Source organism: Gordonia sp. PP30, from assembly GCF_023100845.1.
Classification (GTDB): Bacteria; Actinomycetota; Actinomycetes; order Mycobacteriales; family Mycobacteriaceae; genus Gordonia.
Genome location: NZ_CP095864.1, coordinates 2,982,031 through 3,097,373, shown reverse-complemented (window position 1 = coordinate 3,097,373; position 115,343 = coordinate 2,982,031). Strand labels below are relative to the sequence as shown.

111 protein-coding genes and 1 pseudogene (1 of these 112 running past the window's edge) are annotated in these 115,343 nt (G+C 68.9%); 82 read left to right on the top strand and 30 right to left on the bottom strand.

Annotation, left to right across the window (positions count from 1 at the left end):
* Window positions 1-1,229: the 5' portion of an RNA degradosome polyphosphate kinase gene (locus tag MYK68_RS14310; protein WP_247864350.1), read on the bottom strand. The gene continues 961 nt to the left of window position 1, outside the view; the window shows 1,229 of its 2,190 coding nt (coding positions 1-1,229); it begins with the start codon at window positions 1,227-1,229; the stop codon falls past the left edge of the window.
* Window positions 1,230-1,246: 17 nt separating this feature from the next.
* Window positions 1,247-1,903 carry a 2-phospho-L-lactate guanylyltransferase gene (gene cofC, locus MYK68_RS14305; protein WP_247864349.1) on the bottom strand — a complete coding sequence of 219 codons (657 nt, stop codon included), beginning with the start codon at window positions 1,901-1,903 and terminating at the stop codon, window positions 1,247-1,249.
* A 124-nt stretch (window positions 1,904-2,027) separates the two neighbouring features.
* Between cofC and MYK68_RS14300 the strand changes: the two genes are divergently transcribed.
* A complete protein-coding gene (locus MYK68_RS14300) occupies window positions 2,028-3,026 on the top strand; it encodes an NAD(P)H-dependent glycerol-3-phosphate dehydrogenase (protein WP_247864348.1) in 999 nt (332 codons plus the stop codon).
* A gap of 92 nt (window positions 3,027-3,118) precedes the next feature.
* Here MYK68_RS14300 and thiL read toward each other — a convergent pair whose 3' ends face one another.
* Window positions 3,119-4,177: a thiamine-phosphate kinase gene (gene thiL, locus MYK68_RS14295; RefSeq protein ID WP_247864347.1), complete on the bottom strand. Its 1,059-nt coding sequence runs from the start codon at window positions 4,175-4,177 to the stop codon at window positions 3,119-3,121.
* A gap of 33 nt (window positions 4,178-4,210) precedes the next feature.
* On the opposite strand from thiL, the gene MYK68_RS14290 reads away from it, so the two are divergent.
* The 3 genes from MYK68_RS14290 to MYK68_RS14280 are packed head-to-tail and all read left to right on the top strand — an operon-like array spanning window position 4,211 to window position 5,967.
* Entirely contained in the window at window positions 4,211-4,750 is a 540-nt protein-coding gene (locus MYK68_RS14290) for a DUF3515 domain-containing protein (RefSeq protein WP_247864346.1), read from the top strand.
* Between the two features lie 21 nt (window positions 4,751-4,771).
* The gene (locus MYK68_RS14285) at window positions 4,772-5,293 is read left to right on the top strand and encodes a gamma carbonic anhydrase family protein (protein WP_247864345.1); all 522 of its coding nucleotides are present in this window, start codon (window positions 4,772-4,774) and stop codon (window positions 5,291-5,293) included.
* The gene (locus MYK68_RS14280; RefSeq protein WP_247864344.1) at window positions 5,293-5,967 is read left to right on the top strand and encodes a uracil-DNA glycosylase; all 675 of its coding nucleotides are present in this window, start codon (window positions 5,293-5,295) and stop codon (window positions 5,965-5,967) included. The genes MYK68_RS14285 and MYK68_RS14280 overlap by 1 nt, the downstream gene beginning before the upstream one ends.
* Before the next feature lie 131 nt (window positions 5,968-6,098).
* On the opposite strand, the gene MYK68_RS14275 is transcribed toward MYK68_RS14280, so the two are convergent.
* A complete protein-coding gene (locus MYK68_RS14275) occupies window positions 6,099-6,893 on the bottom strand; it encodes an enoyl-CoA hydratase/isomerase family protein (protein ID WP_247864343.1) in 795 nt (264 codons plus the stop codon).
* A gap of 59 nt (window positions 6,894-6,952) precedes the next feature.
* Between MYK68_RS14275 and MYK68_RS14270 the strand changes: the two genes are divergently transcribed.
* A complete protein-coding gene (locus tag MYK68_RS14270; protein WP_247864342.1) occupies window positions 6,953-7,477 on the top strand; it encodes a LytR C-terminal domain-containing protein in 525 nt (174 codons plus the stop codon).
* Between the two features lie 82 nt (window positions 7,478-7,559).
* Here the strand turns inward: MYK68_RS14270 and rpmB are convergent, their stop codons facing one another.
* Window positions 7,560-7,751 carry a 50S ribosomal protein L28 gene (rpmB, locus tag MYK68_RS14265; RefSeq protein ID WP_247864341.1) on the bottom strand — a complete coding sequence of 64 codons (192 nt, stop codon included), beginning with the start codon at window positions 7,749-7,751 and terminating at the stop codon, window positions 7,560-7,562.
* A gap of 215 nt (window positions 7,752-7,966) precedes the next feature.
* Between rpmB and MYK68_RS14260 the strand changes: the two genes are divergently transcribed.
* The 3 genes from MYK68_RS14260 to MYK68_RS14250 all read left to right on the top strand — a co-directional run bounded on the left by MYK68_RS14260 (window position 7,967) and on the right by MYK68_RS14250 (window position 12,853).
* Entirely contained in the window at window positions 7,967-9,613 is a 1,647-nt protein-coding gene (locus tag MYK68_RS14260) for a DAK2 domain-containing protein (protein WP_247864340.1), read from the top strand.
* Between the two features lie 4 nt (window positions 9,614-9,617).
* The gene (locus MYK68_RS14255; RefSeq protein ID WP_247864339.1) at window positions 9,618-11,849 is read left to right on the top strand and encodes an ATP-dependent DNA helicase RecG; all 2,232 of its coding nucleotides are present in this window, start codon (window positions 9,618-9,620) and stop codon (window positions 11,847-11,849) included.
* Window positions 11,850-12,094: 245 nt separating this feature from the next.
* Complete coding sequence (locus tag MYK68_RS14250; protein ID WP_247864338.1) at window positions 12,095-12,853, top strand: HNH endonuclease family protein; 759 nt, start codon at window positions 12,095-12,097, stop codon at window positions 12,851-12,853.
* Window positions 12,854-12,857: 4 nt separating this feature from the next.
* Here MYK68_RS14250 and MYK68_RS14245 read toward each other — a convergent pair whose 3' ends face one another.
* Complete coding sequence (locus tag MYK68_RS14245) at window positions 12,858-13,532, bottom strand: hypothetical protein (protein ID WP_247864337.1); 675 nt, start codon at window positions 13,530-13,532, stop codon at window positions 12,858-12,860.
* 258 nt (window positions 13,533-13,790) lie between these two features.
* Between MYK68_RS14245 and MYK68_RS14240 the strand changes: the two genes are divergently transcribed.
* From MYK68_RS14240 to octT, 7 genes are all read left to right on the top strand, one after another.
* Complete coding sequence (locus tag MYK68_RS14240; RefSeq protein ID WP_247864336.1) at window positions 13,791-15,065, top strand: glutamate-5-semialdehyde dehydrogenase; 1,275 nt, start codon at window positions 13,791-13,793, stop codon at window positions 15,063-15,065.
* Window positions 15,062-15,970, top strand: a complete 909-nt coding sequence (locus tag MYK68_RS14235; protein WP_247864335.1) for an AAA family ATPase — start codon at window positions 15,062-15,064, stop codon at window positions 15,968-15,970. The genes MYK68_RS14240 and MYK68_RS14235 overlap by 4 nt, the downstream gene beginning before the upstream one ends.
* Window positions 15,971-16,052: 82 nt before the next feature.
* Window positions 16,053-17,486, top strand: coding sequence for a VWA domain-containing protein (locus MYK68_RS14230; protein WP_247868063.1), 1,434 nt, complete (start codon window positions 16,053-16,055; stop codon window positions 17,484-17,486).
* 29 nt (window positions 17,487-17,515) lie between these two features.
* Complete coding sequence (gene nadD / locus MYK68_RS14225) at window positions 17,516-18,166, top strand: nicotinate-nucleotide adenylyltransferase (RefSeq protein ID WP_247864334.1); 651 nt, start codon at window positions 17,516-17,518, stop codon at window positions 18,164-18,166.
* Window positions 18,163-18,558: a ribosome silencing factor gene (gene rsfS / locus MYK68_RS14220; protein WP_247864333.1), complete on the top strand. Its 396-nt coding sequence runs from the start codon at window positions 18,163-18,165 to the stop codon at window positions 18,556-18,558. Before nadD ends, rsfS begins: the two co-directional genes overlap by 4 nt.
* Window positions 18,555-19,268 carry a histidine phosphatase family protein gene (locus MYK68_RS14215; protein WP_247864332.1) on the top strand — a complete coding sequence of 238 codons (714 nt, stop codon included), beginning with the start codon at window positions 18,555-18,557 and terminating at the stop codon, window positions 19,266-19,268. The genes rsfS and MYK68_RS14215 overlap by 4 nt, the downstream gene beginning before the upstream one ends.
* Window positions 19,268-20,026, top strand: a complete 759-nt coding sequence (gene octT, locus MYK68_RS14210; protein ID WP_247864331.1) for a diglucosylglycerate octanoyltransferase — start codon at window positions 19,268-19,270, stop codon at window positions 20,024-20,026. The genes MYK68_RS14215 and octT overlap by 1 nt, the downstream gene beginning before the upstream one ends.
* A gap of 157 nt (window positions 20,027-20,183) precedes the next feature.
* On the opposite strand, the gene MYK68_RS14205 is transcribed toward octT, so the two are convergent.
* The gene (locus MYK68_RS14205; RefSeq protein WP_247864330.1) at window positions 20,184-20,381 is read right to left on the bottom strand and encodes a DUF559 domain-containing protein; all 198 of its coding nucleotides are present in this window, start codon (window positions 20,379-20,381) and stop codon (window positions 20,184-20,186) included.
* A gap of 302 nt (window positions 20,382-20,683) precedes the next feature.
* The gene (locus tag MYK68_RS14200; RefSeq protein ID WP_247864329.1) at window positions 20,684-21,166 is read right to left on the bottom strand and encodes a type IV toxin-antitoxin system AbiEi family antitoxin domain-containing protein; all 483 of its coding nucleotides are present in this window, start codon (window positions 21,164-21,166) and stop codon (window positions 20,684-20,686) included.
* Window positions 21,167-21,323: 157 nt separating this feature from the next.
* Here MYK68_RS14200 and MYK68_RS14195 point away from each other — a divergent pair, with 157 nt between their 5' ends.
* The 4 genes from MYK68_RS14195 (at window position 21,324) to MYK68_RS14180 (ending at window position 25,583) form a co-directional block, all read left to right on the top strand.
* Window positions 21,324-22,172, top strand: coding sequence for a DegV family protein (locus MYK68_RS14195; protein WP_247864328.1), 849 nt, complete (start codon window positions 21,324-21,326; stop codon window positions 22,170-22,172).
* 80 nt (window positions 22,173-22,252) lie between these two features.
* A complete protein-coding gene (locus MYK68_RS14190; protein ID WP_247864327.1) occupies window positions 22,253-23,392 on the top strand; it encodes a helix-hairpin-helix domain-containing protein in 1,140 nt (379 codons plus the stop codon).
* Between the two features lie 9 nt (window positions 23,393-23,401).
* Complete coding sequence (locus MYK68_RS14185) at window positions 23,402-24,145, top strand: ComEC/Rec2 family competence protein (protein WP_247864326.1); 744 nt, start codon at window positions 23,402-23,404, stop codon at window positions 24,143-24,145.
* A 19-nt stretch (window positions 24,146-24,164) separates the two neighbouring features.
* Window positions 24,165-25,583: a recombinase family protein gene (locus tag MYK68_RS14180; RefSeq protein ID WP_247864325.1), complete on the top strand. Its 1,419-nt coding sequence runs from the start codon at window positions 24,165-24,167 to the stop codon at window positions 25,581-25,583.
* A 72-nt stretch (window positions 25,584-25,655) separates the two neighbouring features.
* Here the strand turns inward: MYK68_RS14180 and MYK68_RS14175 are convergent, their stop codons facing one another.
* From MYK68_RS14175 to MYK68_RS14160, 4 genes are read right to left on the bottom strand one after another with little or no spacing between them, the layout of a single operon-like run.
* Window positions 25,656-26,105, bottom strand: coding sequence for an ImmA/IrrE family metallo-endopeptidase (locus MYK68_RS14175; protein ID WP_247864324.1), 450 nt, complete (start codon window positions 26,103-26,105; stop codon window positions 25,656-25,658).
* A 22-nt stretch (window positions 26,106-26,127) separates the two neighbouring features.
* Window positions 26,128-26,997, bottom strand: coding sequence for a hypothetical protein (locus MYK68_RS14170; protein ID WP_247864323.1), 870 nt, complete (start codon window positions 26,995-26,997; stop codon window positions 26,128-26,130).
* On the bottom strand, window positions 26,990-27,469 hold the full coding sequence (locus tag MYK68_RS14165; RefSeq protein ID WP_247864322.1) for a colicin E3/pyocin S6 family cytotoxin: 480 nt from the start codon (window positions 27,467-27,469) through the stop codon (window positions 26,990-26,992). Before MYK68_RS14165 ends, MYK68_RS14170 begins: the two co-directional genes overlap by 8 nt.
* Window positions 27,470-28,411 (bottom strand): hypothetical protein, encoded by a 942-nt coding sequence (locus tag MYK68_RS14160; protein ID WP_247864321.1) that lies wholly within the window; start codon window positions 28,409-28,411, stop codon window positions 27,470-27,472.
* A 219-nt stretch (window positions 28,412-28,630) separates the two neighbouring features.
* Between MYK68_RS14160 and MYK68_RS14155 the strand changes: the two genes are divergently transcribed.
* The 51 genes and pseudogenes from MYK68_RS14155 to MYK68_RS13910 all read left to right on the top strand — a co-directional run bounded on the left by MYK68_RS14155 (window position 28,631) and on the right by MYK68_RS13910 (window position 63,347).
* The gene (locus MYK68_RS14155) at window positions 28,631-28,894 is read left to right on the top strand and encodes a helix-turn-helix transcriptional regulator (protein ID WP_247864320.1); all 264 of its coding nucleotides are present in this window, start codon (window positions 28,631-28,633) and stop codon (window positions 28,892-28,894) included.
* Window positions 28,895-28,966: 72 nt separating this feature from the next.
* Window positions 28,967-29,815 (top strand): phage antirepressor KilAC domain-containing protein, encoded by an 849-nt coding sequence (locus MYK68_RS14150; RefSeq protein WP_247864319.1) that lies wholly within the window; start codon window positions 28,967-28,969, stop codon window positions 29,813-29,815.
* Window positions 29,812-30,069, top strand: a complete 258-nt coding sequence (locus MYK68_RS14145; RefSeq protein WP_247864318.1) for a hypothetical protein — start codon at window positions 29,812-29,814, stop codon at window positions 30,067-30,069. The genes MYK68_RS14150 and MYK68_RS14145 overlap by 4 nt, the downstream gene beginning before the upstream one ends.
* Complete coding sequence (locus tag MYK68_RS14140; protein ID WP_247864317.1) at window positions 30,066-30,386, top strand: hypothetical protein; 321 nt, start codon at window positions 30,066-30,068, stop codon at window positions 30,384-30,386. Before MYK68_RS14145 ends, MYK68_RS14140 begins: the two co-directional genes overlap by 4 nt.
* The gene (locus MYK68_RS14135; RefSeq protein WP_247864316.1) at window positions 30,383-30,553 is read left to right on the top strand and encodes a hypothetical protein; all 171 of its coding nucleotides are present in this window, start codon (window positions 30,383-30,385) and stop codon (window positions 30,551-30,553) included. Before MYK68_RS14140 ends, MYK68_RS14135 begins: the two co-directional genes overlap by 4 nt.
* A complete protein-coding gene (locus tag MYK68_RS14130) occupies window positions 30,550-30,705 on the top strand; it encodes a hypothetical protein (protein ID WP_247864315.1) in 156 nt (51 codons plus the stop codon). Before MYK68_RS14135 ends, MYK68_RS14130 begins: the two co-directional genes overlap by 4 nt.
* Window positions 30,702-31,406, top strand: a complete 705-nt coding sequence (locus MYK68_RS14125; RefSeq protein WP_247864314.1) for a pentapeptide repeat-containing protein — start codon at window positions 30,702-30,704, stop codon at window positions 31,404-31,406. The genes MYK68_RS14130 and MYK68_RS14125 overlap by 4 nt, the downstream gene beginning before the upstream one ends.
* Window positions 31,406-31,573 carry a hypothetical protein gene (locus tag MYK68_RS14120; RefSeq protein WP_247864313.1) on the top strand — a complete coding sequence of 56 codons (168 nt, stop codon included), beginning with the start codon at window positions 31,406-31,408 and terminating at the stop codon, window positions 31,571-31,573. Before MYK68_RS14125 ends, MYK68_RS14120 begins: the two co-directional genes overlap by 1 nt.
* Entirely contained in the window at window positions 31,570-31,842 is a 273-nt protein-coding gene (locus MYK68_RS14115) for a hypothetical protein (RefSeq protein ID WP_247864312.1), read from the top strand. Before MYK68_RS14120 ends, MYK68_RS14115 begins: the two co-directional genes overlap by 4 nt.
* Window positions 31,839-32,258, top strand: a complete 420-nt coding sequence (locus tag MYK68_RS14110; protein ID WP_247864311.1) for a hypothetical protein — start codon at window positions 31,839-31,841, stop codon at window positions 32,256-32,258. Before MYK68_RS14115 ends, MYK68_RS14110 begins: the two co-directional genes overlap by 4 nt.
* The gene (locus MYK68_RS14105) at window positions 32,258-32,668 is read left to right on the top strand and encodes a WhiB family transcriptional regulator (RefSeq protein ID WP_247864310.1); all 411 of its coding nucleotides are present in this window, start codon (window positions 32,258-32,260) and stop codon (window positions 32,666-32,668) included. The genes MYK68_RS14110 and MYK68_RS14105 overlap by 1 nt, the downstream gene beginning before the upstream one ends.
* Window positions 32,665-32,835: an RNA polymerase sigma factor sigma-70 region 4 domain-containing protein gene (locus tag MYK68_RS14100; protein ID WP_247864309.1), complete on the top strand. Its 171-nt coding sequence runs from the start codon at window positions 32,665-32,667 to the stop codon at window positions 32,833-32,835. Before MYK68_RS14105 ends, MYK68_RS14100 begins: the two co-directional genes overlap by 4 nt.
* Complete coding sequence (locus tag MYK68_RS14095; protein ID WP_247864308.1) at window positions 32,832-33,656, top strand: hypothetical protein; 825 nt, start codon at window positions 32,832-32,834, stop codon at window positions 33,654-33,656. The genes MYK68_RS14100 and MYK68_RS14095 overlap by 4 nt, the downstream gene beginning before the upstream one ends.
* Before the next feature lie 36 nt (window positions 33,657-33,692).
* Window positions 33,693-34,250 carry a hypothetical protein gene (locus MYK68_RS14090; RefSeq protein ID WP_247864307.1) on the top strand — a complete coding sequence of 186 codons (558 nt, stop codon included), beginning with the start codon at window positions 33,693-33,695 and terminating at the stop codon, window positions 34,248-34,250.
* 27 nt (window positions 34,251-34,277) lie between these two features.
* Window positions 34,278-34,601: a YfdP family phage-associated protein gene (locus tag MYK68_RS14085; RefSeq protein ID WP_247864306.1), complete on the top strand. Its 324-nt coding sequence runs from the start codon at window positions 34,278-34,280 to the stop codon at window positions 34,599-34,601.
* A 2-nt stretch (window positions 34,602-34,603) separates the two neighbouring features.
* A complete protein-coding gene (locus MYK68_RS14080) occupies window positions 34,604-35,434 on the top strand; it encodes a DUF2303 family protein (RefSeq protein WP_247864305.1) in 831 nt (276 codons plus the stop codon).
* Window positions 35,435-35,541: 107 nt separating this feature from the next.
* A complete protein-coding gene (locus tag MYK68_RS14075; RefSeq protein WP_247864304.1) occupies window positions 35,542-35,682 on the top strand; it encodes a hypothetical protein in 141 nt (46 codons plus the stop codon).
* Window positions 35,679-36,005, top strand: coding sequence for a hypothetical protein (locus MYK68_RS14070; RefSeq protein WP_247864303.1), 327 nt, complete (start codon window positions 35,679-35,681; stop codon window positions 36,003-36,005). The genes MYK68_RS14075 and MYK68_RS14070 overlap by 4 nt, the downstream gene beginning before the upstream one ends.
* Complete coding sequence (locus tag MYK68_RS14065; protein WP_247864302.1) at window positions 36,002-36,193, top strand: hypothetical protein; 192 nt, start codon at window positions 36,002-36,004, stop codon at window positions 36,191-36,193. The genes MYK68_RS14070 and MYK68_RS14065 overlap by 4 nt, the downstream gene beginning before the upstream one ends.
* Before the next feature lie 750 nt (window positions 36,194-36,943).
* Window positions 36,944-38,515: pseudogene (locus MYK68_RS20890) on the top strand (DNA primase family protein); the annotation flags it as partial.
* A gap of 840 nt (window positions 38,516-39,355) precedes the next feature.
* Window positions 39,356-39,784: a hypothetical protein gene (locus MYK68_RS14055; protein WP_247864300.1), complete on the top strand. Its 429-nt coding sequence runs from the start codon at window positions 39,356-39,358 to the stop codon at window positions 39,782-39,784.
* Window positions 39,785-39,802: 18 nt separating this feature from the next.
* Window positions 39,803-40,210 carry a RusA family crossover junction endodeoxyribonuclease gene (locus tag MYK68_RS14050; protein WP_247864299.1) on the top strand — a complete coding sequence of 136 codons (408 nt, stop codon included), beginning with the start codon at window positions 39,803-39,805 and terminating at the stop codon, window positions 40,208-40,210.
* Entirely contained in the window at window positions 40,207-40,857 is a 651-nt protein-coding gene (locus MYK68_RS14045) for a DUF7341 domain-containing protein (RefSeq protein WP_247864298.1), read from the top strand. Before MYK68_RS14050 ends, MYK68_RS14045 begins: the two co-directional genes overlap by 4 nt.
* Window positions 40,858-41,223: 366 nt before the next feature.
* On the top strand, window positions 41,224-41,355 hold the full coding sequence (locus tag MYK68_RS20800; RefSeq protein ID WP_283255223.1) for a hypothetical protein: 132 nt from the start codon (window positions 41,224-41,226) through the stop codon (window positions 41,353-41,355).
* Between the two features lie 120 nt (window positions 41,356-41,475).
* The gene (locus MYK68_RS14040) at window positions 41,476-41,730 is read left to right on the top strand and encodes a hypothetical protein (protein ID WP_247864297.1); all 255 of its coding nucleotides are present in this window, start codon (window positions 41,476-41,478) and stop codon (window positions 41,728-41,730) included.
* A complete protein-coding gene (locus MYK68_RS14035) occupies window positions 41,702-43,225 on the top strand; it encodes a terminase (RefSeq protein WP_247864296.1) in 1,524 nt (507 codons plus the stop codon). Before MYK68_RS14040 ends, MYK68_RS14035 begins: the two co-directional genes overlap by 29 nt.
* Window positions 43,226-43,242: 17 nt before the next feature.
* The gene (locus tag MYK68_RS14030) at window positions 43,243-44,706 is read left to right on the top strand and encodes a phage portal protein (RefSeq protein WP_247864295.1); all 1,464 of its coding nucleotides are present in this window, start codon (window positions 43,243-43,245) and stop codon (window positions 44,704-44,706) included.
* Window positions 44,687-45,943: a VG15 protein gene (locus MYK68_RS14025; RefSeq protein WP_247864294.1), complete on the top strand. Its 1,257-nt coding sequence runs from the start codon at window positions 44,687-44,689 to the stop codon at window positions 45,941-45,943. Before MYK68_RS14030 ends, MYK68_RS14025 begins: the two co-directional genes overlap by 20 nt.
* Before the next feature lie 117 nt (window positions 45,944-46,060).
* Entirely contained in the window at window positions 46,061-46,555 is a 495-nt protein-coding gene (locus tag MYK68_RS14020) for a hypothetical protein (protein WP_247864293.1), read from the top strand.
* Between the two features lie 15 nt (window positions 46,556-46,570).
* Complete coding sequence (locus MYK68_RS14015; RefSeq protein WP_247864292.1) at window positions 46,571-47,479, top strand: phage major capsid protein; 909 nt, start codon at window positions 46,571-46,573, stop codon at window positions 47,477-47,479.
* Window positions 47,476-47,619 (top strand): hypothetical protein, encoded by a 144-nt coding sequence (locus MYK68_RS14010; protein WP_247864291.1) that lies wholly within the window; start codon window positions 47,476-47,478, stop codon window positions 47,617-47,619. Before MYK68_RS14015 ends, MYK68_RS14010 begins: the two co-directional genes overlap by 4 nt.
* 3 nt (window positions 47,620-47,622) lie before the next feature.
* Window positions 47,623-48,099 (top strand): hypothetical protein, encoded by a 477-nt coding sequence (locus MYK68_RS14005; RefSeq protein ID WP_247864290.1) that lies wholly within the window; start codon window positions 47,623-47,625, stop codon window positions 48,097-48,099.
* Window positions 48,096-48,437, top strand: coding sequence for a hypothetical protein (locus MYK68_RS14000; protein ID WP_247864289.1), 342 nt, complete (start codon window positions 48,096-48,098; stop codon window positions 48,435-48,437). The genes MYK68_RS14005 and MYK68_RS14000 overlap by 4 nt, the downstream gene beginning before the upstream one ends.
* The gene (locus MYK68_RS13995; RefSeq protein WP_247864288.1) at window positions 48,438-48,683 is read left to right on the top strand and encodes a hypothetical protein; all 246 of its coding nucleotides are present in this window, start codon (window positions 48,438-48,440) and stop codon (window positions 48,681-48,683) included. It begins immediately after the preceding gene.
* Window positions 48,680-49,066 (top strand): hypothetical protein, encoded by a 387-nt coding sequence (locus MYK68_RS13990; protein ID WP_247864287.1) that lies wholly within the window; start codon window positions 48,680-48,682, stop codon window positions 49,064-49,066. The genes MYK68_RS13995 and MYK68_RS13990 overlap by 4 nt, the downstream gene beginning before the upstream one ends.
* A gap of 83 nt (window positions 49,067-49,149) precedes the next feature.
* Entirely contained in the window at window positions 49,150-49,965 is an 816-nt protein-coding gene (locus MYK68_RS13985) for a phage tail tube protein (RefSeq protein ID WP_247864286.1), read from the top strand.
* 106 nt (window positions 49,966-50,071) lie between these two features.
* Window positions 50,072-50,341, top strand: coding sequence for a hypothetical protein (locus MYK68_RS13980; protein ID WP_247864285.1), 270 nt, complete (start codon window positions 50,072-50,074; stop codon window positions 50,339-50,341).
* 185 nt (window positions 50,342-50,526) lie between these two features.
* The gene (locus MYK68_RS13975; protein ID WP_247864284.1) at window positions 50,527-50,745 is read left to right on the top strand and encodes a DUF5361 domain-containing protein; all 219 of its coding nucleotides are present in this window, start codon (window positions 50,527-50,529) and stop codon (window positions 50,743-50,745) included.
* Window positions 50,746-50,770: 25 nt separating this feature from the next.
* A complete protein-coding gene (locus MYK68_RS13970; protein ID WP_247864283.1) occupies window positions 50,771-54,796 on the top strand; it encodes a VldE C-terminal domain-containing protein in 4,026 nt (1,341 codons plus the stop codon).
* On the top strand, window positions 54,793-55,740 hold the full coding sequence (locus tag MYK68_RS13965) for a hypothetical protein (RefSeq protein WP_247864282.1): 948 nt from the start codon (window positions 54,793-54,795) through the stop codon (window positions 55,738-55,740). The genes MYK68_RS13970 and MYK68_RS13965 overlap by 4 nt, the downstream gene beginning before the upstream one ends.
* Complete coding sequence (locus MYK68_RS13960) at window positions 55,737-57,410, top strand: Gp37-like protein (protein WP_247864281.1); 1,674 nt, start codon at window positions 55,737-55,739, stop codon at window positions 57,408-57,410. Before MYK68_RS13965 ends, MYK68_RS13960 begins: the two co-directional genes overlap by 4 nt.
* Window positions 57,407-57,544, top strand: a complete 138-nt coding sequence (locus MYK68_RS13955) for a hypothetical protein (protein ID WP_247864280.1) — start codon at window positions 57,407-57,409, stop codon at window positions 57,542-57,544. Before MYK68_RS13960 ends, MYK68_RS13955 begins: the two co-directional genes overlap by 4 nt.
* Before the next feature lies 1 nt (window position 57,545).
* Complete coding sequence (locus MYK68_RS13950) at window positions 57,546-57,941, top strand: phage gene 29 protein family protein (protein ID WP_247864279.1); 396 nt, start codon at window positions 57,546-57,548, stop codon at window positions 57,939-57,941.
* A 1-nt stretch (window position 57,942) separates the two neighbouring features.
* Entirely contained in the window at window positions 57,943-58,692 is a 750-nt protein-coding gene (locus MYK68_RS13945; RefSeq protein WP_247864278.1) for a peptidoglycan recognition protein family protein, read from the top strand.
* On the top strand, window positions 58,689-58,886 hold the full coding sequence (locus MYK68_RS13940; protein ID WP_247864277.1) for a phage holin: 198 nt from the start codon (window positions 58,689-58,691) through the stop codon (window positions 58,884-58,886). Before MYK68_RS13945 ends, MYK68_RS13940 begins: the two co-directional genes overlap by 4 nt.
* Window positions 58,883-59,290, top strand: a complete 408-nt coding sequence (locus MYK68_RS13935; RefSeq protein WP_247864276.1) for a DUF2746 domain-containing protein — start codon at window positions 58,883-58,885, stop codon at window positions 59,288-59,290. Before MYK68_RS13940 ends, MYK68_RS13935 begins: the two co-directional genes overlap by 4 nt.
* 209 nt (window positions 59,291-59,499) lie before the next feature.
* Complete coding sequence (locus MYK68_RS13930) at window positions 59,500-61,314, top strand: hypothetical protein (protein WP_247864275.1); 1,815 nt, start codon at window positions 59,500-59,502, stop codon at window positions 61,312-61,314.
* Window positions 61,315-61,323: 9 nt separating this feature from the next.
* Window positions 61,324-61,653, top strand: a complete 330-nt coding sequence (locus tag MYK68_RS13925; protein ID WP_247864274.1) for a DUF7572 family protein — start codon at window positions 61,324-61,326, stop codon at window positions 61,651-61,653.
* Entirely contained in the window at window positions 61,640-62,707 is a 1,068-nt protein-coding gene (locus tag MYK68_RS20795) for a glycine-rich domain-containing protein (RefSeq protein ID WP_283255222.1), read from the top strand. The genes MYK68_RS13925 and MYK68_RS20795 overlap by 14 nt, the downstream gene beginning before the upstream one ends.
* On the top strand, window positions 62,686-62,949 hold the full coding sequence (locus MYK68_RS13915; RefSeq protein WP_247864273.1) for a hypothetical protein: 264 nt from the start codon (window positions 62,686-62,688) through the stop codon (window positions 62,947-62,949). Before MYK68_RS20795 ends, MYK68_RS13915 begins: the two co-directional genes overlap by 22 nt.
* A gap of 2 nt (window positions 62,950-62,951) precedes the next feature.
* Window positions 62,952-63,347 carry a hypothetical protein gene (locus MYK68_RS13910; protein ID WP_247864272.1) on the top strand — a complete coding sequence of 132 codons (396 nt, stop codon included), beginning with the start codon at window positions 62,952-62,954 and terminating at the stop codon, window positions 63,345-63,347.
* On the opposite strand, the gene MYK68_RS13905 is transcribed toward MYK68_RS13910, so the two are convergent.
* Together MYK68_RS13905 and MYK68_RS13900 are read right to left on the bottom strand one after the other, a co-directional pair.
* Window positions 63,344-63,601: a hypothetical protein gene (locus MYK68_RS13905; protein ID WP_247864271.1), complete on the bottom strand. Its 258-nt coding sequence runs from the start codon at window positions 63,599-63,601 to the stop codon at window positions 63,344-63,346. The two genes, MYK68_RS13910 and MYK68_RS13905, sit on opposite strands and share 4 nt — an antisense overlap.
* Window positions 63,602-63,648: 47 nt before the next feature.
* On the bottom strand, window positions 63,649-64,041 hold the full coding sequence (locus tag MYK68_RS13900) for a hypothetical protein (protein WP_247864270.1): 393 nt from the start codon (window positions 64,039-64,041) through the stop codon (window positions 63,649-63,651).
* A gap of 172 nt (window positions 64,042-64,213) precedes the next feature.
* Here MYK68_RS13900 and MYK68_RS13895 point away from each other — a divergent pair, with 172 nt between their 5' ends.
* Window positions 64,214-65,017 carry a ComEC/Rec2 family competence protein gene (locus MYK68_RS13895; RefSeq protein ID WP_247864269.1) on the top strand — a complete coding sequence of 268 codons (804 nt, stop codon included), beginning with the start codon at window positions 64,214-64,216 and terminating at the stop codon, window positions 65,015-65,017.
* A gap of 57 nt (window positions 65,018-65,074) precedes the next feature.
* Here MYK68_RS13895 and MYK68_RS13890 read toward each other — a convergent pair whose 3' ends face one another.
* Window positions 65,075-65,695, bottom strand: a complete 621-nt coding sequence (locus MYK68_RS13890; RefSeq protein ID WP_247864268.1) for an HD domain-containing protein — start codon at window positions 65,693-65,695, stop codon at window positions 65,075-65,077.
* Between the two features lie 121 nt (window positions 65,696-65,816).
* Here MYK68_RS13890 and holA point away from each other — a divergent pair, with 121 nt between their 5' ends.
* Window positions 65,817-66,779: a DNA polymerase III subunit delta gene (holA, locus tag MYK68_RS13885; protein ID WP_247864267.1), complete on the top strand. Its 963-nt coding sequence runs from the start codon at window positions 65,817-65,819 to the stop codon at window positions 66,777-66,779.
* Between the two features lie 115 nt (window positions 66,780-66,894).
* Here the strand turns inward: holA and rpsT are convergent, their stop codons facing one another.
* Window positions 66,895-67,155: a 30S ribosomal protein S20 gene (gene rpsT / locus MYK68_RS13880; RefSeq protein WP_247868062.1), complete on the bottom strand. Its 261-nt coding sequence runs from the start codon at window positions 67,153-67,155 to the stop codon at window positions 66,895-66,897.
* Between the two features lie 252 nt (window positions 67,156-67,407).
* On the opposite strand from rpsT, the gene MYK68_RS13875 reads away from it, so the two are divergent.
* Window positions 67,408-68,547, top strand: coding sequence for a sulfotransferase family protein (locus MYK68_RS13875; RefSeq protein ID WP_247864266.1), 1,140 nt, complete (start codon window positions 67,408-67,410; stop codon window positions 68,545-68,547).
* A 122-nt stretch (window positions 68,548-68,669) separates the two neighbouring features.
* Here the strand turns inward: MYK68_RS13875 and MYK68_RS13870 are convergent, their stop codons facing one another.
* Window positions 68,670-69,056 carry a DUF4189 domain-containing protein gene (locus MYK68_RS13870; protein WP_247864265.1) on the bottom strand — a complete coding sequence of 129 codons (387 nt, stop codon included), beginning with the start codon at window positions 69,054-69,056 and terminating at the stop codon, window positions 68,670-68,672.
* Window positions 69,057-69,196: 140 nt separating this feature from the next.
* Window positions 69,197-69,913 (bottom strand): alpha/beta hydrolase family protein, encoded by a 717-nt coding sequence (locus MYK68_RS13865; RefSeq protein ID WP_247864264.1) that lies wholly within the window; start codon window positions 69,911-69,913, stop codon window positions 69,197-69,199.
* A 237-nt stretch (window positions 69,914-70,150) separates the two neighbouring features.
* Between MYK68_RS13865 and lepA the strand changes: the two genes are divergently transcribed.
* Window positions 70,151-72,028: a translation elongation factor 4 gene (gene lepA, locus MYK68_RS13860; protein WP_247864263.1), complete on the top strand. Its 1,878-nt coding sequence runs from the start codon at window positions 70,151-70,153 to the stop codon at window positions 72,026-72,028.
* 579 nt (window positions 72,029-72,607) lie between these two features.
* Here the strand turns inward: lepA and MYK68_RS13855 are convergent.
* Complete coding sequence (locus MYK68_RS13855) at window positions 72,608-73,042, bottom strand: MarR family winged helix-turn-helix transcriptional regulator (protein WP_247864262.1); 435 nt, start codon at window positions 73,040-73,042, stop codon at window positions 72,608-72,610.
* Window positions 73,043-73,109: 67 nt separating this feature from the next.
* On the opposite strand from MYK68_RS13855, the gene MYK68_RS13850 reads away from it, so the two are divergent.
* The 7 genes from MYK68_RS13850 (at window position 73,110) to MYK68_RS13820 (ending at window position 80,772) form a co-directional block, all read left to right on the top strand.
* Entirely contained in the window at window positions 73,110-74,246 is a 1,137-nt protein-coding gene (locus tag MYK68_RS13850) for an aminotransferase-like domain-containing protein (protein ID WP_247864261.1), read from the top strand.
* 96 nt (window positions 74,247-74,342) lie between these two features.
* A complete protein-coding gene (locus MYK68_RS13845; protein ID WP_247864260.1) occupies window positions 74,343-76,412 on the top strand; it encodes a M3 family metallopeptidase in 2,070 nt (689 codons plus the stop codon).
* 50 nt (window positions 76,413-76,462) lie between these two features.
* Window positions 76,463-76,663 (top strand): hypothetical protein, encoded by a 201-nt coding sequence (locus MYK68_RS13840; protein ID WP_247864259.1) that lies wholly within the window; start codon window positions 76,463-76,465, stop codon window positions 76,661-76,663.
* Window positions 76,664-76,873: 210 nt separating this feature from the next.
* Window positions 76,874-77,914: a sulfate ABC transporter substrate-binding protein gene (locus tag MYK68_RS13835; protein ID WP_247868061.1), complete on the top strand. Its 1,041-nt coding sequence runs from the start codon at window positions 76,874-76,876 to the stop codon at window positions 77,912-77,914.
* A complete protein-coding gene (gene cysT, locus MYK68_RS13830; protein WP_247864258.1) occupies window positions 77,911-78,774 on the top strand; it encodes a sulfate ABC transporter permease subunit CysT in 864 nt (287 codons plus the stop codon). The genes MYK68_RS13835 and cysT overlap by 4 nt, the downstream gene beginning before the upstream one ends.
* Complete coding sequence (cysW, locus tag MYK68_RS13825) at window positions 78,771-79,775, top strand: sulfate ABC transporter permease subunit CysW (protein WP_247864257.1); 1,005 nt, start codon at window positions 78,771-78,773, stop codon at window positions 79,773-79,775. The genes cysT and cysW overlap by 4 nt, the downstream gene beginning before the upstream one ends.
* Window position 79,776: 1 nt before the next feature.
* Window positions 79,777-80,772, top strand: coding sequence for a sulfate/molybdate ABC transporter ATP-binding protein (locus MYK68_RS13820; RefSeq protein WP_247864256.1), 996 nt, complete (start codon window positions 79,777-79,779; stop codon window positions 80,770-80,772).
* Between the two features lie 125 nt (window positions 80,773-80,897).
* Here the strand turns inward: MYK68_RS13820 and MYK68_RS13815 are convergent, their stop codons facing one another.
* Entirely contained in the window at window positions 80,898-82,010 is a 1,113-nt protein-coding gene (locus MYK68_RS13815) for a YncE family protein (RefSeq protein WP_247864255.1), read from the bottom strand.
* A 226-nt stretch (window positions 82,011-82,236) separates the two neighbouring features.
* Between MYK68_RS13815 and MYK68_RS13810 the strand changes: the two genes are divergently transcribed.
* Window positions 82,237-83,862, top strand: coding sequence for an AMP-binding protein (locus MYK68_RS13810; protein ID WP_247864254.1), 1,626 nt, complete (start codon window positions 82,237-82,239; stop codon window positions 83,860-83,862).
* Window positions 83,863-84,357: 495 nt separating this feature from the next.
* On the opposite strand, the gene MYK68_RS13805 is transcribed toward MYK68_RS13810, so the two are convergent.
* From MYK68_RS13805 to proA, 10 genes are all read right to left on the bottom strand, one after another.
* Window positions 84,358-86,454 (bottom strand): DEAD/DEAH box helicase, encoded by a 2,097-nt coding sequence (locus MYK68_RS13805; protein WP_247864253.1) that lies wholly within the window; start codon window positions 86,452-86,454, stop codon window positions 84,358-84,360.
* The gene (brxD, locus tag MYK68_RS13800) at window positions 86,454-87,743 is read right to left on the bottom strand and encodes a BREX system ATP-binding protein BrxD (protein WP_247864252.1); all 1,290 of its coding nucleotides are present in this window, start codon (window positions 87,741-87,743) and stop codon (window positions 86,454-86,456) included. The genes MYK68_RS13805 and brxD overlap by 1 nt, the downstream gene beginning before the upstream one ends.
* Window positions 87,740-90,544 (bottom strand): BREX-2 system phosphatase PglZ, encoded by a 2,805-nt coding sequence (gene pglZ / locus MYK68_RS13795; protein ID WP_247864251.1) that lies wholly within the window; start codon window positions 90,542-90,544, stop codon window positions 87,740-87,742. Before pglZ ends, brxD begins: the two co-directional genes overlap by 4 nt.
* Entirely contained in the window at window positions 90,541-94,323 is a 3,783-nt protein-coding gene (locus MYK68_RS13790) for a DUF6079 family protein (RefSeq protein WP_247864250.1), read from the bottom strand. Before MYK68_RS13790 ends, pglZ begins: the two co-directional genes overlap by 4 nt.
* Before the next feature lie 135 nt (window positions 94,324-94,458).
* Window positions 94,459-97,089 (bottom strand): phospholipase D-like domain-containing protein, encoded by a 2,631-nt coding sequence (locus MYK68_RS13785; protein ID WP_247864249.1) that lies wholly within the window; start codon window positions 97,087-97,089, stop codon window positions 94,459-94,461.
* On the bottom strand, window positions 97,086-98,615 hold the full coding sequence (locus MYK68_RS13780) for a hypothetical protein (RefSeq protein WP_247864248.1): 1,530 nt from the start codon (window positions 98,613-98,615) through the stop codon (window positions 97,086-97,088). The genes MYK68_RS13785 and MYK68_RS13780 overlap by 4 nt, the downstream gene beginning before the upstream one ends.
* Window positions 98,612-101,068, bottom strand: a complete 2,457-nt coding sequence (locus MYK68_RS13775) for a uracil-DNA glycosylase (RefSeq protein ID WP_247864247.1) — start codon at window positions 101,066-101,068, stop codon at window positions 98,612-98,614. The genes MYK68_RS13780 and MYK68_RS13775 overlap by 4 nt, the downstream gene beginning before the upstream one ends.
* Window positions 101,020-104,601 carry a BREX-2 system adenine-specific DNA-methyltransferase PglX gene (gene pglX / locus MYK68_RS13770; protein ID WP_247864246.1) on the bottom strand — a complete coding sequence of 1,194 codons (3,582 nt, stop codon included), beginning with the start codon at window positions 104,599-104,601 and terminating at the stop codon, window positions 101,020-101,022. Before pglX ends, MYK68_RS13775 begins: the two co-directional genes overlap by 49 nt.
* Window positions 104,602-108,705, bottom strand: coding sequence for a protein kinase domain-containing protein (locus MYK68_RS13765; protein WP_247864245.1), 4,104 nt, complete (start codon window positions 108,703-108,705; stop codon window positions 104,602-104,604).
* Between the two features lie 94 nt (window positions 108,706-108,799).
* On the bottom strand, window positions 108,800-115,231 hold the full coding sequence (proA, locus tag MYK68_RS13760; RefSeq protein ID WP_247864244.1) for an anti-phage protein ProA: 6,432 nt from the start codon (window positions 115,229-115,231) through the stop codon (window positions 108,800-108,802).
* Between the last annotated feature and the right edge of the window lie 112 nt (window positions 115,232-115,343).

Below are 115,343 nucleotides of genomic sequence, written 5' to 3'. Positions count from 1 at the left end.
TGCTTGATGGCGAGCACCTGCGGGTCGGCGGCGGCCTGCTCGATGAAGCGCTGCACGCTGGTGGAGAACGAGTCGTACGGGTGCTGCACCAGGACGTCGCCCTCCTGCAGCGTCGCGAAGATGCTCTTGGGCGTCTCGCGTTCACCGAAGGCGGGGTGCGTCTTCGGAACGAAAGCGGGTTCCTTGAGCGCGGGCCGGTCGACGCCGTAGACCTCGAACAGCGAGGTCAGGTCGAGCAGGCCGGGTGTGGCGATCACATCGGCGGGGTCGACGTCGAGTTCGCGAAGCAGGAGTTCGAGCATGTGCTCGCTCATGTCGTCGCCGACCTCCAGGCGCACCGGTGAGCCGAAGCGGCGTCGTGCCAGCTCGCGTTCCAGCGCCTGGAGCAGGTCCTCGTCGCGGTCCTCGTCCACCTCGAAGTCGGCGTTGCGGGTGACCCGGAAGACGTGATGCTCCACCACGTGCATCCCCGGGAACAGGTACTCGAGGTTGGCGGCGATCAGCTTCTCCAGCGGTAGGAAGATCGCCGGCTGGTGACCGTCGGCGCCCTCCGGCTCGTCGCTCGGGATCAGGTGGTCGACGCGGATGAAGCGATTGATGTTGTTGGGCACCTTGACCCGGGCGAAGCGTTCACCTTCGCTCTCGTCGCGGACGGTCACCGCGAGATTCAGCGACAGGCCGCTGATGTACGGGAAGGGATGCGCCGGATCCACCGCGAGCGGAGTGAGGATCGGGAACAGCTCGTTGTGGAAGTGCTCACGCAAGCGCACCTGCTGGAGTTGCGTGAGGTCGTCCCAGTCGGCGATGTGCACGTCGGCCGCGGCGAGGGCGGGGAGCACCGAGTCGAGGAAGACACGCGCGTGCCGGTTGGCGATCTTCTGGGTGCGGGTGGCGATCATGTGCAGTTGCTCGCGCGGCGAGCGGCCGTCGGCGGAGCGGACCGAGAGGCCCGTCTCGTCGCGTCGCTTGAGGCCGGCGACGCGGACCATGAAGAACTCGTCCAGATTCGAGGCGAAGATCGCCAGGAACTTGGCGCGTTCCAGCAGCGGGAGCGACGAGTCCTCGGCCAGGGCCAGCACCCGGGAGTTGAAGTCGAGCCAGCTCAGTTCGCGGTTGAAGTAGCGCTCGGCGGGCAGGTCCGCGGACTCGTCGGGATCGACGGTCTCGGCGGGCAGGGCGGCGGGCAGATTGGTGCTCGAGTCATCGGTGGTCTCGTCCGTGGCGGTCACTCCGCCATTCTTCCCTATCAGCGGCGATTACGTGCGACGTCCCTGGCCCGCGGATCGAGCACGGCCGGCGCGGTGTGCGGGCCGAGGCCGAGCAGGGTCGCCGCCCGCAGGTCGGCGGCGGTGTCCACGTCGCAGCGCAGGTCGGGCCAGCGGGTGCGCGCGGGATCGAGTTCGACGGCCCCGGCGCGCCGGTGAGCGGCGGCCGAACCGGGCCCGAACGCCGGTGTGAAGACGGCGCCGGAGGCGACGGCGAGCAGCGTCGTCCCCTCACCGGCCCGGTCGGACACGAAGGCGACGGTGTGGCGCGCCGCCGAATCGACGGCCGCGCCGAACGACTCGGGGGTGAGAGCGGGGAGGTCGGCCTGCAGATAGACGACGGCGTCCCCGGGCCGCGCGCGCCGTGCGCCGTGCGCCAGGGCGGCGTTCAGGCCGGGTGCCGCGGGCTCGTCGCACGTGTCGATCTCCAGTCGTCTGGCCGATCTCCGGACGCGGGGATCCGGGCTGACGACCACGATCCGCGGTGCGCCCGCGCGCCGGACCGCGCCGACGGTGTCGGCGAGCATGGCGGCCACCAGTTCCTCGCGCTCGGCGTCCGACGACGTGGCCCCGGCGAGCCGGCTCTTGGCCAGGTGCAGGTGCTTGAGCGCCAGCACCACCGTCATCGGGGAGGACATGGGCACCATGGTGCCCGGCGCCGCGCGCGGCGGCCAGCGCGGGGCGGGCGAAAGCGGCCCTGACCGGGGTGGCGGTCGATACTCTGAACCGGAATCGTTTCGGTGTACGAACAGGAGTGGTGCGGTGCGCGCGGTGGTCATGGGTTCGGGTTCGTGGGGTACGGCGGTCGCGAAAGTGCTGGTCGACGCCGGGAACGATGTCACGGTGTGGGCGCGTCGGCCGCAGCTCGCCGAGCACATCACCACGCAGCACGAGAATCCCGGCTACCTGCCCGGCATCGCGCTGCCGGAGTCGCTGAGGGCCGTCTCCTCGGTCGAGGAGGCGCTGGCCGGTGCCGAACTGGTGGTCTGCGCGGTGCCCTCGCAGGCGCTGCGGGAGAACCTGAGCCAGTGGAAGGAGTTCCTGCCGCCGGACGCGATCCTGCTGTCGCTCGCCAAGGGCGTCGAGATCAGCACCGGCGAGCGGATGAGCCAGGTGATCAAGGAGGTCACCGGGTTCGACGATGCGCAGATCGCGGTGCTGTCCGGCCCCAACCTGGCCCGCGAGATCGCCCTGGAGCAGCCGGCGGCGACCGTGATCGCGTGCAGCGACGAGGGGACGGCACGCCGGGTGCAGGAGGCCTTCGGGGCACCCTACTTCCGCCCGTACACCAACACCGACGTGGTCGGCACCGAGATCGGCGGTGCCGCGAAGAACGTGATCGCACTGGCCTGCGGCATGGCCTCGGGCCTCGGGTTCGGCGAGAACACCCTGGCCACGCTGATCACCCGCGGTCTCGCCGAGACCATGCGGCTCGGCGTGGCCCTCGGCGCCGACATGCGGACCATGGCCGGTCTCGCCGGGATCGGCGACCTGGTGGCGACCTGCTCGTCGCCGCTCTCGCGCAACCGCACCTTCGGCGCCCGCCTCGGTGAGGGCGCGTCGCTGGAAGAGGCGCAGGCGGCGACCAACGGGCAGGTGGCCGAGGGCGTCAAGAGCTGCCGGTCGGTCCGGGCCCTCGCCGCCGAGCACGGCGTCGAGATGCCGCTCACCGAGGCCGTGTACCAGGTCTGTCACGAGGGTATGGCGGTCCCGGACATGGTCGGCATGCTTCTCGGCCGCACCCCCAAGCCCGAGGTCTGATCCTCGACCGGGCCCGTGTCGCGGGTCCACTGGCGTGTCGAAGGTCCCGTACGGCTCGCGACACGTCAGTAGACCCGCGACACGCAGCAGGATCAGGTCTCGCTGAACGACTGCCAGCCGCGCAGTCCGGTCACCGGGGCGCCGTCGACCGTCACCGCCGGACCGGCCGCCGTGTCGTCGACCGCCATGGCGTCGCCCGGGACGCGAGTGCTGACCGTACCGATCGTCGCCCACCCGTCGGGAACGGTCCCGGGAGCGAACGCGGCAAGCAGTTCGTGGTCCTCGCCGCCGGTCAGGGTCCAGCGGACCGGGTCGACGCCCAGTTCGGCGGCCAGCTCGTCCAGGCCCGCCGGCCGCGGGACGGCGGCACCGGCCACATCGAGGGCCAGTCCGCTCGCGCCGGACATGGTGATCAGCTCCTCGACCAGGCCGTCCGAGACATCGGTCATCGCGCGGGCCCCGGCGCGGGCCGCGCGCGGGCCCTGGGACAGGTCGGGGGCCGGGAGCCGGTAGTCCTCGACGAGCGCCGAGAACCGTTGTGCGAGTGCGGGATCGGCGCCGTTCTCGATCGCCGAGAGCACCGCGAGACCGCCGGCCCCACCGCCGAGCGGACCGCTGACGGCCAGCACGTCACCGGGCTGTGCACCGGCCAGCGTCACCGGCGCCACCCCGGCCAGCGTGCCCACGGAGGTCACGGTGAGGATCACCGTGGGACACGAGACCAGATCGCCGCCGAGGACGCGCCCGCCCAGCCGATGCGTCTGCTCGACGATACCCTCGTTGAGCGCGAGGACCCGATCGACCGGTGTCTGCGGCGGACAGCCGATCGAGACCACCACCCCGCGCAGATTCCCGCCCATCGCGGCGATGTCGGCGGCGCTCTGCACCACGGCCCGGGCGCCGATCGGCCCGGGCGCCGACCAGTCGAAACGGAAGTGGCGGCCGGCCACAGCGGTGTCGGTGCTGACCACGACCGGCCCGTCGGCGCGCAACACGGCGGCGTCGTCGCCGGAACCGATCACCACGTCGCCGTCGGCCGCGGGCGCCTCGGCCCCGGAACGACGCGCCGCCGCCGCGGTGAACAGCGCGATCAGCGCGCGTTCACCGACCTCGCCGACCGTCGCCCGGCCGTCCCGCCCAACCTTCTGCACCGGCCCGACACTACCGCCGATAAGGTCTCTGCCATGACCGAGAGTGAGCAGACCGGCCGGGAGCCGCGGCTGAGTCCCGCCCTCATTGCGACGCTGGTCGCGATCCCGGTGATGGTGCTCGCGGGATTCATCGCCTTCGCGGTGCTGCGGATCGACCGGGCGTCGACGGTGCCGATCGAGGGCTACTCGACGTCGAGCGAGAACGCCGATCTCTGCGGCCCGCTGATCGCGAAGCTGCCCGAATCGTTCGACGACTACCGGCACAAGAAGGTGGACGGCAACACCGTGACCTGGACGTCGAACAAGAACGGCGACTCCGGGGATCCGCTGATGCTGCGGTGCGGCGTCGCCCGCCCCAAGGATCTCGCGCCCACCAGCGCCCTGCAGGTGATCAACGCCGTCCAGTGGTTCATGACCGACTCGGACACCTCGCGCGGGCAGGCGTTCGTGGTCGTCGATCGTCGGCCGTACGTGGCCGTGTGGGTGCCGGTCGGGTCGGGGAACGGCGCGCTGACCGACATCTCCGGACTCGTCGCCGGCCTGCCCGAGGCGCCGCTCGACTTCGGGCACTGACGCCGGTGGTTAGATCGACCCATGGCTGTCTACGCTCTCGGTGATCGCGCACCGACTCTCGGCACCGATGTCTACGTCCACCCCGACGCGACCGTGATCGGTGACGTCACCCTCGGTGACGGCGTCTCGGTCTGGCCCGGCGCGGTGCTGCGCGGCGACTACGGGACCATCACCGTCGGGGCACGCACCAACATCCAGGACGGCACCATCGTCCACTGCACGTTCAAGGACCCGACCGTGATCGGCGCGAATTGCGTGGTGGGGCACAACGCGCACATCGAGGGCGCGGTGATCGGCGACGACTGCCTGATCGCGTCCGGCTCGGTGGTGCTCAACGGTTCGACGATCGGCGCGGGCTCGGTGGTCGGCGCCGGCGCGGTGGTGCCGTACAACACGCGGATCCCGGCGCGGGCGATGGCGGTCGGGGTGCCGGCCAAGGTGCGCGAGGGCGTCGAGGTTCCCGAGGGGCACACCGCGGGCAACACCGAACTGTACTTCCAGAACGCGCAGTACTACGCGCGTGAGCTGCGGAGGCTCGACTGATGGCCGCGCCGCTCGCCGAACTGATCGATCCCGGCTGGGCCCGGGCTCTGGCCCCGGTGGAGGGGCGGATTGCCGAGATGGGGCAGTTCTTGCGCGCCGAGAACGCCGCCGGCCGCGGATACCTCCCGGCCGGGAAGAACGTGCTGCGCGCGTTCACTCAGCCGTTCGACGACGTCCGCGTGCTCATCGTCGGCCAGGACCCGTATCCGACGCCCGGCCACGCCGTCGGCCTCAGCTTCTCGGTGGCCCCGGACGTCTCGCCGATCCCCAAATCGCTGATCAACATCTACACCGAGTACTGCGACGACCTCGGGTACCCGCGGCCGTCGAACGGTGACCTCACCCCGTGGGCGCGGCAGGGCGTCCTGCTGCTCAACAGAGTGCTCACCGTCTCGCCGGGCGACGCGGCGTCGCATCGCGGGAAGGGCTGGGAGGAGGTGACCGAGTGCGCCATCGCGGCGCTCGCCGCGCGCGACGAGCCGCTGGTGGCGATCCTCTGGGGCAACGACGCGCGGCGCGCCGCGCAGTGGCTGCCGGATGTGCCGGTGATCGAGTCGGCGCACCCGTCGCCGCTGTCGGCGTCCCGCGGCTTCTTCGGTTCCCGGCCGTTCAGCCGCGCCAACGAGGATCTGCTCGACCTCGGCGCCGAGCCGGTCGACTGGCGCCTCCCGTAACCTGCGCGCCGGATTCCGTCCCGTCACCTGGAATCCGTTCGCCCACCCGGTCTATTGCGGGTGGGCGGACGGAAACCCGGTGGCTGGGCGGACTCGGGGTGGGTGGACGGAATCCGGCTGCTGTCGCAGGTTCAGCCGCGTGCGCCGGGGAAATCCGGCGCACGCTTGGCGACGAAGGCGTCCACGCCCTCCATGCCCTCCGCGGTCACCGAGAGGGCGGCGATCGACTCGGCTTCCGCGGCGAGCTGTTCGGCGAGGGTGTTCGACGCCGACGAGTACAGCAGATGCCGGATCGCGGTGTGCGCGCCCGACGGGCCCGCGGCGAGACCGGCGGCCACCTCGCGGGCGCGGCCCGCGACCTCGTCGTCGGACGCGGTGATCTCGCTGAGCAGGCCCAGCTGCACCGCGGCCGGCGCGTCGATCACCTCGTCGCGCAGCAGGATGGAGCGGGCCTTGCCGAGCCCGACGATCCGCGGCAGCAGCCACGACATGCCGCCGTCCGGGGAGAGACCGATCCCGGGGTATGCCGGACGCATTCGGGTGGCCGGGCCGCCGATCGCGAGGTCGGCGTGCAGCACGAGGCTCATCCCGGCGCCCGCGGCCCAGCCGGAGGCCGCGGCGACGACCGGCAGGCGCGTCGAGTACAGGGACGCGATGAGGGTGTGCAGGTCGTGCGCGAGGCCGCGGAGATATTCGCGGCGGTCGTCGGCGGCCGCGAAATAGGCCACGTTGCCGCCGGCGCAGAAATTCTTGCCCCGGCCGGTCAGCAGCACGGCGCGCGCCTTCAGGCTGCCGCGCATCACCTTCTGCAGGGCCTCGTTCCCGGCCAGCACGGCGCCGTGGTCCAGCGCGCTGCCCGCGGTGGAGAGGGATACCGCGATCTCCAGGACCCCGTCGTCGTGGAGAATGGTCAGATCATCGCTCATGGGCGCCAGCATAGCCACCGGCGGCGGGTGCCCGCGCCGTGAACCAGGGAGGACCCCGAATGACCTATCCGCAGAGCCCACAGCCGCCCGGTCCCGGGGGCGCGGTGCCGCCCGGCGACGGCCGTCACCGGGCGATGCTCGTCGTCGCCGGGGTGGTCGGGGCGGTGGTGCTGGCCCTGGTGATCGTGCTGATCGTGATGGCCGCGCTCGGCGCCGGGTTCTTCGCGTCCACGCGCGACGACTCCGCCGAGGCGTCCGGAACGGCGGGTGCCCCGGTCGCGTCGGCGGCTCCGGCATCGACGGTCTCCCCGGTAGGCGGGGCGCCGGTGTGTGTATTCAACGCGGGCACCCAACCGGGGCTCGCCGACTCGATGCGGCAGGTGTTGACCTCGGCCGGCTACACCGTCACCGAGACCGGGAACCTGGCAACGTCGTCGATCGCCGAGAACACCGTCTTCTACGTGCCGGAATCGGAACCCGAGGGCCGCGCCCTGGCCGGCCGGGTCGGGGCGGAGGCGATCGAGCGGCCGTCGTCCTTCACCCGGTGCCCGGGGCAGCTGGTGCTCGTGATGGTGCAGTCCTGATCCGGCTGTGGGAACCGAAAAACCCGAAATCGCCGCTCGGCACGAGGCCGGGCGGCGATTTCGGGGAATGCGAGTGCGCGGACTAGACCGAGGTGGTCTTGCCGGCCTTCAGGCACGACGTGCACACGTTCTTGCGCTTGCGGTTGCCCGGGGCGACCTCGACGCGAACCGACTGGATATTCGGGTTCCAGCGACGGTTGGTGCGACGGTGCGAGTGCGAAACCGACTTGCCGAAGCCGGGGCCCTTGCCGCAGATGTCACAAACGGCAGCCATGTCGAACTCCCTTGGTTGAAAATGATCGGTGGTCTTCACCGGTCGGGGGCGCAGTGAAGCGCCGCCACGACAGGCAACCCGACAAGACTAACCGGCGGGCCACCGGAACGACAAATCGCGGCGGGGACCGCGGAGCTGACCGGCCCCGTGTCGGTGCCGCCAAGTAATCTCTGACTCGGGCCGGCAGTCGCGGTCGGCGAGGAAGGGGGACGACGGTGCAGCGAATCGGTCACGGCGTGCCGCTGAGCCCGGGGCTGATCCGGGACTGGGCCGGCGCCTGCGCGGAGGGTCTGGAGACCCAGCGCGCCGAGATCAACGACCTCAACGTCTTCCCGATCCCGGACGCCGACACCGGCAGCAATATGGCGTTCACCATGGCCGGTGCGGTCGCCGCGCTGGACGACGCGCCCGGCGACGTCGACTTGACCACGCTCACCCGCACGCTCGCCGACGGTGCCGTCGCGAGTGCGCGGGGAAACTCGGGCATCATCTTGTCGCAGATCCTGGTGGGGCTGGCCGACGCCGCCGATCTGGCCGCCGCCGAGGACGACGCGCGCTTCACCCGGCTGGTGATGAACGGCTTGCGTCTGGCGTCGCTGTCGGCCCGCCGGGCGGTCAGCATCCCCCGCGAGGGCACCGTGCTGACCTTGCTGGCGGTGGCCGCCGACGTGGCCGCCCGCGAGGTCGAGGCGAGCCCGGCAGATCAGGTGCGGGCGGTGGCCGACGAGTGCGCGGTCGCGCTGGAAGCCACCACCGAGCAGATGATCGAGCTGGCGAACGCCGGCGTCGTCGACGCGGGCGCCCGCGGATTCCTGGTGATGCTCGACGCGATGGTGCTGGTCGTGACCGGGGTGGCCAATCGCCGCCGCTCCTACCGGGGGTCGATGACCGACACCGGGCACAGCGGCTCGGACTGCTCGGGTTCGGGCGACACCGACTTCGAGGTGATGTACCTGCTTACCGCCGCCGACGGGACGCGGATCGGCTCGCTGCGCGACGAACTGAACGATCTCGGCGACTCCGTGGTGATCGTCGGGGACAGCTCGGCCGGTGGCGAGCAGTTCTCGGTCCACGTGCACACCGACCTGCCGGGTGCGGCGGTGGAGGCCGGGCTGCGGATCGGCGAGGTTCGTGACATCCGGATCAGCTGCTTTCTGCTCGACGAGGTCCGCAGCCAGCCCGGCGCCACCGAGCCGCCGCCCCGGCACAAGCGCGCCGTGCTGGTCCTCGCCCGGGGCGACGGCGCCGAGGCGCTGTTCACCGACGCCGGGGCGATCGTCGTGCGCGCCGATCACGGCGTGCATCCGGCGACGGTCGCCGAAGCGATCCGGGCCGCCGACAGCGCGCACACCGTGGTGATGGGCAACGGCATGATCGCCTCGGCCGATCTGGTCTCGGTGGGCGCGGAGGCGCGGTCGGCCACCCGCTCGCTGGTCTTCATCCCGACGGCGTCGATGGTGCAGTGCCTGGCGGCGCTGGCCGTGCACGATCCCGGGGAGTCGCCCGATGTGGACGCCTTCGCCATGGCCGAAGCCTCCGGCGCGACGCGCTGGGGCTCGCTGCGCACCTCGACCGGCAAGATGATGACCCTCGCCGGGACCTGCGAGATCGGCGACACCCTCGGCCTGATCGGCTCGGACGTCCTGGTGATCGCACCCGAGCAGACCGGCGCCGCGACGGCCCTGGTCGACCTCATGCTGGCCACCGGCGGCGAACTGGTGACCGTGCTGGCCGGCCGCGAGTTCGGCGACGACGCCCGCGCGCGGCTCGTCGATCACGTGCACCACCAGTACCCGGGTATCGAGCTGACGATCTACGACGGCGGCCAGACCGACCAGCTGCTGCAGATCGGCGTCGAATAGCGCCATGGACCACGCCGGACTGACGCTCACCACCGAGCTGGCGCACACCGCGCTCGAGCCGAAGCTGGTCGGCAAGCTGGCCGACCTGGAACTGGTGACCGTCGGCGAACTGCTGCGCTACGCCCCGCGCCGGTATCTGGCCCGCGGCGACGTCTCCGATGAGGAGATGCCGGAGGAAGGCACCTGGATCAACATCGTCGGGAACGTCATGCGCGCCGAGAACATCCCGATGAAGCGTAAGCCGGGCAGCTTCCTCAAGGTCACCGTGAACGACGGCCGCCGCACCTACGAGGCCAGCTTCTTCAACGCCCGCTGGATGAAGAAGCGCCTGCTGCCGGGCATCCGGCTCGCGCTGGCCGGCACGGTGAAGTACTACCGCGGCCAGATCCAGCTGTCCCATCCGCAGTGGCTGATCCTGCCCGACACCCCCGACGAGAAGGTGGTCGGCACGACGATGCTCGCCGAGCTGGTGGCCGACGAGACCGAGCACGACCCGGATCACGTCGCGTCGCCCGAAGACCTCGCCCATTTCTCCCGCGACATCGTCCCGATGTACCCGGCCACCAAGGACATCCAGACCTGGGAGATCTGGCGCGCCGTGCGCCGGGTCCTCGCCGACCTGGGGCCGACGCCCGACGCGCTGACCGACCCGCAGCGGCTCGCACGCGGCCTGATCACCTCCGACGAGGCGATCCGCAAGATCCATCTGCCCGACTCGCAGGCCGATCTCGCGCTGGCCCGGCAGCGGCTCAAGTTCGACGAGGCCCTCGCCGTGCAGACCGCCCTCGCACAGAACCGGATCGCCGCCGGCACCGAGGCGGCGCACGCCTGTCCGCACGTGCCGGGCGGTCTGGAAGACCAGCTGCTCGCCATGCTGCCGTTCGAACTCACCGCGGGACAGCGGGAGGTGCTCGGCGAGATCGGCGACGACCTCGCCGCCCAGCATCCGATGAACCGCCTGCTGCAGGGCGAGGTCGGCTCAGGCAAGACGCTCGTCTCGCTGCTGGCGATGCTGCGCGTCGTCGACAACGGCCACCAGTGCGCGATCCTCGCCCCGACGGAAGTGCTCGCCGCACAGCATTACCGGACCGTGATGACGATGCTCGGCCCGCTGGCGCGCGGCGGCCAGCTGGGTGCGGCCGACGGCGCGACGCAGGTCGCGATGCTGACCGGGTCGCAGCGGACCGCCGAGCGCAAGCAGAATCTGCTCGACATCGTGACCGGGCAGGCCGGGATCGTGATCGGCACCCATGCGCTGCTGGAGGACAAGGTCGAGTTCTTCGACCTCGGGATGGTCGTGGTCGATGAACAGCACCGCTTCGGCGTCGAACAGCGCGACGTGCTGCGTGCCAAGGGCCGCGTGAACCGGCCGCACTTCCTGGTGATGACGGCGACGCCGATCCCGCGCACCGTCGCGATGATCACCTTCGGCGACCTGGAGACCTCCACGCTGAGCGAACTGCCGCGCGGCCGGCAGCCCATCGGCACCACCGTGGTCCCGATGGGGAAGCAGAACTGGATCGATCGCGTCTGGGAGCGGGCCGACGAGGAGATCGAGCAGGGCCGCCAGGTGTACGTGGTGTGCACGCGCATCGGCGACGAGAAGTCGAACGCCGAGGCCAAGGAGGTCTCGGTCCTCGATCAGTGGCAGGAATTGACCGAGTCGGGGCCGCTGGCGAAGCGCAGCGTCGACTATCTGCACGGCCGGATGCCGGCCGACGAGAAGAACGAGGTGATGGACCGGTTCACCCGCGGGGAACTGGACGTCCTGGTCTCCACCACGGTCATCGAGGTCGGCGTCGACGTGCCCAACGCGACGATGATGGTGATCGTCAACGCCGAACGCTTCGGCGTCAGCCAGCTCCACCAGCTGCGCGGCCGCGTCGGCCGTGGCCGCCACGCCGGGCTCTGCCTGCTGATGACCACCGCGGGGGAGGGGACCGGGGCGCTCGCGCGGCTGCGGGCCGTCGCCGGTTCCAACGACGGCTTCGAGCTGGCCCGCATCGACCTGGAGGCGCGGCGCGAGGGCGACGTGCTCGGGTCGGCCCAGTCCGGCGGCGTGTCGTCGCTGCATTTCCTGTCGTTGCTCGACGACGCCGACGTGATCTCCGACGCCCGGGAACTCGCGACCGAGATCGTCTCCGAAGACCTGTCGCTGGCCGAGCACCCGGCCCTCGCGGCGCTGGTCGACTCGATCCTGCTGCCGTCGAAACTGGGGTACCTGGAGAAGTCGTAGGTCCGAGCCCTGCGGCATGACGGTCGAGCGAAGTCGAGACCCCTCGCACCGGTCGAGCCTTCACCGCCGGCTGAGCCCTTCGACTCCGCTCAGGAACCACCGGTCGAGCCTCGTGCTGAGCATGCGTGGCGGAGCCTGCGACGACACGCGGTCGAAGTACCCGCCAGGGCGAGACCGAGTCGAAGCCACCCCGCAACCGCATGGAACCGGCAAGCCTCCCGCTGCGTCTAAGTCTCGTGAGAATCATGACGCTGCGCAGGGACATCGAACGACGGCTGGCGACTCGCCGTCACGTCCGCCACGACGGCCGGATCCGGCTGACCGGACGGCACTGGGCGTCGTTGACCGGATTCGCGGCGACCGCGGTCATCGTCGCCGCCGGGATCGGCTGGCACAGCGCGCCGGGGGCCGCCGTCGACCCGGTGCGCGTCCGGCTCGCGCGCGAGGCCCTCGCGACGCTGAGCGTGGTTCCGCGGCGTCCCCCGCACGACACGGCCTATCACCGCGAGGCGTTCGGCCCGGCCTGGACCGATGCCGCGGGCGTCCCGGGCGCGGGCAACGGCTGCGACACCCGCAACGACGTCCTCGCCCGCGACCTGGCGGTCGCGAAGTCGGTGGCCGCGCAGACCTGCCGGAGCGCGGTCGCCGCCGGCCGCTTCCGCAGCCCGTACACCGGCCGGGAGATCACCTTCGCGCGGGGCCGCGGCTCGGCGGCCGTGCAGATCGACCACATCGTGCCGCTGGCTTACGCCTGGGACATGGGTGCGGCGTCGTGGGAGCCGGCCCGGCGGGTGGCTCTCGCGAACGATCCGGCCAACCTGGTCGCCGTCGACGCGGCCAGCAACCAGGCCAAGTCCGATCTGGAACCCGGCCGCTGGATGCCGCCTCTGCGCGGCTTCGCCTGCCAGTACGCGATGCAGTTCGCGACGGTCTCCGCCGCCTACGACCTGCCCGTCGACGAACGCTCCCGCGACGTGCTCGCCGCGGCGCTGGGGAAGTGCTGAGCGTTCACCGCCCGGCGGTGTCGTCTCCGCGCGCCGGATCGTGGGGGTCGTTCGCGGGCGGTGCGGCGGGTGTCTGCGGCCCGTATCCGCCCGCGGGCGGGTACGGCGTCGGATATCCGGCCGGGTAGCCGCCCACCGACGGCGGGTATCCGCCGGGCAAGGGCTGCGCGGCCGTCCTGGCCCGGCCGGCGCCGACGATCCAGAGGATCACCCCGACGATCAGCAGCAGCGCGCCCAGTCCGCCGCCGAAGACGGCGAGCATCACTCCACCCGCACCGCTCAGGACCCCGCGCACCGAGACCGGAGGTGCGGCCACCACGTTCGCGCCGTGGCAGTCGATGTAGTAGACGCCGTCGGCCGTGGCCCGGTAGGCGGCGAACGACCCGATGCTGCCGCCCTCATAGGTGAGCGAGGTGTCCGGATCCGGGCGCGGTTCGACGGTGCCGGGATCGAACGAGCACGACGGCGCGGGCGCTGCCGTGTCCGACCGCGAATAGAGCACGATGACGTCCCCGCTCTCGGCCAGGTACGGGGTCGGTGCGCTCTGAATAGTCACCGCGCGGTCGGTCACGTCGGAGATCGTCGAGAACCCGCGCACCGCCAGGACCACGCCGACCGCCACGCAGATCACCGCGATCAGCAGTCCAGACCAGGTCAGCCACTTACCCGTCGTCTTCATGTCCCGATCGTCGCACGGACCGGCCCGGCCGGAAAGGCCTGACCGCCGCCGATCCGGTCTCGGCGAAAGTCGTCCCAACCGTGGAGTAGTAGCGGGTGGTCTCCGGAAGATCCGGCGGGCGACCTGGGCCGATGTGCTGTGCAGGTATGCATCACGAGAAGGTGACGTCACGGTACGGACAGACGGCCGGACGCACTCCTGGACGACGACGTGGACGGCGAAAGAGCGGGCCTGTCGGCAGCGTCTAACCTGGACCTCATGACCGAGACCACACAGGACGCCGCCGAGGTCACCGACATCGCGGCCGTCGTTCTCGAGCAGGCCCGGGCCGCCAAGAAGGCCTCGCGCACGCTCGGCACGCTCACCACCGCGGAGAAGAACGAGGTGCTCCTCGCCGCGGCCGAGGCCATCGACGCCGCGGCCGAGACCATCCTCGCGGCCAACGCCGAGGACGTCGCGCGCGCAGAGGCGGCAGGCACCGAGGACTCGCTGATCGACCGGCTGCGCCTGACGCCGGACCGCATCACCGGGATCACCGGCGGCCTGCGGCAGGTGGCGGCGCTGCCCGACCCGATCGGCGTGATCGTGCAGGGCAAGACGCTCCCGAACGGGCTCGAGCTGCGCCAGGTCCAGGTGCCGCTCGGCGTGGTCGGCTTCGTCTACGAGGCCCGGCCGAACGTCACGGTCGACGGCTTCGGGATCTCGTTCAAGGCGGGCAACGCGGTGCTGCTGCGCGGGTCGTCGTCCGCGGCCAGCTCCAACGCCGCGCTGGTCGAGGTGCTGCGCGGCGTGCTGTCCGACCACAAGGTGAACCCGGACGCGGTCGCACTGCTGCCCAGCCACGACCGGTCCAGCGTCACCGCGCTGATCCAGGCGCGCGGCCTGGTCGACGTGGTGATCCCGCGCGGCGGGGCCGGGCTGATCGCGACCGTCGTGGAGAACGCCAAGGTGCCGACCATCGAGACCGGTACCGGTAACTGCCACATCTACGTGCACTCGGCGGCCGACGTCGACACCGCGACGCGGCTGATCGTCAACGCCAAGACCCGCCGTCCCAGTGTGTGCAACACCGTCGAGACGGTGCTCATCGACCGCGCCATCGCCGGCGACGCGCTCACCCCGATCGTCGCGGCGCTGCAGTCGCAGGGCGTCACCATTCACGGCGAGGAGCCCGGCATGGTCCCGGCCACCGAGGACGACTGGCACGCCGAATACTTGTCGCTGGACCTCGCGCTGAAGGTGGTCGACGACCTCGACGCCGCCGTCGAGCACATCGACACCTACGGCACCGGGCACACCGAGGCCATCGTCACCGCCGATCAGGCCGCCGCCCGGGCGTTCACCTCGCGCGTCGACGCGGCCGCGGTGATGGTCAACGCGTCCACCGCGTTCACCGACGGCGAGCAGTTCGGATTCGGCGCCGAGATCGGCATCTCCACCCAGAAACTGCACGCCCGCGGGCCGATGGGACTACCCGAACTCACCTCGACCAAGTGGGTCGTCTGGGGCGACGGTCAGGTGCGTCCGGCATGACCGCGACCGTGCCCAGCGGTGTCGTGCCAAGCTTCACCGACACCCGCGACGTGGTCGCCAAGCTGCGCACCACCGGCTACCTGGCCGACGAGGCCACCGCCACCGCGACCTACCTCGCCGATCGTCTGGGCAAGCCGCTGCTGGTCGAGGGCCCGGCGGGCGTCGGCAAGACCGAGCTGGCCCGCGCCATCGCCGGTGCCACCGGAGCCGATCTCGTCCGCCTGCAGTGCTACGAGGGGATCGACGAGGCGCGCGCCCTCTACGAGTGGAATCACGCCAAACAGATCCTGGCGATCCAGGCCGCCGGGCAACGGGACTGGGACGCGACCAAGGACGACATCTTCTCCGAGGAGTTCCTGCTCGCCCGTCCGCTGCTCACCGCGATCTCCCGCACCGAGCCGACCGTCCTGCTGATCGACGAGATCGACAAGGCCGACGTCGACATGGAGGGTCTGCTGCTGGAGATCCTGTCCGATTTCGCGATCACCATTCCGGAGATGGGCACGGTGGCGGCGCAGCGCCGCCCGATCGTGCTGCTCACCTCCAACGCGAATCGGGAGCTGTCGGAAGCCCTCAAGCGGCGCTGCCTCTACCTCTACATCGACTTCCCGGACGCCGACCTGGAACGCGAGATCCTCGCCTCCCGGGTGCCGGACCTGCCGGAGAATCTGGCCGCCGAGGTCGTCCGGATCGTCGGGGTGCTGCGCGAGCTGGACATTCGCAAGAAGCCGTCGGTCGCCGAGACCATCGACTGGGGCAACACACTGCTGGCGATGGTCGCCGGCACCGAGGTCGCCGAGCACGACGGCCGGGTGTCGAACTCGATGCTCAAGCGCACGCTGGGCGTCGTGCTCAAGCACCGGGCCGACGTGCTGACCGCCGTCCGCGAGCTGAAGCTGGACTGACGTGCCCGCCTCGTCGCCGCCCGCCCCGGAGTCTGAGCCGCCGACGCCGCGCCCCGAGCCGCCGAAGCCGCGCCCTGAGCCGCTGACGCCGCGCCCTGAGCGCGTCGAAGGGTCCACCACGACACTGGTCGACACCCTCACCGGATTCGTGGAGGACCTGCGCGGCCGGGGAATCGTGGTGGGACCGTCGAACCTGATCGACGCCGGCCAGGCGATGGAGGTCCTCGACCTCCTCGACCGGGAGAGTCTGCGTGAAGGCCTCGCGGCGACGCTGCTGTCCGACCACCTGCACCGCGACACCTTCGACCTGTGCTTCGAGTTGTGGTTTCCGCTCGGGCACACCGCCCGGGCCGGCGCGATCGAGGTACCGCTCGACGACGCGGGTCAGGTGGACGTCGACGCGATGCGGGAGCTGACCGCCGAGGTGCTCGCCGACGACGACGCGATGACCGACGGGCGGTTCGACCAGTTGGTGGCGCTCGTCGTCGACCAGCTCGGCCGGTACGAGTCGGCGCGCGGCGAGAGTTTCTCGGTGTATCAGGCGATGTCGGCGATCTCGCCGCAGACGCTGATCGCCCAGATCGCGGCCGCGATGGCCGCCGGGATCCCGCGCGAGGAAGGCCGCCGGGCCGGCGACGATGCCCTCAACCGGCGCGCCGCGCGCGGCGCCACCCAGCGCTTCCGGGCCGCTGTGGAGACCGAGGTGCAGCGCCGGATGTCGGCCCTGCGCGGCCGCGACGAGGTGGCCGCCTACGCCGTCCCCAAGCTGCCCGAACAGATCGACTTCTTCTCGGCCAACCCGCAGGACATGGCCAAGCTGCGCCGCACCATCGATCCGATCGCGCGGCTGCTGGCGTCGAAGCTGGAATTCCGGCGCCGCCGCAACCACCGCGGCGCCGTGGACATCCGGTCCACGCTGCGGGCGTCGATGTCGACCGGCGGGGTGCCCATCGAGCTGCGGCACCGGAAACCGCGCCCGGGCAAACCCGAGCTGGTGGTGATCTGCGACGTATCGGGGTCGGTCTCCGGCTTCAGTTCGTTCACGCTGCAACTGGTGTACGCGCTGCGTCAGCAGTTCTCCAACGTCCGGGTCTTCGCGTTCATCGACACCGTCGACGAGGTGACCGACTACTTCGACCGCTCACACGCGGACGACCAGTTCGGTGAGCGCATGGCGACGATGCTCACGCAGGCCCGGATCAGCACCCGCGACGGACACTCCGATTACGGTCACATGCTGCGCGGATTCGCCGAGAACTACCTCGACTCGCTCACCCATCGCGGGGCGCTGCTGATCCTCGGCGACGCCCGCAACAACTACGCGCTCTCCTCCGTCGACGCGCTGGAACGGCTGCGCGATCGGGTGCGCAACGCGTACTGGCTGAACCCGGAACGCCGGGAACTGTGGGACACCGGAGACTCGATCGCGGGCAAGTACGGGGAGGCGATCGACATGTTCGAGTGCCGCAACGCCGAGCAGCTCGCCCAGGTGATCGCCAACCTGCTGCCGGTGTGACCGGCACTCGATGCGTAAAGTCCAGTGACATGTCCGACCACCCGCACACGCCGCGCCGCATCGGCGTCATGGGTGGCACCTTCGACCCGATCCACAACGGCCACCTGGTAGCCGGCAGCGAGGTGGCGCATCGGTTCGGCCTGGACGGAGTGATCTTCGTCCCGACCGGGCGGCCCTGGCAGAAGGAAGGCCACGAGGGGCTGGCCTCGCGCCGGGTCACCGCCGCCGAACACCGCTATCTGATGACGGTGATCGCGACCGCGTCGAACCCGCACTTCACCGTCAGCCGCGTGGACATCGACCGCGACGGCTTCACCTACACCGTCGACACCCTCCGCGACCTGCGCCGCGAGTACCCGGACGACGAACTGTTCTTCATCACCGGTGCCGATGCGCTGGAAACCATCCTGACCTGGCAGAATTGGGAAGAAGCGTTCGAGCTGGCGAACTTCATCGGGGTGTCCCGCCCGGGATACGCTCTCGACGCCACCCACCTGGCCGAACACCTGGCGACCAAATCGCCGCACGCACTGCAGATGATGGAGATTCCCGCCCTGGCGATCTCCTCGACGGACTGCCGCAGGCGCGCCGCGGACGGTCGCCCGGTCTGGTATCTGGTACCCGACGGAGTGGTCCAGTACATCAGCAAACACGGCCTGTACCGAAAGGAAACCACGTGACCGCCACCGCAGAAGCGCGCGAACTCGCGGCCATCGCCGCCCGTGCGGCCGCGGCCCGCAAGGCCGAGAACGTCGTCGTCATCGACGTCTCCGAACCGCTGGTCATCACCGACCTGTTCGTGATCGCGTCGGCCGACAACGAGCGTCTGGTCAACGCGATCACCGAGGAGATCGAAGATCGCGTGCGCGAGGCCGGCCATCAGCCGCTGCGCCGCGAGGGCACCCGCGACGGACGCTGGGCGCTGATCGACTACGGCGACGTCGTCGTGCACGTGCAGCACGATGACGAGCGTGACTTCTACGGCCTCGAGCGCCTGTGGAGCGACTGCCCGATCGTCGAGATCGACGGGCTCGACGAGGCCGCGGCGTCCGCCGACGGCGCCGGGGCATGACCTTCGAACCAGACCAGGGCGACACCAGCGTCGAACGGCTCACGCCGATCGTGCGGCGGCTGGTGCTGCTGCGCCACGGACAGACCGAGTACAACGCCGCCCGCCGTATGCAGGGCCACTTGGACACCGACCTGACCGAGCTGGGAGTCGTGCAGGCGCGGACCGCCGCGGCCGAGCTCGCGTCCCGGTCGCCCCGGGTGATCCGTTCGTCGGATCTGCGCCGCGCGCACGACACCGCCCTCGCACTCGGGGCGGCCACCGGGCTGCCGGTGACCACCGACCGCCGGTTGCGCGAAACGCATCTCGGTGACTGGCAGGGGCTGACCCATGCCGAGGTCGACGCGTCGATGCCCGGTGCGCGGCGGATCTGGCGTGACGACGCCACCTGGACCCCGCCCGGCGGTGAGAGCCGGGTCGAGGTGGCGGCGCGCTCGGTCCCGGTGGTCACCGAGCTGCTGGCCGAACTCGACGGCTGGGGCCAGGGCGAGAACGCCGAGGCGCCGGTGATCCTGGTGGCGCACGGCGGGGTGATCGCGGCGATGACCGCGGGACTGCTCGGGCTGCCGGTCGCGAATTGGCCGATCCTCGGTGGCCTGGCCAACACCAGCTGGGTGCAGCTGTCCGGGCACAGCCTGCCCGGCGAGGAACCGACCTGGCGGCTGGACGTGTGGAACGCCACCGCGCAGCCGAGCGGCACCGGGGTCCAGTAGTGGCTCCGGTGGCGTCGACGGCGGGGGAGCCCGGGACGATCCTGGTGCTCGCCGACTCGCTGTCGTTCTACGGGCCCGGCGGGGGACTGGCCGCCGACGACGGGCGCATCTGGCCCAACCTGGTCGGCGCCGACACCGGCCGCGACGTGGAACTGTTCGCGCGCATCGGGTGGACCAGCCGCGACATCTGGTGGGCCATCACCCAGGATCCCCGAGTGTGGGCCGCGCTGCCCAAGGCCGACGTCGTGGTGCTCGCCTTCGGCGGTATGGATTCGTTGCCGTCTCCGCTGCCGACCGCGCTGCGGGAACAGATCCGCTATGTGCGCCCGGCGGCCCTGCGCCAGAAGGTGCGCGACGCCTACGGCTGGGTGCAGCCGCGACTGTCCTGGGCGGGCTGGCCGATGGCCCTGCCGCCGCGGGTGACCGTCGACTACTACGAGAAGATCCGCGGGGCGATCGTCCACCTGCGGCCCGGGCTGCCGATCCTGGTCGCGCTGCCGCCCACCCACGCCAGCCCGTACTACGGTCACGCCCACCCCGGCCGGGTGCCGACCAGTGCGGCGATCGCGGGCTGGGCCGCCGAGCACCGTCTGCCGACGGTCGACTTCTATCCGGTGACCGCCGCCGACTTCACCGACTCGCCCGGGGAGATGAACCCCGACGGGATCCACTGGGGCCTGCACACGCACCGGGCGATCGCCGCCCTGGTCGCCCCCGCCGTCACGGACCTCCTCACCGGACCGGCCGAGTCTCCATAGCGGCCACTACCTCCCAACGGTCTTCTCCCCGTTACGGTCGACTTCCCGCGGGGCTCACCACGGTGGTCGAGCGGAGTCGAGACCTTGGCCCTTAGGACGGGATCTCAGGCTAGTCTGCTGCGCGGTGGCTGTTGTACGACCGCGCGACAGCAGGGTGTCAGCCGAGGCGTGCGCGCCGGACGCGGATCGCCGCCACGATCTTCTCGACACAACCGATCGGATCCATGGTGATCTGGCGCCACGTGAACGGAAGCACCAGCCACCCCGCCGCGGCGAGGGCCGCGGCCTTGGCCGCATCGGACTCGAATCGATCGTGGTCGCGGTGGTAGGCCCAGCCGCTGATCTCTACCGCCACCCCTCGGCGGGCGAGGCGAAATCGATCCGCCGGCGTCCGAACGGGAGTTGCTGCACCCAACCGCCGATCTTCTCGGTACGCAACCGCTTCACGAACACGCGCTCGCTCTCGGCTTCGCTGTCACACGAGGCGGCTTCCAGATACGGCAGCGCGGCCCGGATCCCGGGCCGGCGTCAATTGCGCTCGAACGCGCGCTGCACGGCCTCGACGGTGACCTGGCCGGTGTGCAGCGCGCGGTCGAAGAACGCCTGGGGATCGTCGAGAAGGGCCACCGCCAGCAAGAACCGTGAGCGGGCGGTGGGTCACCCGGATCCCGCGCAGCGTCTCGACGTCCTCGGGCGCAAGCTCCCGGCGGACGAGGTCGGTGGCGAAGGCGCCGAGCTCCGGCCGGTCACGGTGGGCGGCGCGGACAGCGTGATCGCGGCGGGAAGGTCGTCGAGCATCCCGTGCCAGAACGCCGCGGCGGTGTGGTCGGCGCCGGCGCGGTGAACGGCGACCGCGGCGCGGAGCCTGGCCGCGCCGGTGAGATCGTGCGTGCCGCAGAGGTAGACCCCGGGAGTGAGCCGGCGCCGGGCGCCGCTGTCGATCCTGGTGTGGATCGCCGCTCGGGTCATCCCGAGTTCGACGGCTTCGGTATGCGTGATGATCCCGTCGTGGTCGGCGATCCGGCGAGCGACCCGCGTCGCGACGATGTGCCGGTCCGCACGCCGGTCCGCACGCCGGGTCGCGCGATCGGTGCTCGCCGGATCGACTGTCGGTGCTCCGGCCGAAAGCGGTGGTCCCATGCCTGTTTAGACGCGCCGCCGGTGCATCCGGTTCCATTCCGGTCGCCGTCTGCTGTCCCGTGGCGGCTGGGCGACCACCGGACAGCAAACGAGCCCGGCGATACCGGCAATCCGAACCGGGGGCCGGGCCCCGGGGTGGTGCGGCTAAGTTGTAGGAATGTCTGTCATCGTCGTCACCGATTCGTCTTCGCGGTTGCCCGCGTCACTGGCGGACCGCTACGGCATCCGGCAGGCGCCGCTGCACGTGTACATGCCGGACGGCACCGAGTACCTGGAGGGTGTCGACCGGATTCCCCGGAGCGTGGTGTCCACCTCCGGGGTGACGACCTCCGGCGCCAACCCGCAGGATCTCACGGAGCTGTACCGGGAGGCCCTGGAGCGCAGCGACGGCGACGGGGTCGTGGCCGTCCACATGTCCCGGAGGCTCTCGGGTACCTGGGCGGCGGCCCGGCTGGTAGCTGAGGAACTCGGCAGCGAGCTGCGCGTGGTCGATTCGCGCGCGGCGGGAGTCTCGGTGGGTTTGACGACGCTGGCGGCCGCCCAGACCGCGGCGGCCGGCGGCGATCGGGACGAGGTCTACGAGGCGGCCGTCCGTGCCGCGGCGACCGCTGAATCGCTGATGTGCGTGCAGACCCTGGAGAACTTGCGGCACAGCGGCCGTATCAGCGCCGCGAGCCACCTTCTCGGGTCCGCACTGTCGATCAAACCGATCCTGAACATGGCCGACGGCGTCCTCACGCTGAAGGAACGGCAGCGCACGATGACCAAGGCGATCGCCGCCATGATCGACGACGTCGTCGAGCTGGTCGGTGACGACGAGGTGACCGTCGCGGTCCAGCACTGCCAGGCACCCGAACTCGCCGTCGAGGTCCAGGAGAAGGTGGTGGCGCGGCTGCCGCACGTGACGTCGTCGCTGGTTGTGGAGCTCGGCATGGTCCTCGGTGTTCACGTCGGCATGGGCGCGGTAGGCATATCCATCGGCCGGGGTCTAGACCCCCTCGACTGAACCTGTGGATACCGCCCGGTATCCACAGGCCGGCGTCCGGGGGTCTGTCGCCGTGGCGGGCCGGTGCCTAGCGTCGGCCTATGGCCAGGAGAACGAACAGCCCCAGCGGTGGACTGGACCGCGTGCTGCCCGCGCGATCAGCCGCCCGACCGCCGCGCCGGAGTCTCGACGACGAGCCACCCGCGCGACGGGCCGCCGGGAGTCTCGATCCAGAGGAGTGGGGCGCCACCGCGATGCCGAGCTGGCTCGATACCGCGGCCGGCCGCCGCGCCTGGGCCGGGCGTCGTGCGCGAGAGGACTCCACCGGACAGCCGGATTCCGATGCCGGAGGCGAGGACGGGTTCGAGGACGACGATTGGGCCGAGGCGGAGGACGAGGCGTCGCCCCGGAGGACGGGGTTCGGGCACTGGGACGAGGTGCTGGATCCGGCGGTCGACGGCGGGGACGATCGGCGCGACTCCTATCGGATGGGCGGGGACCGGGACGACGACCCGGACGACGATGATCCGGATCACGACCCGGACGACGATTGGGCGCGCCCGGCGCGGCGATTGACCATGCTGCCGCCCGCCGCGATCGCGCTGATCGGGGTGGGGGTGATCGCCTGCGTCGTCGCCGGTTTCGCGCTCTTCCGCGACAGCGAACCGGCGACGCCGCTGGTGAACTTCCCCGCATCGGCGGGACCGTCGTCCGGCGTTCCGGCGAGTGGTGGGGCCGAGCCGACCGGTGACGCCGCGGAGATCGTGGTCAGTGTGGCCGGACTGGTGAACCGGCCCGGCCTGGTCACGCTGCCGAAGGACGCGCGGGTGGCGCAAGCCCTCGATCGGGCCGGCGGTATCCGGGAGCGGGCGGATGTGCTGAGTCTGAATCTCGCGCAGATCCTGCACGACGGCGACCAGGTCCTCGTGGGCACCCGCGAGGACGGACCGGAGTCGGTGCGCAGTGCAGTCGTGTCCTCCGGTGCGGGCGGCGGCTCGGGCGCCGGTGTCGATGCCGGTGGCGGCGGGCCGGGCGGGACCGCCGGCGGCAAGGTGAATCTCAACACGGCGACCGCGACCGAACTCGACGCGCTGCCCGGCGTCGGGCCGGTCACCGCGCAGGCGATCATCGCCTGGCGGGAGCAGCACGGCCGGTTCGCCTCGGTGGAACAGCTCGGCGAGGTCGACGGGATCGGCTCGGCGCGGCTCGCCAAGCTGCGCGACGCCGTCACGGTCGGTTAGGGGCCGGCGATGGGCGTGGATCTGCGGCTGGCCGGCCCGGCGGCCGCATGCTGGGCCGTGGTGGCCGTCGCTCTCTGCGTTCCTCTCGCCGTCACCTTCTGGCTGGTGGGCGCGCTGGCTGTGCTCGGTCTGACGATTTGGATCACCTTGCGGCACAGCCGAACCGGTGTGGCGGTGACCGTCGCGGGAATCTGCGGACTCGCGGCGGCCGCGGCGACGGTCTGCGCACTGCGCATCGGGATCGCCGAGAGCGCGCCGATCCACCGGGACGGTGGCAAACCTGTCGTCACCCTGCAAGTGACCGGTGACCCGATGATCGGCGCCCAGCAGTCGTTCGCCCGATTGCCGGTGCGCGTGCTGACGGTCAACCGCGTGCGCACCCGGCCGGTCGACGCTCAACTGCTGCTCCGTACCGGACAGCTTCCGGAGACTGTTCCCGGACAACGACTCTCCGTCCGTGTCCGGGCCAAACCGCCACCCGGCCGGGCGGCCGATCGCCTGCTGGCGGCGCACCTCACGGCACTCGGCGAGCCCGAGGTGATCGGCCGCGCACCGATCTGGCAGCGGTGGGCGGGCACGGTCCGGGAGAGGCTCGCGGCGACGGCGGCCCGGGCCCTGCCGCCACGGGCGGCCGGCCTGTTCCCCGGCCTGGTGCTGGGTGACACCGGCGACCTCGATCCGGAGCTGCGGGAGAACTTCCGGGCGGCCGGTCTCACGCATCTGATCGCTGTCAGCGGGGAGAACAAACGATAGCAAGAGTATTGTCGGGCGTGTGCGAGCGATCATCTACTGCCGCGTCTCCTCCGACACCAGCGGGCGCGGAAAATCGGTCTCCGAACAGGAGAAAGAGTGCCGCGACGTCGCCGCCCGAGAAGACTGGGACGTCGCCGAAGTGCTCGTCGACAACGACGTCGGCGCCTCACGCTACTCCCGTGGCGAGCGCCCCGCCTACGATCGCCTGCGCGGGATCCTCGCGGCCGGCGACGTCCTCGTCACCTGGGAGGCCTCACGCGCCCAGCGAGACCTGCGCGCCTACCTCGACCTGCGCGAGCTGTGCGCCGAGCGTGGCATCCTGTGGTGCTACTCCGGGAAGATCCACGACCTGTCCCGCGGTGACGACCGCTTCGCCACCGGCCTCGACGCCCTGCTCGCCGAGAAGGAGGTCGAGCAGACCCGCGACCGTGTCCTGCGCGCTGTGCGCGCCACCCGCGAGGCCGGACGCCCGCACGGGAAGCTGGCCTACGGCTACCGGATCATCCGCGACGAGCACACCGGGCGGTCCATCACCCGCGTACCCGATCCCGACACCGCGCCGATCGTGCGCGAGGTCGTACGCCGACTCCTTGCGGGGGAGACGATCTACTCGGTGTGCCGCGACCTCAACGCCCGGGAGGTGCCTCCACCGAGGCCGCGCCGTGACGGCACCGTCGGCGCCTGGATCCCCACCACGCTCCGCGAGATCGCCCGCAATCCGACGTACGCCGGACTCGTCACCCACCGCAAGAAGATCGTCGGAGAAGGCGTCTGGGAGCCGATCATCACCCGTGACGAGCATGAGAGGCTGGCGGCGGTGCTTTCTGATCCGTCGCGAACGACGCGGCCGCCGCGCGGTTCTCAGCCGCGATGGTTGCTCACCGGGATTGCGGAGTGCGGGCACTGCGGGGCGCCGATGACGAAGATCAGCAACCGTGGCGCGACGTCGTACATGTGCAAGGGCAATCAGCCGACCGGGGGCCGGCGCTTCTGCGTGTGCCGCGTCATGCACAAGGTCGACCCGTTCGTCACCGAGTCGGTGCTGCGGCGCCTTGAAGGCCAGGATCTGGTGACCGATCGCGCATCCTCGGACGCCGACTATGCGGCCGCCGTGGAAGAGGTGCGGGCGCTGCGCCAGCGCCTCGACGGTTTCGTCACGGCGGCCGCGGCGGGGGAGGTGTCTCCGGTGTCGCTCGCGCGGATCGAGGCTACCCTGATGCCGAAGATCGAGGCCGCCGAGCAGCGGGCTCGCGCGCGCGTCTCGTCGCCGATCGTCGCTGCCATGATGGGTCCCGACGCCCGCGCCCGGTGGGATGATCTGTCCCTGATGCGGCGGCGCGACCTGATCCGCGCGATGGTCGAGATCAAGATCTTCCGGATCGGCACCGGCCGGCGGATCTATCCGGCCGGTGAAGGCATCGAACTGACCTGGAAGTGACCGGTCACCGGGCTGCCGGTAGCGGCGGCCCGGCGATGTCGAGGAGCCGTCGGTCGGCGTCGGGCAATGTGCTCATGCCGACTCCTCGCGCGGCATGATCCACGACCAGTCGCCGTCGCAGGCGTGCTCGATCTCGGCGACTTCGAGCGGATCCAGGTGCTGCATGCGGGTCAGCGCGGTCTGCTGATCTACCCACAGGTGCTCGGCGAGGGCGGGTAGGTCGGGATGGCGCAGCCACCGGAACGCGTCGACCAACTGGCCGAGAGTGATGAGCCTGCGCGCGGTCTCCTGCTCGACGAGCGACTCTTCGACGGCAGGGCTGGGGTGCTCGGCGCCGCGGCGCTCGATGTGCACGAGCTCGTGCGTGAGGGTACACCTGCGCTCGGCCTGCGTTAGCCGGTGATCGAGCAGGATCTCCATCCCGGACAACCTGCCCATGCGCCCGGCCGGCAGCGGAGTGTGGAGCACGACGACGTCGGGATAGCGGTCACGCAACCACCGCCACGGATGCCACAGGATCATGGACCGGGACGGTAGCGGAAGGCTACGACACGAAACGGCGCTGACCAGGAATTACAGGCGTGTAACTATCGATCGACTTCATCTCCTGGACGAGATCGCCGAGTTCGGCAGTGGTCACCGCCTCAACGATCGCGCCGAACGTACTCTCCGGGCTCAGTCCGAGTTCGTCGAACGTGAACCGGCGGTCGGTCGTACCGATAGTGGAGTCATGAAACGGCACTGTCACGAGGGCATCGTCTCCGAGGTGCTGGGCGACTGAGGCGCACCCGCCGCGCCGCGGCAGCTGGTCCTCGATGTCGGCCAGGGTGTCAGTGCTCGTGACGGCGATGAGGAGCCGCTCGCCCGTTGGCAGAACCGGTTCGCGATCCCGGTATTCACCCCACCCGTATATGACGCCGGTGTTCAGGCGATTCGCGGCCTCGATGCGGGCGCTTTCACCCTCGCCGATCCTCCAGCGGATTCGGTACGGGGCGCCGCATGGGTCGACTGCCACGTGCTCTTCATGGAGGACGAGACGAGGGTCATCCAGGCCGGTGATGTCGACGCCGGCACCGAGAAGCATTGCGGTCAGCTCGCCGAGTAGCTGCTCGCTTGTGGGGCGTCCACCGACGATCGGAACTTGGGGGCTCCGGACCGACCAGCCGTTTCCGTCGCCGTAGTCGGTGAGGATCAGGTGGATCGCGCGCGCACGGCGTGACTCGATGATCGCTTCGACTGTGCTGGTCGCGCGCAGGGCGCGTTGCGCCTCATCCGCGGTGAAGCCGAGGAAGTCGTCGAGCGACAACTCTGGGCCTTCGCCGTCGTGCCACCGGTCGACCCAATCATCGATGTCGGTGGGCCGGGCCTGGTTCGCGAGGCAAGCATCGACGAAGGTGGTGTGCTGCTCAGACATCGATACTCCTTCCTCTTTCTGCTGTTCCGATTCTCTCACCAGTGTCAACGTCGAACACCCCGATATGCTTCCCGCGCTTGTTGAAGCCCTCGACGTGCCCGTGCCGCTGGTCGTACTCGTACAGCGTGCCGTCCGGTCCACGCCATCGTTTGGGTGTCCGCTTCGGCACGACCTCCAGTGTGTCCAGGAAGTCTGGTGGGCGCCGCGGCTGGTAGTGCCCGGGCTGGCGGGGGACGACCAGTGTGAGCGCTTCTGCCTCATCGAGCCCGACATCTTCGACGAAGATCCAGCGGAGTTCGACCGGCGTGATGACCTGCTTGTTGTTGTACGCCCACCTGATCGTCGGGCGTCCTGCCGCGATCAGCCACACCTGGTTTCCCGAACGGGACCGCGCACTCGTCGTGTAGCCCAGTTCGCGGCGCAGAATCCCGAGGACGTACGACGCTTTGTGCGATGGCCACGACTGCGCCATCTACGCAGGGTCCTCGTCGTCGCCCGGGATACGGTCCGGCGGCAGTCCGGGGTCTTCGTACGCTCCGGGGTCGCCGGGGGCGATGTTCGGGTGGCGGGTGCGGTAAGAGGCCAGGTCGTAGTCGGACTGGCGGGGCCCGTCGCCCGCCTCTGCCTTCTGTCCGCCTACGTGGTGAACAACGAGGTTGTAGCCGCTTTCGAGGTGGGTGGCCGTGCTGGCCGGCGAGCTCCCCGAGGTGAACATGATCCGGAACTTGTCGGGCATCGTCTCTGGCCAGGTCAGGAACGCGCTTTCTAGTCGGTCCTGGACGATCGAGACGAGGTTGTCGAAGTTCCAGTCGATCGGCGCGCCGGCGTCCGCGGCCTCGTCGCGTTGGGCGAGGACGTCGTGAAGGATCGCTTCGATCTGGGAGCGTGCCAGACCGATCGGTGCACCGGTCTCCGGCGGCTTGATGAGGAGGGTGCCGTCGCTGTCGATGGTGACCCGGATCTTCTTGTCTTCTGGCTCGGGCGCGCGCGGTGTTCCCGGTTCCGGGGCCGGCGGATCGGCGTGGGCGGCTGTTCGTTCATGGCGGTTGAGCTCCTGTCGTTGGGAGACCAGCAGCCGGAGGAAGTCGATGGCGACTCGACGTTCGTGTGGCTGGAGGTCGTCGACGCCGACGGGTAGCTCGGAGGCGAATGGTGGTCCGTCTGTGCGGCGGCCGGCGGCGGCGAACGCAACTTGATCAGGCACCTCTGCGAGGTAGGCGACCGCTCGGATCACCTCGTCGCTCACGGGTCCGCTGTGGCGGCCGCGGGCGATGTTGTTTGCGGTGGCCCGACTGATCCGCATCCCGCGCGGATTCTTCTCCTCCGCGCGGGCGACCTTGTCCTCCATCTGGCGATAGCTCATCCCGGCGTCGCGCGCCTTCTGGATGAGGTCCTGGAGGGTTGTTGCGTTCACGGCAAGAATCGTCACTCTCGTTGCTCTAGTTGCGCCACGCCGGAATCCTCGTCACTGGAAACCAACAATCGAAGTCTTGCACGTCAAGCCGCAAAGAAGACGGTTGACAGTCTGGCAACCAGTTGTCTAATATCCAGTTAGACAGTTGACATGCCGCCAACCGGAGGGGTAGCACTTATGAGGGCAAGACAACGACCGCCACGACAGAAGGACTGCTGGATGGAGGTTCGAGATCCGGCTCGGCTACGGCGGGCGCGGAAGCAGAAGCGGCTCACGCAGCGCGAGCTGGCGTTCCTCGTCAAGAGGTCGCACACGACGATCTACAAGCTCGAATCGGGTGCACTGAAGACGATCACCGAAGACCTTGCGATCTCGATCGCGGCCAGGCTGGACCAGCACTGGGAGGATCTCTTCATCGATCACGAGGAAGTCGTCGCGCCGCAGGTGTCTAATGTCCGACAGGACGAACGCCAGACCGCGTAGCGCTCACAGAAACGGCCGCCACCCGGTGCAACGGATGACGGCCACGACGAACTCGGGAAGGAGTTCAACACCATGCACGATACCAACCAACTCGCGTTCAGCGGCACATCGCCGTTCGACGCGATCATGCAGACCCGCCCCGACGGGTCCAAGTTCTGGCCGGCGCGCAGCCTCATGCCGCTCATGGGCTACGACAAGTGGCAGAACTTCAAGGCCGTGACCGAGCGGGCCAAGAAGGCCGCAGAGAACGTCGGCGTGGACATTGCGGCGGAGTTTTCGCAGGTCACCCAGGTTATCGAAGCCGGTAATCTGGGCATGACCGAGCGAGTCGACTTCGAGTTGTCCCGGTTCGCGGCCTACCTCGTCGCGATGAACGGCGACCCGAACAAGCCCGAGGTCGCCGCCGCCCAGGGATACTTCGCGATCCGCACCCGGCAGGCCGAGACCGCCCGCCCGCAACTCACCGACGACGAGGTCATCCACCAGGCCCTCGTCATCACCACCGGACGCGTCACCGCCCTCGCCCAGCTCGCCGGGCGTCTCGCTACCGAAGTCGCCGCCCAGGCGCCGAAAGCCGAAGCCTACGACGCGTTCATGGACGCGACCGGCTCCCACAAGCTCGCCGCCGTCGCGAAGATGCTCGGCTGGGGTCCGGTCATCATGAACCGGGAGTTGCGCAAGCTCGGCGTCCTGCGCCGCGACAACCTGCCGATGGCCAGGTACGCGCACCACTTCAACGTCGTCCCGCAGACCTACACGCGGCCCGACGGGCAGGTCGTGCCGACCGCCACCACCTACGTCCTCCCGTCGGGCGTCGAGTTCCTGCGCCGCAAGCTCGCCGGGATCGAGGTCCCCGAGCAGCCGGTCACCGTCGCGGCGCTGCCGGTCGCCGAGCCGCAGATGATCGGCGGCGGGCGATGAGCGAGGACCGCGAGCAGTGGGAATCCGAGCGCGATGTCGCCGACGAGCAGCCGCCCGCCCGCCTGGACGGCGTCGAGGTCTCGCCCGTCGTCAACGGCGCCACCATCGACCCCCGGGACGTGTCGGCGGACGCCTTCGGCGACGACGAGTACCTGTCGCTGACGATCCCGGTGCCGCAGCTGGGCGTCATCGAGACCATCGAGCTCGCGATCCCGCGGTCGCGGCTCCTGGCCATCCTCGGCGGTGCATCGTGAGCACCACCGATTGGAAGCGCACTGTGCGGGCGTGGGCGCGCGAGCAGCAGGCCACGCACGCCGTCATCGCCGGATGCGGCGCCGAGACCCGCCTCACCATCGGAGCCTGCCTCGGCCGGATCGCCGCGGTGCATTGCGGCGTCGACGCCGGATCGGTCATCGCCGACGTGCACGGCAACCAGGTGCGGGTGCGGCGGCCCGGCGGGAAGGCCCTCGCGATCCTGCACGACCCGACCCGCCGCGAGCCCGACGGCTACGACCCCGACACCGGGCGCCAACGGTGGCGGCACATCCGGACCGAACGGCCGACGCCGTGACCGGCCGACACGATCCGGAACGCTGGCCCCTCGCACCCGGCAACGCGCCGCCCGAGGTGGAGGCACGGTTCGCCGCCGAGGCCGCCGCCTGGCCGGAACCGTCCGCGGAGCTCCGGGATCAGGTCTCGGGGATCTTCCGCCGCGCCGGACTGAAACGGGCGTCATGACCAGGCCGAATCCGACGCTCTGCCCCGCCCGCATCCGCCTCAACCCCCAGAGCCAGACCCCCATCGTCGTCGCCTGCGAGAAGAGCGCCGGCCACCTCGACGAACATCTCGCGGCCAACTACCGCTGGACCACCACCAAGGACACGAAATGACCGACCACACCACCGACGCCCCACACCGCGGCGCCGCACTCACCCGCCAGCAGGTCCTCGACATCCTGACCGAAGCCCACAACAGCAACGCTCGAGCCAACCTGCGCGGGGCCGACCTGCGCGGGGCCGACCTGCGCGGGGCCGACCTGCGCTGGGCCAACCTGCGCGGGGCCGACCTGCGCGGGGCCGACCTGCGCGGGGCCAACCTGCGCGGGGCCAACCTGCGCTGGGCCAACCTGCGCTGGGCCGACCTGCGCGGGGCCGACCTGCGCGGGGCCGACCTGCGCGGGGCCGACCTGCGCTGGGCCAACCTGCGCGGGGCCGACCTGCGCGGGGCCGACCTGAGCGGGGCCGACCTGCGCTGGGCCAACCTGCGCTGGGCCAACCTGCGCGGGGCCGACCTGAGCTCGAGTTGCCAGGTCTTGTCGGTGACGGGGCTGCCTTCGGGTCACGCGATCCTCGCTCCGCTGCCCGACGGCTGGCGACTCACGGTCGGCTGCTGGTCCGGCACCATCGCCGAGCTGCGTGCACTGATCGCGGCCGACGACGGCTGGCCCGAAGCGCGCGGCGCACAGATCGCCGCACGACGGCCCATGCTGGCCGCCCTCGCCGACATGTGCGAGGCGTGGGCGACCGATCACGCCGACGTCCTCGCCGAGATAACCGCCAAGTGGGGAACCGAGACCGAGGCGGATGCCTGATGTTCACGCTCGTCGCTACCGCCATGACCATCGCGCTCCTCGCCGGTCTCGCACTCGGCCTCGCCTGGCCGCGCGAGCACCCCGGCATCGACCGCGAGCGGCTGCCCGACCACCTCGCCGACGGCCCGATCGGCCGCATCATCGACCACGGGCGGTGGATCCGATGACCGCCGCGCCCGCCACGTTGCCGCCGTCGCTGGTCCGGCGCGCCGCCCGCGAGCGCGTCGGCCTGCTGCTGGAGCAGCTGGACGCCCGCTGCGACCGCGACGGCCTGGACTCGACGCTCGTGCGGATCGCCGACACCCGCGGCACCCGCCACGTCGTCACCGTGACGAATCTGCGGACCGCACACCAGATCCAGGTCCACGCCGGCACCCGCGCCGAAGCGGTCGACCTGGCCCTCGACGAACTCAACCGACAGGACAACCTCCGATGACCGAGCAGAATCCCGTGACCGCCGAACTCGACGGCCTCACCGCACTCGGCAGTGCCATCACCGCCTGCTGCCAGCGCCTCGACGCCCACCTCGCACATCAGACGGCCGGCGCCACGCCCGTGCTGTCGGCGGCGGGGGAGGCCGACCTCACACCGGTGGCCACCGAGCTGACCGTGCTGCGCACCCTCACCGACATGATCAAGGCCCTGTCCGATGTGGCCGGGCCGATGAAGACGCGCGTGCAGGACGCGATGGGTGACGCCGACACCGGCGTCCTCGACGGCAGGCCCGCCGTCACCTGGAAACCGGTCAAGAGCCGGCGGTTCGACCAGAAGGCGTTCAAGGCGGTGCACCCGCAGCTGGTCGCCGAGTTCACCATCGTGACCGAGTCGCGGCGCTTCACGGTGGTCGACTGATGGCGACGTCGACCGTGCACGCGGACCGTATCCGCGAAGTGCACCTGCTGACCCGTCAGGGTGTGGGGCCCCTGGACATCGCGGCCCGGCTGGGCATCACCGACAGGACGGTCCACCGGCTCCGCGCCGAGCCCCAGCCCGAGCCCCAGCCCGAGCCCCAGCCCGATCCGGGTGAGCGGGCGCTGTGCCGCAAGTTCCCGCACGTCAACTTCACGCCCAACAGACGCAAGGACGCCACTGAGGCGATCACCGTCTGCTCCTGGTGCCCCGTCCGCCGCGATTGCGCGCGCCTCGCGCTCACCTACTACTACGCCGGAGGTGTCTGGGCAGGCGTCTGGATCAGCGACAACCACCGGCCCGAGACGAGGCGGCAGCTCGCAGCCGTCGCGAACGGCGGTGACGCCCGATGACCGGCAGCAGCCCGCGCGTCGATCCCGACCAGATCACCGACAAGCTTCTGGCCGCCGAGTGGCGGCACTACGCCGGCTACGGCTGGACCGACCAGCAGATCGCCGACCGCCTCGGCGTCACCCTCGAATCAGTGCAGAAGGCGGCTCAGCGGGGGAGGGCAGCATGACGGCGCTGCCCGGACTCCCCGAGCACCTGCGGACGCTGATCGTCGACGGCCACAAACTCCACCCCCGCAGCCAGCAGATGAGGCTGGGACCATCGGAGATCGGCAACCCGTGCGCCCGCAGACTCGCCTACGGCCTCATCGAGGCCCCGAAAGCGGGCGGCTTCGACGACCCCCTGCCGTCGATCGTCGGCACCGGCATGCACGCCCAGCTCGAAGAACTCGCCGAACGCGCCAACACGCGACTCGGCTGGCCCCGGTATCTGACCGAGCGCCGCGTCGAGATCCGGCCCGGCCTGACCGGCTCCTGCGACCTGTACGACGTGCAAGAGGCCGCCGTGTGGGACTGGAAGGGTCCGTCGACGAACCGGCTGAGGCACTACCGCGACCACGGCCCCAGCGCGGTGTATCGCACGCAGGCGCACCTGTACGGCCGCGGCTACCGCCGCGCCGGATTCCCGGTGAAACAGGTGGGGATCGCGTTCCTGCCGCGCGGCGGCTGGCTCAAAGACGCCCGCGCCTGGACCGAACCGTACGACGACACCGTCGTCGACACCGCACTCGACCGGATCGACCGGATCCTCGTGCAGCTGCTCGACCTCGACGCCGAAGCCCACCCTGAGCGGATCCGCGACGGCTGGACCGCGGGCGGACACCAGATCATGCCGCCCATCCCCGCCGACACGACGGACTGCTTTTTCTGCAGCTACAAGGCGCTGCCCGGCACTGACCTTGCGGCCGCCCCGTACGCCTGCCCCGGCGCCGGGATTCCCGCGCCCTCCAACGTCTCCGAGGTATCCGCCTCGGAGCTACTCAACGCCTGAGACCAGGCGAAACACAAGGAAGAGAGAGTTCACAAAATGACCGAATGGGAAACCATCGATGTCCCCGCCGGCGCCTTCATCGGCTGGGGTAACACCCCCGGCCAGGCCGTGACCGGCAAGGTCCTGACCTTCGATCCGGCCGGCGCACAGGACTACAACGGCAATGTCTGCCCCGAGCTCGGCCTCGAACTGGTCGAGCCGGCCGCGTCCTACAACAAGGCGGGGGAGCGTTTCGACTACGCCACCGGAGATCTCGTCAACCTCACCTGCGGGGCGACGAACCTGAAGAGAGCGGTGATGGCGGCGTCCCCGTCCGCCGGGGATCTGGTCAAGATCACGCTGCAGGAGATCAAGCCGCTCAACGGCGGACGGTCGGTGAAGATCTTCGATCTGAAGATCGCGCGCGGCGCCGGGGGCGCGTCCACTCCGGCCACCCCCACTCCGCAGGCTCCGGCCGCTCAGCCCGCCGCGAACACGCCGCCGACGCCCCCGGCCCCGGCGGCAGGCGAGCCGGTCAAGCCCGACAGCTTCCCGCAGGAGGTGTGGGACACCCTCGAACCCGCGGCGAAGACCGCCGTCCTCGCCCAGCAGTAGACCCCCACAAGAAAGAAGGAATTCCCCATGTCCACCACCACCGATCAGCAGAAGACCGACGAGGTCACCGACTTCGCCGTCGTCCTCACCCAGCACGCCAAAGGCTCCACCCTCCGCGAAGCGTCCCGCGCACTCGCCGAGGTCGTCGACGGCGCGATCGCCACCAACAAGAAGGGGCACGTCACCATCAAGCTGTCCATCGAACCGGTCGCCGACGGCGGCGCTGTCAAGCTCCGCGGCACCGTCACCAAGTCGGTCCCCGAGGACCCCACCGCCAGCGTGTGGTTCGCCGACGGTGACGGCCACATCTCCCGCGACAACACCGGCCTCTACACCGAGCGGGGCCTGTGACCATGGCTTACGACAACACGCCGAGCTTCGACCATTTGCCCATCCCCTTGACGTCCGACCTCGTCAAGACCGAGCACGGACAGGTCGTGTTCACCGCGGTCAACGGAGCCGGCGGCCTGGAAACGAAGGTCGTCGACCTCGTCGACGGGGCGCCCGGCGCGTTCGCGCCACGCACCCCGGACGTGCGGACCGTGATCGACCGGGACAGCTTCGGCCGCGAACTGCGCCGCCGGGGCCTCGACAGCGACGGCACCGTGTGGGCGTCCCGCGCCAAGGGCCGCGTGACAGCCGTCTACAACGACCTGTCCACCGACCTGGACGACGCGTACACGCGCCGCGACGACCGGCTCATGCTGCAGTTCGTCACCGACCCCGACTGGTCGACGTTCGGGAACGTCGCCGACGGGCAGTACCACGGGCAGGAGGAGTTCGGCGACCTCCTCGACGACGCCGGCCACCTGATCATCTCCCATCAGGCCGCTGACCTCGTCGAACTCGCCGATTCGATCCGGGCGACGAGCTCGGGGCATTTCGAGTCACGAATCCAGCGGTCCACCGGCAGCCAGTCGGTCGGTTGGTCCGAAAGCGTCGAAGCCCGCGCCGGCGCCGCGGGCGACCTGGAAGTGCCGAAGGTGGTGGTGTTCCGGGTCGCCCGCTTCGAGGACTTCCCGACCGTGGACCTCGTCTGCCAGGTGCGGCTGCGGGTGAAGGGCGGCCAGTTGCTGCTCGGCCTGTTCCCGCGCCCGTACGAACACCTCCTGCGCGAGCAGTGGCAGACCGTGATCGGTGAGCTCGGCGCCGAGATCGGACGCGACATCTACGCCACCGCATAGCCGGGGCAGTCCCGCCGCGGTGGCGCACCCGCAGGGGATACGCGGTGCGGCCGGTCCGACTCCGGCACGGGACACCACAACCACAGCCATATCGGAAGGAGCACACCATGATGTGTACGCACCAGCAGGACCTCGCTGACGCCGCGAGACAGGCCGTGTGGGACAGCGAAGCCACCCGGACGCGGCGCGAGCCGACCCGCGAAGAGATCGCGGCCGACTCGGTCGGCGAGTACGGGGACCCGACGTGACCGCCCCGACCGAGCCGCGGCCGGGCGAAATCTGGCTGACGGCGCTCCCGAACGGAAGCCAAGACACCACCGAGTACCGGGCGACGGGCTGGCACTGGCCGGTGAGCGGCGCCCGCTGCTCCATTCATAACCGGAAGCCGATCCGGCGTATCGGCTTCACCGCCCCGCCGGCCGATCGGAAGCCGCAGGACGTGCTGCGTGAGGCGGCACTGATCGTGTCGACGCACGGTATCGGCTACAGCGCCGGGGTCGCTGCGCTCTGGGTCGGTGTCACCGGCGACCACCCTGCATACCCCGCCACGACCTGCCAGGAGGACAGATGACGCCCGACAGCTGCCCACACCGCACCAACACGGCCGTCCCCGCCCTCTGCGAGAGCTGCGCCCACCCGCACCCACCAGTCCTGTGCCGCTACTGCGGGATCCGCATGAGCAGCAGCCAGGACCAGGCGATCGGCGCACACCTCGACTGCCTCATGCACCACCACTACGACCTCCGGAAGGCCAGCTGAACAGTGCCCGGACCCGACACCCTCGACCTCGCCGGCCTCCTCGACCGCCTCGGCCACCAGCTCGTCGCCCTCTGCTGGAAACCCCGCGGCGCCGACAACCAGTTCCACACCCTCATCACCACACCCGCCGACGCCGCCACCCACCTCACCGGGCTGCAAACCTGCGACGTCTGGTACTCGGTCAACCAGCCCGCCGGACCACCCGGGCAGCGGCCGCGCGGCGGCGCACAAGACGTCACCCACCTACGCGCACTCTGGGCCGACCTCGACATCAAGACCGGAGCCTTCACCGACGAACCCACCGCCTGGGCCTGCATCGACGACCTGTCAGTCATCCTCGGCGACCACCCCGTCGCCGTCGTACAGTCCGGCCACGGACTGCAACCCGTCTGGGCCATCGACCCCGACGACACCCCACTCGACACCTCCGACCAGCGTGCCCGCGCCGTCGCCGTCCTCAACCGCTGGCGGCGCCTCGTCGAAACCGTCGCCGCACGCCGCGGCGCACAGGTGGACGCCGTCTTCGACCTGCCCCGTATCCTGCGCGCACCCGGCACCATCAACTGGAAGTCCACCCCGGTGCCCACCTCGTGCGAGCCGCGGCCCGGCGCGCCGATCACCCTCGACCAGATCGAAGACGCCCTCGACGAATACGGCGTCACCGCCCTCGATAGTGACCCCCTCCTCGACCAGCCCGTCGACACATCGACCTGGACATGGGCCGACGACCCCTGCCCCTACGCCCGCGACATGATCACAGGCTGGTCCAGCGACACACCCAGCGCCAGACACCCCTGGCTCCTCGCCCAAGCCACACGCCTGGCCGTCGCCCACCGCCACGGATGCCTCACCCCAGCCGACCACCAGCGCGCCATCGACACCCTCACCAGCCGCATGCAAGACCTCTGCGCTGCAGGCGGCAACGCCCGATCACTGACCGGCGCCGAAGTCCGCTCCGCGCTCGCCTGGGGTGAGAGCCGCGCCGCCCTCCTCGGCGACGGCCAGATCGCCCGCGAACTCGGCGGCCACGACCACACCGTCAAACTGACCGTCATCGAAGGCGGCGACGCGATCGCCGCCACCTTCGGCACCGCCACCGCGGCGGCGCCCGCCGGCGCCACGGCCACCGCGGCCCACCTCGCGCCCGCCGGTCAGCCGCTGCGCACCACCCTCACCGACGATGGCAACGCGCGGCGCTTCGTCCACCACCACGGCGACCACCTCCGCTACTCGGCGGCGCGCGGCTGGCTCGACTGGGACGGCACACGCTGGCGCCTCTGCGAAGACGACGCACCCGCCATCCAAGCCGCCCGCGACATCGCCGCGCGGCTCCCCGAAGACACGAAAGAGCAGGCCAGACACAAGACCCGCACCCTCAACCGCGGCGGAATCGAGAGCATGGTCGCCCTCGCCAGACGGGACCCGATCGTGCGCGTCGCCGCCGACCAGCTCGACGCCCACCGCATGCAGCTCAACACCCCCGACGGCACCCTCGACCTGGTCACCGGCCAGCTGCACGAGCACCGGCCGGCCGATCTGCACACCAAGATCACCGGCACCGGCTGCGACCCGGCCATGTCGACACCGCGCTGGTTGCAGTACCTCGACGACACGTTCGGCGGCGACACCGAGATGATCGGCTTCCTGCAGAGGCTGCTCGGCTACGCCGCCACCGGCGTGGTGCGCCACCACATCCTCCCGTTCCTCCACGGCGACGGCCAGAACGGCAAATCGGTGCTGACCGACATCCTGGCGGGCGTGCTGGGGGAGTACGCCGTCGTTCTGCCGTCCAACGTCCTCATCGCCCACCGCTACAGCCACGACACCGAACTGTCCAAGCTCCCCGGCGCCCGCGTCGCGATCTGCTCCGAAGTCCCCACCGACGGCAGCTTCGACGAAGAGCGCGTGAAAGCCCTCACCGGCGGCGACCGGATCTCCGCACGCGAGCTCTACAAGAACCCGTTCGAGTTCACGCCGTCGCACACGCTGATCCTCGCCGGAAACCACCAGCCGTCCGTCGAGAGCGGCGGCCGCAGCTTCTGGCGCCGTACCCGCCTCATCCCGTTCGCGCACACAGTGCCCGACGAGAAGAAGATCGACGGCCTCGGGCAGATCCTCGTCGCCGAAGAAGGCCCCGGAATCCTCGCCTGGATCGTCGCCGGCGCGATCGCCGCCCGCACCGGCCTGCGTGAGCCGGAATCGGTCCTGGCCGCCACCCGCACCTGGGAGGCCGAGGAGGATGCGTTCGGGCAGTTCGTCGCCGACAGCCTCCACCTCGCGCAGGGCAGCGACATGGTCAAGGTCAAGACCACCGATCTGCGCAAGGCCTACAGCTCGTGGTGCCGCGACAACGGGCGCAGCGAGATGGGTTCCCAAGCGTTCTCCCGCGAACTCGTCAAGCGCACAGGGGCGCGCGCAAGCCGATCGCACGGGATCCGCTACTACCTCGGCGTCGCACTCATCGACACCGCGGCGAGCGAAGAGGAGGACCGGCGGTGGGGCGCATGAACCTATTCACGCAGGCTCAATGCAAAGTAGCGCGCGCCGCTGGATCGGCCCCGCTCGACTCCAGCGGCTACGAACGCGGCCGACAGTTTCGGATCTCCAGGCAGGTCGACGCTTCGATCGGCGGCCCAGCTACGCGCGTCATCGAACAGTTCCGAGGGGCGAGTTCGTCCTTCGGGGACCGTTCGCTCGACAAGGTATGTGCGCAGCTGCTCTACGAGGTTGTTCGACTGGTAGCTATACGACCTCTTATCTGCCTGGACGATCAATCCGGCCCCGCAGTTTGGGCAATTAAAGTGACTCATAGTGTCGCACTATACCGGCACTGTTCGGCGGTTGTCCACAGGGCGGCGCTTCGGCACCCAAATGCCGCCACTTCGGCACCCGCGAATAAAGATGGGTGCCGGAGCGGGTGCCGCGGGTGCCGCACGGGTGCCGCCACATTTTCGACTTCGGCACCCGATGAAATTGCGCAGACCAGCACAAACACCCCACGGGTGCCGCGGGTGCCGCGATGTGAAAAACCTACATATAGCGCGCGAGGGCGGACCAGGGGAATTAGCAGGAGCAAGCACCTCTGGATGCGCTACGGGAGTAACAATTCGCAAGCTTCGGCACCCGCGGCACCCGCGCCGACTTATCCACAGGCGGCCCGACATGGCCAATGACCGTCACGCCTGCCCCGACTGCGGCGCATCCCACGCCATCCGCACCCCCAGAAAGACCCGCACCCAGACCGCGCTGAAGGACACCACCGACCTCACCCCACGGCTCTGCGGCGGCTGCGGCTCACCCGTCCTCGCCGGCCGCGTCGAAGGCCTCGACCTCACCCTCGACCCCCGACCCCTCAACCACCTCGGCGCAACCACCATGCAAGCCCTCGGCCGGCTGATCATCATCCGCGCCGGCGCCCGCGGCAGACTCCGCAACCACGCCCAGCACTGGCCGCCCAGCGACGGCCGCTACTGGCACACCAACCACCGCTGCGGCCATCCGATCCCGCACGAGCTCGGCGACGCCGGAATCGACCGCACCCTCCGCGCCAATCAAGCAAACCCGCCATTCCCTGAACGCCCGCCCTTCTGACCCAAGGAGACCTGAACCATGACCACCCACCGCCTGTTCGTCCCCGGACACCCCGCACCGCAAGGCAGCAAACGCCATGTCGGCCGCGGGATCCTCGTCGAATCCTCCAAGCGCGTCGCGCCCTGGCGGGCGGTCGTCGCCCTCGCCCTCGGCCAAGCCATCGCAACACCGCTCGCCGGAGCGATCAGCCTGGACGTCGAGTTCGTCATGCCCCGCCCCAAGTCGACACCGAAACGCCGCACCCCGCACGCCATCAAACGCCCCGACCTCGACAAGCTGCTCCGCGCCCTCCTCGACGCCGGCACCAAGACCGCGTGGTGCGACGACTCCCAGATCGTGCACATCACCTCAGCCAAGCGCCTCGCCGAACTCGACGAACAGCCCGGCGCCCGGATCATCATCACCGAGATCGGAGACCCCGCGTGAACGACGCCGAAGCCGGCCTGCCCGCCGTCCGTGCCGCCCTGGAAGATGCCGTCCACGCGCTGGTCGGCCGGACCACCGACCACATCACCCGCGGCGACGGCACCACCGAACTCGTCTTCGGTGCCTCGATCTACGTGCAACTCGTCGAGCGCCGCGCGGGCGCGCAGGGCACACGCAACGGGAGCCACGCCCGATCCATGCCCCCGGTCGTGCTCGACGTCATCGATCTCCTCGCCGAGATCGATGCGACCGTGCCTTCCTGGCTGCCCCGCGAGGCTGCCCGGCCCGCCCGATGGGTCGGTCCCGAGTCCACCATCAACCGGCTCTGGGCCCTGGCAGACGCGCCGTGGCGCCCGCAAGACGTACCCACCCTGCGCACTATCACCCCCGTCATCGAAGCGTGGACCACCAAGGCCCTGGCCCTCATCGACCCACCCCGCCGCTGGACCATCCCCGCCCCCTGCCCGGCCTGCGGCGCCACCACCGTCTACCGCCCCGACAGTGCGGGCGAGGTGGTGCGTCAGCCGGCACTGCAAGTCACCGAGCACGGCTGCCAATGCCAGCACTGCAAACACCTGTGGGAACCACAGCTGTTCGCACACCTCGCGCGCACACTCGGCACGCTGCCCGACAACGTGCTGCGATGACCGCCGAAGATGTGGCACACTGGACGCACGGCACACGTGTCTCCAAAACCGGACGAGCAGCACGCTGATGAACGTCAGAAGCGCCAACGGACACCGAAGACGACAAGTCCGCGCGCGAGTACTCCGCGAAGAAACCCACTGCTGGCTCTGCGGCGAATACGTCGACCAGTCGATCAAGACACCCGACGACCGCTCACCTGAAGTCCATGAGCTCATTCCCGTCAGCCGCGGCGGCTCACCCACCGACCGAGCCAACTGCCACCTGACCCATCGCGCCTGCAACCAGAAGCAGGGCAACAAACTCGACCCTGTCGAGCACCAGCCGCCACTGGCACCGGAACGACGAACCGAACGGAGATGGTGGCCGTGAACAAGCTCGTCGACACCCTTCTCGCCCAGGCCCGCAACTGCCGCAAGGACGCCCCGCACTCACCACGCTGCCCCCGCTGCCGGCGCGGCACCCCGGTCGCGGCCGGACGCGAGACCCAGGGGGAGTGACCCCTACCGGGCCCCCACGGCTCCTTCTCGGCCATAGAGCCTTTCTCTCCCCGTATCCCCCTCCCGGGGTCTTGACCTGTACCGATTGGAGGTGACGTTGTGCCGCCGAGGAAGCGAACCATGACGCTGAAGCAGGCGGTGGCCTCCGGCGATGTGCTCGCGATGCTGAAGGCGCAGCGCCGCCTGATCGCGACGTCGCTGGTGGAGGCCGCGGAGAACACGCGGCCGCAGTTCAACAACGAGCTGAACAAGCTGCACGCCCTGATCCGTGATGAGGAGGAACGGGTGGCGGCGCTCGCGCAGGCCAAGGCCGACGCCGATGAGTCGGCGGCCGCGGCGTCCGACGATGACAGCTTCGACCCGCTCGACCTCTGACGACCAGACCGTCGTCGACTTGGGCCGGGCGGCCCTGCTGGACAAGCGCCCGCTGTCTCCGACTCTCCGGGAGGCTGCGACGCACCTGATCCTGCCGGACGGGATCGTGCGCACGTTGTGGCCGCGGGTCAAGTACCGGCTGGCGACGATGGGGGTCACCCTGGATCGCTGGCAGGAAGGGTTCTGTCAGGCGGCGCTCGGGCTGCGCGAGGACGAGTCGTGGGCGTGCGGCGTCGACGGCGTGTGCGCCTCGATTCCGCGACAGGTCGGCAAGACGTTCTTGATCTCGCACGTACTGATCGCGCTGTGTATCGAGTTTCCGGGCCTGCGGTGCGTGTGGACCTCCCACCATGCCCGGACGACGACGGGCACCTTCCGGAGCGTGCAGGGCGCGGTGCGGCGGCCGGCGGTCGCCGCGCACTTGAAGAAGGACCGCTCCGGCGGTATCCGGACGGCCAACGGCGAGCAGGAGATCGAGTTCGCGGGCGGGTCGATCATCATGTTCGGGGCCCGGGCACTCGGCTTCGGCCGCGGCATGCAGGCGATCGACGTCGAGGTGTTCGACGAGGCGCAGATCCTCGGCCTGAAGGCCCTGGAGGACATGGTGCCGGCCACCAACGCGGCGAAGAATCCGCACGGCGGGCTGCTGTTCTTCATCGGGACGCCGCCGCGGCCGGTCGACGACGGCGCCGCGTTCACTGCGAAGCGGGCTGCGGCGCTGGCCGGGGACGCCCCGGACGGCATGTGGGTGGAGATCTCCGGGGACGAGGACCTCGATCCGTACTCGCCTAAGCAGTATCGGCGGGCGAATCCGTCGTATCCGCACCGTGTGGGTGCGACGGCGATGAAGCGCATGCAGAAGAACCTCCCCGACCTCGGGGCGTGGCAGCGTGAGGCGCTCGGGATCTGGCCGAAGGACGTCGTCGAGCGGGTGCTTCCGGAGTGGCCGGAACGGGCAGGGGCGGGGCCGGCCGCGGACACGGCGCCGGACGCGTTCGGTGTCGACCGGGCCGAGTCGGGCGAGATCTCGGTGTGCGCGGCCTGGGCGACCGAGTCCGGTGTGCACGGCGAGGAAGTGTTCTCCACACGCAGCCTGGAAGCGGCGGCGGCGTTCCTCGACGAGGCCGCCCGGCCACGGGATCAGATCCTGTTCGACGAACACTCCCCCGCTCGCGCGCTCATGCCGCTGCTGAAGCGGCGGCGGATGCGCGGGGCGAAGATCGCGCGCGTCGGTGACCTGATCGCCGCCTGCGCGTTGGTGGAGGCCGGCATCGACGAACAGACCCTGACCCACGCTGGACAGGAAGTACTCGCGCGCGGGATCGCGAACGCGATGAAGCGGCCGATCAAGACCTCGTCGGGTGGCTGGGTGTGGGCCAGCCGCGGAGACAACCAGCCGATCCACGCACTGAACGCTTTCAGCCTCGCGGTACTCGGGGCGTCTCAAACACTCACAGGAGGCACGTCGGGCGGCCGGGAGGCCGTCGTGGTGTGACCAGCAAAGGGGGACTGGTGGGTGAGTCCCTGATTTCGGCGTCGGTGCCGATCGTGCCCGGTCTGTCGGGCGACGAACAGGCCGCGCTCGCGCGCCTGGAGAACAAGATCGCGGCGCGCCGTACCCGCAACGGACTGCGGACGCTGCTGTACGAGGGCAAGTACGCGGTCGACAAGATCGCCGACGTCGTCCCGCTGCAGTACGGGCGGACAGCGAAGGTGATCGGCTGGCCGGCTAAGGCCGTGGACCTGCTGGCCGAACGCACCGTGCTGACCGGCTTCGACTGGCCCGACGGCGACAACGACGAGCTGGGGCTCGGCGAGGTGTGGACGAGCAACGACCTGGCCGTCGAGGCGCCCATGGCCGCGGTCTCCTCGCTGCTGCACGGGGTGGCGTTCCTCTCGTGCACCGCGGGTGACAAGCAGCTGCTGGAACCGGCCGCGCAGATCCACTGCACCGCCGCGACGGACGGTTCCGGGGACTGGAATCCGCGGACCCGCTGCCTGGACAGCTTCCTCGACGTGCACGAGCGCGACGAACTCGGCATGGTGACCACGTTCACGCTCATGGCCGACGGGCAGATCGTCACCGGCGCCCTGGCCGATGCCCGCTGGACCGTCGAACGTCGGCCCTACCGTGGCCGCGTCCCGGTGGAGCCTCTGGTGTTCCGGCCCCGGCCGGGGAAGCGGCTGGGGACCTCGCGGATCACCCGCCCGGTGATCGGGCTGACCAACAGCGCCATGCGGGTGGCGATGCGCATGGAGGGCAACGCCGACGTCTACAGCCTGCCGCAGCTGTTTCTCCTCGGTGCCGACAGCCGGATCTTCAAGAACCCCGATGGGACGGTCAAGACGTCGTGGCAGATCGCGCTGGGGCGGATGTTCGGCGTCCCGGACGATGACAAGGCCGCCAACCCGCGGGCCGCCCTGCAGTCGGTGCAGGCGGCCAGCCCGGCACCGCACATTGAGCAGCTGCAGCAGTATGCGCAGTTGTTCGCCGGTGAGACCGCGATCCCGGTCGCTTCGCTCGGCGTGTCCGGGCTGGCGAACCCGACGAGCGCCGACAGCTACATCGCCTCGCGCGAAGACCTGATCGCGACGGCCGAGACCGCCACCGACGTCTGGGGCGGCGCGTGGGCGCGCACCATGATGCGCGCCGCGGCGATCGTGAACGACGTCGACGTCCCCGACGAGCGGTGGGCGTCGGTCGTGCCGTTGTGGCGGCCGCCGCAGCACCAGTCGCGGGCGGCGATGGCCGACGCCGGCGCCAAGCAGCTCGGCGCCGTGCCGTGGCTGGCCGAGACGAAGGTCGGTCTGGAACTGGCGGGACTGTCCGAGGATCAGATCACCCGGGCCCTCGCTGAACGCGAGCAGGTCAAGGGCGGCCAGGTGCTTGACCAGCTGCTCGCCGCCGGTGAGCCTGCCGACCAGACCGGCGCCACCACCGATCCGGCGGCCGACGATGCCGACCCGGCTGCCTGAGCTCGCTCGGCTCAACGACGTCGTGGCCGGGCGCGGCGCCCGGATCGCGGGCCGCGCGTACGTGAACTCGGCGAAGGTCGGCGGCCCGCGCGAGCGCAAGACCGCGCTGGCCCTGGCACTACCGACCATGCTGGGTCCGGTCGGGCTCGCGATGAGCGAGGGCACCCGGCAGTGGTACGCCGCCCAGCCCGGCGGCACCGACGGCTTCGCACCGCAGCTTCTGGAGGAATCCGCCCGCCAGTTCACCGCCGAATACCTGCGGGTGTTGTTCGACTACGCGTCCACGCGCTCGGACCCGCGCGCCGCGTTTGAAGCCGGGATCGACCGGCGGCTGCGTAACGTCTCCCGCGATACCGTGCTGGCGAACGCTGCCGCTGAGGGTGCCCGCTGGTACCGGCACGCCTCGGCGAACGCGTGCGGCTTCTGCCGCATGCTCGCCACCCGCGGCGCCGTCTACACCTCCGCGCGCGCGGCCGGTGAGATGAACCGCTACCACGACCATTGCTACTGCCAGGCCGTGGCCGTCCGGCCGGGTGACACGTACACGCCCATGCCGTACATCGCGGAGTGGAAGAAGGACTACCAGGCCGCCCGCGACGCCGGCCTGACCAAGCCGGGCGACATCGCGAAGTTCATGGACGAGGTGCCTGGTGCTCGCCGGGATCCGGTGAAGCTGGCGAAGGCGAAGGCCGAGAAGCGGGCCAAGGACAAGACACCGCAGCCAGGCGGAGACGGCAAGGACCCGAAGGACCCCAACGGCCCCGGCGGCAGCAAGACCGGTTCCCCTGGCCACGACGCCAGCACGGCGTACTGGGAGGCCCGAAAGCAGGCACTTCCCGTTGACTTCCACGGCGACCACATCGAGCCACATGAGATTTCGTTCGTCGAGAAGTTCCTGGACACCGGAGAGCGCATGCAGTGGATACCGCTTGACGAACGGCGCCGTCCGACAAACGACTTCATCTGGACGAGCAACGGCAACATCGAGGTCGAAGTCAAGCGCACCAAGAAGCCCACATACAGTGCCATCCACGGCCGGATCGTGAGCGCGGCGTCCAAGGCCGCCAAACATGGCGTAGTCAAAGACAACTTCATTGCCGACCTCGGTGAACTACCGCTCACTGACGAGTTGGCTGCTGAACTCTCCGAATACAACGTCGGACGTCGGAAGTACCGGCTGAATCGGCTCTGGGTGATGTCACGCGGGAAATTGACCGAGATCGACCTCAAAAAGTAGGTGCGGGCCGCAATGCCCACATGAAATGTGGGGGCGCACCCGCACTTCCGATCATACAACAAGCCACCCCGCACGCATTCGGCGTGACGGGGATTCACTCGATTGGAGTGTTCCGTCATGGGCGATACGTCCACCACCGCCGATCAGGCGACCACCGCAGCAGTCACCCCGGCCACTGCGGCCAATCCGGCAGCGCCTGCTGCTCCCGTGGCACCTGCTGCACCGCAGGCCCCGGCCGCACCGGCCGCTCCCGCGGCTCCTGCCGCGTCGCCGGACCCGATCCGGGTGCCCGACGATCATCCGCTCGTCACCGCCCTCGCGGCGCAGAAGACCAAGACCGCTGATCTGCAGGCCAAGGTCGACCAGATCCCGGCCACCGTCGCCGCCGATCTGCGGGCGCACCTGATCGCGGTGCACCAGCTCGACGAGGCCACCGCGTCCACGCTGATCACCGGCACCACGCCGGAGACGGTGCTGGCGCAGGTGGCGGCAGTCGCCGGGCTCACCGCCCCGGCCGGCGCCGCGGCGCCGCGCCTGGGCACCACCAATTCCACTCCGCCGTCGGAGGCGGCCGCGTTCGTCGGCCAGCTGTTCGGCGGCACCGACTCCTAGAAGGAGAACCACCTCATGGCCGTGATCGATTCGGCGGGGCTTGTTCTGCCCCGCGACATCGCCGACACGATGATCCGCAAGACCCAGGACGGCAGCGTCGTCGCGCAGCTGTCGGCGTCCGAGCCGTTCCGGTTCGGCAACACCGACATCGTGACGGTGAACCAGGTCCCCAAGGCCGAGTTCGTCGGTGAGGGCGCCGACAAGGGCTCGACCGTCGAGACCTTCAGCTACGTCACCGCGACCCCGAAGAAGGCGCAGACGACCCTGCGGTTCAACGAGGAGGTGCAGTGGCGCGATCAGGACTACCAGCTCGGCGTCCTGAACGAACTCGCCACCGCGGCGGCCGAGTCGCTGCCCCGCGCCCTGGATCTGGCGGTGCTGCACGGCATCAACCCGCTCTCGGGTGCCGCGCTGTCGGGCAGCCCGGCGAAGCTGGCCGACGCGGCCACGGTGATCACCGCGGCCGGTGCTCCGGAGGCCGAGGTCGAGGCCACCATCGCGGCGCAGCTCGCCCCGGGCGGTTTCCCGACCGGTGTGGCGCTCTCGCCGGACTACGCGTTCGCCTACGCCACCCAGCGCTACCCCGAGGACCACGCCCGCGCCGGTGAGCTCGTCAACCCGGGCCTGCCGCTGAACCCGCGCGAGGTCGGTTCTATCCGGGGTCTGACCGCCGCGGTATCGGATACCGTCGCCGCGCCGGAGGCCGCCAGCGCCGCGGCGAAGAAGATCAAGGCGATCGTCGGGAACTGGAACGCCGGTGTCCGCTGGGGCGTCGCCCGGCAGCTGCCGGTCGAGATCATCAAGTTCGGTGACCCGGACGGGCAGGGCGACTTGAAGCGCAAGAACCAGATCGCGCTGCGTCTGGAGACCGCGTGGGTGTGGTACGTCGACCCGACCAAGTTCGCGCTCGTGAAGGCCGCGTGATGAAGCTGTATGCGCCCCGCACCGGGGTCGAAGCTCAGGTGGCCGACGACGCCCTGGCCGAGAAGCTGCTCGGGGAGGGCTGGACCAAGACGCGGCGTAAGCCGAAGACCAGCCCACCGGCCGGCACGGGCGAGGAGTAGGCCATGCCCGTGGTGACGCTGACCGCCGACGACATCACGCCGTTCGTCGAGATCGAGACCACGAAGCTGGCCGCGATGATCGAGGACGTGGTCGCGATGGCGGTCAGCGTCGCCCCGTGTATCGCCGACGACGCGTTCGCGCACGACAAGGCGGCGCGGGCGATCCTGCGCGGCGCGGTGCTGCGGTGGCACGCCGCGGACTCCGGGGCGATCACCCAGCAGGCCGCGGGCCCGTTCTCGCAGACGATCGACTCCACGACCCGCAAGTCGGGTCTGCTGTGGCCGTCGGAGATCGCCGCGCTGCAGGACCTGTGCCGCAACGCCACCGGCGGGGACGGGTCGGCGTTCGCCGTCGACACCCTCGCCGCACCGGTGAGCGTGGCGCACGCCGACATCTGCTCGATCTGGCTCGCCCCGGCGGCGGGGTGTTCGTGCGGGGCGTGGCTCGCCCAGGGCTCGGCACTGTGGGAGCGGGCGTGAGTCTCCCTGCCCGTTACGTCATCGAGGTCCGTGAGCTGATCGACGGTCCGCTCGACGACTTCGGCGACGCCGGACAGATGTGGTCGGAGTGGGCGCCCCACCGGATCATCGGCTGGGGCGTGCCGGCGACGGCCGAACCGAAGACCGCCGGCCACGACCGCGTGGTCGTCGACCTGGAACTGTATGTGCCGACCACCTTCCCGGCTCTGTCTCATCGCGGTCAGGTGCGCCTGGGCGGCGCCGTCTACGACGTGGTCGGCGAGCCCGAACGTTGCGACGGCAATCCGTTCGGCTGGAACCCGGGCGGCACGCTCAACCTGCGAAGGGTGGTCGGGTAGATGCCCAAGAAGATCAGGTTCAACAAGAACGCGTTCCGCGAGATCATGACTTCGCCGGAGATGGCGCAGGCCGTCGGCGCGGAGGTCGGCCGGATCGCCGGCCGTCTGGACCCTGACGACTACGAACACGTCGTCGAGCCCGGAGGCGACCGCGTCCGCGGCGCCGTCTGGACCAAGACCGACAAGGCCAAGCGGCGCACCGCCCGCGACGGTGAACTCCTGCACGCCCTCGGCGGCCACCAGTGACCGTGCGGTTCGGCAAGCCCGAAGCGCAGATCGTGCGGCTGCTCGCCGCGCGCCTGCCGGGCGTGGCCGTGGCCACCCGCGCCCCGCAGACCCTGCCCGCGCTGTTCGTGCGGCCGGTCGCGATCGGCGGCTCGGTCCGCACCGCGGCGCTGTCCCAGCGACTGGTGCAGCTGCACTTCTACGCCGCCACCGCCTCGGCCGCGGCCGACCTCGCCGAGACCGTCCTGGCCGCGCTCGTCGCCGCCGGCCAGGACCCCACCGAGAAGACGGTGCGCCGGGTCGACGTCGTCGGCGAACCCGCCGCGTACCCCGACCCGGACACCGACCGGCCGCGCTACAGCGCGACCGTCGCGCTCTGGCTGCGCGGCACTCCGCAGCCGTAGCCGCCACCCCCATTTGACTTCCTGACCGCGCCAGGTCAGGGCGCCGGGACCACCACCAATCACTCCACGAGAGGACCTTGATCATGGCGAACTCTGCCAACGTCACCGCCGTCATGCCCCGCGCCACCGGCGCGATCCGCAACGCCCCGCTGGGCACCGCGGGCCCCGATGACGCCGACACCGACCTCGACGCCGCGTTCGTCGACCAGGGCTACGTCGGCGAGGACGGCATCACCGAAGCCAACTCCCGCGACACCGACGCCAAGAAGGCGCTGGGCGGCGACACCGTCCGGGTCCTGCAGACCGGCTACGACAACACCTTCACCATCCCGCTCATCGAGGACAAGAACGTCGAAGTCCTCCGGCGCGTGTTCGGCGCCGACAACGTCATCGTGTCCGGCGACAACGTCACCGTGCGGAAGAACAAGAAGATCCTGCCGCGCGAGGCCTGGGTCATCGACCTGGAAGACGGCGAAGACCTGATCCGCACCTACATCCCCGAAGGCCAGGTCACCGAGGTCTCCGACGTCACTCTCAGCCACGGCGACATCGTCACCTACGAGCTGACGGTCACCGCGTACGCCTCCGACGTGATCGACGGCGACACCAGCCGCCAGTACCGCTACCGCGGCGTGCTGCCGGCGCCGGAGATCGTGAAGGTGTTCACCCTCGACGGCGGCGTCACCGCGTACACGGTCACCGTCGACGGCCAGACCACCGCGTCGATCGGCACCAAGACCGCCGCTGCGCTGCGCAGCGCGCTGGAGGCGCTGCCGAACGTAGGCGCCGGAAACGTGACCGTCACCGGCAGCTCCGGCGGCCCGCTGACGGCCACCTTCACCGTCGCGGTGACCGCGGTGTCGGCGTCGGGCACCGGCGGCACCGTCACCGTCGCCTGACCCATTCCTGCCGGCGAGGTACTCGCTGGTCCCGGCTGCCTCGCCGGCGGGGCTCCATCCGGGCCGGGACCAGCAAACCCCCACCAACTGTTGAAAGGCCGGGACCATGACCACCGAGAAGTTCCACTACACCCTCCCCGACGAGGCGAAGACGCAGATCACGCTGCCGCGGTTCAAGCAGATCCCCCTCGGCGTGATGCGCCGCCTGCGCAAGGAGTCCGACAGCGAGCAGCTGTTCGGCCTGTTCGAGGCGCTCGTCGACAAGGGCCTCATGTCCGAGGCCGACCTCGGCGCGCTCGACGACATCGGCCTCGGCGACATCGAGAAGCTGATGGACGCCTGGCAGGCCGACGGCGGGATCACCGCGGGGGAATAGCCGCCCTCGCCCGGATCGCCGACGAGCACACCAGTGCGCTCAACGCCGACCTGATCCGGGCAGGGCTGCGCCTGCGGGACGCCGGTACCCCGGCGTTCGACCTGATCGACCTGCGCGACTTCATCCGGCACAGCCCGGAGACGTCCGCGCTCTACACCGAGATCCACCCGCCCACCGAGGAATCGGTGTGGACCCTCGACCTGCTCCTCATGGCGGCGATGGTCGACGAACTGCGCTGGCTGCACTGGGCGAAGACGAAGGCCGGTGCGAAGGGGCGCGACGCCCCGAAGCCGATCCCGCGGCCGGGGATCGAACCGGCCGAAACGAAGGTCGTCGGGTCGACGTCGACCCCGCTGGACCGGGCCCGCGATCGCTACACGGTCAAGCGCAGGCCGGCGGCATGACCGCAAGCACTCGAAGGAGGTTCACATGGCCGTGAACTTGGCGACCGCCTATGTCGAGGTGATCCCTTCGATGAAGGGATTCTCGGGCCCGGTGAAGGCCGCATTCGGCGACATCGAGGCGCAGGCGTCGTCGTCGGGAGGCAAGTCCGGGGGCCTGTTCGGCGGGGCGTTCGGGAAGGCCACCAGCGGTCTCGGGTCGGCGATCAAGTGGGGTGTTGCGGGCGCTGCGGGGGCCGCGGGCGGCGTGGCGGCGGCGGCGTTCGTGAAGGGCTTCAACCGCCTGAACAACATCGACCAGGCCACCGCCAAGATGAAGGCCCTGAAGATGTCCACCAAGGACGTCGAGTCGGCGATGGCGTCGGCGAACAAGGCCGTCAAGGGCACCAGTTTCGGCCTGGATGAGGCCGCGGGCGCGGCAGCGATGGCGTCGGCGGCCGGGGTGAAGCTTGGCACCGACATGGACCGCTACCTGAAGATCGTCGCCGACTCGGCGGCGGTCGGCGGATCGAGTCTGTCGGAGATGGGCGCGATCTTCGGGAAGGTCGCCGCCACCGGCAAGCTTGACGGCGAAGTGATGGCGCAGCTGCTCGACCGGCAGATCGGGATCCTTCCGGCGCTGGCCGACAAGTACCACGTGACCTCCGAAGAGGCCGCGAAGATGGTGTCCGACGGCAAGGTGTCCTTCGAGGACTTCCAGTCCGTCATGGAGGGCATGGTCGGCGGCGGCGCGGAGAAGATGGGCAAGACGTTCTCCGGGTCGATGGCCAACATGAACGCCGCTCTGGGCCGTCTGGGCGCCAAGCTCCTGGCCCCGGTCTTCAACGCCGCGCCGCCGGTATTCGACGCGATCGGCAAGGGGATCGACTCGGTCGGGAAGAAGATCGAGCCGTTCGCCGCCGCGGTCGGCGACAAGATCTCGGGCCTGTTCTCCGGTGGTGGCGGGGAGGGCTTGATCGCGCCGCTGAAGGACGCGTTCGGCTCGATCCAGTCGATGGTGGCCGGGATCGACTTCGGCGCCATCGTCGACCGCCTGAAAGGCCTGGGCGAGCAGGCGATGCCGGTGCTGAAAGAGGTCGGGTCGTTCCTGCGGGAGTCCCTCGGGTTCGCGATCGAGCATTTGTCGGGGCTGGCGAAGATCTTCGGCCAGCACGCGGTCCGGGTGTTCAATGCGCTGAAGGGGCCGCTGAACTCGATCGGTGACACCATCAAGACCAAGGTGCTGCCCACGTTCAAGGGGATCGCCGAGTGGGCGCGCGGGCAGCTCCCGAAGGTGGCCGGCATCTTCAAGTCGGTGCGCGAGGTGATCTCCGCGCTGTCCCCGGTGGTCGCCAAGCTCGTCGGCCTCATCGCCGGCCGCCTCGCGCTGGCCTTCAAGGTGCTGTGGACGGTCATCAAGCCGGTGATCGCGATCCTCAAACCCGTCGTCGGGTTCCTGATCAGCGTGATCGGTGTCATCGCGAAGGTGATCGCCGGGCTCATCAAGGCGATCGCGCCGGTGGTGACATGGTTGCTCGACAAGCTCGCGAACCCGCTGAAGTCGATCTTCTCCGCGATCGGCGCCGTCGTCACCTGGCTGTGGCAGAACGTGATGCTGCCCGCGTGGACCGGGATCAAGGCCGCGGTCGGGCTGTTCTGGGACTGGCTGAGCGTCACCGTGTGGCCGCTGCTGAAGGCGATCTTCTCCGGGATCGGCACCGTGGTGATGTGGCTGTGGAACACGGTCTTCCAGCCTGCCTGGAACGGGATCAAGACCGTCATCGCCGCGGTGTGGGGATGGATCTCCGGCACCCTGTGGCCCGGCCTGAAGACGGTGTTCTCGGCGATCGGCCAGGTCGCCATGTGGCTGTGGCAGAACGTGATCGTCCCCGCCTGGGACGGCATCAAGACGGCGATCTCGGTCGCCCACGACGTCATCGCCGGCGTGATCGAGGGGATCAAGGGGTTCTTCCAGGGCGTCGCCGACAAGGCCGGGCAGGTGAAGGACTGGGTCGTCGGCAAGTGGAACGAGCTGATCGGGTTCTTCAAGGAACTGCCGGGCAAGATCGGCGACACTCTCGCTCGCGTGTGGGACGGCCTGAAGGACGGCTTCAAGGCCGCCCTGAACTGGATCATCGACAAGTGGAACAACTTCAAGATCCCCGCTGTGAAGGTGATGGGCAAGCAGGTCACCCCGGAGATCAACTTCCCCGACATCTCGCCTCTGGCGTCCGGTGGCCGGGTCCGCGGCCCGGGCGGCCCGACCGATGACCGGATCCCCGCGATGCTGTCGGATGGCGAGTACGTGGTGAACGCGGCGGCGGTCTCCAAGTTCGGCTACGGCTTCATGGACGCCATCAACGCCGGCCGCACCCCGATCTACCGGGCCGAGGGAGGTCCGGTCGGGCGGCTGGATGCGTGGAACGGTGGCGGCGGCGAAGCCAACTTGAAGGCGATCGCGGTGCTGGCGCGCCGCCTGATTCACAAGTTCTGGCCGCAGATCACCGACATCGGCGGCTACCGCGCGTCGGACCCGTACCCGGACCACCCCAGCGGGCAGGCGCTGGACATCATGCTCTCCGACGTGCTGACGGGCGACGCCGTCAAGGCGTGGCTGATGGACAACAAGGACGTCCTGTCGCTGAACTACACCATCTGGCAGCAGAAGTACGAGCCTGCCGAGGGCGGCGGCAACATCATGGAGGACCGCGGCAGCCCGACCCAGAACCACATGGACCACATCCATGCGCTGTTCGGGCAGATCGGGTCACCGCCGCAGGTCGACGTCGACGTCATCCCGCCGAACCTGAAGTTCCCACCGCACGTCCAGGCCGACACCCCCGCCGACAGCACCGACACGACGACCGGCACTACTGACACCACCACCTCGACGCCGGCCGACTCCGGCCCGCAGTTGTCGCCGCAGGCCGAGCGGGAGAAGAAGCTGGCCGACCGGATCACCGAGAACTTCGGCAACGCCGCCAAGACCGGCGTCGAAGGGCAGCTGCAGGACGCGCTGAGCGTGTTCTCGATCGGCGACTCCCCGCCGCTGCTGGCCGCCTACAACAAGTACCTGGAGGACAAGAAGGCCTACGACGAGTCCACCAAGCAGGGCTCGGGCACCTCGAAGCAGGATCAGCTGGCGGCGAAGCAGTCGTACGAGCAGGCCCAACTCGCCCGTAAACGCAAGTACGAGGACGATCTTGCCGCGGCGAAGGCCGAGTACGACAAGTACCCGAAGGCGCCCGGCGCGAAGACCAAGTACGAGGACCGCAAGCGTGAGCTGAAGCGGCAGTACGAGGACGACAAGCTCAAGGCCAAGCAGGACTACGAGCAGTCCAAGCTCAACAAGACCGGCGACGCACCGGCCGACGGTGGCGGCCCCACCGGCTCTCCCACGCTGGCGAATATGCCGAAGATCACCTACAGCCAGTCCGGCGGCGCCGAGCAGTGGCGTCCGCTGATGAAGTGGGCGATCGGCTACGTCGGCAAGGGTCTGTCGGCGGCCGCCGACCAGGTCGACGCTGGCGTCAAGCAGATCGACACCGAATCCGGTGGCGATCCTGGGATCACCCAGCAGGTGCAAGACGTCAACTCCGGCACCGATCCGGCGCTCGGGCTGCTGCAGGTGATCGGGTCGACGTTCACCGCGAACCGGGATCCGCGGCTGCCCGACGACCGCACCGACCCGGCCGCGAACATCGTCGCCGCGCTGCGCTACTACGTCGGGAAGTACGGCACCAACCTCACCACTACTTGGGGCCACGGGCACGGCTACGCCCGCGGCGGCTGGGTCCGTGGGCTGGGCACCTCGACGTCGGACTCGATCCGCGCCCGGCTGTCGGACGGGGAGTTCGTGCTGCGGGCAGCGGCGGCCCGCCGGGCGCCGCTGCTGGCCGAGGCGATCAATTCCGGCCGGGTCACCGACGCCGACCTCGCCCCGGGAACCGGCAGCGACCGGCGCCGTCCGGTGCAGCAGCGCACCACCAACGTCACGTTCGCGAACGAGTCCGAGTACTGGGAACGCGAGAAGAACCTGCAGCGACTGGCCGCTGCGCGAGGGGGGATCGGGTGAGCGTCAACGACGGTTTCGCCGTCACCGTCTACGGTGTCGACGGCTCCCGCTGGGACGTCCACGGTCCTCTCGCGGGCCGGCAGGGCGTCTGGCTCGGTGAGGGGCAGGTGCAGGCGATTTACGACGCGCCGATCGAAACACGCTGGGCGACGACCGCGGGCGGCCGCGGCGCCAGACCGCGGCGGCGCGTCTGGCTGCCGCGAGACTTCACCCTCGGGTTCCACGTCAATGACGACACCGCCGGCCGCCGCGAATCCGCTCTCGCGCTGGCGCTCGGCTCCGAACCGTACCCGTGGGACCCCGCCCGCCGGGCCGCGCGCATGGTGATCACCGCACCGCTGCAAGACGACGGGCCGCGGACCCTGTACTTCGAGGCCAAAGAGACCCCCGAACTCGTCGCCGACCAGGACACCCTGGCCGCCGAATACGCGAACACCCTCTACTCGTGCCGCGCCGGGCAACCCTTGTACGAGTCCGAACCGGAAGCGGTCGCCTTCGAGCAGTCCGGCACCAGCGGCGCGGGGACCGTGGTGCTGTCGAATCCGTCGGACACCGCATGTGAGTACACCGTCGAACTCACCCCGGCCACTTGGACACTCCCGGACCCGTCCTGGACGGGACAGGCCGGGGCGGTCGCGCCGGGCGGCCCGCACGCCGCGCGCACGCTCACCGCAGTGGTCGAGCCCGGCGACGTCACCGCCCGGTTCACCCGCCGCCGCGACCAGCTCCTCGCCCAGACCGCGGCCGGCACCAACCTCGTCGCCCGCCAGCAGGGCCGGTTCCTCGTCTACGACCTGCCCGCCTGGCTGCCGCCCACGCCGCTGCCGATCTCCTACACCGGCGCCCCGCCCGGCGGTGCACGCGCGGAGTACACGCTGCCGCGGCTGTGGACCCGACCGTGGGGCATGAGCCTGGCCGACCGGCCCGCCGAGGTGCTGCCGTGACCGCACTGGCCGACCAGCTCGCCGCCGGCCGCGCCGCGATCGACGCCGAGAACCAGCGCCTGGCTTTCGAGCGCATGCTGCCGCCGACGGTCTACCTGTACGACGGCCACCAGCGCCTGACGCATGTCCTCCTGGACGTCACCTCGGTGGAGTGGGAGGACATCGAGAACGACGTCGGTTCCCTCGTCGTCACGATCGACGAGACCCATCCGGCCGCCGACTGGATCCGCGACACCGACGGCCGCATCGCGCGCGGCGAAGGCGAGAACGTCCACGTCGAATACCGGTACGCCGGGACCCGGATCTCCGGGCGCGTCGACGAGAACGGTCTGGTTCCCGACGCGGGCGGGCATCTGGTGACCCTCACCTGCCTCGGCGAATACGAGAACCTGAAGATCCCCGTCTGGTCCAACCCGGTTCTGCCCGCGTGGTTCCAGTTCCCGCGCGTCTTCCTGCTCGCCGGGCCCGCGATCTGGTGCCTGAAGACGACGCTGATGCTGCAGCTGCTGCGGATCAACTCCTCGGCGTGGCAGATCCCGAACGACCCGATGAACCCCATGTCGTGGCTGGTGGGTGGCCTCGACATGTCCACCTGGGATGTCGTCGTCAAACCGACCACACTGCTGGAAGATCTCGACGCCGGCACTGTGTGGTGTCTGGTGAACTCACGGTTCCGGAACTGGACCGACCTGGCAGCCCCCATCCTCGACGACGCCGAACTGACCGTCGTCACCTACCGGTGGCGGGCCGGGGATCCTGAGCCGTGGCCCGGTGCCGTCATCGGCGACGGCGCGCTCGTGGTGGACATCGTCGACAACTCCCGCCACCGCGAAGGCGCGGCGAACGGCGGCACCGTCTTCGACGGTCTGACCCGCACCATGCGCGAGGCCGTCGGCGACCTCATCGAAGACACCGAGATCCTGCTCACGGGGGCGCCGCAGGGGATCGGCGCGGCCTGGGATGACATGTTCACCACCGCGCCCGGCTACCCGTCGATCCACATTCCCGACGACGGCGACGGCCGCGTCACCGTGCGCCGCCGCCCCGCGAAGGGCGGCATCATCACCATGGGCGGCCAATCCGCGCCCGGCGTGAACGAAGGCATCAGCGCCGGAGTGCAGGCCGGCGTGGACCTGCTCACCTCGAATCTGAACATCAACGGATACGGAGTCGGGCCGCAGGGCGGCGCCGTCGACACACTCCTCAGCCCGTTCTACTCCGACGTCGTCGCGGCATTCATGTCGTCGAACCTGCCGATCCGCAACGCCCGGACCGGCTCGTCGCGGCTGTACGAGATCATGCTCGACCTCCCGGGGAAGGCGTACACCCTCAGCTCGGTGATGGCGTTCCGCGCTGCGATCCGGGAGACCCGCGGCGGCCCGACCATCGACTGCGACTTCCCGTCGTCGGGGCCGTGGCTGCTCGGGCAGCCACGGCACGGCCATGCCTGGACTGGTCAGCCCGTCAGCTTCGAGGTACCCGGAGACCGGTCGGGGAAGGTCGAAGTTCAGCGGATCAAGCGGGTGTCGGGGAAGTGGGACGACAAGACCAGCCCCGACGACCTGTCCGCCACCTGCGGGGCGCGCGCCGACCGCGACCCCTTCGAGACCATCGCCGGCCGTATCCGCGACCTGGCCGAAGCAGCGAAAGACCTGGGAGTATGGGGATGAAACATCGTCGCACCGATCCGGAGTGCACGCAGTTCCGGCAGCCGCGGGGCCTGATCGCCCTGTGGTGGTTCTCCCGCCGCCGCGGCCTGATCTGCCGGGTGTGCGCGGTCGGCTATCCCGCGTGGGAGGCCTGACATGTGCGACCTGTGCACCACGCCGTTCGACGCGCTCACCGACGACGAGCTGGACCAGATGATCCAGGGACTGTCGGTCACCTTCGTGGCGCTGCCGATGGTCGTCGGCGCCCCACTGATCATGGATCCTGGCTACTACCTTGAAGTCGCCCGGCACCAGATCGAAGCCGGCGTCCGGATCTGCCCCGACCTGGCGATCAAGCACTACCGGCCGCCCGCCGACGACCGGCCTCTCGGCACCTGGATCTACGACGACGCCCACACCGAGACCGAGACCCCCGCCGAACGGATCCGGCGCGCGGTCCGCGAGCAGCGCGAGGCGTACGCCGCCGAGGTCGCCCGCCGCCGCGCCGCCGGGGACCTCCGACCCGAAACCCCCGTGATGAAGGAGAACTGACATGTCCGATCCGATCTGGCTTGCCGAGGTGCTGCGCGCCGCGGGCCTCAAAGTCGATGTCTTGCCCGGCGCGATGGACCGAGGTCACGGCGACTTCGGCGCCATCTGGGGTGTCGTCGCCCACCACACCGGCTCCAACTCGGCGACAGCGAACTCGATCGCGCACCATCCCGAACTCGGCCTGTGCTCCCAGCTCCACCTCGGCCGCGACGGCAAGTTCACCGTGTGCGGTGTCGGGATCGCCTGGCACGCCGGACAGGGCTCCTACCCGGGACTGCCCGCCAACAACGCGAACCAGGTGACCATCGGCATCGAGGCCGCGAACGACGGCGGCGGCTCGCCGGGCCGCCCGCACCGCAGCTCGTGGCCCGACGCCCAGTACAACGCGTACGTCACCGGTGTCGCGGCGATCCTCAACAAGCTCGGCCAGCCCGCCACCCACGTCATCGGCCACAAAGAGTGGGCGGGTGCGGCGCAGGGCAAGTGGGACCCCGGCGCCATCGACATGACCATCTTCCGCGCCGACGTGGCGCGAGAGCAGACCCGGCTGAAGACCGGTACCCCGACCAGTGGAGGAACCATGGCACTGACCCCCGAGCAGGACATCAAGGCGCAGCTGACCGGCAGCCCGAAGCCCGGTGAGTATCCCGGCTGGCCGCAGCTCGGCGGCCGCACCCTGGTCGACGCCGTCGCTGCGCTCGGCGCCAAACTCGGCGTCGACGGCTTCGTCGATCCGAAGGCCAAGAAGTGACCCCGGCGGTCCGGCAGCGCATCTACCTGGTGCTCACCGCCGCACTGCCGATCCTCGTCGCCTACGGTGTCCTCGCTGACACCGAGGTCGCGATGTGGCTTGCCCTCGGCTCCGCGGTCCTGGGCACCGGCGGCTTCGCGATGGCCGCCGTCAACACCCCGTCCGCCAGGCATCACGGAGACGAGCCGGAGTGAGGGACGTGAACGTCGACGACTGGCGCGAGGTGATCGTCTGGTTCCTCCTCGCGCTCCCGGCGATCATCGGTGCCGTCGCCGGCATTCTCGGCCTGCGCCGGGCGAAAGCGAACGGCCAGCACGCCGTCCAGACGGCCGAGGACATGCGCGTGGTCCGCGAGCAGGTGGAGAACACCCACACCTCCAACCTGCGCGACGACATCGACGTACTGCGCGACGAGGTGCGGGCACTGACCAAGCTGGTGACCCGGGTGGACGACAAGGCGTCGAGGATCGGCGACGAACTGCGCACCGAGAACAAGCTGCGCCGCGACGCCGACGCCCGCACCAACGGCAAGGTCGACGCCGCGATCGAATGGGCCACCGACGTCATCGCCAAACACCACCCGGAGGACTCCCGGTGACTCTGCCCGGCGGCCTGCCCGCCCTCTCGCCGTATTCGATCGTCGCCAACCAGCCGCCGTCCGAACTCGCCCCCGACCTGTCCGGCTTCTACGGCCTCACCGAGCAGCAGATGAAGGACTGGATCGAAGGGAACTGGCGCCCCACGTTCGCCGACGTAGGATTCCCCCTCGAAGTGCTGCGGTCGTTGCAGAACGCGATCGTGTCCGCCTTGACCGGCGACTTCGGGCCGTTCATCGACCTCATCGGCGAAGTCCCGATCCTCGGCGACGTCGTCGGCGCGATCGCGTCGTTCGCGAAGGTCGACCTGTCGCGGCTGACCAGCTCGCCCCGCGCTCTGCTCGCCGCTGGCAGCTTCGACGCGCCGGAGACGATCGTGTCCGGGTCGGGCTGGGCGTGGGATTCGGACGTGTACCGGACGGTGGCGCCCGGTATCCCGGCGGGCTCGGCGCGCTTCGACTGCGCCGGCGCGCGGGGCCTGCGCCTGTCGGACCCCGAGGCGGAGATCGATCCGGGTGAGGTGACGGCGCTGGAGGCGTGGGCGTCGTGGCGGGATGTCGTGTCCGCGGGCGGCCGGGTGCGGCTGCTGGTGCGCTGGTACGACTCGGCCCGCACGGTGATCGGCGAAACCGAGGTCGCGTCGATCGTGATCTCTGGGACCGCGGACTGGACGAAACTCTCGGGGTCGGCGACGGGCCCGGCCGGGTGTGTCGCGGGCCGGACGCTACTGCGTGTGGACGAGGAATGCTCTGCCGGCGCGGTGTGGGTGGATGACGTCGACTGGACGTCGACGCGGCAGTCGCTTCCGCAGGAGTGGGTGTCGGGGCTGACCGCGGCCCTGGCCGCGTTGGGCGCGGACGTGGCGGCAGCGGTGGGCTGGATCAAGAGCCTGATCGAGAAGCTGACCGGCCGCGCGCGCACCGAGATCACAGACGCGATCGCCGACGTGACCGAGTTCGCGGCACAGCTGAAGACCATCCTGTCCGGCGGGTCTGTGTCCTCGCCGCTTCCGACATTGGCTGGCGCGAGCATCGCGCAGTTGCGGACCATGCTCCAGCAGATCGCCGACATCCTCAACGGGCTCGTGGTGACCCCGATCAACTCTGCGGTGGCTGGGGTCGCGGACTGGTTCACCGGCCTGCTCGGCTGGCAGTCCACCACGACGACCAACGTGCAGGCGGCGCAGTCGACGGCCACCGCAATCGGCACGGGCATCGTCGAAGGCTGGGCAGGTGGTAGCTCGACCGGCGCCGACCAGAGCGTGTTCGACACGATGGCCGCTGTCCGCTCACTCGTCGGCGGCGACGGATACACGCGGGTCAACATCACGTCCTCAACGACGTGGACGAAGCCAGCGGGAACCACTGAGGTGATCGTGGTGGGGATCGCATCTGGTGGCAACGGTGCCGCCGGGGGCGATGGGGGTGGTGCCGGTGGCCTCGGCGGGGGACACAAGGTGCAGGCGCTGGATGCAGGCGCCTTCACTTCGCTTCACGTCACGGTCGGCGTATCTGGCCAGGCGACGCAATTCCGCTCGAATGGCCCGAGTGGGCCAGTCTTGATGGAAGCGATTCCTGGTGGCGCTGGCGCTATGGCGACGCAATTCGGGTATACGGGGAGCAACTCGCAGGCCGGTAATGGCGGTGCCGGGGGTGCTGGTGCAGGAAGCGGTGGGGGTCCTACTGCGGGATATTCGGGATCGGCTTCGGCTGCTGCGGCTGGCGGCGGGGGCGGAACAGCTGGCACTGTCGGCGTATCGGGCCGGGATGGCGGCCCAGGCACCGCCGGATCGAACGCTGGTGGGCAAGTGCCCTGTGGCGGTGGGGGTGCCGGAGGCGGTGGAGGTGGCGGAATTGTCAATGTGACATTCGCGACGGGGAAGAACGGCGGCCAGGGTGGTGCGGGCGGGTTTCCTGGTGGCGGAGGTGGCGGCGGTGGCGGCCGAGGCACTGCCGGATACGGCAACGGCACATCCGGATCCGGTGGTGCTGGTGGCGCCGGCCTCGGGATCATCTTCTACCGGTAGGACACAACCATGACTGAACTCATCGCGGAATCACTTCCGCAGTTCGCGCCGGCCACCAACCTGTACCGACTCGGTGACGGGCGGTATGTCCTCGTCACAGTCCCCGCCGACGCCATGCCAGTACCCGAGGGCGTTCTGCCGATCGTGTCCGGCTTCAAAGTCGCCCGCGTGGAGCCCGCCCCGACTGAGGTGTTCCTCGCCGACGAGTACGGCACACCGATCGACGCGGACGGTGATCCCGCTAACGGCATGACGCCGCTGCTGCGCTGCGCACCGGGCACGACGCACGAGGAGGCGCTCGCGCAACTCGGCGCGGAGGTGACCGGTGACGTGGACTGACATCGAGCCCGCGCCCCGCCACCCGCGTGGCTGGATCGACCCGGCGACACCGATCGAGCCACCCGCGCCGGTGCTGGGCTGGGTGCCGGTCGAGCACCGGCGGATCGTCGAGACCATGCTGGCCCGTGACACCGCCGCGGTCCGGGCGCGCCCCCGCGTGGTCGACCGGGCGCTGTCCCGCGACGCCGCCTCCGTGGTGCTGGCCGACCCGCTGCGCATCGTCGAGCGCGTGCTCGCCGCCGACCGCGTCGCCGCCCGCGCCCGGCTGCGTGGTGAGCACCGCGCGGTCGCGGCCGAGCGAGGGCGGGTCGGCCTGCACCCGGCCGAGCGGGCGGTCGCCACCGACCGGGCCGCGGCGCGGCTCGCCGCCATGGCGCCGCGCGTGCAGGCCCTCGCCGCCGACCACGCCGCCGTTCGACTGCGCACGAGCGGCGTCGATCAGACCCTCGCGGGTGAGCGCGGCACCGGCGGATTCCGGTATCAGGCGCCACAGCTGGTGGCCGTCACCGCGTCAGGCGCCGTCGCGATCCCTGTGTGGTGCCGGTGGATCGACGTCGTCTGCCTGGGCGCCGGTGGTGGCGGCGCCGCTGGTGCGCAGGGCTTTCCCGGTGGAGACGGGAACGGCGGACCGGCTGGCGGGTGGGCGGCGGTGCGGTGGGATCGTGGCGACGGCCGCAACCTGTGGCACCAGCTCCAGGTCACGATCGGCTCAGGTGGCAGCGGTGGACCACAGCCGGGCGGCGGCGGCGGGGCGGGCGGGTCGACGATCGTGCAGGCCCGCACCCCGGCCGGTGCCGTGTCCGGCGCGACGGTGACCGGCTCGGGCGGTGCGGGTGGTAGCGGTCAGTCGATCGGCGGCGGCGTCACGGGTGCACAGACCGGCAAAGCTCCCGGCAACTACAGCTTCCAGGGGATCTCCGCGGCCGGCGGCGGCACTGACGGCGGTACGCCCGGCGGCGGCGGGCGGGGTGGAGGCGGTAGCTTCTGGCCGGCCACGCCCGGATCCGGATCGACGGGAGGACGGGGGCAAGCATGGCTGATGTTCTCGATGTGACCCTGGAAGACCCGCCGGACGGCCAGTGGTGGCCAGCCCGGTTCGCCGCCGACCGCGACTGGTGCGACGACCGCGGCAGCGCGTGGCGCGCAGTCACCAACTACCCGAGTTTGCAGGCGCGGCGCCGCGGCGACGTCCTCGACCTGCGCGCCATCGGCACCACCGACATCCACTCCTACGACCTCGTCTTGACCGCGATCAGCGGCCAGAGCTTCTACATCGCCACCGAAAGGACAGCCTGATCATGGCTAACACCGACTGGACCAACGCCGAACGCCGCGCGGGGTGCGCAGCGCTGACCGCGCTCCGCAACATCATCGGATTGCGTACCAGCACCGGTGCCCTCGTCAAGAGCGGCACGACGCCCGTCACTGGGACCACGACCTGGGGTACACCGGCCGACTACACCGACGCCGGGGTCACGTGGGCGCGGTCGATCGGCTCCACCGTGCCCCTGGTGATTCCGGCCGGTGCTGTCGCGGCGGGCACGATCATCACCGAATATGCACTGCTCGACGGCTCCGGTGTGGCGGCCGCCGCGGTGCGGTGGCGCGCACTGCCGGTCTCCCTGACCGTCAACGACGCCGGGCAGTCGATCCCGCTCGACGTCACCCCGGAACTCTGGTTCCGCGGCGACTAAGCGGCTGGCCCGTCCCCGATGGGCACGTCGGTGTCGATCATGCCGTCACCGTTCTTGTCCCACCCGGGCGGGAGAGTCGACGACGTGCTCGGATCGGCAGGCTGCTCTTCGACAGTCGTCTCGGTAACCGTCGGAGTGACCGTCGTCGTGGTGCTCGTCACCTGCGGCGCGGTACCCCCGGCCGCTGTGATCGCGACCAGCCCGGCGCCGTCGCACGCAAACTCCTCACCGGTGCCTTCGACCTCGTAGTTCATCAGACACAGCGGTCGGCAAGATTGAGCAGCCTTCCGGCCGAACACTCCTACTTGGCCGGGTCGACCGACACGGTGATCCGCTCAGGCTGAGCGTCGTCGATGAGCGGAACGATCTTGTCGATGAAGCTCCGGCGGAACGCGCTTCGCGTGATCCGAGTCTTGCATTCGGGTGTCATCTGATCGTAGATCGAGGCGACGTCGTAGACGCCTCCGTCAGTTGCGTTCTCGCCCTCGAAGTTCGTCTCCCGGGCGTTATTGACGAGGGTGACGACATTTCCCGAAACCACGACAAGATTTTCCTTCAGAAAGGCGACATCGACGGGCTCTTTCGTCTGTGAAGGAATCTCGTTTGTGGTGCTGTCGTTGCTGGAGCATGCGGCGAGAGTGACTGCGAGAGCAACGACGCTCACGGTGACGGTGACGGTGACGGTCCTTCTCATGCCGGTGAGCATAGCCCGCCAGATGCCCGGAACTGGCGTTTCAGCGTCGCCCGACGCCCGACCCGCGCTACTCTCTTGTTTCAGTGGCCCCGCCAGGACTCCCCCCGAGTCGGGCGGGGTCACTTTTCTTTTACCTCCCAATCCAACCATCTCCGGGGCCAATTTCTCGATCGTGTGCGGCGCGGTGGTGCTCGCGGTGCGGCTGGCGGGGGCGTCGACCAGGCTCACCGTGGTGCTGGGTCTGGCCGTCATGGTGGCCTTCGTGATCCTGGTGAGGCCGACCGACAGCGTCTTGCGGGCCGCGGTGATGGGTGGGATCGGTCTCGTGGCTGCGCTGGCCGCCCGGCGTGCGCAAGCGCTGCCCGCGCTCGGCGCCGCGGTGATCACCGTTCTGCTGTTCTGGCCGCAGATGGCGCTGGCGCCCGGCTTCGCGCTGTCGGTGGTCGCGACCCTCGGGCTGGTGCTGTGGGCCGCGCCGCTTCGCCGGGCGCTGGTTCGGCGGGGCGTACCGGAGACGCTCGCGATACTGCTCGCGATGGCCCTGGCCGCGCAGATCCTCACCACTCCCATCGTGATCGCGATCTCCGATCGTCTCAGCCTGGTGTCGCTGCCGGCGAATCTGCTGGTCGCGCCGGTGGTCGAGGTGATCGCGCTGCTGGGTACCGCCGCGGCGGTGCTCGGGGCTCTCGGGCCTGCGGGTGGGCCGGGTGCGCTGATCGCCGAACTTCTGATCCGGGCGACCGGCCCGGAGATGTGGTGGCTGCTGACCGTCGCCGACGGGCTCGGCGGACGGCGCTGGGCGGCGCCGGAGGTCCCCGGCTGGCAGGCCGCGGTCGTGCTCTCCCTAACCGGCGCCGTGGCCTGGGCAGTGTGGCGAGCGCATCGGAGAGGAGGCGTCGGCAGCGCCACTCGGGTGGTGGGGCCCGGGGCGCCGACTGACTCCTCAGTGGCGCCGCGGCGCCGCGGGTATCCGTAGCGGGGCGAATCGATGCGGGTCGTGCCGAATCCGCCGGACTTCTACGCCGCGGTCGGGTCAGCGGGTACCGGTGCTGAGCTCGGCGATCTCCCGTCGCAGGTTCGCGCGTGCCGGGGCCTCCCAGAGATCCCGGGCCGGCGCGGAGCGGAAGAGGGCGTCGCGAGTGAGGAACTCGGCGAGGAGTTCGGCCCGTGCGCGGCGGAACAGCGGGCCCGGAACCTGCTGGTATTCGTCGCGGACGTTCGCGGCGTACTCGTCGTACCGGTCCGCATCGGCGCCCAGGACCGCCAGATCGGCGTCGGAGAGCGCGATCCCGTTGCGGTCGTCGGCGGCCGGGTCGTGCGTGAGGGTCAGTTCCACCAGGCGCACGACCTCGTCCCGGTCCGGATCGTCGGCGAGGAGGTCACGCGCGAGCGAGGCGGAGTCGTGCTCGTTGGTGCCGCTCAACGGCTCGTACACGGCATCGTGGAACCAGGCGGCCAGCACGGTGGGCCGCTCGTCGAAGTCCAGCCCGGCGGCGCGGAGGGCGGCCAGCCCCGCCAGTACCTCGTCGAGGTGCCGCCGGTCGTGGTGGCGGCGGTGCGGTTCGTCCCAGCGCCGGGCCAGGTCGTCGCGGATCGGGGCCGGAATCTCGACGTCCATGGCAGACCTTTCGGCGGGGATCGGGGGCGGGGTCATGCAGAGACGCTACGAGCTACCCCCGGGTAGACGGCGCAGGTGTCGGGCACCTCACAGGGGCCGGCCGCGAGTGCGCGACGCCGGAGGGCGCGGCGTCGTAGGCCCGTGGCACGATGGTGCCGTGACTGACCGCCTGTTTCTGCTGCTCGGCGACGACGACTTCCTGACCGGTCGGGTGATCAAGCAGGTGGCCGTCGAGCGTTCCCGCGCGGCAGGGGAGACCGTGCCGGTCACCAGGGTGCGCTGCGGTGAGGTCACCGGCCCCGAGCTCGCCGAACTGCTGAGTCCGTCGCTGTTCGCCGAGGAACGGATCGTGGTGATCGAGGCCGCGGCGGAGGCGGGCAAGGACCCGGCCGCGCTCATCACCGCCGCGGCCAAGTCGCTGCCCGACGGCATCACGATGATGGTGATTCACACCGGCGGAGGCCGCCAGAAGTCGATGGTGGGCGAGCTCAAGAAGGCCGGTGCCGCCGAAGTCGAGTGCGTCGCGCCGAAGTGGCCGTCCGAGCGCGTCGACTTCGTCCGCAAGGAATTCCGGAACCTCGGGGTCCGGGTGGGACCCGACGTGGTGGAGCTGGTGACCGACCTGGTCGGCTCGGATCTGCGGGAGCTGTCCGCCGCCTGCCACCAGCTGGTGTCGGACACCGGCGGACGCGTCGACGAAGCCGCCGTGCGCACCTACTACGTCGGCCGGCCGGAGGTGACCGGCTTCGAGGTGGCCGACAAGGCGGTCACCGGTGACGTCGCCGGAGCGATGGAATCGCTCGCCTGGGCCCAGCATCACGGGACCGCGCGGGTGCTGCTCGCGGACGCGCTCGCCGAGGCGGTGCACGCCATCGCCCGGGTACGCGCGATGGGGCACGCCGACAAGTACTCGATCGCCTCCGAGCTGGGCATGCCGCCGGGCCGCGTAGGGAAGGTCCAGTCGCAGGCACGCGCCTGGGACGCCGACTCGATCGGGCGGGCGGTGCTGATCGTCGCCGATCTCAACGGCGCGGTGAAGGGGCAAGCCGCCGACGCGGACTACGCGCTGGAGCACGCCGTGTCGACCGTCGCCCAGCTGCGTCCCCGTCGCGGCCGCTGACATACCCGGGCACGACATTCACCCCAGCGACCGCGTGGTCATCGCCGGGGTGAACGGTACAGCTGTGTCGCGAACGGCGACCGGGTCGCCGGAATGCGGCCGAAGCCGCGGGAGGTCAGAGCTTGTTGACCGCGATCGCCATGGCCGACTTCTTGTTGGCGGCCTGGTTCTTGTGGATGACGCCCTTGCTGGCGGCCTTGTCGAGCTGGCGGCTGGTGCTCGCGAGCAGCTCGGCGGCCTTGTCCTTGTCGCCACCGGCGACGGCCTCACGGAAGTTGCGGATCGCGGTGCGGAGCGCGCTGCGCACCGACTGGTTGCGCTGGCGACGAGCCTCGTTGGTCTTGTTCCGCTTGATCTGCGACTTGATGTTTGCCACGCGTGTCATCCCTTACATCGTTGTCGGCCGCACCGGTGCGACCGTAGCTTCTTCGTATCGAGTGCGGTGAGCGGTCGAGTGACGACCTGCGCCGCACCGGCTCGCCAGGATGGCCGGCCGGTGAAACCGCAACAGCGATCAAGATTACCAGCGCGGCCGATCTGCCCCAAATCCAGCGGCCGGACGCCTCCGCGGCGGGTCCGGCGCGTCGGCAACTCGGGCATACCGCCGCAAACTATGCTTATCGGCATTATGTCGATTGTCTACCTTCATGTCGGATTGCCCAAAACAGGGACTACGCACCTGCAAGACCGGCTGTGGGTGAACCGCGATCTGGCCCTGGAACGTGCCGGTCTGCTGTATCCGGGCGTGACCATGGAAGACCACTATCACGCCGCCGCGCACCTGCAACCGGAGCGCTACCTGGACTGGGCGACTCCCGATCGTGCCGGTGCATGGCCGCGGATGGTGGCCCAGATGAAGGCCTGGCCGGGCGTGTCGGTGATCTCGCACGAGCTGTACGCCAACGCGCAGCCGCGGCACATCGAGAAGCTCATGGATGATCTGTCGTTCACCGACGAAGTGCACGTGATCGTCACCGTCCGCGATCTGGCCCGCCAGCTGCCGTCGGTGTGGCAGGAGAACGTGAAGAACCAGCGCGCGGCGTCGTTCGACGAATTCCTCGCCTCGGTGGCCCGCTACCGCGACGCCGACCCGGTGGCCGACGGCTTCGTCGAGGAGCCGTTCTGGGAGTTCCAGGACTACGTCGCGATCGTGCAGCGCTGGTCGGCGGTGCTGCCGGCCGAGCGGATCCACCTCGTCACGGTGCCCGCGCCGGGCACCGGCGGACCGGGCGATGTGCTGTGGGAGCGATTCCTGTCCGTAGTCGGTGTCGATCCGGCGTTGCTGCCGAAGGAGGGGGAGCGGCACAACTCGTCGCTGTCGGCGGCACAGACGGAGTTCCTGCGCCGGCTCAATTCCCGGATCCAGCCGGGCAACATCGACTGGTGGCGGTACGAGTGGATCGTCAAGCGCCGCCTGATCGGTGAGGCGCTGCGCAATACCGGGAGCGGAAAGCCGCTCGGACTCACCGCCGAGCAGCGGGTGTGGGCGGTGGAGCAGTCCGACGACATGATCGCCGTCCTCGAGCGGGGCGGATTCGCGGTGTCGGGTACGCTCGACGACCTGCGCGTCGATCTCGGGGTCGACGCCGCCGAGGCCGCCCCGCCGACGGCGGAGGAGGCGCTCGACGCTGGGCTGGACGCGCTGGCCTACTGGATCAAGACGATGCCCAACCCGGAGCCGAAGCCGACCGCGAAGTCGCGGGCGCGTGATGTGGCGAGACGGGCCAAGCGCCGCGCGATCGGCCTGCGGGACCGGCTGGGCGTCTGACGGCCGGAGCGACGATCACCCGGCCGGCGAGCGCCCGGAGCGCGGCCGTCCGGGCGCGGGATACGAACGAGCCCGCCGCCCTCATGGGCGGCGGGCTCGTCTGCTTCGGTGAGCGGATGCGGCTACTTGTTGCAGACCGACGCCCGGATGTGCGAGCCGGCGCCGGCCTGGCGCATGGCGGCACGCTTGGCGCCGGCGCGGGTCTGGAAACCGCGGGCGGTGCCGACGGTGGTGCGTGAGTAGCCGAAGCGGTAGGCGACCGCGCCGCACGACCGATAGAAGGTGAAGTAGCCGCAGTGCGAGCCACACAGGCGCTTGGCGGCGTTGCGGGCCGCGGCCGAGCTGGGGTAGTTCCAGGCCTTGGCGGTCTTGCCGTTGTAATCCCAGGCGATGGCCGCCCAGTAGTTGGTGCGGGCCTCGGCGGCCGGCGTCGCGGCCGGGAGGAGCGTTCCGGCGGTGGCGATGGAGGTGGCGATGCCGAGTCCGGCGAAGAAGCGACGAGTTTTCATGCAATGAAACTAGCTGAGACAGACCTGAGAGCCGTCGCTCGCCGCGACGATTCGCGTAGATACGCCCGTGAACCCGGGTGCTTTCACCCGATCGGACTACGTAGAACTACCCAGGCCGGGGACGGCTGTGACGTCCGGATTCACCTGTCGAGAAAGAATCGCTCGGCCGCAGCGGCCGTGAGTCGGCCGACCCCGCTGCGTTCCGGCTTGAGTCCGTGATCGGCCTTCTCGACCTCGACGATCTCGACCGGACCCGCGAAGAGTGCCGCGGCGGCGGCGATCTCTGCGGAGGTCGCGAAGGCATCGCTGTGGCCGTGCACGAGCAGAGTCGGCGTCGTGATCCGCGGCAGATGCTCGACGCGCGACTTCTCCGGCTTTCCCGGCGGATGCAGCGGATAGGAAGTCAGCAGCAGTCCGTCGGCGATCAAGTCGTGCCCCGCGCCCGTCGAATCGTCCCCCGCGCTTGTCGAATCGCCCCCTGAGCTTGTCGAAGGGTATTCGGCGACGACCATCGACGCCTGCCGCCCGCCGTACGACTGCCCGCCCACGATCAGCGGGCCGTCCGGGGCGAGCGGCCGCAGCGCGGCGATCGCGGCCCGGATACCGTCGCGGTCGGCGGCTGCCTTCGAGGGTGACGGTGGCCCCTTCGGCCGCTGCTGCCGGTAGGGGAGATCGATCCGGGCAACGGTCAGCCCGCGCGCGGTCAGCGACTCCGAGAGGGTGCGCAGGAGCACGGAGTCGCGGTCGCTGCCCGCACCATGCGCCAGAATTGCCAGGCCGCGCGAGTCACAGTCCGGGCGGTCGACAGTGGCGTGGACATCGCCGGTCCGGATCACGCTGCTCGTCGCAGGCTTCACGATCGTGACCCCTTTCCGTGGCCTTCCGGTCGTTCGGACGGTAGCAAGTGCCCGGAATGCCTGCCACGGCCCGGGCGGGGGCGGTCTACATCCCCGGGAGGTGAGCCCGCGGGGGCGGGGAATCGTGGGCATCCGGGGGTTCGTGAGAAACTGAAGGTCGACTCGTCGCCGGACCCCGGCGCACCGGAGTACACCGCGGTCCGCCGCGGCGACAAATTCGCGGCCCGCCGCCGCGGCGTGCAAGGAGCAGTAGAGATTTCCACCTTCGCCGACCAGACGTTCACCGATCCCGCCCGGATCCGCAACTTCTGCATCATCGCGCACATCGACCACGGCAAGTCGACCCTCGCCGACCGGATGCTGCAGATCACCGGGGTGGTGGCCGAACGCGACATGCGTGCGCAGTACCTCGACCGGATGGACATCGAGCGTGAGCGCGGCATCACCATCAAGGCGCAGAACGTGCGGCTGCCGTGGAAGGCGAAGGACGAGAACGGTGTGGAGCAGGAGTATGTGATCCACCTGATCGATACTCCCGGCCACGTCGACTTCACCTACGAGGTCTCGCGCGCGCTGGAGGCCTGCGAGGGTGCGATCCTGCTCGTCGACGCCGCGCAGGGCATCGAGGCCCAGACCCTCGCCAACCTGTACCTGGCGATGGACAACGACCTCACGATCATCCCGGTGCTCAACAAGATCGACCTGCCCGCCGCCGACCCGGACCGGTACGCCGCCGAGATCGCGCACATCATCGGCTGTGATCCCGGCGAGGTGCTGCGCGTCTCCGGCAAGACCGGTGAAGGCGTCGCCGAACTGCTCGACGCGGCCATCGCGCAGATCCCGGCGCCCGTCGGCGATCCCGACGCCCCGGCCCGGGCGATGATCTTCGACTCCGTCTACGACACCTACCGCGGCGTCGTCACCTACGTCCGCGTGGTCGACGGCAAGATCGTGCCGCGCGAGAAGATCGCGATGATGTCGACCGGCGCTACCCACGAACTCCTCGAGGTCGGCATCGTCTCGCCGGAACCGAAAGCCAGCGCCGGACTCGGCGTCGGCGAGGTCGGCTACCTGATCACCGGCGTGAAAGACGTCCGCCAGTCGAAGGTCGGTGACACCGTCACCACCGCCCGCGGCGGCGCCACCCAGCCGCTCACCGGCTACCGTGAGCCGCGCCCGATGGTCTACTCCGGCCTCTACCCGGTCGACGGCTCCGACTATCCGGTGCTGCGCGAGGCCCTGGACAAACTGCAGCTCAACGATGCCGCCCTCACCTACGAGCCGGAGACCTCCGTCGCCCTCGGCTTCGGCTTCCGCTGCGGCTTCCTCGGCCTCCTGCACATGGAGATCACCCGGGAGCGGCTGGAACGCGAATTCGGCCTCGACCTGATCTCCACCGCGCCCAACGTCGTCTACCGGGTGATCATGGACGATGGCACCGAGCACGTCGTCACCAACCCGTCCGACTGGCCCGAGGGCAAGACCCGCCACATCTACGAGCCGATCGTCAAGACGACGATCATCGCGCCCAGCGAGTTCATCGGCGCCATCATGGAACTGTGCCAGTCCCGGCGCGGCGAACTCGGCGGCATGGACTACCTGTCGGAGACCCGCGTCGAACTGCGCTATACGCTCCCGATGGCCGAGATCATCTTCGACTTCTTCGACGCCCTCAAGTCGCGCACCCGCGGTTATGCCTCCCTCGACTACGAGGAGGCCGGCGAGCAGGAGGCCGACCTGGTGAAAGTCGACATCCTGCTGCAGGGTGAGGCCGTCGACGCGTTCAGCGCGATCGTGCACAGGGAATCGGCCTACGCCTACGGCAACAAGATGGCGCTGAAGCTGAAGGACCTGATCCCGCGCCAGCAGTTCGAGGTGCCGATCCAGGCCGCCATCGGCTCGAAGGTGATCGCCCGCGAGAACATCCGTGCCATCCGCAAGGACGTGCTCGCCAAGTGCTACGGCGGCGACATCAGTCGTAAGCGCAAATTGCTCGAGAAGCAGAAGGAAGGCAAGAAGCGGATGAAGACGATCGGCCGGGTCGACGTCCCGCAGGAGGCCTTCGTCGCCGCGCTGAGCACCGAAGCGGTGGGCGACAAACCCAAAGGGAAGTAGCGCCTCCGCGTTTTCGTGTGTGGTCGCGACGACGGCCATCGTTCGTCGGTGTCCTCGCCTGCTGGACTCTAGGACGAGGCGCTCGTTGCTAGCCGGGGCTGCGGAGGCCTCCTCATCGATGGCCGTCGTCGCGGCCTCTCGACGTCGGAGAGGGCGCCGCTTCTCGCCTGGCGAGGTGGCCTGGCTATCTCCGCCCGTTGAGCCGGTCGAGGCGCTAGCCGAGGCCGAGTCGAAACGACCACCCCGGGGTTGTGTCCTCGACCGTTTGGAGATGAACCGAACGGGAAGTAGCGCCTCCGCGCTTTCGTGTGTGGTCGCGACGACGGCCATTGTTCGTCGGCAGTCCTCGCCTGCTTACTTCGAGTGGGCGCACCCGTCTCTAGCTGGGGCTGTGGAGGGTTCCTCATCGATGGCCGCAGTCCCGCCCGTGCTCGACGTCGGAGAGGGCGCCGCTTCTCGCCTGGCGGAGTGACCTGGCCCTTCCGCTCGTTGAGCCGGCTTTCGCCGCCCGTTGAGCCGGTCGAGGCGCTAGCCGAGGCCGAGTCGAAACGACCCCCGATCCAGCGGGACCCGGGTGGATCAGCCGCCGGCCGCGAGGCGGCGCATCACCTGTTGCCAGTGGGCGACCGCTCCGTCGTCGAGGCCGTCGAATGCCGTCGCGAGCAGGTCCATCTGCAACGAGGTGAGCTGGTCTTCCAGGCCGGTGCCGGCGGGCGTGAGGGTGAGGCGGCGGATGCGGCGGTCGGTGTCGTCCGCGGTGACCGCGAGATAGCCGCGCTCTTCGAGGTCCTTGATCGGGCGGTGCACCGCCTGCTTGCTCACCTCGAGGACGGCGAGCAGGTCGCCGACGGAGAGGCCGGGGTCGCGGCGGACGAAGTGCAGGATCCGGTGATGGGTACGACCGAGGCCGAGATCGGCGAGGCGCCGGTCGGGCAGCGCGGTGAACGTGCGGTAGGCGAAGTACAGGTCTTCGATCGCCGAGCGCAGCAGTGCCTCACGATCTGGGTCAATCATCTTGACCTACTTCCTCCCGTCGTCCACACTAAGGGTCAATCTTATTGACCTATCTGAGGTGTGGCACATGTTCTCTCAGCGTATCGGCGGGCTTGCACCGTCGCCCATCCGCGCGATTCTGAGCGTGATCGACCGCCCGGGCATGGTGTCGTTCGCGGGCGGGCTCCCGGCGACATCGCTGCTGCCGGAATGGTCGGGGACCGTCCCGGCCGAACTCATGCAGTACGGCCCGAGCGAGGGGGAGCCGGAGCTGCGGAAATTGGTCTCGCGGCGGCTGACCGACCTGGGCCTCGATGCCCCGGCCGAGCGGGTGATGGTCCTCAGCGGGAGCCAGCAGGGGATCGACCTGGCCGCGAAACTCTTCATCGACCCGGGGACGCCCGTCGCCGTCGAATCGCCGACCTATCTGGCCGCGCTGCAGGTCTTCCGGTTCTACGGGGCGCGATTCACCGGTCTCGACGACCTGTCCGCCGCCGCGCTGGCCTACGTGGTGCCGACCTTCGGCAATCCGACCGGCGTGTGCCTGACCGCCGACGAGCGCGCCGGGCTGGCCGAGCGTTGTCTGGCGTCGGGCACCGTCCTCTTCGAGGACGACCCGTACCGGGAACTCGCCTACGACGACGTCGACCGCACCCCGATCGCTGCGCGGATGACCGGCGGATCGTGGATCTACCAGGGGTCGTTCTCGAAGACCTTCGCGCCCGGACTGCGCGTCGGCTTCCTCACGGCGTCGGCGGATCTGTATCCGTCGCTGGTGATGCTCAAGCAGTCCGTCGATCTGCACAGTTCACGGCTCTCGCAGCGGATCGTGTACGACGCGGTCACCGCGCCCGACTGGGATGCGCGCCTGGCCGGACTGGCGTCGTTCTACCGGAATCGCCGGGACGACTTCGAGGAGTTGCTGCGCCGTCACCTCGGCGGGCTCGCGTCGTGGACCACGCCCGGCGGTGGGCTCTTCTACTGGCTCCGGCTGCACCGGCCGGTGGACACCCGGAGCCTGCTCGACGAGGCGATCGCCCGTGGGGTGGCCTTCATGCCGGGCGAGGAGTTCTTTCCCGGTGATCCCGAACTCGGGACGATGCGCCTGAACTTCAGCCATGCCGCCACGGACGACGCCGACCGCGGTCTGGCGGTGCTGGCGGACCTGCTCCGCACTGCCTGCCCGGATTCCGTCTACCCGCTCGAATTCCGTTCCACCACCTGAAATAGACCGGGTGGGCGAACGGAATCCAGGTGGTGGGACGGAATCCGTCGAGACGGCGGGCGGCGGTGCCCTCTCGACGGATGGCACAGTGGTGCCATGGGCTCCGACGTCAATCCTGTTCTCGCCCCCTCCGGGCTGCCGTACGACCTGCCGGACTTCGCCGCGATCACCGACGACGACTTCCTCCCCGCCTACGACATCGCCCTTCCGGCGCACCTCGCCGAGGTCGAGGCGATCGCGGGCGACCCGGCGCCGCCGACCTTCGAGAACACCGTCGCCGCGCTGGAGCGCTCGGGTCGTCTCCTGGCCCGCGCCAACGGGATCTTCTTCAATCTCGAAGGGGCGGACAGCAATCCGCAGCGTGACGCGATCGCGCAGGACCTGGCGGTCCGGCTCACCGAGCATCAGAACGCGATCGCCATGAATCCACGGCTGTTCGCGCGGATCGCCGACGTCTACGAGCGTCGTGAGGCACTCGGGCTCAGCGAGCCGCAACGCCGGCTGACCGAGCATCGCTACCGGGACGCGGTTCGCGCCGGCGCGGCCCTCGACCCCGAGGGACAGGTCGAGATGCGGGCGATCTCGGCGCGGCTGGCCACGCTGAGCACCGAGTTCGGGCAGCGGCTGCTGGCAGATACCAACGACTCGGCCGTGCACGTGCCCGACGAGTCGGACCTCGACGGCCTGTCCGTCGGCGAGGTCGCCGCCGCCCGCCGGGCCGCACAGGAACGGGGACTCGACGGCTACCTGATCACGCTGGAACTGCCGACGAGCCAGTCGTCGGTGGCGAAGCTGACGAATCCGGCTGTGCGGCAACGGGTCTTCACCGCGTCGGTCGACCGGTGTGCGCGTGGCAACGAGAACGACACCCGGGAGATGATCCTGGAGATCGTGCGCTTGCGGGCGCGTCGTGCCCAGTTGCTCGGCTACGCGAACCACGCCGAATACGTGATCGCCGAGGAGACCGCGCCGGACCCGGAGGCCGTGGCGGGGTTGCTGCGAGAGCTGTCGTCGGCCGCGATGGCCGCCGGCGAGGCCGAACTCGCGCGGCTGACCGAGAGCGCCGGGGCGCCGCTTCAGCCCTGGGACGTGACCCACGCGCTGGCCGGCGGCGTGGATTCGGCGGAGCCGTCGGTCGACCGGCATGAGGATCCGACGACCGAGTTCGAGCAGTACTGCGAGCTCGACACCGTCTACCGCGACGGGATCTTCGCGGCGGCGGGCGAACTGTACGGGCTCACCTTCGTCGAACGTCCCGATCTGCTCGGGTATCACCCCGACGTACGGGTCTGGGAGGTCGGGGACGGCAGCGGTGCGGGAATCGGGCTGTTCCTCGGCGACTTCTACGCGCGGCCGTCCAAGCGTGGCGGTGCGTGGATGAACAACATCGTCGACCAGTCGGCCCAGCTGGGGACGCGGCCGGTGATCGTCAACGTCCTGAACTTGACCGCACCGGAGCCGGGGGAGCCGTGCCTGCTCACGCACGACCAGTTGGTCACCGCGTTCCACGAGTTCGGTCACGCGATCCACGGGCTGCTCTCCGATACCGAGTACGTCTCGCAGTCGGGCACGTCGGTGCCGCGTGACTTCGTCGAGTTCCCGTCGCAGGTCAACGAGATGTGGGCGCTGCACCCGGAGGTGACCGCGCGCTACGCCCGGCACTGGCGGACCGGGGAGCCCGCGCCGCGAGCACTGCTCGACGCGGTGCGGGCAGCGGGGGACATCGAGCCGGCGCACGCGACCATCGAGTACCTCGGCGCCGCCGCGCTCGACCTCGCTTGGCACCGGCTGAGCGTCGATGAGATCCCCGATGACGTGCTGGAGTTCGAGGCCGCGGCGCTCGCCGGGGCCGGGCTGGCGAGCGGCCTGATCCCGCCCCGTTACCGCAGTACCTATTTCAACCACGTCTTCGGTGGCGGCTACTCGTCGGCGTACTACAGCTACATCTGGTCGGAGATCCTCGACGCGGAGACCGAGCAGTGGTTCCGCCGGGGCGGCGGCTTGCAGCGCGAGCTGGGCCGGGCCTTCGCCGAGGCGGTGCTCTCTCGCGGCGACAGCGTCGATCCGGTGGCCGCGCACGCCGGCCTACTGGGGCGCCCGGCGCAGATCGGTCCGCTGCTGCGGCGGCGCGGCCTCGCGGCGGTCGGCGGCGACACGGCCGAGTAGCCTTGTTTAAGTCAGCGTGAGAATAAAGACCAGGGAACGATGAGGTAGTGATGGCCGGGTTCCTGTCGTGGTGGGACTCCGTGGAGGAGTGGCTCACCGGACTGCCGTACGTTCCCCAGCTGCTCGTCGTGCTCGCCGTGGTGATCCCGCTGGCGTCAGGACTGGCGTGGCTGGTGAACTTCCTGGTCGCATGGGTGTTTTCGTTGTTCGATCGGCGCGAGGTGGGCGACGATCACGGAGTTGGGATCTGATTCATGTTTCGCTCGAAGGTCACCTGGGCGCTCGCTGCGCTGCTGGTTCTGGTTCTCGTCGCCTGGTACCTCACCAGCTAGCGCACGACAAACCCGCTGCGGTCCGGTCGGTCGCCCGTCCGCGTGAGCGTTGAGCCGGCCGGTGGGCGTTGCTAGCTTTCTCCCGTGCCCAAGAACCGCTCCCGCCGACCGCTGCGCGCCGCGGCACCGCTGCGTTCCGCGACGACGCTCGTCGTCGTGGCCGCACTCGCCTGGCTGCTCGCGGCGTGCGGCGGAGGATCCACCGACACTCCCGGCGGCGTCGACATCTCGTCGGGCAGCCGCCATCTGAATCTCGTCGCCTACGCCACGCCGAAGCCCGGGTTCGACCTGATCATCCCCGCCTTCCGGGCTACCCCGGAAGGTCACGGGATCGGCTTCTCGCAGTCGTACGGCGCGTCCGGTGATCAGTCGCGGAAGGTCGCGCGTGGCCTGCCCACCGACGTCGTCAACTTCTCCGTGGCACCGGACGTCACACGCCTGGTGAAGGCAGGGGTGGTCGACAAGGACTGGGAGACCCAGGCACCGAATCACTCGGTTCCGTTCGGGTCGGTGGTCGCGCTCGTGGTCCGGCAGGGCAACCCGAAGAACATCCGCGACTGGTCCGATCTGCTTCGGCCCGGGATCACCGTCGTCACGCCGAATCCTGGTAGCTCCGGATCGGCCAAATGGAATCTGCTGGCGCCGTACGCCGCAGAGAGCGAGGGCGGGAAGAACCCTCAGGCCGGCCTCGACTATGTACGCGCCCTGGTCCGCGATCACGTCCGGGTGCTGCCCAAGTCCGGCCGTGAGGCGACCACGGCGTTCGAACAGGGGCAGGGCGACGTGCTGATCAGCTACGAGAACGAGGCGATCATGCTCAAGCGGCACAACGCCACCGCGGATGCCACGCAGCGCGTCGACTACGTGATCCCGCCGCAGACCTTCAAGATCGAGAACCCGGTCGCCGTCGTCAACACCTCCGATGACAAGCCCGCGGCCCGGACCTTCGTGAACTACCTGTTCACCCCGCCGGCGCAGCGACTCTGGGCGCAGGCCGGTTTCCGGCCCGTCGACCCGGCTGTCATCGCCGAGACGGCAGGCGACTTCCCGGGCCGGATCGAACGGCTCTGGACCATCGACGACCTCGGTGGCTGGAAGAAGACCGACAAGGCGCTCTTCGGGACCTCCGGATCGATCAGCAAGATCTACGACGAGGAGGCCGGCCGATGACCGCGTCCACGACCGCCGGGCAGGCCGTCGCGCACACCCCGGCGCCGGAGCCGGCCGGCGGACGACGCTGGCGCGCGGACAATCCGCTGACCCTCGGGGTGGCCGGGCTCTGGCTGACCGTCATCGTGCTGCTGCCGCTGATCGCGATCGCGTCGAGCGCTTTCGACGACGGCTGGTCCGGCTTCTGGGACGCGGTGACCGCGCCGGCGGCGCTCGACACGTTGCGGATCACCGTGCTGCTGTCGATCGCGGTGGCCCTGATCAACGTGGTCTTCGGCACCGTGATCGCCTGGGTGCTGGTGCGCGACGACTTCTGGGGCAAGGGCTTCGTCAACGCGCTCATCGACCTGCCGTTCGCCCTGCCGACCATCGTCGCCTCCCTGGTGCTGCTGTCGCTGTACGGGCCGAACAGCCCGATCGACGTGCACCTCGCGGCCACCCAGCCCGGGGTGATCCTGGCGCTGACCTTCGTCACACTGCCCTTCGTGGTCCGGCAGGTGCAGCCGGTGCTGATGGAACTCGATCGCGACGTGGAGGAGGCGGCCGCGGTCCTCGGGGCGCGCAACGCCACCATCTTCGTGCGGATCGTGCTGCCGGCACTGGCCCCGCCGATCCTGACCGGCATGGGCCTGGCGTTCACCCGCGCCATCGGAGAGTTCGGTTCGGTGGTCCTGATCGGCGGCAACATCCCGGGTAAGACCCAGGTGGCGTCGCAGTACATCCAGCAGCAGATCGAGGTGGACGAGCCGGTCGCGGCGTCGTCGGTGTCGGTGATCCTGCTGCTGATCGCCTTCCTGGTGCTGCTGGTGCTGCGCATCGCCGGACGGGTGCAGCAGCGTCGTGAGGAGGCGTCGGAATGATCGTGTCGCGCTGGACCCGCTACGGTTTGCGCGCCGTCGCGCTGGTCTACCTGCTGATTCTGCTGATCGTGCCGGTGGTGCTGATCTTCTGGCGCTCGCTGTCGCCGGGCCTCGGCCAGTTCTGGGACTGGATCACCACCCCCGCGGCGATCTCGGCGCTGCAGCTGTCGCTGCTGATCGTGGTGATCGTGGTGCCGCTGAACGTCATCTTCGGGGTGCTCACCGCGCTTGCGCTGGCCCGCGGCCGGTTCCCCGGCAAGGGTCTGATGGCGGCCGTCGTCGACCTGCCGTTCGCGGTGTCCCCGGTGGTGGCCGGCGTCGCCCTGATCGCGCTCTGGGGCAGCCACGGCTGGTTCGGCGGCGTCGAATCGCTCGGCTTCCGGGTGATCTTCGGGGTGCCCGGCATGGTGCTCGCGACGCTGTTCGTGACGCTGCCCTTCGTGGTCCGCGAGGTGGAGCCGGTGCTCCACGAGATCGGCACCGAGCAGGAGGAGGCCGCCGCGACCCTCGGGGCCAGCGGCTGGCAGACCTTCTGGCGGATCACTCTGCCGGCCATTCGGTGGGGCCTGACCTACGGTGTCGTCCTGACCATCGCGCGGGCCCTCGGGGAGTACGGTGCGGTGACCATGGTGTCGTCGAACATGCCGGGCGTCTCGCAGACGCTGACGTTGCTGGTCAACTCCCGGTACACCGACGACTACAACGAGTACGGCGCGTACGCGGCCGCCACCCTGCTGATGCTGGTCGCGATCAGCGTGCTGGCCGTCATGACCCTGATCGAACGACGGTCCCGCGGCCGCGTCGTCGACGCCGGCGCGCTGATGGCGCCCGAGTCCATCGTCGAGGCGGCGTTGCCCGTCGAGCCCCACTCACCGGCTGAACACGTCCCGCCGGTCGAGCCCGTCCCGCCGGTCGAGCCCGTCCCGCCGGTCGAGCCCGTCCCGCCGGTCGAGCCCCGTCGAGACCCCCATCCACGACGCCCCGCAGGCGAGGAGAAGTAGCGTGTCCATCACAGTCACCGGTGCCAATAAGCGCTACGGCGATTTCGCCGCGCTCGACGACGTCTCGATCGACATTCCGGCCGGGTCGCTGACCTCGCTGCTCGGCCCGTCCGGCTCGGGTAAGTCGACGCTGCTGCGGGCCATCGCCGGTCTGGACAGCCTCGACTCGGGCATCATCGCGATCAACGGCCGCGATGTGTCGAAGGCGTCACCGCAGCAGCGCGACATCGGGTTCGTGTTCCAGCATTACGCGGCGTTCAAGCACATGACGGTGCGCGACAACATCGCCTTCGGGCTCAAGATCCGCAAGCGGTCCAAGGCCGAGATCAACAAGAAGGTCGACGAACTGCTGGAGATCGTCGGGCTGGAGGTCTTCCAGAAGCGGTACCCGTCGCAGCTGTCCGGCGGTCAGCGGCAGCGCATGGCGCTCGCGCGGGCGCTGGCGGTGGATCCGCAGGTGCTGCTGCTCGACGAGCCCTTCGGCGCCCTGGACGCCAAGGTGCGCGACGACCTGCGGCGCTGGCTGCGGCAACTGCACGAGGAGGTCCACGTGACCACCGTGTTGGTGACGCACGACCAGCAGGAGGCGCTGGACGTCAGCGACCGGATCGCCGTCCTGAACAAGGGCCGCATCGAGCAGGTGGGCACGCCTGACGATCTCTACGACCGGCCGGGCAACGTGTTCGTCGCGTCGTTCCTCGGCTCGGTGTCCCGGCTCAACGGCCAGCTGGTCCGCCCGCACGACATCCGGATCGGCCGCACCCCGGAGATGACCTACCCGTCGGCCGATACCGGCCTGGACACCGGCGTGATCCGCGCGACGGTGAAGCGGGTGGTGAATCTCGGTTTCGAGACCCGCGTCGAGCTGACCGCCGCGAACACCGGAGAGGAGTTCATCGCCCAGATCACGCGCGGCGACCAGAACGCCCTGGAACTGGCGGCCGGCCAGACCGTCTACGCCCGCGCCACGGCCGTTCCGCAGCTCGCGGCGGAGTAGCCGCTCCCGGCCGACGTGGACCGACCAGCCGAAGGTCTCGGGCCGGCGACCGAGGCGGTGCGGCATCGGGTGGCGTGCGTGTGGAGGCCGGCCAGCGGGGACGACGGGCGTGTACACGCAACCGGTCAGCTTCGCCTGAGGCTGATCTGGAGGAGCTTCTGGCTTGATTTCGTCGCCACGTAGGCGAATTCGCTGTCCGGAGACATGGCGATGTAGATCGGTTCCGCGTTGGGCTGTGCAGCGGTGGCGACCACGCGATTCGTCCGGGTGTCGATCAGCGAGATCACGCCGTCGTGGCGGCTCACGACACCTACGTATCGTCCGTCCGGGGTGACGGAGACGTCGACGGGATCGACCCCGACCCGGACGTCGGCGGTGATCTTGCCGGTGGCCGTGTCGACCACCGACATGGTCTGCGGGGCGCCCGCCGCCGCCTCTGGGTCGGTGCCGGTGACGTAGAGACGCTTGCCGTCCGGGGAGAGGTCGAGCGCGGTCGGCCCGGCCGCGGGGCTCGTCTCCGGGAGGGGAATGGTGCGCGTCAGTGTGGAGGCTTTCGTATCGAAGACGGCGATCTCGGGATCGAGATGTGCCTTGGTCTGGGCCAGGTAGTAGACGGTGCCGCCGTCGGGACTAAGGGCAATTGCGTTGCGGCCGCGGGCGTACGTGTTCGTTCGCACGGACTTCGTCGGCAAACTGCCCGCGACGTCGACGACGGAGACGACGTCGGAGTCGCTGGAACCGAGCAGATAAGCGGTAGATCCGTTCCTGGACATGACGAACTCGCCGGCGATGTCGTTCCCGATACCGGAAGGCACTGTCTTGGTGACCTTCCGGGTCGACGAATCTGCGACACCGATCGCACCGGACCGGTCCTCGAAGAACAGATTCGGGCTATCGGGGGCCAGCGCGATCTGCGTGGCTTCCGGTTTCGGATACACGTTGGCGCCGCCCTGCTCGCCCAACGTCGGAATGTCGACGCTCTCGATCCAGTCCGCGGTGGGCACCCAGACGGTCCGGCCGTCATGGGCGACCGCCGGGCGGCTGACGGGAACATTGATGTCCATCTGCGCGGAAATCTCACCGAACGCGGAGGTGCGCGGCGCGGGCGTCGTGGTCTCCGCGGCGGTCGATTCCTCCGCTCCTGCCGGAACCGCAGTGCCATGAGTATCGCTCGCCGTCTGGCAACCGGTGAGCAGGACCGAGGCGGCCGTTGCGGCCGCCATCAATGACAGCGACACGGTTCCTGACGGACTTCTTCGACGATGCATGGCCGCCATTATTGTGCATCAATGCTCGCGCGTGGATCAGCGTCGAAAAGCGATCGCGGCGGAGTAGGCGCGCGGCACCGTTCGTCTCGTGTGACAGACCGCTCGGCGATTACTCGCTCCACCATGTGGCACTGAGTGCCACTACGGGCTACAGTGAGGGCAGCCACGACCGCTCCACGACTATGAGGGATGCCACATGACTCAGCCCGCCCGCTCCGGACTCGATACCGCGCTTACGCCGTTGCGTTTCCTTGAACGGGCGGCGGCGGTGCATCCGGGCAAGCTGGCCGTGATCGACGGTGGGCGCCGTCTCACCTACGGGGAGCTCGCCGTGGACGTGGTGACCCTTGCGAGCGCGCTGCGCGCCTCCGGGGTCGAGCCGGGTGATCGGGTCGCGTTCCTCGGTACCAACTCCGCGGAACTGCTGGCCGCGCACTTCGCGGTGCCGCTGGCCGGCGGTGTGCTGGTCGCGGTCAACACGCGGCTCGCCGCCGAAGAGGTGCGGTACATCTGTGATCATTCCGGCGCGGTGCTGCTGATCGGCGACGGCCTGCTGCTGGCGCCCCTCGAGGGCGTCGAGTTCGCGACGGTGCGCGAGGTGATCGAGGTGCCGTCCCAGGACGGCGAATACACCGGTCCGGCGCTGCGCTACGACGAGCTGATGGCGCGCGGTGACGCCGCGGCACGCTTCGAATGGACCGTCGGCGACGAGAACGCGGTGATCTCGATCAACTACACCTCGGGCACCACCGGCAAACCCAAGGGTGTCATGTACACCCACCGAGGTGCGTATCTGGCGTCGCTGGGCAACGCCCTGACCCAGGGGTTCACCATCGACACCCGCTACCTGTGGACGTTGCCGATGTTCCACTGCAACGGCTGGTGCGGGCCGTGGGGCGTGACCGCGATGGCCGCGACGCACGTGTGCCTGCGCGCGGTGCGTGGTGAGGATATGTGGCGCCTGATCGATACCGAGAACATCAACCGGATGTCGGGTGCGCCGACGGTGCTGACCACGCTGGCGACCGCGCCCGAGGCGCATCCGATGACCACCCCGATGGCGATCGCGACCGCGGGCGCCCCGCCGAGCCCGACCATCATCAAGGCGATCCGGCATCTGGGTATCGAGATCATCCACGTCTACGGTCTCACCGAGACCTACGGCCCGTACTCGGTGTGTGAGCCCGATCCGGGGTGGGCGGACCTGCCCGGTGAGGAGCTGTCGGTGCTGATGGCCCGGCAGGGGGTCGGCATGGTGACCGCCGAACGGCTGCGTGTGGTGCGCCCGGAACCGGTCGGCGGCGAACTGGTGGACGTGGCTGCCGATGGTGTGGAGATGGGCGAGATCGTGATGTGCGGCAATGTGGTGATGAAGGGCTACTTCGAGGCGCCGGAGCAGACCGCGGAGGCGTTCGCCGGTGGCTGGTTCCACTCCGGAGATCTCGGGGTGATGCATCCGGACGGCTATGTGCAACTCCTCGACCGCGCCAAGGATGTGGTGATCTCCGGTGGCGAGAACATCTCGACCATCGAGGTGGAGCAGGCCGTCGTCAGTCACCCCGCGGTGCTCGACGTCGCCGTGATCGGCGTTCCCGACGAGAAATGGGGCGAGCGGCCGAAGGCCTACGTGCAGATCGCGGAGACCGCCACGGTCACGGCGGACGAGATCATCGCGCACGTCAAGACCCGGATCGCCTCCTACAAAGCACCCCGCGAGGTCGAGTTCGTCGACGCGCTCCCCAAGACCTCGACCGGCAAGATTCGCAAGAACGAACTACGCGACGCCGCCTGGGGCGACACCCGGACTCGCATCCAGGGCTGAGGTGCCCCGCGGCCGGCTCGGTGAGACGCACGCCGGTCTTCGCGTTCAGCTGCGTTGTCCGGCTCTTCGCCTTTGAGAGTGAGTAGGTGACGGCGTGATGGGCTGGGGAGGGCCACAAGTTGCAGGTGGGTCCTGGGTGTGAGGATGAGAGTTCCTCAACAACTCACCGAGCACCACAGGACCCGTGACCGAGCCTACTTCCTATGTCGCTGACACGATCTGCCGAACCGTCGGTTCCTGTGGTAGGCGCCAGGACGATGGCGCGAATTGACGGCGTGACGCGAACCGATCGGAACCGAGAGTTCGAAGCATTGTGGATCGTCTCGACGTGAGTGCCAGAGAGGTCGTTTGTCCGAAACTTGGCGACGGAGGCAGCAACCTGCTTTCGGACGTTTGGGCTGCAGTGCTTGGAAGCCTTTCATGAAGCCCGCATGAATCGCGATCTCACGGGCCGTCGACATGAAGCGATTCTAGTTCGTAGCTGGCGAATAACGATCAACTCATCAGGTGAAAGACCGCCGGATATGCGACGGTGTCTGAAGCGCCGACCTCGTCGAGGGCCCGGGCCCCCAGGGTGCGTGCCGCGAGGTCTGGCGGTAGAGCAGTGGAGAACTTCAATCCATTCAGCGCGCCTGGATCGATGGTCGGCAGGGGCCATTCCGGCAGAGCCGACAGCTCGGCGAGTGCCGTCTGAATCTCTTGGACAGTCAAGTCTGAATGCAACCGGATGAACTCGGCGTTCGGCCGTTGCCGCGGAACCGCAATCGGGGTGGCGGCGGCGATCGTCCGGTTGGCCTTGACCCCCGCCCACGTCCACCATCGAACTGTGCCTGTGCGGTCGCGTTCGACAACGAACCGCGCAGGGTCGACATGTCCGCTGTGTTGTTCTCGCATGTCGGCGAGCGTGACCTCTGCTCGGCGGGTCAGCGTCACCCCATCTGGCGCGGAACCCAGGAGCACGTCGCGCGCAGCGCGGGTGATCTGCAGCGACGTGCCGTCGGGCAGTGACATCCACTTTGCGCGCCCGGCAATGTCGGTGGCCTCGACATAAACCCGTCGGCGTAGCCAGTCAATGTGCGTGACCTTCCACGATCTCCCGGCCAGTAGAAGCACCCGGGGGCCTTCTACGACATCAGTCAGCACGCTCGCCTCGACTGAACCGACCTCGTGGCGCCCGGCCAGCACCGTGAACACCGGGGGCGCGGTGAAGACTGCCAGCAACTCCATGAAATGGCGGCGGCCGAACCGCTTTTCGGCTTCGGGTCCGATAAAGGCGGTACCGGAATCGTGGTCGAGGAACCCCTCGCTCACGAGGTAGTCGAAGATTTCCGGCCCGTCGTCACCGAAAAGCGGAAGGGGGGCCCACTGAGAGTCCCAGCCCTGCAACGGGAGACGGCGAGTCTGCAATGCCGCGGCCAGTAGCTGCTGGGCGGCGATGTGGCGAGGTTCGGGCGGTGGGGTGACAGGTTCGACCCATCCGTCCGACCAGCATTTGAGCATGCCAAGAGTGGCAAGCAATGCATCGTCGGTGATGCCGAGAAAGAGGCAGTTGCGCACGGCACCGGGCCGCCGCCCGGTGCGTCCCAGTCGCTGCAGAAATGACGAGACGGTTCGCGGCGCGTTGATCTGGATGACGCGGTCGAGGTCGCCCACATCGATTCCGAGTTCGAGTGTCGACGTGGCGACGATGACGCAGTCACGCGATTCAGCGAAGGCCTGTTCGGATTCGCGGCGTTCGGCCGCGGACAAGGAGGAGTGCGAGACGAAGGTGGTGATCCCCCGCTCGCGGAGGCCGGCCGCAAGCTCCTCGGCGAGGCGTCGGGAATCGACGAATACCAGGCGCTTCTCGCCGGCGTGGAGTGCGGCGATTACTGTGGCGGCGTTTTGGATGCTGCCGACGGAGTCGACGGTGACCTCCGGAACCTTGGTCGCCGCGGGATCGGCGGGGGCGATCACCCGTCCGGGCCCGGTGTGGCCACCCTGCAGCCAGGTCAGCAACACTGCGGGATTGCCGACTGTCGCCGACATCCCGATTCGTTGCAGCCGACGGCCAAGCAGATCTTCGATCCGGGCCAGGACGGCGCGCAGATGCCAGCCGCGATCGTCGCCGGCAAAAGCATGGACCTCATCGACCACGACTGCGTGCAACCCGCCGAGCAGGGCTGCGGCGTCAACCCGCTCAGACACCAGCATCGATTCGAGCGACTCGGGGGTGGTCAGCAGAATGTCTGGCCGTTCCCGTTGGATCCGCTGTCGCGCCGACTGATTGACATCGCCATGCCAGGTTCGCGCCGATCGGCCCAGCCACGAAGCGTACTCGTCGAGCCGCGGCTGCAGATTGTTGAGCAGCGCCCGCAACGGACACAGGTACAGCACACTGACCCCGTCCCACCGCTGTCCCTGCATGCGGGTGAGGAGCGGAAACATTGCTGCCTCGGTTTTTCCGCCGGCGGTCGGGGCCAGCAAGATGGCATCCTCGCCGGCGACGATGGGGCCGGTCGCCTCGTTCTGCAACGGGCGGAGACCGGTCCAGCCCAGCGTATTGACGATGTGATGCTGGACCACCGGATCGAGTAGGCCGAATCCGTCCATCAGAGTTCGACGTCGTCGGCCGTGGCGGCCCGCGGGCTCACAGACCGCTCGGTATCGGAGATGGTGAGCGAATAGTGTTCGCGCGGAAGGAAATCGGGAAACTGGTCGACGCGATCGAGCACGTCGGCGACGAGCTTCTTGAGGAAGATTCGCGGCGAGACTCCCACGGTGCCGCCTAACTCGCCCGCCACCGCGACTGCGAGATCGCGCAGATAGCGGTCGTCGACCAACTCGCGGATTCGATCCGGTGCCGACGATCCCTCGGCATAGATGTCGCGCACCCGAACACCGACTTCCACCAGTCGCTCCAGATCGAAGCCGGTGAGCCTGATCTGTGGTGCCCGCGGGTTGTCGAAGCGCGGATCGGTGCCGAAGTCGGTGTGCAGCCGCTGCGCCAACGGCGGCAGCGTTTGCACGCCCTGACGGCCGTCATAGAACGCCGGGGTGCCGGTGATTACCAGGTACAGGCCCGGATAGCGTCCGGAATCGAGCTCGTCGATCCATTGGCGCAGGGCGTTGAGCGCCTTCGCTCGGCTGTCGCTGCGCATACGCTGCAGGGTCTCGACCTCATCGATCACCAGGACCAGACCCGGGTGCCGGGCACCTTTGAGGACGGTGAGCAGTCCCTGCAAGAAGCCCATCGCCAGAAAGTGATCGACGTCCTGGCGTACGCCGGCAGCACGCTTCGCGGCGGCTCCGACGTGCGGCTGACCACCGAGCCAGGCGATGAGTGCGTCGGCGGTGGGGGCGTCTTCGCGCTCGAGCGCGGCGCGGTAGCTGCGCAATACCATCGGATAGACGGGCGTGGTGGCCCCGACGGCAGCGAGCCGCTGCTCCAGCAACTCCTCGACCTGGCCGGCACGGGCTTCCTCGACACCGGCGGCAGCGGCCGCGTCCTCTTCGACGCCGTAGAGCCAGGCGTCGATCAACGGCCGGAAGGCGCTCTTGGCGAAGGACGCGGTCCGCAACTCTTCGATGGTGCGGCGGTACACCGTCTCCAGCTTGTGCAGCGGCGTCTCCAACTCGCTGATCTGCACTTCGGCGACGGCCAGCCCGCGTCGCATGGCGCGCTGCTCCACCCATCGAGCGAAGAACGTCTTGCCGGCGCCGTACTCGCCGCGCACTGCCTTGAACATCGAGCCGCCTGCGGCGACCGCATCGAGATCGGAGTCGATGGTGTCGGCGAAACGGTCGATGCCCACGGCCAACGCGTCGAGGTTGCCTTCCGGGACCGTGCCCTGGCGCAGTGATTGGAGAAGTTCTCGCCGACGTACCGGGGAGAGCGTCATCGCGGTACTCCGAACTGCTCGAACATGGTCTCGGCTTCCAGTTCCAGTTCTGTCCCGGTCACCGTCAGAACGATCACACCGTCGGTGTTGAGCACCTGCGCAAGGGACTGCACAGCTGGGCCGGCACGGAACGCCTTGACGTTCAACACGTGTGCGGCGCGGGTAAGGGGCAGCACACCCCCGGCGTCAATGGTCTCGCGCAGGAGCGTGGCGATGGAGGTCAGGTCGGTGCGGCGACCGTACTGCTTGTAGAGCCTCGTAAAGAGTTCGGTGGCGAGTAGTTCGGCAACCCGGTCACGACCGCCGGCCGGAGCGGCGTCCGGCAGTGCTTCGACACCGGATTCGGCGGGATCGGCGAGTTCGAACAAGCCCTCGGACTGAGCAGGCTGCGCGGCACGCGCCGATTTGCCGCGACGCTTCGGCGCGGTCTTCGTGGCCGGACCGGTGCTCTCGGCGGGCAACGACAGCGGTGACCGCACGTCACGCCCGGCCTCCCACCACGGTGGTGCGGCCAGCGGTTCGCCCACCGATAGCGACGCCTCGATCAGCTGCAGGTGCTCGGGAATCGCACCGTTGAGCAGAATCGCCACTGGAATCGCTACTTCGGCGAGTGCTCCGCCGCCGTGGTAGCCGGCTTTGAGCCCGGTGTAGCGGAGTTGCTCGTCGACGGCGAGGATGGCGCGGTGGCCGTCGCACAACACCCGCGGACCGTCGACCAGAACTTCGTCCTCGGCGACGTCGGTGTCGGCAGTGCGGTAGCGGGCGGAGATCCCAACGCCGCGCTGAACGCTCGGTTGCTCTCGGCGTTCCACCACATGTCCGTGATCGGACACCAAGACCACGGTGCGGCCGACGGCGGCGGCCGCCGAGAGCAGCGAGTCGAGCCGTTTGAAGCGGTCGGTGGTCCACACGGTGCCGATCGGATCGGAACGGTCGAGGGCATCGTCGACGTCATTGAGCACACAGGCGATCACCGGTCGCCCGCCGGTATCGTCCACCGCTTCTTGCACAGTGGCCGCCAGGGCGTTGGCCCGCGCGGCGGCTTCCATATCGGCCTTGTGAAAGAGCGCTCGCCCGGCGGAGGGTAATCCGTTGGCGGTGAGCCAGGAATCGAATCCGGCGCGTTCTTCGGACTGTCCACCCCGGGCCAGCCTGCCGGACAGTAACGAGCACCGTGAGAACTCGGTCACCGATGGCAGCGCAGACAGCGCGACGGTCACCGGTTCGGTGTCTTCGGGCAGACACACCGTCCACTGTGGCAGTGTGCGCCGGACGGTGTCGGCGACGAGTTCGTTGGCGGACGAACCGCTCATGCCGTCGGCGACGATGAGCAGTACGGGCGACGGGGTAGAGCCACCGGGGCGGGGTCTTGTCAGGGGGAGGACCACCCGCGTGAGAAGGTCCTCGACGTAGGTCGGCGCGTCGGCTCCGGTGCGTCGCTGGCCTCCGTCAGTCTGCAGGTGGCGGGCGAACTTGCGATCCTGCTCGGCGCGCCGAGCGCGAGCGGCCGTCACGATCCGGTGGGCGGCGTCGGCGAGTTGTGGGTCGGTGGCACCGACAAATACCTCGTCGACGGCGCCGTCGACCCACGACAGGTCGTCGCGATAATGCCCTAGCCATCCGGCCGTCGACGACGGGGTGGCGTCCGGGCTCCGCAACCAGCGCAGCAGGCGCAGGGTTGCGGCCCCGACGCGGACGTCGCGCAGTGCGCCGGCGCTGTCGGGCCGAGCGAGGCGGTGTGCGGTCACGTCGGCCCAGCAGTTCTCGACCGCGGCGAGATCGATGGCATCGAGTTCGGCGGCATCGAGGGCCTGTGCGAACCTGGCGAGCCGTGCGGTCAAGCCCGGCCGCAACACATCAGATCGGCCGACCAGAGCGGAGGCCTGCAACTGTGTGACTAGGTCTTCGGCGGTGCGCAACGTCTCCTTGTCAGCGCCGTCGGCCACCGCGAGGCTTGCCGTGTTTCCCCAGGCGAGCAGTTGGTTTTCGGTGATGGTGCGCTGGCCGAGCTGAACCTCGAGCAGGGTGCGGGAACGGATGATCTCCTCAGGCGTAGCCGGGAAACCGGCCGCAGCGCTGCCCGAGTCGTTGAGGAGGGCGGCGACGAGCCCGAGCGGAACCAGCCGTTGTGGCCCGACGGTCTGCCAGACAGCGCCGAAGACCGGGCCCAGCGCACTCAGTCGTCCTTCGAGCCAACGGTAGAACTCCGTGAGGAGGGCCTGGTCGGCGGTGTCCTGCCAGGCGGTGAACTGTGCCGTCCGGTCAACGTTGGTCGACCACACCGCGACGTTGAGTGGGGTCGGATCGGTGGTGAAGCCGAAGTTGTGACCGGCGATCACCCGGAACAGGTGGTCGGAGGTCAGGACTCCGTTGGGCGCGGGTTCTGGTGCGGGCGGCAGATAGCGAAGTGCCGCACGGGCGGCGGTGTTCTGCAGGGACAACAGGTCGAACTCTTGGCCGGTAGCGTGAAACCGGCTGCGCAGCGCGGGCCATGGATCGAGGTTCGAGACTGTGCCGACGGTGAGGTGATCGACGACTCCGGTCGGCAGCTCGCTGGGTTGCCGGTCGGTGAGGGCGATCACCCAGTCGACGCTGTTCCGTTCGAGCATCGCGTCGCGGAGTGCCAGGACGCTGGGCGCGGTGCGGATCCGCAGACTGCCGTGTTCGGTGTCCAGGGTGGTGTCGCCGTCCCATTCGGGTCGGGCGGCCACCGCTAGCACGCCACGCTGATGACCTTTCTCACGCAGCTGTCCGATCAGCGTGAGTAGGCCGGTGAGGTCGGCGCGGGGAAGGGGCGTCACGAGGGCACTCGGGTGATGGTGACGGTGAACTCGGCGTCGGGGTGGCGGGCCAGCAGGGCGGCGAGTTTCGTCTCGATCGCCGACTTCACCGATGCGGCGGACACTGTGAAGGGCGGGATCTCCGCGATTTGCGGGGCAGGGGGCGCGACGGTGACGTCGTCGGGCGCGATGGGCGGCGTACTGGTCGGGTCCGTCTGCGTGGGTGTCGCCGCGGGTGTGCCGGCCACCAGCCATGCGTCGCGGCTCCGGTTCGCCTGCCCGAGAGCGGCGGGCAGTGAGTGGACGAACTCCTGCGCAGCGACGGCCCGGGACAGCTCGTCGAGGATGGCGCGGGCCTGTGCGCCGCGGTCACCGCCCAGCTTGGCGCCCGAATGCAGGACATCCCAATGGTTCGCGGGCAGTGACTCGAGAGCCGATTCCACCTCGGCTGCGGAGGCCAACGACTTTCCTGCCTCGATATCGCTGCCGTGCAGCGAGGCCTGCGCGATCACGTCGACGAGGACGAGGTTGGAGGCTCCTTCGATCTTCACCTCGAAGAGGTCGAGCAGGTCGGCGGCCAGGGCGTGGCGTCCGACCTGCAGGTCCAGTCCGAAGGACTCGTAGGCACGTCGCAGCGCGGCGACGAACGGTCCGCGCCCAGTGAAGCTCTCGGCGCGATACCTGCGGACCTGGTCGGCGAAGACCGCCAGATTGGTCGCGGTGAGGTAGTCGTTGACGGGCTGGCCGGTCCACTCCTTCCAGCGGCGGACGGCCGTATTCCACACGTGTGCTTCAGGGAGCGGTTCCAGTCGCAAAGTGGTGCCCGGGCGAATGCTCCCGATCGCCGGTTCGGGCAGCGGTGACGAGTGCAGGAACCATGAGCGTTTGGTCTGCGCCGCCCACGCCGCCGCGATCAGGTCGATCATGTCGTCGTTCAGACCGCGGTTCGGGCCGCTCGCGCGGATCGCTTCACGCACCACCGCGATGTCGATGTCGCCGTCTTCGTCGGCGCCGAGCCGGGCGAGTTCTTGGGTGATACGCGTCTGCCAGGCAGTGAACTGGTCGGTGCCGAACAACAGATGGGTTTCGTTGACCTTCGCGATGCCGAGCGATTCGACGATGCGGCGGGTGTTGTCGCGGTCGCCGCGGGCCCCGCCCTCCAGGGCCACCCGGCCGTCGGACCGGGTTTGGGCGGTGCGCAGGTGATCGAGTGCGGTGTTCAAGTCCCGGACGGTGATCACGCGGTCGGACGGACTGAACTCGGGATGATCGGGATAGAGGGTGCCGTAGGCGTCGTCGATCAACCGGTCGACGGCCTCGCCAAGAGTGCTGCCGATCGGTGGTTGCGGGGTGTATCCGGCGTGCAGCGACCGTAGCGGCGGTTGGTTGTCGGCGAAGGTGGCGCCGCTGGCGGTGCCGTACGCGATCTGGATCGCATTGCCGAGTTGGCCGCGAATCTGGATCTGCTGTTGTTCGAGGATACCGCGGGCCGCCTGCCGGTCTCCTTCGGAGAACTCATTGGCGTAGGTGGTCCAACGATCGGTCAGCACGTGGTTGAGCACCACCAGCTTGCCGAGCTGGCGCAGCACGTTTTCGGGAAAGAACGACGGTAGCCAGGCGATGGTGAACCGATCTTGGCCGGTGCGCAGCAATTCGGCGATGCGGTCATGGTCTTCGGTGATGGTGTGGCCGGGGTCGTCGAAGGGCAGGTCGACGACCAGACGCAAGGCACCGGGCGCAGACGGAGCAAACTGGGCGTCGGCGAGATAGCCGCGGTCGCGCACGTTCCCGAACACCACCTCGACACGGCGAGGCGTACCTCGCCAGATCACCTCGCGCACGAGGCAGTCGTCGGTGGTGAGTTGGTTGTCGTTCACGCCGAACTGCTCGCTGAGCAGACTGCGCATCAGTTCGCGTCGGCGGCCGTCGGTGTCTTCGGTCTGTGCCCTGGACAGAATCCGCTCGTAGTCCACCGATTCCAGGGCGATGGAGATCAGGGGATTGGCGTCGGACGATACGGTCAGTTCTGGTACTTCAGCGGCCCACTGTTTGACCTTCGCGGCGATCTGGCCGATCTGGTCGCCGGGGATGAGAGAGATGACGCTGCCGTGGTTGAGTGAGGCCAGCCGGCTGGCGTCGATCTGTTTGAGAGCCGGTACGGTCGGCGCCACCGCTGCCATCAGCAGCGTCTTGACGATCCGGATGTCGGCGCGCAGTCCGGAAGGCGCGTCCTCGTCGGGAACCGACTCGTCCACACCCATGTTCCGGAACAGCATGGGGCGCAGTTTCTCGGTCCACAGGGTGCGGGCGGTCTTGAAGGTTTGGGCGGTCGCATCGTTGATGGGGGTGGCGCTGGCGCTGTCGATCACATAGTCGAATGCGTCGCCGACTGGAATGACGTTGTCGATGGTGAGTCGGTCGGCATCGTCTTGCAGCATCTGCTGCATCACTTTGAGTGCGGTGCGCTCCCGCTGCATCTGACCGGACAGGGCACGCAGGGTTGAGATCAGTGCGGGTGAGAACGGGTAGGTGAGCTGGAAATCCGCGGAACTAGATCCACGGTGGGTGTCATCGGTGTTGACGCCGTCGAGCAGCACGTCCCAGACGCCGGGATTCTTGTCGAGTCGGTCGAAGGCGGCCGCGAGGGCGGCGCGGGCCGCCTCGTCCACCGGCTGCAGGAGGCGCTTGTTCGCGATGTACGGCAGATTCTCGTCGCCGAGGCGGATGCTGCCGAAGCGGCCCTCCTGGTGGGCGAAGGCTTGTTCGATGGCTTGCCGAGTGGCGCCGGAGTCGCTGCCGCTGGCGACCCAGGCGGACAGGTCGTGCTGGCGGGCGATGAATGAGGCGACCGGAATGGCGAGGCGCCCGCGACTGGTTTCTACCAGCTTGGTGATCTTCTGCACTTCGGCGCTGAACCGCTGGCGTTCGTTGATGAGGAAGGTCAGCCACAGCACTAGTTCGTCGAGCATCAGCACCACGCCGGTGTAGCCGAGCGACTTGGCGTGGTCGGCGATGACTGCGAGACCGTCCTCGAGGGAGAGCCAGTCGGTGTTGCGTGAATAGCTGGTGAAGTACGCGGCAGTCAATGCCTGCTGCAAGCGAGCGCGGGTGGCCGGCTTTGCGTCGGGAGCCACCGCAGCCGCGTACGTTTCGGCGCTCCAGACGGCGGCGGTCGCGCCCAGCGCCGCCCAATTCACGCTGCCGCCGGTGGCAGCCCCGCCGCCCGAGGCGGCGTTGAGGGCGGCGAAGAACTTCTCATCCCCGACCTCGGCACGGCGGTTGTCGGCATCGGCGAACAGTTCCCCGGCGGAATGCAGGACCGGCGGGAGCTGGTCGGGATGCAGCTCGTGGATCTGCCGGAGGTACTGCTCGAAGAGCGCCGCCTCGATGCTCACCGAGTCCAGAAAGTGGAAGGTCAGTCGCAGCAGATTGGCGTCGGCGATCACCGGATGGTTGGCGATGACCGGCTGCAATTCGGATACCGACAGCGCCGCGGGGGAGTGGCCGAGGATGCCGTACAGCACCGCCATGAAATGCGACTTACCGGAGCCGAACGAGCCGTTCAGGTACGCGGCCTTGTTCTCGCCGGTGCGCAGTGCCGTGTCGACCACAGCCAGGGCCTGATCGAATGCCTCCGCGATGGCCGGGGTGACGACGTACGAGTCGACCGTGCCCGAGAGCTGATCCTCGGCTACCGAATCGGAAAGCCGGAGCACGTAGTCGTTGCTGCCGCGCGAGTCCGGGATAAGGAACGTGTCCCGGAGCGTGCGGGAACTGCTGGGCGTGGCGCCGGGAAACATCGGGTGCTGTACTCCGATCAAGCTGTGACGTCGACCTGGGGGTTTGTTCGGATTCCATCGTGCCATGCCGCTCGGACACCGGCGTCCGGGCACCGCCGTAGCAGGACGATCTTGGGGTCGGACGGTTCTTCGCGCTCAACTCCATGAGGTGAGCGCGAGCGTGATCATTTGGGGGTTCACTCCGACCCGCTCGCACATCTCGGTGACCTTGGGTCCAGGCCGCGCCAATGGGCCAATGTTCGATCCGCCGGCCAGTCCGTCCGTACCAGCGAGGCGGGAACGAGGATTGCGGAACGGTCCGCTCATGGTGAACAGGCGCCACGACTTGACTGTGGTGTCTGTGTAAATCAGCGTGTCCGCGTCCCACAGCGCCGCGTAGACGCCACCGGAGGTGGTGACGATGACTGCAGCGGGGGTGCCGGTCGTGGTCAGTATCTGTGCCACCGTGCGACGGCCGGCGACGGCCTCGTCGTCGAGCAGCCAGACACCGTCAACGAACTCGGCGGGGGTGCCCGCGGCCGCGAGCAGGGCGGAGGTTTCGGCGTGCGGGTCGCTGAGCGCGGCCAATGCGCGGTCCCTCAGGCTTTTTGTGGCGGTCTCGCCGGCCACCGGACCGCTGGACTGGCCGGGGCTCAGGAGTTGGTGCTCAAGGCAGGAATCATCGGTGTTGGCGACCAGGGGAGCGAGGGCACGCCATAGACGCTGCGCTCGCAGGTCCCATTCGTTGCCGCCGACCTGGCGGAGTTCGTCGAAGAGCAGGCTGAAGCAGACGGCGAGAAGAGCACCGAGAGTGCGCTGGACCTCAGCAGGCGCCTCGGCCACCTCCGGACTGGTTCGCAGGACGTCGGTGTCTTTGGTGAGAGCGACCACATGGATCAAGTCCATCAACTCCCATGTCCAATCGTCCTCGCCGCGGAACACGTCACCGGCCAGCAGGTCCAGGTGCAACCGGAGAACGAGGAGCCGCAATCCCAAGTCGACGTCCCTGTCTCGGAGTTGCCGAACAAGGGTCCGGTCCCACCGCTTCCATTTTGGACGGAGCTCCTCGGCGACCGAGGACGCTTCTCGCCGCGCTGCCTGCCCGTCAACGGGCTGTTCGAACGCTTCTGCGTCCTCGTCCTCAGCGATGTCCGTGCCTTCATCGACGTCGATCGACCAACCCGCGGCGCTGATCTGGAGGATCGACGCCGCACCGGGAAACAACAGCCCAGCGAGAGACGGCTGCACGGTCTGCTGGAAGCTCGCCATCCACGTGCCCCAGCGATCACTGTCAGCCGGAACTCCCGCTGCCTTGGTCGGCGCCGGTGCGGATGGCTCGTCAGTGGCGCGAGCTTTGGCGGATTCCTGCAGGAGTCGCCGCATGTCTTTAGTGAATCGCTCGGCGAGTTCGGGGTCGTCGATCACCTTGTCGATGCCGTAGTCGCCGATGAGTGAGGCAGCCTTGCGTCCGGTGGGAGCCTGGCACTTAACGGTGTCGGTGATGAATGCCGTCGGCGAGACCCACACCTCGCCGGTCTCGGTAGTGAATCGTGCGCGAAGGGCGCGGCACGGCGTTGCTGGTGTCGGCACTGTTCGCCGGGTGTGCCCATTCAACCCGCTGAACCGTGCGAGGACCGTCCAGCTGTTGGGTCCACCATCTGCTGACCCCTCGAATTCTACCTTTCCAGGTGTGTTGCAGACGATCTCCACGTCGATTCCCTCGGCCACAAGACGGGCGCCCAATACAGCGATCGTCGGGACCGGTGGGGTGGAAGCCTCGTCGCTTAGGGTGTTAGCCGCAGCGAGAGTCTGGCGTGAGATCGTTTCTCCCGCAGGGAGCAACGACTCGTCGATGGTGCGGCAGGCAATAAGCTCGCAGTTGCCGCCTTGGGCGGTGCTCCGCATCAATGCGGAGACACTGAGGTTGGCGCTGCCTGTCATCGCGGTGTGCTGGCGGTCGGCGGCCCATTCGATGAGCTTGCCGTGTGAGAGCCGACCTCCCGCTTCGGACAGGTGTCGGACCTCAGCGCGGGGCGCCTGGTCCAAGGCCGCGGCCAACGTATGCCCGTCGTAGCTGGACAAGAGGGGTTGGATGCCGAGTGTGACCGAGCGTGGCCGTAGGCGGCCGATAAGTGCGCGCGCCGCCTGTGCGCGCGGATCGAAGAACGGCGCGCTCAGGCCGAGGTGATCGACGGAAGTATCGGGCAATTGCTCCAGAATCGGGGTGTGTAGATTGCCGAGGATCGTCAGGCCGTCGATGGTCGGATCGGTCGCCGCAGCGGACAGTCGACCGGCGACCTCGGTGAGGGTTGAGGCGATCCAGTGCGGAATCGACACGGCATGGGGAAGTTGGCGGAGCCAATCGGCCAGATCTGCCAGGGCTGCCGGCCCCGACTCGGTCTCGGCTTTGATGGTGAGCCAGAGCTCCCGGTTGTGGCCCCACCCAGACGTTGTTGGATTGCCTGAGCCGATGGCCACCCAGATGTCGTCTTCGCCGATCAGGAGGGCGAGCTTCGGGTGAAAGGCTCCGCTGCATAGGGCGTACCCGTGCTGGTAAATGCGTCCGGCACCGCGGACGTCGACGTCGGAGTGGACCGCGTTGTGTGCGTCGGAGAGTATCGTGATGCGAGCGCCTAGCCCGCGCGCCTGGTTAATGAAGAAATGTTCCAGGAATGCAAGGTCGACGGTGTAGCCGAGGACCAGCGCGTCGTCGAGGCGCCCAATATTGTCGCGCCATTCGGCCAGCAATGTCAGTGGCGACGAGAACTGGAAATCGATCTTGCTCATGACGGAAGGTCCAATGCGGCTCGACCGAGCTCGGTGACGGTTCGGACGCCGTCGTCCTGAACGTCAACGAGGCCGAGTTGGTGGGCGAGGCTTCCGAGTTGCTCAGTGCGCAGACCTACGTTTCCGCGGCCTTCGGTACCGGTGGCGAAGTACAGTCCTTCCCGTTCGTGGAGCTTACTGAACATGACGAGTCGGCCAGCCTGTACGGACGTTTTGCGGAGTGCCACGCGGTGCGATTGCGCCAGCATGTCGTCAACGAGAGCCGCGGCGAAGTCACCCAGCGAGGCGTCGGCGAAGTCGTTGCGGCGACCGGCGACCCAGGCCGGGGACAGGAACTCATTCGCGCCACGCGCTGAGCCACCCAGGAACGCAAGGCGAGCCGTGTCATCGGCCAACTCCGCGGAACGTTGAGCGCCGAGCAGAAGCAACCCGACCGCCCACTGGACCCCGCCGTCATCAGCGAGGCGGGCATCGATCTCGGACTCCGCGGGGAGCAGGTTCTCAAGTGTTACCCGTGTCGGTGGCAGATCCTGAAGGAAGGTTCGCAAGGAAACATCATCGACAGCTTCGCGAATCCAGTCCGAAAGATGTGCGGCGGGCACCGGACTTACGGACTCATGGACTTGTTCCACCAGCGCTGACCACAGCCACCGCCACGCGCCTACCGATCGATGTCGCAACAGGGTTCCGCGCCATGCCTGTGCCTGGTCTTCATGGGCGAGAACGGGATCGTCGGCCAGGTACGGCCCGTACCCGACTGCTTTGCGAACAACCGCGGTCCATGACGAAGTGGGTTCGCTGCCAGCAAGTTGAGTGCTCCGCGCGATGAGCCGAAAAGCAGCACGACGGGTGCCGTCGTTGCCGACCGGGGTGTCTCGCAGTGACGGCTCGCCGACCAGCAGTCCGCGAAGAGGCTCGTAGTCGGCAGAGGCGGGCCCGAAGTCCGCATAATTCGGCAGGTGTGGCAGGTCCGTTTCTGCCACCGGGCGTTCGGCGCACAGTTTCAGGAGCGGATGGAACAGCTCAAACACGGCCTCTGGGCATTGCACCTCACCCCGCCGGAATGCGCGCTTCTCCACAGCGACGCTTCCGAGGGTCACGCTGGGGCCGCCGTACTGGGACCAGAAACCCCAGGTGCGCGGCGAGTACGAACCAGCTCCCTCATCGGCGAGTTTCTGAAGACCCTTATCCATGACTGCACCGATGGTTGAGGACCCGTGCATTCCGGAGTTAGCCGGGAAGATGGTTCCCGATTCGGGATCCCACATGGACGTTAGCGCGACCCCGACCTCAGCTCGGCGCAGCAGAGTCTTGCATGCAGCAGCATCCAGACGGTTCCGTTCCGCGTACTCGGCCAATGCCCAGTACAACGAGTAGTAGCGACCGAGGTAGGTCAGGGTGGAGACTCCCGGGACGAGCCTATCGATCATGCGAAGGACGGGGGCTTCCACGGCGAGCGGATAGCGGCCGCCCCGCACATCGAGGCCGGGTGTGCACCACTGCGGTCCATCGACTTGCCAGGTCACTGCGGCGGCCGCCCATCTCGGGACTTGCCGGGCAGACGGCGGACCTGCAAGGTCTTCGGTGTTGTCGGTGCCTGCGGTTGTGTGGGGCGGGGTCCGACGAAGCGGTTCGCGATGGCGTTCACCGGCTTTCCGATGCCAGCCACCACCCGGGAGCCGATCTCGGCGACCGCGTCGCGCAGCCGGGGATCGTTGTGGGCGGCCCACTGGATCAGTTGCCCGCGGCGTGCCTCGGCGAAGGCATCGAGCTGCTGCCGCATGGTGTCGGTGTCGGCCCGCAGGTCGCGGATGGCTGACTTTCGCGCGAGTTCCAAAGGCTTGACTTCGCGAACGGCCCGGAGCTTCTCGACCGTGTGCGCATACAGTTCGACGTCTTGGCGAGCGTGGTCGGCAAGGAGGGTGCGCGCTGCCTTAATCGCGTGCGTGAGGTCATCGCCTTCGGTTTGCCGAACCCGCTCGATCCGCAGCACCTGCCACAGGTACAGGGCTTCCTGGGCGACGACTAACAGACTGAGGGAGTCGCCGAAGGCCTTGTCGCCCACAGCATCATGCAGGGTCTTGGCGCGAGCGGTGATCGGTGCTGCCGGGTCGAGGCTGTCGGCGGTCGCCGCGAGATGGGCGTGCAGTCGCGCTATCACCTGCGCCAGGCTCGGCCCGAGATGGGCGATGGCCTCCCAGTCCGTGGCGAGGAGGCGTCCGTTCTCTTCGAAGGCGTCGACGGCGCCTTGCAGCGTCCGGTAGGTGCCGACCACATCGCCTACCCGGCCGGCGTGAATCAGGGCGAGGAGCTGATTCACCTTGGTGTCCACTTGCGCGACCGCGGCTTCGACCGCGGTGATGGCGCTCTTGAGTGCCATCTGCATGGCAAACATCTGAATCGCCGCGGCCTGAGCGGGCCCGACCGGTAGCTGCTTCCACTGCAGTTGCCCGGCGATCCTGCCGCCCGCCCCCTGCACGAACATCCGGTTGTATCCACCGGTCCCCGGGACTACACCGTTGGCTTGCAGAAGCTTCAGGCTTTCCGGCGACAGCCGCACGAAGTGGCCGCGCTGCGCGGCGATGTTCGCGGCCGCGGCCCCGTGCGCCAACACGGCCGCCAGATCCTTGCGGTCAATCTCGGCGACATCGATGGCGCGGTGAGTCAGTTCAGTGAGCCGCGCGAGGTAGCCCCGAGTCAGCTCGCGGTCGCCGTACACCAGCAGGCCTTCCGGCTCCACCGCCACCGTGATCTCGCCGGCATCGGGGACCACGATCTCGCGCGAGACGGTCGCGGGCGCAGCGGTCGGACCCTCAGGGGCACGATCTGTCATCGCCGGACCTGGAATGTTCCGAACAGCGCTCGCGGCGTCGAGCAGCAGCTTCGCCTGCTCGAAGTCTGCGGCGAGCCGGCGTTCCCGACGCTCCCGTTCGGCGGGCGGCTTGCCAGCAATCACCTTGGGGCTGGTGTGATAGGTCTTGATCGCGGTGACGCCGGCGACGATCTCGGGGTTGGCTTTGGTCAACAACTCCCATGCCCTCCATGCCGCCTTCCCATGCAGCAGGACCACGTCGAGATTGGGCAGCAGCCGACACAGTCCAGCGAGTACGGGCGTTCCGCGCCGCAACTGCTCGTCGGTCGGACCGTTCCGGGTGGTGCCGAGATACCAGGGATAGGCGTTCCACGATTGCGTCTCGGCGACGTCGATGTCGACGCCGCCGAGCAGGTTCAGGTATCGGGCGGCACTCGGGTCCGGGTTTTCCACACTGAGCATTCCAGTGCCGTGCTCGACGCGGGTCTTGGGGCCGGGGTCCTGGAAGACCGAGAGCAAGCGGGCGTTCACGCCCCCGTAGGTGGGGGCCACATACGGCAGCCACTCGCCGGTCATCTTGACCAGGTTGTCGACGTACTCGTTGATCGGCGCAACGTGCGGCGCATAGCGTCCCGCCAAGAGCAGGGATCGATGGGCGGGATCACCGCCGCGCTGGGCGACCGGGGCCGGGTAGGACATGACCGGCGGTGCGGCTGAGTCAACGCGGGGTTCCCCGGGTGCCGAGCGACCCCGGAGTCGGGTCTGCGGGAGTGCCCGGCAGATCGGTCCCTCGTCGGTTTCGCAGACGACCAGACCCCACCACGATTTCTGCTGGTCTCGGCGCCAGTGCAACAGGATTCCGGGCTCCTCGTTGGTGTCGGTGAGGATGACGCACTCTTTGGTCCAGGTGAGCGACCCGAGAGTGTCCGACAGTTCAGGTAGACAAAGGACGCAGGGGATGCCGGTCCGACGGGCCCGGTAGGTGCTGACATCGTCGACACCGGCGTGCGGGTCGGTGAGTTGGGCGAGGTTCAGATCTTCCAGGAGGACCGGGCACTTCGCCTTCACGTGATAGACGTCGTGCGGGATGCCGCCGGGTACTGTCCGGAATACCACCGCTAACCCGTCTTCTTCTGTCGTCCCCGCGTCGCTTTCGGCGGGCGCCATGCCGACAGATCGGGGATGGGCACACCGGTGGCGGCAGATTTCTCGGCAAGCTGACCGGCGAGGTAGTCGGCGAGGTCGACGCCGAGGTTCGGGTCGACACCGGAATGCCATTGCCGAACCCACGGCATCAGTTCGGCGATCCCGGCGACGACGGGCACCAGCTCGGGCAGCGCGGTGCCCTCCTGCTCGCGCTGCGCATAGATGGCGGCCAATGCCAGGCCTTGCTGGGCGTGGTTCCAGCCGGCCCAGCCCAGCAGCGGAGTGGGGTCGGTGGCGCGCCCGGCACCCGGGTAGGAGATGAAGCGCTCTTTGGGGACGTCGAGCTTGCCGCGGTGCGACCAAAACGACTGCTTCACAAAGTCGGCACCGCTGTACTTGGGGGGCACCGGAATGTCGGTGGCCTGGATGAGTCCGGCATCCTCGTCGCGCTGCAGCGACCACACCTGCTCCCACTCGGCACGTTTCCGCAGCCCAGAATCCTTGTAGCGCAAGGCCGCCAGATAGGGGACCGGCTCATCCTTCAGCAGTGCCAGCAGAGTGTCGGTGACCGGGGCGTCGCGTTTACCGGCCCACAGATCCAGGGCCGTGAGGAACCGCGCGTCGGTCTCCACCAGGCCGGCCAGCTCGGCCACCGACCGTACCTGCGGGGTGCCCTGCGGCGTGAACCACAACTCGGGGGCTTCCAGCCGGTCGAGGAGCCAATCGGCCAGGGCCTGCTGGACTTTGGTGTCCCACGACTCACCCGCCCACCGCCGCTTGTATTCGGGGCGCTCCAGCAGCCGGATGAACGGATTCGACTCGATGACGGCCAGCCGTCGCTCCACCAACTCGCGGTATTCGGCCGGCCAGTGCGCGGGGATCTCGGTGATCGGGGTGGAGCCGTGGCGGGAGAACCACGCCGTCTCGGCATCGCCGGCGGCGATCTTGCGGGCCAAGGCGATCTCGAAGGTGCGCTCACCCAACGAGATCCCAGGGGCCTGCCCGACCGGGAGGAACAGGTCCTCGTCGATCAGCCCGTAGTTGCGGTACACCTCCCAATCGAGCTCCTCCTGCTCGGCGATCAACAACCCGCGCAGCCGGGCGTGCTCGGCGCGGGCGGCGTCGATGATCCCGCTGGCTGCGCCACCCGATTCGAGCGCAGCCGCAGGCTCCTGCGCCGCCAGCTCGTGGGACAAGCTATCGATTCGCGTGGTCCGAGCCAGCGGAGCCGACGATGGCAGCGGAAAGTCCTTCAGCGTGGTACCAGTGAACTCGAAGAATCTCTCCCATTCTTCCGACGCGATCCCTCCGCCAATTCCGCCGTTGCCCTTGTCGTGGCTGTTCTGTTTGAGCCAGAAGCAGGCGGTGGAGCTGTTGAGGGTGCCCAGCAGGCGCAGATGATCGTCCTCGGTGGCGCCCTCGGGCAGCTTGATCACCGGCGCGGACTGCTTGAACACCTTGCCGCCGCGGTCGAGCACGAAATGGTTGTGCGTGGCGACAAAGGCGAAGGTGATGGACAGGGGGGTCGGATCTTTCGGGAGCTGATGCCACTCGTACCAGGGACGTGAATCGGTGAAGTAGGTTCCCTTGGTGAAGGTGGCGCGATTCCCAAGTTCGGTACGAAACGGCCAGAGGTACCGTGCTGCTGCTGGAGTGGATATGAGCGGGTTCAGGTCGTGACTGTCTGAATATGGAAACCATGCATGCTCCCCTGGGATGAGCGCAAAGTCGCGTACTTCGTCGCCGACGGTTAATGGCCGGAAGGTTGCGGTTTCGAGGTGTGCGCGCGTCGGCATTGCCGCTGGAACAGCCATCACCGCGTCCGCGCCCATGACACCAAAGAAGCCGATGCGTGTGACGAGTTCCCCGAGTTTTCGGGTGGCTGCGGCGTTGACACCTGCAAGCAGTTCCACGGCACCGCCACCGGAAAGGCTCCAGGGGTGTTCGCGGAGGTTCTCACGGGGGAGGTCGGTGACGGAGATCCACTGGTCTTCGTAACCGGGCTCGTCGACGTGGGTGATGATCGAACTCCATACTTTGCCTTCGGCGGGATTCGCCGGCGCGCCGGGTTCGCCCTGAATGCCGAGGACGGCACGGACCGTGTCGCGTACCGCCGACTGGTTGCGGCCGACGAGGATCACCGTGGGGGTGCCGTGGCCGGGGATGTAGGCGCCGGACGTATCGGCGACCAGACGCAGGTCTTTGCCGACGAGGAACTGCTCGATCAGCGGGACACCGAACTCGCGCTTCATGAACGAGTTGGCGGTGATCTGCCCGACCCAACCCGCCCGGTCACCGGGTTTGGCGAGGTCGAAGAACTTCTCCATGAAAGGAACGGTGAGGGCGTACTTGCCCTTGCAGTAGTGGTAGATCTCCCGGTACCGGGTGTTGAGGGCCTTGTCTTTCACGGTGATGTACGGCGGGTTGCCGACTACGGCGTCGTACTGGCCGGGCGCGAGGAAGGTTCGCAGTCGGTCGACGTCTTCGGTGGCGTAGGCGAAGCCGGAGACCACGACATCCTTGTCGAAGGCGGCGTCGCCGTAGTCGAAGGCGGTGGCACCACCCTGCTCGGCGCCGTACAGCAGAGAGTCGCCGCTGGCCAGGTTCAGGGTGAAGTTCGGGGCATTGACCAGAGACGATTCTCCGCACGCCTGCAGGGCGGCGACGATGAGCCGGAACCGGGCGATGGCGACGGCGAACGGATTCAAATCCACGCCGTACACCGAGGCGAGCGCGTTGTTCACTCGGGTGCGGATCGGCAGCGCCGGGGCCTGCCGATGCCAGCGGTCGGTCAGCCGGGCGAAAGCGCCGAGGAGAAAGTGGCCCGACCCGCACGTCGGGTCGATCACCCGGAAATCCTCCAGTGGGCGGTCACGCAGGGCCGGTTCCAGGGTCTGGTCCAGGATGAAGTCCTCGACGAACTCCGGGGTCTGCAGGAGCGCGTACTTCTTCTTCGCGTACTCCGACAGGTCCTGGTAGAGGTCGCCGAGGAAGCGGGTGGAGAGCTGTGGATCGTCGAACCGCCAGACCAGGTCGCCGGCGTCGTCGGTCCGACGCCAGAAGCCGAGCACCTGGTGGATCGCGTCGGAGCTGGGGGCGAGGAGGTTGAGTGCGGCGTGCTCGTCGACCAGCGACGCCGTCGCCGGGAACTCACGCAGTGCGGCGAAGGCCTGTTCCAGCCATTCCCGATACGAGAAGTCCGGGTGCTGCCGGTAGAACGCCTGCTCGGCGTCGACGGCCCGCTGCCGCAACACGGCATCGGGGTGGGTGATCCACACCGCGTCGTCGCCGAGGAGCCGGTTGTCTTCGCAGAACCGGACGAACACCGAGGTGAGCAACCAGCCGACGGCGGCCTGGGTCAGTTGGTCCTCGGACCAGTCGGTCCAGGAGACGGCGGTGCGCTGCTCGGTGACCGCGCGCCGGTGCTCGTCACGCCACGCCTGCTCGAGCGCCGGCTCGGCGCTGAGTTTGGCGCGCAGATCGTCGGTCAGCAGGGCCAGCTGCGGCTTGAGGGCGGTATTGAGGCCGGTGCCGTCGATGGTCGCCAACGCCATTTATGCGTTCTCCTTCGAGGTGATGCGCTCGCGGGTGAGCAGATCACGTAGAGACGGTTCGTCCACCAGAACGAACTGCGCCGGGGTGGAGCGGGGCAGGGTGGTGCCGTCGACCACGGCGCCGGGCGCGCCGCCGGATTCTGCCGGCTGCGGGATCAGCGCCCACACCGGATGGGGGATGTGGTGTGAGATGTCGACCCACTCCTGCAGGACGCCGAGTTGGCCGTAGGCGGCCAGGGTGGACAGGTCAGTGAGCACCACGGGGCCGTCCACCGCGCGTACCGCGTCGACCAGAGTCGGCACTGCCTGGGCGACGAAACCCTGCAACCCTTCGCGGTCGGCGGCGGCGCCGGCATCGGCGGCCAGAATCTGATCCCAGGCGATGTTCCGCTGATCGGCCCGCCGGTGCAGTTCCGTCAGAAGCAGTTCGGTCACGTCGATGTGGGTCGCCCCGAACTGTGTGACCAGTGCGGCCGCGACCTGATCGGACGCATGCATCGGCACTCCGAACGCCCGGAATGCGGGCTCGCGTAGGCTCTCGCGGATCACCCGATCCAGGTCGGTGGTGGACGCGTCGCGCACCGCCGGCGTGCCGCTGAACGACTTGTGAGTCGGCACGTGCGTGTAGCGGCTCTGGGCATCGGCGAAACCGTAGCGTTCGATTTCGCCGAGCCAACTCATGCCGGGCGTCACCGTCGCGATCAGATCGTCGAGCTCCGGGCGGGCCGGCAGTCGCTTGGACAGCTGCGGGAAGCGTGCGGCCAGCCGGGAGCGCAACTCCTTCGGGCTGAAGGAGTCGGCCTGCGACAGGCCGGTGAGAACCAAGCGCAGTGCATCGGCGATCGGCAGCGCAGGCGAATGCAGTTCGTCACGCGCTGACAGCGTCACCTCCGTCGACGAGTCGGCGGCCAGCCGGAGCAGCACATAGCCGGGGATCTCCACCTGCCCGGCACTGATGTCGAAGACCCCGGCCGTCACCGACTGGAGCGGCCGAACCGCATCGGCGGCGCCCACCAGATGCAGGCCCTGTCCCTCGGCGACGGACAGCAGGCGCTGCGCCTCGTGGGCCAGCGCGGCCGGCAAGCGGCGGGCGATGGGGGGAACCGCGGCGCTGGCGATCATCGCGACCGATCCGGTCGACTGGCGGCGCACCAATCGCAACGCAGACTCGGTGCCGCTGGCCTGCGAGGCCAGAATGAGCCGCAGCACGCCGAGTCCGGTGCGATGGGCACGCGACGGATCCGCGGTGGTGAGTGCTCCGACCAACTCCCGCGCCAACAGATCGGGGGTGCTGACCCCGCCGGTCGAGGCGAGGAAGTCGACGATCCGGCCGTGCAGTTGGTCGACGGTGGCGGCCAGCCGGGGGTTCTTGGTCCACAGGGTCGGGAACTCGCCGAAGATCTGCGCGATCCGGCCGGCCGTGACGTCGAGCAGCGGCACCAGGACCTGATAGGTGACGAACGGATCGTCCGGGGCGTCGTCCCGGCTGCCCAGAATCAGTTCGGTGACCTGGCGCCGCATGGTCTGCGGCTTGGCCGCCGCCGCCTTGGCGAACTCGACGGCCAGCACCTCCAGGGAGGTGTACGGCTCGGCCGCGCCGCCGCCGCCCGTCGGGCGAGGCGCTGCGGGCGGGGACGCCGGTGGCGGTGCGGTGTTGCCGGTGGTGATCGAGGCCGGCGCGGCTGGGCGTTTCGCGGTGAACACCGCCAGCCAGGCCGAGCGCATGGTGGCCGTGGTGTCGAAGCGGGCGCCGGAGTCGCGGGCGAGCGCGGTCCGGAAGAAGGCTGCCAGGGCCTCGGCGCGGGTGCGCGAGTAGGTGCCGAAATCCTCGGGCACCACCGCGACATCGTCGGTGAGCACCCGCGGATCGCTCATCCCGTCGCCGTAAGCGGGGGTAGAGCTGGTGGCCATCTCGTAGAGGACCACCGCGGCCGCGTACCGTTCGGCCGCCGAATCGTAGGCGGTGCGCCGTCCGGCGCCGAGAAACGGATCCCGGTACGGAGGGGTGCCGGCGTCCAACTGATCGACCGGGGTCCGGGAGAGGGAGAAGTCGAAGAGGGTCAGCCGGTACTTGACTCGTCGTTCCTCGGCCCGGGTGAGACCGAGGTTGGATGGTTTGATGTCGCGGTGGGTGAGGCCGGCCGCGTCGAGGGCGGTCAGCGCGTCGAGCAGATCGGTGCCCCACGCTTTGAGCTGCGCTTCGGCCAGCGCGGTGAAGCGGACCACGTCGGCGAGGGTCTGCTCGCCGCAGTCGCTCAACAGCAGAGCGGTACGCTCGCCGAGCTGCAACGGCCCCTCGATCAGTTCCACCACACCCGGTACCGGCGGGGACTGGCGGGCGAGCGCGGTCAGCACGTCGGCTTCGTCGTGCAGTCGGGTCGCGGCGGCGTCGTCGCGACCCACTTTGAGGACCCGTTGTACATCGTCACGGCGATCGGTCACCAGGATACCGCGGGCGGTGGATCCCGAGCCCAACAGTTTGTGCACCTCGAACCGGTCGGCGAGGACCGCGCCGATCGGCGGCGAGAGCGGGTCGGCGGCTGCGGCGCCGCCGGACGGTTGCCGGTCGCGGCGATAGTCGGCGAGCGCGGCAACCACCTGCTGCGCACCGAAAGTCGGGCGCTTGGTCTTGGGATCGATCCCCACGCGCCGCGATACCGACGGGTCGGTGAGGCGCAGGATGAGCTGGCGGAGTTGCTCGTCGACGAACTGTGCGGATTCGGCCGCCAGGTCCAGACCCTGTTCGCGTTGCAGACGGCTGAGCAGACCAGCACGGGTGTGGGCGGGGCGCTGCCCACCGGAGAGCAGAAAGTAGGCGAGGGCGCCGAGGGAGAAGATGTCCAGGGCGAGCCGGTCGGCGTCGGGTGACCAGCGTTCCTCCGGCGCCTGGAACACCTCATCGGTGTCGGCGGCCCCGGAGGTGGCATTGGTGTTGCCCAGCGTGGTCACCGACGTTGTGTCGTCGCTGTGAATCCGGCCGGCCCACGACCAATCCACCAGCTTGACCGACACGGTGCCGGATGTCAGGGCGGCCGCGTCGATCAGGACCGATGAGGGCCCCAGCCCTCGGTGGGCGACCCGGTTCCGGTGTGCATACGCCAGTGCCTCGGCGACCTGCGACAGAATGTCGAGTTGCTGTGCGGCCGTCAGCGGGGTGTTCACCAGGACCAGATCGAGTGGGTCGAGGCCTTCGGTGACCGGATAGATGAGGACCGTGTTGCCGTCGTCGTCTTGCACCAGATCTTCAGGCGCGACGATCGACTCGTGCCGCAGCGCCGACAGCAGCGAGAACTCGCGCGACATCCGGCGGTGCGCCGCCGCGCGAGAATGCGTGGGGGTGCCGGGTGCGAACGACACGATGCGCGCGATGCCCCGCTTCTCGCTGCTCTTGTGGTGGGCGAGCCGTTCTTGCCAGTCGTCGCCGGTGGCCAGCGGGGGGCCGGTGATGGTCCACGAGCCGGCGTCCCGGGTGGTGCGACGGGCCACACCCAGCTCCTTGAGAGCCAGCACGACGATCAACTCGAGGTCTTCGCGCATCGGCCGGGACTGTGAGGGCGGCTCCAGCACGCGGCTGGCGATGCCGGGAAGGTTCGTCTCATCCTCGAAGCCGTCGGCGCCGAACAGGCCGTGCATGGCGATGGTGGGGAGGTCGGCGCGGAAGTCGCTGGCGTGCAGGAACACCGACTCTTGAATGAACGGCAGCGCCCGCCGGACCTCGTGCGGGTTCATCCCCGTCTCTATCGCGACCTGGCGCGCCTTCTCTTCCAGGCGGGTGGCGAGACGCTGTGCTTTGCGTCGGGTGATGAGCAACGGCGAACGCTGGGTGCGCTGCGCACCACTGGGCAGGGTGCGCACCCAATTGTTCTCGTCGCCGCGCAGGACCCCTTGGAAGTGCTTGAGCTCGATCAGATGCAGGCGTCGCCGGCCGAGGACCAGCGCGTCGACCTCGTGCCATTGGCCGTGGTTGTCCAGGAACTCGAAGTTCGACCAGGCCCGATACGGAGCCGCATCCGGCAGGACGTACCGGAGCAGGTCCAGCCCCTCCTGCTCATGGGGGAAAGCCGACTTGGAGACTTCGATCCACCGGTCGTCGCCGAGTGCCACGGTCTTGTCGTCCTTTACCCTTGGGCCCCGTGTGTCGGGGCGTGCTCGCCATGCGGCAGCAATCTGCCGTGATGTTACCGAGAGCTACGCTCAGTCAGCGGCGTCTGTCCGCGACGAAGCGGTCACGCAAGTCGCTCAGCGTCAGCCCACTGGCAGTGTGCCAGTAGAGCCAGCCGTTTGTGCTGATCCCGCGGTTGGCGGCGATCGCGGCCTTTGACGGTGAGGAAAACACCGTCCCGGCGATGTGCAGGGTGCCGTCGCTGCGCACCGTCGCTTGCGACTGCCGATCTCGGGACCACAGGGACTCGTCCTCGGAGAGGAGACCCGCGCCGAGCAAGTCGGCGATCGAGGTGGTGTGCGTCGTGCGTGAACGAAACCGCGGCGAAGGTGATGGTCCCGGTGCCGAGGCAATCACAGATATGGCAGTCGGGGTACTGAGCGTGAGCCGGTCCCAGCGCAGACCGAGCTCAAGTGCTGCGGCCATACGGTCGCGGATTCCCGCCGTCAACTTGGCAATCCCGAAGTGTCCGAGGCTACGGCGAATCAGGTCTTCCTGATCCCGCACTCCGCCGTTCGCCGTGTATTCGAGTGCGTTGACGATCTCCTCGGTGCAGATCTCCTCGAACCTCCGCTTGTCCGGTGATTCGGTCGCGGACGTCTGAAAGACCGACCACACGCCGGGATCGAGGTCGGTCGGCCAGACGAAGCGGCCGGAGAGTGGATCGCTGCGGAGCATCGCGCGCGGAATCTGCTCGGCGACCAATGCGCGGCGAGTCCGGTGGGCTTTCGCGATGCCGAAACGCCGCACGATCCGGCCGCACAGCTCGTCGTGCTCGACGGGTCCCTCCACCTTCACCGTCTCGACGATCGCCTCCCGGATCGCCCGTCGGGTGCTGGGCGTGGGGACGTCCAGATCGTGCTTCATGCCGAGCGGCGAATCGTCGTGCCGAACGAAGGGCCGCGGGGTGGGTTCGGTGCGTCCGTTCTTGGTGACCGTAGTGGCGGCGGCAGCCTGGTCATGACTCTGATCGTCGAAGGCTTGAGACGCGCCGGGAGTCGGCGTCGGATCAGGCGTGTCGTCACCGGGGGACGTCACCACGATGGGCGGCAGGGACGAGAGTGGGGCGGCCTGATAGATCACTCGATTGCCCGACGGATCCTCCGTCGCGGCGTGGCCCTCCTCGTCGGCCCTGGCGCTGATGGTGTCCGCTTGTTCGGCGATGCCGACACCTGTGCTCCAGTCTGGTGAAGCCGGAGCATCCGGCGCATCGATGGTCGCGTCGGTGACCGGTGCAGACGTGGCGGCCGCTTCCTCAGCACTGCGCGCCGAGGCCTCGTGCGCCTCTTCGAGGCGATCGAACTCTGCCGAGTCGAGGGCCTCGGCTATACGATCCAGCACGGTGTCCCGGTTCTGCAACCAGTCGGGCAGCCACACCCGGTGAACACTGTGCCAGCCCATTCTGCTCAGCAGCCGGGGAGTCAGGTCGCGGTCGTTGACCGTCGCTCGGCTACCCCACGTGGGGCCGTCGAGCATGATGGCGACCTGCCACTGATCTGACTGCGGCGTACGGACGGCGATATCGACGACGAAGTCGGACATCCCGTAGTTGCGGCGAATCTGGAAGCCTCGCTCGCGCAGGGCGGAGGCGATGTCTTCTTCGAGTCCAGCGGTGTGTGTGTCGTTCTCCTGCGTCGTGCCCAGGGTGGCGGCTGCGGCCGTTTCCAGATAGGCGCGCAGATCGGCCATGCCCTTCGACCGGGTTCGGGCCAGGTCGATGTCGGAGGGGTTGAACGAACTGAAGATGATCACCTTGCGGCGGGCACGGGTGATGGCGACGTTGAGTCGCTTCTCGCCGCCGCTGCGGGTCAGCGGGCCGAAGTTGAGCGGGAGCTGATCCTCCCCGGGCTTCTTTGAGAATGCGGTCGAGAACAGAATCACGTCACGCTCGTCGCCCTGGACGTTCTCGAGATTCTTGACGAATAGGCCATCCTCGGCGTCCGGTGCGAGAAGCGCGAGGATCGTCTCGTCGGCGGTGGCTTCGAGAAGGTTCAGAATCATGTCTTGCTGCTGGCGGTTGAACGTCACCACGCCGATGCTGCGGGTGGGGGCAAGGGCGACACGCCGTTGGATTTCGGCGACGATCGCTTCGGCTTCCACCCGGTTGGTGCGGAAGTCGGCCTTCTTATTCTCTCGATTGAAGTGACCGTTCACGCGCCGCAGTTCGACACCCGCATCGGCAGCCGCGCCTGGACTCGGCAGAGTGGCAAGCTTCGACTCGTAATACTTCTCGTTCGAGAACGCGATCAGCGACTCGTCCTCGCTGCGATAGTGCCAGGTCAGATTGATCGGCGGCACCCCGGACTCGAGACATTCGTCGAGAATGCTCTCGGCGTCGGGGAACGTGGCGGCGTCAGCGTCGTCGTCTTCGTCGTCATCGAGTGTCCCGGTGACGACACCGATCGTGGTCGGCGGCATCTGTTTCGGATCGCCGACGATCACCGCGGATTTCGCGCGCCCGATAGCGCCGATCGCCTGCGCCACGGTGACCTGGGAGGCTTCATCGAAGACGACGAGGTCGAACATGATGGAGCCCGGCGGAACGTACTGGGCGAGCGCGGTGGGGCTGACCAGGAAACACGGCGTTGCCGCCTGGATCTCCGGGCCGTAGTCACGCACCAGCGACCGGATGGACGCCGCGTTCCGCTTGCCGTCAAGTGAACGTCGGAGCGCCCCGTACCGGCCCGTCAGATGATTCGGGTCGAAAGGCCTCGCGGCGGCAAGCCGGGAGGGGAGGGTTTCTCGGACAAGCTCGCGCATACGATCCGACGATGCAGCGAAGTCGTCGACCTGCCCATCCTGGACACTCGCACGGAAATCCGTCAGACCTGCAGTAGCGGTGCGCTCGTTCATCGACGCGCGGGACAGGCCCGCCAGGAATCGCGCTTCAGCCTCGTCGGCCGGTATCTGCCCGTTCATCAGTTGTGCAGCGATCTCGTGGAGGCCGAGCTGGTACAAGGGGGACAGCACTGTTTCGAGTTTGATCGTGCTGGAGACTATTCCGGGCCCATGGCTGGTCAGGTCGGTGGACCAGAGTGGTTGGGTGGCCTCCCATGCGGTGAGCCAACTGCGGCCCCGCCGCCACCGCTTGAGTGTGTCGTCGGTAGCACCAACGGTGCGTTCCCAGTCGGACCATGCTGCGGAGGCTGCTCGGAGCACTTCTATGATCGGGGTCCCCAGTGGGTCGGACTGCCGGAGGCAGTGCCAGATCTCGGGGTGTTGTTCGGCGAACTCCCGGCTGGTGTGCAGGGACCGAACCACCGACTTCAACGACTGCGCGGCACCCGGGCGCAGCGGGTCCCACGATGTGGGGAGTTGCGGGCCGAGGACGGCAACGAGAGATGACCGCACATGCTCGCGTTGAGCGCGCAGAGAGGGGATCTGGTCCAGCAGGGCGGGTGCGTGCTCGAGAGGAACTTCGACTCCGGCCAGGACAGCCGCGCGCAGTTGCCGCCGTGCGTCCTCGGCCCGTCGCTTCTTTCCGAAGATTCCCTGCTGAGCTTCGCGGAGGGTAGTGGCGAGCTCGGCCGCATCGCCGTCGGCCAGGAAGCTACTGGGGAAGATCTGCGACAACTGGGCCGTCTGCGTCTGAAAACGTTCAAACTCGGCGTGCGCGGCTTGGTAACGGTGAAGCCAATCGGCAGTGTTCAGCTCGGCGAGCCGGGTTTCGGTGACCGGTACCGTGATCACTTCGGCGTCGAACCTGCCGACGAGCCGGTCGATCTTCTGAGGGCTGTCGAGAGTGACAGCGATCCCGCGGGCAACCGGATCGTTGACGAGGCGGTGCAGTGCCGAGGCCAGTCGGCCGGCGTCGGCGTCGATCCGCGCGGTGTCGATGGCGGTTGCGATGACCCACGGGTTCTCTGGTCTAGTGAGTTCCGGCGTGGCGAGCCGGCCGAAGGCGACGAGTGCACTGCGGACCTGCTCGGCTTGTTCATGCGTGGCGGTGCTGACGAAGCGGGCGGGGAGGGGGAAGAACGCTGCCGCCGGATCTCTGGCGACGCTGTCGGCGGACCTCCACAGCGAGTCGCCCACCGAGTTGACCTCGTGGATTTTGCTCGGGTAGCCGGCCAATCGGTTGTGGTGGATCTTCCACTTCGCATGCTCGGACTGCCAGGTCCGATCGTTGTGTTGCGCAGTGAATTCCAGGGCCGTCTTCAACTGCTCGCGAATGCCGTCGCTCGTTTGGCTGGCACCGTGAAGATTGAGTGTGAAGGGTGCCAGACCGGTCTTGTCCAGCCGGCTTCGAACCACATCGAGGGCGGCTTGTTTCTCAGCGACGAACAGTACGGTTCGGCCGGCGGCCAGATTCCGGGCGATCAGGTTGGTGATCGTCTGCGATTTGCCGGTGCCGGGTGGCCCCTGCAGGACAAAGGTGCGGCCCATGGCGGCGAGCTCAACTGCTTTGAGCTGGGAGCCGTCGTACTGTACGGGAAGCGGCTCGCCGACTTCGTCGACGTCGATGGAGCCGAGCGGCGCATCCGACGCAGCTTCGGGGTCGATGAAGGATTCGCCCGCGGTGTAGGTCAGATGCCTGACGAGGGGACTCTTCTCCAATTCGGGCCAATGCTCGTGCAAGTCTTGCCACATCCCGAACGTGCCGAACTTGCAGATGGCCACGGCGGCTGTCGCCTCGATCCGGAAACTGAGATTGTTGTCGAGGAGGCCCTGCCGGATTCCACGAAGCGCAGCGTCGATGTCAATACCGGATTCGTCGGTGGGGGGAGTGCTCAGATCATCGATCACGACGTTGTGCGCCACCCGAAGCCACTCGGTGAGGCAGTAATTGGGTGTGGCGATGCCCGAGGTATCGGCGACGACCTCGAAGCGCGCGTTGCCGGTTCCGCCGGCGAGCCGCACCGGAAGCAGGAACAACGGTGCGTGTGCTTCGCGGCCGTTGGAGGTGCGATGAACGAGCGATCCGAGCGTGAGGTAAAGGTTGGCGTTGCCGGTCTCTTCCGCGAGGGTGCGGGCGGTGCGCTGCAGGTGCTTGAAAGTGCGCGTGTAGGCGTCCGACGACACTGCGGCGAAGGCTTCCTTCCGCTTGGTCAACACACTGACGACATCGTTGGGCTCGAGGTCGGCGGCCGTGCGGACGCCGCTGAGAATCTGCATGCCGGCGAGATCGTCGTTGGGCCGAAGCGTGATCTTCTTCCCGGCGTGCACGAGGTCGTCGATCTGGGCCAGCGTCTTGCCGTCGACGGTGAGATAGACGACCTCGCGTGACGCACGCAGATTCAGCAGGCGGTTCCGAGTGCTGAGGTCGAGGAGCGCGCGCTTCCACTGTTTGACTCGAGGTGGCGCATCATCCGTCACATCGAGGACCTGGTCGCCTTCTCGGACCACAGTGAGTGCATCCGGGAGGGAAAGGTCGGCGGTCCGCGGCTGGGCGATGGCGGCCGGACGATCTGCTTCCACCGCATGGATCGACGACTGCCGAGGGAAGGGCTTGACGCCCGCGCGGCGCGCGGCGTGAACATCGACGAGTCCGAGGTGCTTCTCCGGCGTAGTCAGGTGGCGGTTGGCCTGATCTGTTGCCGCGCGGAACGTGATCGCCTTGTCGCCGCCGTAGAAGGCCGCCTCGACGATCACCGCCCGGCCTGACTCGGCAAGGGTGACCATCTGGTTCGGTTCGCGCATCACCGGGTTCGGTAGCGCGACCTTGTCGCGCATGAAACCGGCGAAGGCGTGTCCATCGATGATCCACACGATCGGGTGTAGACCGGCCTCTTCCAGACAGGATGCGTACAGCGTCGCGAGATCCAGGCATGTTCCGAAGCGCTCGTCGAGCACGTGCTTCGGCGATCGGATCTTCTGGCCGTGGTTCTCAAACGACGCGGGTGGTTCGATGTACCGGATCGTGCGGGCGGCCAACGCCTCATAGATCGCCGCGGCGATGGTGCCGGCGCGCGCTGGTCCGGCTTGATAGCCCTGGATGGCGCTGTCGCCGGTGCCGGCTTCGAGGATGTCGGAGGCGTCGCTCAGCACAGTACTGATGGCAGGGTCGTTCGGTTCGACGAACGTGGCCAGGGAATCGAGGCAGAAGTCGGCGGCGAACCACTCGTTGTGGGCCAGCACCGTCACGGGGAAAGCGAGCCTGAGTTCTGGGGCGTCAGGTCGCGAGACGACGACGCTCAACTCAACGGGATACGCCTCTGCTTGCAGATGAAGATGCGTTCGGCTCGGTGTCAGATCGTGAAGCATGTCCCAGGTCATCGTTGCCCCGGGGCGGAGACTGTCGACGGTCGCCGACCACTGAGGCAGCTCTCCATTGGAGAGTCCGATCAAGGCTGCCGACAGATGGACGTCGCGGAGTTCGGCCTCGCCGTCGTTCCGGATCTGGATCTGCGGCACCAGCGGGACCCCATTGTGGACCAGTGCCAGATTGACGACGGGATGTGCCGTGACGGTGACCGACAGGGTCTCGTCACTGATGTCGTGCTGTGGTGTCAGGATCGGTTGCGTCATGCTTTGTTCCGTCTTGAAGGCCCGACCGGGCGGGTCCGTTGGCTGGCTATCGAATCTGCGCTTACGCGGCGACGGCACGCTCCGTGCGCAGACGCCGAAACAGTGCGGCCCG

Coding starts and splice junctions, on each gene's coding strand:
- nadD (WP_247864334.1), top strand. CDS start 17,516: ATGTCCGACCACCCGCACACGCCGCGCCGCATCGGCGTCATGGGTGGC.
- MYK68_RS13910 (WP_247864272.1), top strand. CDS start 62,952: ATGGCTAACACCGACTGGACCAACGCCGAACGCCGCGCGGGGTGCGCA.
- MYK68_RS14235 (WP_247864335.1), top strand. CDS start 15,062: ATGACCGCGACCGTGCCCAGCGGTGTCGTGCCAAGCTTCACCGACACC.
- MYK68_RS13785 (WP_247864249.1), bottom strand. CDS start 97,089: ATGAGCAAGATCGATTTCCAGTTCTCGTCGCCACTGACATTGCTGGCC.
- MYK68_RS14080 (WP_247864305.1), top strand. CDS start 34,604: ATGGCTTACGACAACACGCCGAGCTTCGACCATTTGCCCATCCCCTTG.
- MYK68_RS13985 (WP_247864286.1), top strand. CDS start 49,150: ATGGCGAACTCTGCCAACGTCACCGCCGTCATGCCCCGCGCCACCGGC.
- MYK68_RS13850 (WP_247864261.1), top strand. CDS start 73,110: ATGTTCTCTCAGCGTATCGGCGGGCTTGCACCGTCGCCCATCCGCGCG.
- cysT (WP_247864258.1), top strand. CDS start 77,911: ATGACCGCGTCCACGACCGCCGGGCAGGCCGTCGCGCACACCCCGGCG.
- MYK68_RS13945 (WP_247864278.1), top strand. CDS start 57,943: ATGTCCGATCCGATCTGGCTTGCCGAGGTGCTGCGCGCCGCGGGCCTC.
- MYK68_RS14285 (WP_247864345.1), top strand. CDS start 4,772: ATGGCTGTCTACGCTCTCGGTGATCGCGCACCGACTCTCGGCACCGAT.
- MYK68_RS14255 (WP_247864339.1), top strand. CDS start 9,618: ATGGACCACGCCGGACTGACGCTCACCACCGAGCTGGCGCACACCGCG.
- MYK68_RS14120 (WP_247864313.1), top strand. CDS start 31,406: ATGTTCACGCTCGTCGCTACCGCCATGACCATCGCGCTCCTCGCCGGT.
- MYK68_RS13790 (WP_247864250.1), bottom strand. CDS start 94,323: ATGTTTCCCGGCGCCACGCCCAGCAGTTCCCGCACGCTCCGGGACACG.
- MYK68_RS14115 (WP_247864312.1), top strand. CDS start 31,570: ATGACCGCCGCGCCCGCCACGTTGCCGCCGTCGCTGGTCCGGCGCGCC.
- MYK68_RS13925 (WP_247864274.1), top strand. CDS start 61,324: ATGACTGAACTCATCGCGGAATCACTTCCGCAGTTCGCGCCGGCCACC.
- MYK68_RS14245 (WP_247864337.1), bottom strand. CDS start 13,532: ATGAAGACGACGGGTAAGTGGCTGACCTGGTCTGGACTGCTGATCGCG.
- MYK68_RS14040 (WP_247864297.1), top strand. CDS start 41,476: ATGACGCTGAAGCAGGCGGTGGCCTCCGGCGATGTGCTCGCGATGCTG.
- MYK68_RS13955 (WP_247864280.1), top strand. CDS start 57,407: ATGAAACATCGTCGCACCGATCCGGAGTGCACGCAGTTCCGGCAGCCG.
- MYK68_RS14190 (WP_247864327.1), top strand. CDS start 22,253: ATGGCCAGGAGAACGAACAGCCCCAGCGGTGGACTGGACCGCGTGCTG.
- MYK68_RS14015 (WP_247864292.1), top strand. CDS start 46,571: ATGGCCGTGATCGATTCGGCGGGGCTTGTTCTGCCCCGCGACATCGCC.
- MYK68_RS13970 (WP_247864283.1), top strand. CDS start 50,771: ATGGCCGTGAACTTGGCGACCGCCTATGTCGAGGTGATCCCTTCGATG.
- MYK68_RS13810 (WP_247864254.1), top strand. CDS start 82,237: ATGACTCAGCCCGCCCGCTCCGGACTCGATACCGCGCTTACGCCGTTG.
- MYK68_RS14110 (WP_247864311.1), top strand. CDS start 31,839: ATGACCGAGCAGAATCCCGTGACCGCCGAACTCGACGGCCTCACCGCA.
- brxD (WP_247864252.1), bottom strand. CDS start 87,743: ATGACGCTCTCCCCGGTACGTCGGCGAGAACTTCTCCAATCACTGCGC.
- MYK68_RS14090 (WP_247864307.1), top strand. CDS start 33,693: ATGACCGAATGGGAAACCATCGATGTCCCCGCCGGCGCCTTCATCGGC.
- MYK68_RS14085 (WP_247864306.1), top strand. CDS start 34,278: ATGTCCACCACCACCGATCAGCAGAAGACCGACGAGGTCACCGACTTC.
- MYK68_RS14075 (WP_247864304.1), top strand. CDS start 35,542: ATGATGTGTACGCACCAGCAGGACCTCGCTGACGCCGCGAGACAGGCC.
- MYK68_RS14290 (WP_247864346.1), top strand. CDS start 4,211: ATGACCGAGAGTGAGCAGACCGGCCGGGAGCCGCGGCTGAGTCCCGCC.
- MYK68_RS13905 (WP_247864271.1), bottom strand. CDS start 63,601: ATGAACTACGAGGTCGAAGGCACCGGTGAGGAGTTTGCGTGCGACGGC.
- MYK68_RS13890 (WP_247864268.1), bottom strand. CDS start 65,695: ATGACCCCGCCCCCGATCCCCGCCGAAAGGTCTGCCATGGACGTCGAG.
- MYK68_RS14025 (WP_247864294.1), top strand. CDS start 44,687: ATGCCGACCCGGCTGCCTGAGCTCGCTCGGCTCAACGACGTCGTGGCC.
- MYK68_RS14200 (WP_247864329.1), bottom strand. CDS start 21,166: ATGGGACCACCGCTTTCGGCCGGAGCACCGACAGTCGATCCGGCGAGC.
- MYK68_RS13995 (WP_247864288.1), top strand. CDS start 48,438: ATGCCCAAGAAGATCAGGTTCAACAAGAACGCGTTCCGCGAGATCATG.
- MYK68_RS13805 (WP_247864253.1), bottom strand. CDS start 86,454: ATGGACGGATTCGGCCTACTCGATCCGGTGGTCCAGCATCACATCGTC.
- MYK68_RS14165 (WP_247864322.1), bottom strand. CDS start 27,469: ATGGCGCAGTCGTGGCCATCGCACAAAGCGTCGTACGTCCTCGGGATT.
- MYK68_RS14105 (WP_247864310.1), top strand. CDS start 32,258: ATGGCGACGTCGACCGTGCACGCGGACCGTATCCGCGAAGTGCACCTG.
- proA (WP_247864244.1), bottom strand. CDS start 115,231: ATGACGCAACCGATCCTGACACCACAGCACGACATCAGTGACGAGACC.
- MYK68_RS14250 (WP_247864338.1), top strand. CDS start 12,095: ATGACGCTGCGCAGGGACATCGAACGACGGCTGGCGACTCGCCGTCAC.
- MYK68_RS13950 (WP_247864279.1), top strand. CDS start 57,546: ATGTGCGACCTGTGCACCACGCCGTTCGACGCGCTCACCGACGACGAG.
- MYK68_RS14155 (WP_247864320.1), top strand. CDS start 28,631: ATGGAGGTTCGAGATCCGGCTCGGCTACGGCGGGCGCGGAAGCAGAAG.
- MYK68_RS13775 (WP_247864247.1), bottom strand. CDS start 101,068: ATGGCGCCCGCCGAAAGCGACGCGGGGACGACAGAAGAAGACGGGTTA.
- MYK68_RS13840 (WP_247864259.1), top strand. CDS start 76,463: ATGGCCGGGTTCCTGTCGTGGTGGGACTCCGTGGAGGAGTGGCTCACC.
- MYK68_RS14050 (WP_247864299.1), top strand. CDS start 39,803: ATGACCACCCACCGCCTGTTCGTCCCCGGACACCCCGCACCGCAAGGC.
- rpmB (WP_247864341.1), bottom strand. CDS start 7,751: ATGGCTGCCGTTTGTGACATCTGCGGCAAGGGCCCCGGCTTCGGCAAG.
- MYK68_RS13915 (WP_247864273.1), top strand. CDS start 62,686: ATGGCTGATGTTCTCGATGTGACCCTGGAAGACCCGCCGGACGGCCAG.
- MYK68_RS13855 (WP_247864262.1), bottom strand. CDS start 73,042: ATGATTGACCCAGATCGTGAGGCACTGCTGCGCTCGGCGATCGAAGAC.
- MYK68_RS13845 (WP_247864260.1), top strand. CDS start 74,343: ATGGGCTCCGACGTCAATCCTGTTCTCGCCCCCTCCGGGCTGCCGTAC.
- cofC (WP_247864349.1), bottom strand. CDS start 1,903: ATGTCCTCCCCGATGACGGTGGTGCTGGCGCTCAAGCACCTGCACCTG.
- MYK68_RS13900 (WP_247864270.1), bottom strand. CDS start 64,041: ATGAGAAGGACCGTCACCGTCACCGTCACCGTGAGCGTCGTTGCTCTC.
- MYK68_RS14020 (WP_247864293.1), top strand. CDS start 46,061: ATGGGCGATACGTCCACCACCGCCGATCAGGCGACCACCGCAGCAGTC.
- MYK68_RS14195 (WP_247864328.1), top strand. CDS start 21,324: ATGTCTGTCATCGTCGTCACCGATTCGTCTTCGCGGTTGCCCGCGTCA.
- MYK68_RS14125 (WP_247864314.1), top strand. CDS start 30,702: ATGACCGACCACACCACCGACGCCCCACACCGCGGCGCCGCACTCACC.
- MYK68_RS13980 (WP_247864285.1), top strand. CDS start 50,072: ATGACCACCGAGAAGTTCCACTACACCCTCCCCGACGAGGCGAAGACG.
- MYK68_RS14170 (WP_247864323.1), bottom strand. CDS start 26,997: ATGTCTGAGCAGCACACCACCTTCGTCGATGCTTGCCTCGCGAACCAG.
- pglX (WP_247864246.1), bottom strand. CDS start 104,601: ATGGCGTTGGCGACCATCGACGGCACCGGCCTCAATACCGCCCTCAAG.
- cysW (WP_247864257.1), top strand. CDS start 78,771: ATGATCGTGTCGCGCTGGACCCGCTACGGTTTGCGCGCCGTCGCGCTG.
- MYK68_RS14130 (WP_247864315.1), top strand. CDS start 30,550: ATGACCAGGCCGAATCCGACGCTCTGCCCCGCCCGCATCCGCCTCAAC.
- MYK68_RS14280 (WP_247864344.1), top strand. CDS start 5,293: ATGGCCGCGCCGCTCGCCGAACTGATCGATCCCGGCTGGGCCCGGGCT.
- MYK68_RS14145 (WP_247864318.1), top strand. CDS start 29,812: ATGAGCGAGGACCGCGAGCAGTGGGAATCCGAGCGCGATGTCGCCGAC.
- MYK68_RS14065 (WP_247864302.1), top strand. CDS start 36,002: ATGACGCCCGACAGCTGCCCACACCGCACCAACACGGCCGTCCCCGCC.
- MYK68_RS14240 (WP_247864336.1), top strand. CDS start 13,791: ATGACCGAGACCACACAGGACGCCGCCGAGGTCACCGACATCGCGGCC.
- MYK68_RS14150 (WP_247864319.1), top strand. CDS start 28,967: ATGCACGATACCAACCAACTCGCGTTCAGCGGCACATCGCCGTTCGAC.
- MYK68_RS14100 (WP_247864309.1), top strand. CDS start 32,665: ATGACCGGCAGCAGCCCGCGCGTCGATCCCGACCAGATCACCGACAAG.
- MYK68_RS13870 (WP_247864265.1), bottom strand. CDS start 69,056: ATGAAAACTCGTCGCTTCTTCGCCGGACTCGGCATCGCCACCTCCATC.
- MYK68_RS14185 (WP_247864326.1), top strand. CDS start 23,402: ATGGGCGTGGATCTGCGGCTGGCCGGCCCGGCGGCCGCATGCTGGGCC.
- MYK68_RS14055 (WP_247864300.1), top strand. CDS start 39,356: ATGGCCAATGACCGTCACGCCTGCCCCGACTGCGGCGCATCCCACGCC.
- MYK68_RS14095 (WP_247864308.1), top strand. CDS start 32,832: ATGACGGCGCTGCCCGGACTCCCCGAGCACCTGCGGACGCTGATCGTC.
- MYK68_RS14005 (WP_247864290.1), top strand. CDS start 47,623: ATGCCCGTGGTGACGCTGACCGCCGACGACATCACGCCGTTCGTCGAG.
- MYK68_RS13875 (WP_247864266.1), top strand. CDS start 67,408: ATGTCGATTGTCTACCTTCATGTCGGATTGCCCAAAACAGGGACTACG.
- MYK68_RS14270 (WP_247864342.1), top strand. CDS start 6,953: ATGACCTATCCGCAGAGCCCACAGCCGCCCGGTCCCGGGGGCGCGGTG.
- MYK68_RS14275 (WP_247864343.1), bottom strand. CDS start 6,893: ATGAGCGATGATCTGACCATTCTCCACGACGACGGGGTCCTGGAGATC.
- MYK68_RS14215 (WP_247864332.1), top strand. CDS start 18,555: ATGACCTTCGAACCAGACCAGGGCGACACCAGCGTCGAACGGCTCACG.
- MYK68_RS14175 (WP_247864324.1), bottom strand. CDS start 26,105: ATGATCCTGTGGCATCCGTGGCGGTGGTTGCGTGACCGCTATCCCGAC.
- MYK68_RS14035 (WP_247864296.1), top strand. CDS start 41,702: ATGACAGCTTCGACCCGCTCGACCTCTGACGACCAGACCGTCGTCGAC.